100 protein-coding genes (1 of these 100 cut by a window edge) are annotated in these 113929 nt (G+C 64.4%); 51 read left to right on the top strand and 49 right to left on the bottom strand.

Annotation, left to right across the window (positions count from 1 at the left end; all coding sequences use genetic code 11):
* The 3 genes in view from hrpB to FHS48_RS17115 are tightly spaced (at most 33 nt apart) and all read right to left on the bottom strand, a layout consistent with a single transcriptional unit that may run on beyond the window.
* Positions 1-1227, bottom strand: partial view of an ATP-dependent helicase HrpB gene (hrpB, locus tag FHS48_RS17125; protein WP_184265265.1) — the start only. Its footprint begins 1284 nt before the window's first position; only the first 1227 of its 2511 coding nucleotides appear in the window; its start codon is at positions 1225-1227; the stop codon falls past the left edge of the window.
* Between the two features lie 33 nt (positions 1228-1260).
* On the bottom strand, positions 1261-2490 hold the full coding sequence (locus FHS48_RS17120; protein ID WP_184265263.1) for a DUF2478 domain-containing protein: 1230 nt from the start codon (positions 2488-2490) through the stop codon (positions 1261-1263).
* A gap of 5 nt (positions 2491-2495) precedes the next feature.
* Positions 2496-2711, bottom strand: coding sequence for a DUF3553 domain-containing protein (locus FHS48_RS17115; RefSeq protein ID WP_184265261.1), 216 nt, complete (start codon positions 2709-2711; stop codon positions 2496-2498).
* 322 nt (positions 2712-3033) lie between these two features.
* Between FHS48_RS17115 and FHS48_RS20530 the strand changes: the two genes are divergently transcribed.
* The 8 genes from FHS48_RS20530 (at position 3034) to FHS48_RS17075 (ending at position 14164) form a co-directional block, all read left to right on the top strand.
* The gene (locus tag FHS48_RS20530) at positions 3034-3690 is read left to right on the top strand and encodes a histidine phosphotransferase family protein (protein WP_184265259.1); all 657 of its coding nucleotides are present in this window, start codon (positions 3034-3036) and stop codon (positions 3688-3690) included.
* Positions 3691-4111: 421 nt separating this feature from the next.
* Positions 4112-6967: a hybrid sensor histidine kinase/response regulator gene (locus FHS48_RS17105; RefSeq protein ID WP_184265257.1), complete on the top strand. Its 2856-nt coding sequence runs from the start codon at positions 4112-4114 to the stop codon at positions 6965-6967.
* Between the two features lie 229 nt (positions 6968-7196).
* The gene (locus tag FHS48_RS17100) at positions 7197-7568 is read left to right on the top strand and encodes a response regulator (RefSeq protein ID WP_019644041.1); all 372 of its coding nucleotides are present in this window, start codon (positions 7197-7199) and stop codon (positions 7566-7568) included.
* A 420-nt stretch (positions 7569-7988) separates the two neighbouring features.
* Positions 7989-9224: a protein-glutamate methylesterase/protein-glutamine glutaminase gene (locus tag FHS48_RS17095; RefSeq protein ID WP_184265278.1), complete on the top strand. Its 1236-nt coding sequence runs from the start codon at positions 7989-7991 to the stop codon at positions 9222-9224.
* A 2-nt stretch (positions 9225-9226) separates the two neighbouring features.
* Positions 9227-10069: a CheR family methyltransferase gene (locus tag FHS48_RS17090; RefSeq protein WP_184265255.1), complete on the top strand. Its 843-nt coding sequence runs from the start codon at positions 9227-9229 to the stop codon at positions 10067-10069.
* Positions 10070-10287: 218 nt separating this feature from the next.
* Positions 10288-11868 (top strand): peptide chain release factor 3, encoded by a 1581-nt coding sequence (locus tag FHS48_RS17085; protein ID WP_184265253.1) that lies wholly within the window; start codon positions 10288-10290, stop codon positions 11866-11868.
* 180 nt (positions 11869-12048) lie between these two features.
* A complete protein-coding gene (locus FHS48_RS17080) occupies positions 12049-13725 on the top strand; it encodes a putative transporter (RefSeq protein WP_184265251.1) in 1677 nt (558 codons plus the stop codon).
* Positions 13726-13798: 73 nt separating this feature from the next.
* Positions 13799-14164 carry a TraR/DksA family transcriptional regulator gene (locus FHS48_RS17075; protein WP_184265249.1) on the top strand — a complete coding sequence of 122 codons (366 nt, stop codon included), beginning with the start codon at positions 13799-13801 and terminating at the stop codon, positions 14162-14164.
* A gap of 50 nt (positions 14165-14214) precedes the next feature.
* Here the strand turns inward: FHS48_RS17075 and FHS48_RS17070 are convergent, their stop codons facing one another.
* From FHS48_RS17070 to FHS48_RS17040, 7 genes are all read right to left on the bottom strand, one after another.
* Positions 14215-15153, bottom strand: coding sequence for an NHL repeat-containing protein (locus tag FHS48_RS17070; RefSeq protein WP_184265247.1), 939 nt, complete (start codon positions 15151-15153; stop codon positions 14215-14217).
* Positions 15154-15314: 161 nt separating this feature from the next.
* A complete protein-coding gene (locus FHS48_RS17065; RefSeq protein WP_184265245.1) occupies positions 15315-15569 on the bottom strand; it encodes a hypothetical protein in 255 nt (84 codons plus the stop codon).
* A 93-nt stretch (positions 15570-15662) separates the two neighbouring features.
* Positions 15663-18539, bottom strand: a complete 2877-nt coding sequence (locus FHS48_RS17060; protein WP_184265243.1) for an FAD-binding and (Fe-S)-binding domain-containing protein — start codon at positions 18537-18539, stop codon at positions 15663-15665.
* A gap of 278 nt (positions 18540-18817) precedes the next feature.
* On the bottom strand, positions 18818-22285 hold the full coding sequence (locus FHS48_RS17055) for a pyruvate carboxylase (RefSeq protein ID WP_184265241.1): 3468 nt from the start codon (positions 22283-22285) through the stop codon (positions 18818-18820).
* 285 nt (positions 22286-22570) lie between these two features.
* On the bottom strand, positions 22571-23236 hold the full coding sequence (locus FHS48_RS17050; protein WP_184265238.1) for a LutC/YkgG family protein: 666 nt from the start codon (positions 23234-23236) through the stop codon (positions 22571-22573).
* Entirely contained in the window at positions 23229-24665 is a 1437-nt protein-coding gene (locus FHS48_RS17045) for a LutB/LldF family L-lactate oxidation iron-sulfur protein (protein WP_184265236.1), read from the bottom strand. The genes FHS48_RS17050 and FHS48_RS17045 overlap by 8 nt, the downstream gene beginning before the upstream one ends.
* Positions 24662-25444 carry a (Fe-S)-binding protein gene (locus FHS48_RS17040; RefSeq protein WP_184265234.1) on the bottom strand — a complete coding sequence of 261 codons (783 nt, stop codon included), beginning with the start codon at positions 25442-25444 and terminating at the stop codon, positions 24662-24664. Before FHS48_RS17040 ends, FHS48_RS17045 begins: the two co-directional genes overlap by 4 nt.
* A 250-nt stretch (positions 25445-25694) precedes the next feature.
* Here FHS48_RS17040 and FHS48_RS17035 point away from each other — a divergent pair, with 250 nt between their 5' ends.
* Together FHS48_RS17035 and FHS48_RS17030 are read left to right on the top strand one after the other, a co-directional pair.
* Positions 25695-26564 carry an FCD domain-containing protein gene (locus FHS48_RS17035; protein ID WP_184265232.1) on the top strand — a complete coding sequence of 290 codons (870 nt, stop codon included), beginning with the start codon at positions 25695-25697 and terminating at the stop codon, positions 26562-26564.
* Positions 26565-26741: 177 nt separating this feature from the next.
* On the top strand, positions 26742-28034 hold the full coding sequence (locus tag FHS48_RS17030; protein ID WP_184265230.1) for a hemolysin family protein: 1293 nt from the start codon (positions 26742-26744) through the stop codon (positions 28032-28034).
* Positions 28035-28159: 125 nt separating this feature from the next.
* On the opposite strand, the gene FHS48_RS17025 is transcribed toward FHS48_RS17030, so the two are convergent.
* Positions 28160-28462 carry a putative quinol monooxygenase gene (locus FHS48_RS17025; protein ID WP_184265228.1) on the bottom strand — a complete coding sequence of 101 codons (303 nt, stop codon included), beginning with the start codon at positions 28460-28462 and terminating at the stop codon, positions 28160-28162.
* Positions 28463-28465: 3 nt separating this feature from the next.
* On the bottom strand, positions 28466-29479 hold the full coding sequence (locus tag FHS48_RS17020; RefSeq protein WP_184265226.1) for a zinc-binding alcohol dehydrogenase family protein: 1014 nt from the start codon (positions 29477-29479) through the stop codon (positions 28466-28468).
* Positions 29480-29620: 141 nt separating this feature from the next.
* On the opposite strand from FHS48_RS17020, the gene FHS48_RS17015 reads away from it, so the two are divergent.
* Positions 29621-29995, top strand: coding sequence for a winged helix-turn-helix transcriptional regulator (locus FHS48_RS17015; protein ID WP_184265224.1), 375 nt, complete (start codon positions 29621-29623; stop codon positions 29993-29995).
* 110 nt (positions 29996-30105) lie between these two features.
* On the opposite strand, the gene hemA is transcribed toward FHS48_RS17015, so the two are convergent.
* Entirely contained in the window at positions 30106-31329 is a 1224-nt protein-coding gene (gene hemA, locus FHS48_RS17010) for a 5-aminolevulinate synthase (RefSeq protein WP_184265222.1), read from the bottom strand.
* Positions 31330-31830: 501 nt separating this feature from the next.
* A complete protein-coding gene (locus FHS48_RS17005; RefSeq protein ID WP_184265220.1) occupies positions 31831-32265 on the bottom strand; it encodes a hypothetical protein in 435 nt (144 codons plus the stop codon).
* A 446-nt stretch (positions 32266-32711) separates the two neighbouring features.
* On the opposite strand from FHS48_RS17005, the gene FHS48_RS17000 reads away from it, so the two are divergent.
* The 3 genes from FHS48_RS17000 (at position 32712) to FHS48_RS16990 (ending at position 34827) form a co-directional block, all read left to right on the top strand.
* Complete coding sequence (locus FHS48_RS17000) at positions 32712-33386, top strand: gamma-glutamylcyclotransferase family protein (protein ID WP_184265218.1); 675 nt, start codon at positions 32712-32714, stop codon at positions 33384-33386.
* Between the two features lie 116 nt (positions 33387-33502).
* The gene (locus FHS48_RS16995) at positions 33503-34084 is read left to right on the top strand and encodes a GNAT family N-acetyltransferase (protein ID WP_260402544.1); all 582 of its coding nucleotides are present in this window, start codon (positions 33503-33505) and stop codon (positions 34082-34084) included.
* 95 nt (positions 34085-34179) lie between these two features.
* Complete coding sequence (locus FHS48_RS16990) at positions 34180-34827, top strand: CHAP domain-containing protein (RefSeq protein ID WP_184265216.1); 648 nt, start codon at positions 34180-34182, stop codon at positions 34825-34827.
* A gap of 187 nt (positions 34828-35014) precedes the next feature.
* Here FHS48_RS16990 and FHS48_RS16985 read toward each other — a convergent pair whose 3' ends face one another.
* Positions 35015-36805 (bottom strand): AMP-dependent synthetase/ligase, encoded by a 1791-nt coding sequence (locus FHS48_RS16985; protein WP_184265274.1) that lies wholly within the window; start codon positions 36803-36805, stop codon positions 35015-35017.
* A gap of 272 nt (positions 36806-37077) precedes the next feature.
* On the opposite strand from FHS48_RS16985, the gene FHS48_RS16980 reads away from it, so the two are divergent.
* A complete protein-coding gene (locus tag FHS48_RS16980) occupies positions 37078-38910 on the top strand; it encodes a M3 family oligoendopeptidase (RefSeq protein WP_260402543.1) in 1833 nt (610 codons plus the stop codon).
* A gap of 72 nt (positions 38911-38982) precedes the next feature.
* On the opposite strand, the gene FHS48_RS16975 is transcribed toward FHS48_RS16980, so the two are convergent.
* The 4 genes from FHS48_RS16975 to FHS48_RS16960 all read right to left on the bottom strand — a co-directional run bounded on the left by FHS48_RS16975 (position 38983) and on the right by FHS48_RS16960 (position 42671).
* Positions 38983-39321: a hypothetical protein gene (locus FHS48_RS16975; RefSeq protein WP_184265214.1), complete on the bottom strand. Its 339-nt coding sequence runs from the start codon at positions 39319-39321 to the stop codon at positions 38983-38985.
* A 302-nt stretch (positions 39322-39623) separates the two neighbouring features.
* Entirely contained in the window at positions 39624-40280 is a 657-nt protein-coding gene (locus tag FHS48_RS16970) for a LysE family translocator (protein ID WP_184265212.1), read from the bottom strand.
* Between the two features lie 404 nt (positions 40281-40684).
* Positions 40685-42088: an FAD-linked oxidase C-terminal domain-containing protein gene (locus tag FHS48_RS16965; RefSeq protein ID WP_184265210.1), complete on the bottom strand. Its 1404-nt coding sequence runs from the start codon at positions 42086-42088 to the stop codon at positions 40685-40687.
* A gap of 37 nt (positions 42089-42125) precedes the next feature.
* Positions 42126-42671 carry a prolyl-tRNA synthetase associated domain-containing protein gene (locus tag FHS48_RS16960; RefSeq protein WP_184265208.1) on the bottom strand — a complete coding sequence of 182 codons (546 nt, stop codon included), beginning with the start codon at positions 42669-42671 and terminating at the stop codon, positions 42126-42128.
* 144 nt (positions 42672-42815) lie between these two features.
* On the opposite strand from FHS48_RS16960, the gene FHS48_RS16955 reads away from it, so the two are divergent.
* The 4 genes from FHS48_RS16955 to alkB all read left to right on the top strand — a co-directional run bounded on the left by FHS48_RS16955 (position 42816) and on the right by alkB (position 46049).
* Positions 42816-43595, top strand: coding sequence for a J domain-containing protein (locus FHS48_RS16955; protein ID WP_184265206.1), 780 nt, complete (start codon positions 42816-42818; stop codon positions 43593-43595).
* Between the two features lie 188 nt (positions 43596-43783).
* Positions 43784-44641, top strand: a complete 858-nt coding sequence (locus tag FHS48_RS16950; RefSeq protein ID WP_184265204.1) for a DMT family transporter — start codon at positions 43784-43786, stop codon at positions 44639-44641.
* The gene (locus FHS48_RS16945) at positions 44641-45390 is read left to right on the top strand and encodes an N-acetylmuramoyl-L-alanine amidase (RefSeq protein ID WP_184265202.1); all 750 of its coding nucleotides are present in this window, start codon (positions 44641-44643) and stop codon (positions 45388-45390) included. Before FHS48_RS16950 ends, FHS48_RS16945 begins: the two co-directional genes overlap by 1 nt.
* Positions 45387-46049, top strand: a complete 663-nt coding sequence (gene alkB, locus FHS48_RS16940; protein WP_311769156.1) for a DNA oxidative demethylase AlkB — start codon at positions 45387-45389, stop codon at positions 46047-46049. Before FHS48_RS16945 ends, alkB begins: the two co-directional genes overlap by 4 nt.
* A gap of 29 nt (positions 46050-46078) precedes the next feature.
* Here alkB and FHS48_RS16935 read toward each other — a convergent pair whose 3' ends face one another.
* The gene (locus FHS48_RS16935) at positions 46079-47122 is read right to left on the bottom strand and encodes an aldo/keto reductase (RefSeq protein WP_184265200.1); all 1044 of its coding nucleotides are present in this window, start codon (positions 47120-47122) and stop codon (positions 46079-46081) included.
* Between the two features lie 188 nt (positions 47123-47310).
* Between FHS48_RS16935 and FHS48_RS16930 the strand changes: the two genes are divergently transcribed.
* Positions 47311-47652, top strand: a complete 342-nt coding sequence (locus FHS48_RS16930) for a hypothetical protein (RefSeq protein WP_184265199.1) — start codon at positions 47311-47313, stop codon at positions 47650-47652.
* Between the two features lie 102 nt (positions 47653-47754).
* Positions 47755-50322: a glycogen/starch/alpha-glucan phosphorylase gene (locus tag FHS48_RS16925; RefSeq protein WP_184265197.1), complete on the top strand. Its 2568-nt coding sequence runs from the start codon at positions 47755-47757 to the stop codon at positions 50320-50322.
* Positions 50323-50348: 26 nt separating this feature from the next.
* Here the strand turns inward: FHS48_RS16925 and FHS48_RS16920 are convergent, their stop codons facing one another.
* Complete coding sequence (locus FHS48_RS16920) at positions 50349-51146, bottom strand: undecaprenyl-diphosphate phosphatase (RefSeq protein WP_184265195.1); 798 nt, start codon at positions 51144-51146, stop codon at positions 50349-50351.
* 210 nt (positions 51147-51356) lie between these two features.
* Here FHS48_RS16920 and FHS48_RS16915 point away from each other — a divergent pair, with 210 nt between their 5' ends.
* Complete coding sequence (locus FHS48_RS16915; RefSeq protein WP_184265193.1) at positions 51357-53162, top strand: ABC-F family ATP-binding cassette domain-containing protein; 1806 nt, start codon at positions 51357-51359, stop codon at positions 53160-53162.
* A 130-nt stretch (positions 53163-53292) separates the two neighbouring features.
* Here FHS48_RS16915 and FHS48_RS16910 read toward each other — a convergent pair whose 3' ends face one another.
* The 9 genes from FHS48_RS16910 to rpsF form a co-directional block, all read right to left on the bottom strand.
* Positions 53293-53676, bottom strand: a complete 384-nt coding sequence (locus tag FHS48_RS16910) for a hypothetical protein (protein ID WP_184265191.1) — start codon at positions 53674-53676, stop codon at positions 53293-53295.
* Positions 53677-53951: 275 nt separating this feature from the next.
* Positions 53952-54326: a hypothetical protein gene (locus tag FHS48_RS16905; RefSeq protein WP_184265189.1), complete on the bottom strand. Its 375-nt coding sequence runs from the start codon at positions 54324-54326 to the stop codon at positions 53952-53954.
* 97 nt (positions 54327-54423) lie between these two features.
* Complete coding sequence (locus FHS48_RS16900) at positions 54424-55227, bottom strand: ABC transporter ATP-binding protein (protein WP_184265187.1); 804 nt, start codon at positions 55225-55227, stop codon at positions 54424-54426.
* Positions 55224-56027, bottom strand: a complete 804-nt coding sequence (locus tag FHS48_RS16895; protein ID WP_260402542.1) for an MlaE family ABC transporter permease — start codon at positions 56025-56027, stop codon at positions 55224-55226. The genes FHS48_RS16900 and FHS48_RS16895 overlap by 4 nt, the downstream gene beginning before the upstream one ends.
* A gap of 43 nt (positions 56028-56070) precedes the next feature.
* Positions 56071-57162: an alanine racemase gene (gene alr, locus FHS48_RS16890; protein WP_184265185.1), complete on the bottom strand. Its 1092-nt coding sequence runs from the start codon at positions 57160-57162 to the stop codon at positions 56071-56073.
* Positions 57155-58684, bottom strand: coding sequence for a replicative DNA helicase (locus tag FHS48_RS16885; RefSeq protein ID WP_184265184.1), 1530 nt, complete (start codon positions 58682-58684; stop codon positions 57155-57157). The genes alr and FHS48_RS16885 overlap by 8 nt, the downstream gene beginning before the upstream one ends.
* A 383-nt stretch (positions 58685-59067) precedes the next feature.
* Positions 59068-59604, bottom strand: coding sequence for a 50S ribosomal protein L9 (gene rplI, locus FHS48_RS16880; protein WP_184265182.1), 537 nt, complete (start codon positions 59602-59604; stop codon positions 59068-59070).
* 12 nt (positions 59605-59616) lie between these two features.
* Positions 59617-59850 (bottom strand): 30S ribosomal protein S18, encoded by a 234-nt coding sequence (gene rpsR / locus FHS48_RS16875; protein WP_019644012.1) that lies wholly within the window; start codon positions 59848-59850, stop codon positions 59617-59619.
* Positions 59850-60314, bottom strand: a complete 465-nt coding sequence (gene rpsF, locus FHS48_RS16870) for a 30S ribosomal protein S6 (protein WP_184265180.1) — start codon at positions 60312-60314, stop codon at positions 59850-59852. Before rpsF ends, rpsR begins: the two co-directional genes overlap by 1 nt.
* Before the next feature lie 273 nt (positions 60315-60587).
* Here rpsF and fabD point away from each other — a divergent pair, with 273 nt between their 5' ends.
* From fabD to mltG, 5 genes are all read left to right on the top strand, one after another.
* The gene (gene fabD, locus FHS48_RS16865; RefSeq protein ID WP_184265178.1) at positions 60588-61532 is read left to right on the top strand and encodes an ACP S-malonyltransferase; all 945 of its coding nucleotides are present in this window, start codon (positions 60588-60590) and stop codon (positions 61530-61532) included.
* A gap of 43 nt (positions 61533-61575) precedes the next feature.
* A complete protein-coding gene (gene fabG / locus FHS48_RS16860; RefSeq protein ID WP_019644009.1) occupies positions 61576-62313 on the top strand; it encodes a 3-oxoacyl-[acyl-carrier-protein] reductase in 738 nt (245 codons plus the stop codon).
* 248 nt (positions 62314-62561) lie between these two features.
* Entirely contained in the window at positions 62562-62798 is a 237-nt protein-coding gene (locus FHS48_RS16855; RefSeq protein ID WP_184265176.1) for an acyl carrier protein, read from the top strand.
* A 169-nt stretch (positions 62799-62967) separates the two neighbouring features.
* Complete coding sequence (gene fabF, locus FHS48_RS16850; RefSeq protein WP_184265174.1) at positions 62968-64227, top strand: beta-ketoacyl-ACP synthase II; 1260 nt, start codon at positions 62968-62970, stop codon at positions 64225-64227.
* A 208-nt stretch (positions 64228-64435) separates the two neighbouring features.
* A complete protein-coding gene (mltG, locus tag FHS48_RS16845) occupies positions 64436-65425 on the top strand; it encodes an endolytic transglycosylase MltG (protein ID WP_184265172.1) in 990 nt (329 codons plus the stop codon).
* Between the two features lie 130 nt (positions 65426-65555).
* Here mltG and FHS48_RS16840 read toward each other — a convergent pair whose 3' ends face one another.
* Positions 65556-65786, bottom strand: a complete 231-nt coding sequence (locus FHS48_RS16840; RefSeq protein WP_184265170.1) for a hypothetical protein — start codon at positions 65784-65786, stop codon at positions 65556-65558.
* Between the two features lie 227 nt (positions 65787-66013).
* A complete protein-coding gene (locus FHS48_RS16835; protein WP_184265168.1) occupies positions 66014-68197 on the bottom strand; it encodes a YgiQ family radical SAM protein in 2184 nt (727 codons plus the stop codon).
* Between the two features lie 447 nt (positions 68198-68644).
* Between FHS48_RS16835 and FHS48_RS16830 the strand changes: the two genes are divergently transcribed.
* The 3 genes from FHS48_RS16830 (at position 68645) to FHS48_RS16820 (ending at position 73380) form a co-directional block, all read left to right on the top strand.
* Entirely contained in the window at positions 68645-69196 is a 552-nt protein-coding gene (locus FHS48_RS16830; RefSeq protein ID WP_184265166.1) for a putative pterin-binding protein, read from the top strand.
* A 117-nt stretch (positions 69197-69313) separates the two neighbouring features.
* Complete coding sequence (locus tag FHS48_RS16825; RefSeq protein ID WP_184265164.1) at positions 69314-71962, top strand: ATP-binding protein; 2649 nt, start codon at positions 69314-69316, stop codon at positions 71960-71962.
* 119 nt (positions 71963-72081) lie between these two features.
* Positions 72082-73380, top strand: coding sequence for a TIGR03862 family flavoprotein (locus FHS48_RS16820; RefSeq protein WP_184265162.1), 1299 nt, complete (start codon positions 72082-72084; stop codon positions 73378-73380).
* 1 nt (position 73381) lies between these two features.
* Here FHS48_RS16820 and FHS48_RS16815 read toward each other — a convergent pair whose 3' ends face one another.
* Genes FHS48_RS16815 through FHS48_RS16805 form a run of 3 tightly spaced genes read right to left on the bottom strand, consistent with a single transcriptional unit; the run spans position 73382 to position 75882 of the window.
* Positions 73382-74005 carry a nucleotidyltransferase family protein gene (locus tag FHS48_RS16815; protein WP_184265160.1) on the bottom strand — a complete coding sequence of 208 codons (624 nt, stop codon included), beginning with the start codon at positions 74003-74005 and terminating at the stop codon, positions 73382-73384.
* Positions 74002-74700, bottom strand: coding sequence for a pseudouridine synthase (locus tag FHS48_RS16810; protein ID WP_184265158.1), 699 nt, complete (start codon positions 74698-74700; stop codon positions 74002-74004). Before FHS48_RS16810 ends, FHS48_RS16815 begins: the two co-directional genes overlap by 4 nt.
* Before the next feature lie 15 nt (positions 74701-74715).
* Complete coding sequence (locus FHS48_RS16805) at positions 74716-75882, bottom strand: MFS transporter (protein ID WP_184265156.1); 1167 nt, start codon at positions 75880-75882, stop codon at positions 74716-74718.
* A gap of 291 nt (positions 75883-76173) precedes the next feature.
* Here FHS48_RS16805 and FHS48_RS16800 point away from each other — a divergent pair, with 291 nt between their 5' ends.
* Positions 76174-77829 carry an acyl-CoA synthetase gene (locus FHS48_RS16800; RefSeq protein WP_184265154.1) on the top strand — a complete coding sequence of 552 codons (1656 nt, stop codon included), beginning with the start codon at positions 76174-76176 and terminating at the stop codon, positions 77827-77829.
* 403 nt (positions 77830-78232) lie between these two features.
* On the opposite strand, the gene FHS48_RS16795 is transcribed toward FHS48_RS16800, so the two are convergent.
* The gene (locus tag FHS48_RS16795; protein ID WP_184265152.1) at positions 78233-79132 is read right to left on the bottom strand and encodes a LysR family transcriptional regulator; all 900 of its coding nucleotides are present in this window, start codon (positions 79130-79132) and stop codon (positions 78233-78235) included.
* 120 nt (positions 79133-79252) lie between these two features.
* On the opposite strand from FHS48_RS16795, the gene FHS48_RS16790 reads away from it, so the two are divergent.
* Complete coding sequence (locus FHS48_RS16790) at positions 79253-80641, top strand: MFS transporter (protein ID WP_184265150.1); 1389 nt, start codon at positions 79253-79255, stop codon at positions 80639-80641.
* A gap of 73 nt (positions 80642-80714) precedes the next feature.
* A complete protein-coding gene (locus tag FHS48_RS16785) occupies positions 80715-80921 on the top strand; it encodes a DUF1737 domain-containing protein (RefSeq protein WP_184265149.1) in 207 nt (68 codons plus the stop codon).
* 70 nt (positions 80922-80991) lie between these two features.
* On the opposite strand, the gene FHS48_RS16780 is transcribed toward FHS48_RS16785, so the two are convergent.
* The 4 genes from FHS48_RS16780 to FHS48_RS16765 all read right to left on the bottom strand — a co-directional run bounded on the left by FHS48_RS16780 (position 80992) and on the right by FHS48_RS16765 (position 85887).
* The gene (locus FHS48_RS16780) at positions 80992-81408 is read right to left on the bottom strand and encodes a lysozyme inhibitor LprI family protein (RefSeq protein WP_184265147.1); all 417 of its coding nucleotides are present in this window, start codon (positions 81406-81408) and stop codon (positions 80992-80994) included.
* A 284-nt stretch (positions 81409-81692) separates the two neighbouring features.
* Positions 81693-84341 (bottom strand): glycosyltransferase family 2 protein, encoded by a 2649-nt coding sequence (locus FHS48_RS16775; RefSeq protein WP_184265145.1) that lies wholly within the window; start codon positions 84339-84341, stop codon positions 81693-81695.
* Between the two features lie 174 nt (positions 84342-84515).
* Positions 84516-85124 (bottom strand): hypothetical protein, encoded by a 609-nt coding sequence (locus tag FHS48_RS16770; RefSeq protein WP_184265143.1) that lies wholly within the window; start codon positions 85122-85124, stop codon positions 84516-84518.
* Positions 85125-85413: 289 nt separating this feature from the next.
* Complete coding sequence (locus FHS48_RS16765) at positions 85414-85887, bottom strand: Lrp/AsnC family transcriptional regulator (RefSeq protein WP_184265141.1); 474 nt, start codon at positions 85885-85887, stop codon at positions 85414-85416.
* Between the two features lie 193 nt (positions 85888-86080).
* Between FHS48_RS16765 and FHS48_RS16760 the strand changes: the two genes are divergently transcribed.
* The 4 genes from FHS48_RS16760 to FHS48_RS16745 all read left to right on the top strand — a co-directional run bounded on the left by FHS48_RS16760 (position 86081) and on the right by FHS48_RS16745 (position 93774).
* Positions 86081-89641, top strand: a complete 3561-nt coding sequence (locus FHS48_RS16760) for an indolepyruvate ferredoxin oxidoreductase family protein (protein ID WP_184265139.1) — start codon at positions 86081-86083, stop codon at positions 89639-89641.
* A gap of 184 nt (positions 89642-89825) precedes the next feature.
* Entirely contained in the window at positions 89826-90542 is a 717-nt protein-coding gene (locus tag FHS48_RS16755; protein ID WP_184265137.1) for a TetR/AcrR family transcriptional regulator, read from the top strand.
* A 95-nt stretch (positions 90543-90637) separates the two neighbouring features.
* Positions 90638-91414 carry a molybdenum cofactor guanylyltransferase gene (gene mobA, locus FHS48_RS16750; protein ID WP_184265135.1) on the top strand — a complete coding sequence of 259 codons (777 nt, stop codon included), beginning with the start codon at positions 90638-90640 and terminating at the stop codon, positions 91412-91414.
* Positions 91414-93774 carry a response regulator gene (locus tag FHS48_RS16745; RefSeq protein ID WP_184265133.1) on the top strand — a complete coding sequence of 787 codons (2361 nt, stop codon included), beginning with the start codon at positions 91414-91416 and terminating at the stop codon, positions 93772-93774. The genes mobA and FHS48_RS16745 overlap by 1 nt, the downstream gene beginning before the upstream one ends.
* A gap of 19 nt (positions 93775-93793) precedes the next feature.
* Here FHS48_RS16745 and FHS48_RS16740 read toward each other — a convergent pair whose 3' ends face one another.
* Positions 93794-94270, bottom strand: coding sequence for an Lrp/AsnC family transcriptional regulator (locus FHS48_RS16740; RefSeq protein WP_184265131.1), 477 nt, complete (start codon positions 94268-94270; stop codon positions 93794-93796).
* Positions 94271-94407: 137 nt separating this feature from the next.
* On the opposite strand from FHS48_RS16740, the gene hppD reads away from it, so the two are divergent.
* The 3 genes from hppD (at position 94408) to FHS48_RS16725 (ending at position 97061) form a co-directional block, all read left to right on the top strand.
* A complete protein-coding gene (gene hppD / locus FHS48_RS16735) occupies positions 94408-95493 on the top strand; it encodes a 4-hydroxyphenylpyruvate dioxygenase (protein WP_184265129.1) in 1086 nt (361 codons plus the stop codon).
* Between the two features lie 201 nt (positions 95494-95694).
* On the top strand, positions 95695-96639 hold the full coding sequence (gene lhpI, locus FHS48_RS16730; protein ID WP_184265127.1) for a bifunctional Delta(1)-pyrroline-2-carboxylate/Delta(1)-piperideine-2-carboxylate reductase: 945 nt from the start codon (positions 95695-95697) through the stop codon (positions 96637-96639).
* 98 nt (positions 96640-96737) lie between these two features.
* Positions 96738-97061 carry a peptidylprolyl isomerase gene (locus tag FHS48_RS16725; RefSeq protein WP_184265125.1) on the top strand — a complete coding sequence of 108 codons (324 nt, stop codon included), beginning with the start codon at positions 96738-96740 and terminating at the stop codon, positions 97059-97061.
* 76 nt (positions 97062-97137) lie between these two features.
* On the opposite strand, the gene FHS48_RS16720 is transcribed toward FHS48_RS16725, so the two are convergent.
* Positions 97138-97752 (bottom strand): glutathione S-transferase family protein, encoded by a 615-nt coding sequence (locus FHS48_RS16720; RefSeq protein ID WP_184265123.1) that lies wholly within the window; start codon positions 97750-97752, stop codon positions 97138-97140.
* A 35-nt stretch (positions 97753-97787) separates the two neighbouring features.
* Here FHS48_RS16720 and FHS48_RS16715 point away from each other — a divergent pair, with 35 nt between their 5' ends.
* Positions 97788-98126 (top strand): DUF1491 family protein, encoded by a 339-nt coding sequence (locus FHS48_RS16715; protein WP_184265121.1) that lies wholly within the window; start codon positions 97788-97790, stop codon positions 98124-98126.
* Here FHS48_RS16715 and FHS48_RS16710 read toward each other — a convergent pair.
* Positions 98123-98653 carry a MarR family winged helix-turn-helix transcriptional regulator gene (locus FHS48_RS16710; RefSeq protein WP_184265119.1) on the bottom strand — a complete coding sequence of 177 codons (531 nt, stop codon included), beginning with the start codon at positions 98651-98653 and terminating at the stop codon, positions 98123-98125. The two genes, FHS48_RS16715 and FHS48_RS16710, sit on opposite strands and share 4 nt — an antisense overlap.
* 166 nt (positions 98654-98819) lie before the next feature.
* On the opposite strand from FHS48_RS16710, the gene FHS48_RS16705 reads away from it, so the two are divergent.
* The 5 genes from FHS48_RS16705 to FHS48_RS16685 all read left to right on the top strand — a co-directional run bounded on the left by FHS48_RS16705 (position 98820) and on the right by FHS48_RS16685 (position 103411).
* Positions 98820-99944: a homogentisate 1,2-dioxygenase gene (locus FHS48_RS16705; protein ID WP_184265117.1), complete on the top strand. Its 1125-nt coding sequence runs from the start codon at positions 98820-98822 to the stop codon at positions 99942-99944.
* A 135-nt stretch (positions 99945-100079) separates the two neighbouring features.
* A complete protein-coding gene (locus FHS48_RS16700) occupies positions 100080-101093 on the top strand; it encodes a fumarylacetoacetate hydrolase family protein (RefSeq protein WP_184265267.1) in 1014 nt (337 codons plus the stop codon).
* A gap of 18 nt (positions 101094-101111) precedes the next feature.
* Entirely contained in the window at positions 101112-101759 is a 648-nt protein-coding gene (gene maiA, locus FHS48_RS16695; protein WP_184265115.1) for a maleylacetoacetate isomerase, read from the top strand.
* A gap of 153 nt (positions 101760-101912) precedes the next feature.
* The gene (locus FHS48_RS16690) at positions 101913-102572 is read left to right on the top strand and encodes a response regulator transcription factor (protein ID WP_184265114.1); all 660 of its coding nucleotides are present in this window, start codon (positions 101913-101915) and stop codon (positions 102570-102572) included.
* A 428-nt stretch (positions 102573-103000) separates the two neighbouring features.
* Positions 103001-103411, top strand: a complete 411-nt coding sequence (locus FHS48_RS16685) for a GcrA family cell cycle regulator (RefSeq protein ID WP_184265112.1) — start codon at positions 103001-103003, stop codon at positions 103409-103411.
* A 377-nt stretch (positions 103412-103788) separates the two neighbouring features.
* Here the strand turns inward: FHS48_RS16685 and FHS48_RS16680 are convergent, their stop codons facing one another.
* The 4 genes from FHS48_RS16680 to FHS48_RS16665 form a co-directional block, all read right to left on the bottom strand.
* Complete coding sequence (locus FHS48_RS16680; RefSeq protein WP_184265110.1) at positions 103789-103977, bottom strand: hypothetical protein; 189 nt, start codon at positions 103975-103977, stop codon at positions 103789-103791.
* A 463-nt stretch (positions 103978-104440) separates the two neighbouring features.
* Positions 104441-105871 carry a cryptochrome/photolyase family protein gene (locus FHS48_RS16675; RefSeq protein WP_184265108.1) on the bottom strand — a complete coding sequence of 477 codons (1431 nt, stop codon included), beginning with the start codon at positions 105869-105871 and terminating at the stop codon, positions 104441-104443.
* 66 nt (positions 105872-105937) lie between these two features.
* Positions 105938-106561: a DcrB/PsbP domain-containing protein gene (locus tag FHS48_RS16670; protein ID WP_184265106.1), complete on the bottom strand. Its 624-nt coding sequence runs from the start codon at positions 106559-106561 to the stop codon at positions 105938-105940.
* 32 nt (positions 106562-106593) lie between these two features.
* Complete coding sequence (locus FHS48_RS16665) at positions 106594-107016, bottom strand: HIT domain-containing protein (protein ID WP_184265104.1); 423 nt, start codon at positions 107014-107016, stop codon at positions 106594-106596.
* A 178-nt stretch (positions 107017-107194) separates the two neighbouring features.
* On the opposite strand from FHS48_RS16665, the gene FHS48_RS16660 reads away from it, so the two are divergent.
* On the top strand, positions 107195-108127 hold the full coding sequence (locus FHS48_RS16660; protein WP_184265102.1) for a DMT family transporter: 933 nt from the start codon (positions 107195-107197) through the stop codon (positions 108125-108127).
* Between the two features lie 10 nt (positions 108128-108137).
* On the opposite strand, the gene FHS48_RS16655 is transcribed toward FHS48_RS16660, so the two are convergent.
* Together FHS48_RS16655 and FHS48_RS16650 are read right to left on the bottom strand one after the other, a co-directional pair.
* On the bottom strand, positions 108138-108491 hold the full coding sequence (locus FHS48_RS16655; RefSeq protein ID WP_184265100.1) for an STAS domain-containing protein: 354 nt from the start codon (positions 108489-108491) through the stop codon (positions 108138-108140).
* A 228-nt stretch (positions 108492-108719) separates the two neighbouring features.
* Entirely contained in the window at positions 108720-109190 is a 471-nt protein-coding gene (locus tag FHS48_RS16650; RefSeq protein ID WP_184265098.1) for a 6,7-dimethyl-8-ribityllumazine synthase, read from the bottom strand.
* A 185-nt stretch (positions 109191-109375) separates the two neighbouring features.
* On the opposite strand from FHS48_RS16650, the gene proS reads away from it, so the two are divergent.
* The 4 genes from proS (at position 109376) to FHS48_RS16630 (ending at position 113806) form a co-directional block, all read left to right on the top strand.
* A complete protein-coding gene (gene proS, locus FHS48_RS16645) occupies positions 109376-110689 on the top strand; it encodes a proline--tRNA ligase (RefSeq protein WP_184265096.1) in 1314 nt (437 codons plus the stop codon).
* A gap of 101 nt (positions 110690-110790) precedes the next feature.
* Entirely contained in the window at positions 110791-112044 is a 1254-nt protein-coding gene (locus tag FHS48_RS16640; protein ID WP_184265094.1) for a lipoprotein-releasing ABC transporter permease subunit, read from the top strand.
* Complete coding sequence (locus FHS48_RS16635) at positions 112037-112723, top strand: ABC transporter ATP-binding protein (RefSeq protein WP_184265092.1); 687 nt, start codon at positions 112037-112039, stop codon at positions 112721-112723. Before FHS48_RS16640 ends, FHS48_RS16635 begins: the two co-directional genes overlap by 8 nt.
* 12 nt (positions 112724-112735) lie before the next feature.
* Entirely contained in the window at positions 112736-113806 is a 1071-nt protein-coding gene (locus FHS48_RS16630; protein WP_184265090.1) for an EndoU domain-containing protein, read from the top strand.
* The last annotated feature ends 123 nt before the right edge of the window (positions 113807-113929 follow it).

Genomic DNA, 113929 nt, shown 5'->3' with positions numbered 1-113929 from the left:
CGCGCCGAGGTCGGTCAGCAGGGCGCGGGCCTGTGCCAGTGCCGCCGGGGCCGGGGCGGTCAGCCACGGCAGGGTGGCGGGGTCGGCCCCCCACGCCGCCAGATCCAGCACGAGGGAGGACAGATCGGCCTCGGCGATTTCCGGCGGCGGGAAGGGGGCAAGGGCGCGGTCTTCCGCCTCGCTCCACAGGCGGTAACAGACGCCGGGTTCAAGGCGCCCGGCGCGACCCCGCCGCTGGGCGGCCTCAGCGGCGCTGACGCGGGTGGTGATCAGGCGGCCCATGCCGCTGGCCAGATCGAAGCGGGCGCGGCGGGCCTGCCCGGCATCGACCACCACGCGGATCCCGTCGATGGTCAGCGAGGTTTCGGCAATGGCGCTGGCCAGCACCACCTTGCGCCGTCCGGCGGCGGCGGGCTTCAGGGCCAGATCCTGCGCCGCCGGGGTCAGCGCGCCATACAGCGGGGCAAGGTCAACCGTCCGCCCCGGCAGATCATCGCGCAGCAGGGCTTCGGTGCGGCGGATCTCCCGTTCGCCGGGCAGGAACACCAGCACCGAGCCCTTTTCCTCGGCCAGTGCGGTGCGGACGGCACTGGCGGTGGCGGCCTCCAGCCGTTCCTGCGGGCGCGGCGGCAGAAAGCGGGTTTCCACCGGAAAGGCCCGCCCGTCAGAGGTCAGCACCGGCACCCCGCCCATCAGCGCCGCCACCGGCCCGCCGTCGAGGGTGGCCGACATCACCAGCAGGCGCAGGTCATCGCGCAGGGCGGCCTGCACCTCCAGACACAGCGCCAGCCCGAGATCGGCCTGAAGGCTGCGTTCATGGAATTCATCGAAGATCACCAGCCCGACCCGCGACAGCTCCGGGTCGGATTGCAGCAGCCGGGTCAGGATGCCTTCGGTCACCACTTCCAGCCGGGTGGCGGCGGAGACCTTGGTTTCCTGCCGCACCCGGTAGCCGACCGTCTGCCCGGCCTCCTCGCCCAGCAGGGCGGCCATCCGCTGTGCGCACATCCGCGCGGCAAGGCGGCGCGGTTCCAGCATCAGGATTTTGCGGCCCTTCAGCCAGTCCGCCCCCAGCAGGGCCAGCGGAATTGCCGTGGTCTTCCCGGCCCCGGGCGGGGCCTGCACCACTGCGCCGGGGCCGCGGGCCAGCGTCTGCCGCACGGTGGGCAGGATTTCAGCAATCGGCAGGCTGGCGAACAGGCGGTCATCAACGGCGGGCAGGCTCACGGCAGGGCAGACTTTCTAAAAACAAAAGGGGGCTCAGGCGGAGAGGATCACGGCGCGGCCAAAGGCCTTCAGGGCGCGGGCTCCGGCCCCGGCGGCCACAGCAGCGGCGCAGCCATCGGCATCGTCGATGATCAGCCCGGCGAGGGCGGTCAGGCCATAGGCATGCAGGCGCGGGGTCAGCGGCGTGCCCGGCCCGGTCAGCACCGCCGGGCGCCCGTGCAGCGGCGGCAGCAGGTCCGGCAGGGTGTGGTTGACCAGCGCCGAGGCGGTGATCACCGCACCATCGGCCCGGGACAGGGCGGCGGTGGCGGCGGTCGGCGGCAACTGGCCGGGGCCGGGGGACTGTTCGATGACGGTCAGCTCGGTGAAGCGCTCCGCCGCGCCGGGGAAGGCCCCGATCATCACCACCGCGCCCGGCTGCGGGCCGAGGGCATCCAGCCCGCTGGCCTGCGGCAGATCAAGGCTGCGGCGGTTATGGTGGGCGTTGACCGCCGCCAGCCCGAGGGCGGCTTCAAACGGATTGAGGGAGGGCAGCAGTGCCGCCAGTTCCGCCAGCGGGCGACCGGCCCAGCCGCTGGCATCGATGCTGCGGCAGCCGGGGGTGCCCCGGGCCGGGGTGTGGGCCAGCCCGCAGCCATACTCCCCTTCAACAAGGCACCAGTTCAGGCCGATCACCACCCGGCGGATGGATCCGGCATCGGCGGCAGGCACGCTGTGGACCAGATCGGCATACAGGCGGTGCGGCCCCCACCAGCGCCACAGGGCGTCGGCGCTGGCAGGCAACAGGGTGCAGGCCCCGCCGCAGAACTCCAGCCACGGCCCCAGCATCTCCGGCGGCAGAGTCACCAGCACCGGCACCCGCGCCGAGAGGGCCAGCAGCAGTTCGGCATGGAAGCCCCGGCCTTCCTGCTCCAGATGGCCGAACTTGTTGAACACCGCCAGATCGCAGCCGCTGTCCAGCCCCTGCCGCAGCCGGGCGGCGGCATCAGCCACCCCCGATTCGTCGATGACGCAGGAGGATGACCCCCGCCCCAGCCCCTGCGCCATGGCGATGGCGTCGCCGCCCTCCACCGGGTGCAGGTGCATGCCGGTTTTCCGCCCGTCGCCATCGCGGCTGACCGACTGGGTGACCCCGGCGACGGCAAAACCCCGGCTGATCAGCTCAGCGGTGAAGGCGGCCAGCACCGGCTGGGCCGGTGTTCCGGCGGGGGCAACAATGGCCCCGGCCGGCAGGGCGGGGGGCAGAAAGGCGGGCAGGGTCACGGGCGTCAGCTCCGGCGGCCGGGGGCAGGGCCGTACAGGCGGTCCATCTCGTCGTCGTCAACCACGTCCAGCACCACTTCCCTGGTGTTGACCAGCCGCTTCCCGGCATTCTCAAAATTGACGGTGACCCGGTAGCCGATGGCGGACTGGACCTGTCCAAGGCCCCAGTCCGCCTGTGACGGCAGCCGCACCCAGGTGCCGGGCAGCAGGAAGAACGACATGATGATGGTGGATCCTGAAAAAAAGCAGATAGAGACCGGGCGGCTGCCCGGAGCAAGCAGGGCATAGTATAAGGTGTCTGCCGGGCGGTTAACAGGCCCCAGACAGCCGGGGGGAACCGGCTGGCACTGTGAGGGCGGCGGGATATAATGCCTGCGGGGGGAGTGTCATCATTCCGGATTATGGCTGACGGCAAAAAAACGCTGCACAGCCAAACCCGCCGCGGGTAAGGTCCGCACGGCCCGTGACCGGCCCGGAGTTATCATTCTGTCAACTTTCTGCGGTTATGTGCTGCGCGTATCTGCTTTTTCAGGGAGGAGCCCCGTGACCCGCGAAACCGCCTTTGGCCTTGCTCCGGCTGAGCTGCTGCACCTGTCGGCAATGATCTCCACCCGGCTGTGCCACGATCTGGCCGGTCCGGTCGGGGCCCTGAATGCAGGCATCGAGCTGCTGGCCGATGAGACGGATGCCGCTTTCATCACCGAGACCGCCGCCCTGCTGCGCCATTCGGCAGAGGCGGCGGCGGCCCGCCTGAAGTTTCTGCGCCTTGCCTTTGGGGTCTCCGGCGGGGTGATGCAGCGGGCGGCTGAGCTACAGGCGACGGTGCAGGGGTTTCTGTCCGCCAGTGGCAGTCCGGTGGCTCTGAACTGGCATCTTGATCCGGCGCGGACGCTGGGGGAGCGGCAGGTGCAGGGGGTGCTGCTGGGGGTTCTGGCCGCCTTTGATATGTTGCGGGTGGGGGGCGAGATTACCGTCACCGGCGAGGGCAGCGGGCTGTTTCAGTTTACTCTGCAAGGGTCCTCCGCCGGTCTGGGCGAGGAAGGGCGGGCAGTGCTGGCAGGGGATCTGCGGGGGGTCTCGCCGCGCACGGCACCGCTGGCGATGCTGGGGATGATCGCTGCCGGTCCGGCGGCGATTCATTACGCGGATGGTGACGGAAAACCGGTGCTGCGGGTCTCGCTTACTGCGAATGCAGTTTGATGTGCTGCATTGCGGTAACATTTTGAAAATAAACAGTTTTGCAATATGCATATGCTCTTTTGTCGATAGTTTTCGCTAAAAAATATCGTTTTACGGGATAAAATCATTAACCATGCGGAATGGAAATGACAGAATTCTTCTGATCTGACCGGTTCCATGGTACAAACACTCGAAACATCAGTGTTGCCATGCTGCCCTCAAACGTAGGTGCCATGCGGACTGAGCCTTCATCTCCCTTCCGGCAGGCAGGGGGACTGTCCTTAAAAACTGCGGATGCAGTATCCGGCCGATGCCGGGAATGGATGGTCGGATCAGCCGGAGTGCAGGGGCGGGTTCCAGTTGTGTGGTCCGGTGCATGCCGGTGCGGGAATGGCGATGCTGCGGAATTTCAGGTCCCTTGGAAGGCATCGGGGAGTGACGAATGGACGACCTGCTCAGTGAATTTTTGACCGAAACCGCTGAAAGTCTGGCAACGCTGGACGTTGAGCTGGTGAATCTGGAGCAGAACCCGAATGACCGGGACATTCTGTCCAATATTTTCCGTCTGGTGCATACCATTAAGGGGACCTGCGGTTTCCTTGGTCTGCCGCGCCTTGAAGCGCTGGCCCATTCCGGCGAAAACGTGCTGGGCAAGTTCCGCGATGGCGAGCTTGAGGTGAATGCCGATGCGGTGACGCTGATTCTGGCGTCCATTGACCGCATTAAGGAAATCCTGAACCACCTTGAGGCCACCGAGTCCGAGCCGGAAGGCCATGACCGTGACCTGATCGACATGCTGAACGCTATGGCGGAAGGTCGCCCGGTGTCGATGGCGGCCTTCACCCATGCCCCGGATGCTGCGGTTGCGGAAGAGCCTGCCGTCGAGGTCGTGGACGAAGCCCCGAGCTTCCCGGTCGCCGCCGAGCTGCTGGCCGAGGTTGAGGCTGCGCTGGCTGCCGGTAAGCGTGCCGCCAGCGACCGCGAGCTGGAAGCCGAGATGGCCGTCGAGCGCGCTAAGGAAACCGGCACCGCCAAGCCTGCCCCGGCCCCCGCTGCGGTTCCGGCGGCCGTGCCGGTTCCGGTTGCTGCCCCGGCTCCGGCGCATGCCGATGAGGACGATGACGCTCCGGTCTCCAGCCGCAAGGCCGCCGTTCCGGCCAAGGCCGGCGCCGCCGCTCCGGCCGGTGGGGAAGGTGGGGCGAAGGATTCCGCCATCGCCTCCCAGACCATCCGCGTTAACGTCGATCTGCTCGAAAACCTGATGACGCTGGTGTCGGAACTGGTTCTGACCCGTAACCAGCTGCTCCAGATGGTGCGCGGGCGCGATGATTCCGAATTCGCCGCGCCGTTGCAGCGCCTGTCCCACATCACCACCGACCTCCAGGAAGGGGTGATGAAGACCCGCATGCAGCCGATCGGCAATGCCTGGGCCAAGCTGCCGCGTATCGTCCGCGACCTGTCGATTGAAACCGGCAAGAAAATTGATCTGCAGATGTACGGGGCGGAAACCGAACTGGACCGTCAGGTGCTGGAGCTGATCAAGGATCCGCTGACCCACATGGTCCGCAACTCCGCCGACCACGGTCTGGAAGATCCGGAAACCCGCAAGGCCTCCGGCAAGGCGGAAACCGGGGTGATCAAGCTGAACGCCTTCCACGAAGGCGGCCATATCATCATCGAGATCTCCGATGACGGGCGTGGTCTGAACATCAACCGCATCCGCGACAAGGCCCTTGCCAACGGGCTGGCGACCGAGACCGATCTGGACTCGATGAATGACCAGCAGGTGGCGCAGTTCATCTTCAAGGCCGGGTTCTCCACCGCCGAAAAGATCACCAGCGTCTCCGGCCGTGGTGTCGGCATGGATGTGGTGCGCACCAACATTGAAAAGATCGGCGGCACCGTCGAGCTGAAGACCTATGCCGGGCGCGGCACCACCTTCACCATCAAGATCCCGCTGACGCTGGCCATTGTGTCGGCCCTGATCGTTGAATGCGCGGTGGAACGCTTCGCCATTCCGCAGATCAGCGTGCTGGAACTGGTGCGTGTCACCGCCAATTCCGAAACCAAGATCGAAAAGATCAACCGGGCTCCGGTGCTGCGTCTGCGTGACCGCCTGCTGCCGCTGGTGTCGCTCGGCAACCTGCTGAAGCTGCGCCACGACGACATTCAGGAAATCGCCGCCAATCTGGCGGATGAGAACAACGAACTCAGCGAAACCTTCATTGTGGTGACGCAGGTCGGCACCTACACCTTCGGGATCATCGTCGACCGCGTGTTCGACACCGAAGAAATCGTGGTCAAGCCGGTCGCCCCGATCCTGCGGCACATCAACATGTTCTCGGGCAACACCATCCTTGGTGACGGCTCGGTGATCATGATCCTGGATCCGAACGGGATCGCCACCGCCACCGGTGAAGTCACCATGGGCTCCACCGCTTCGCAGGAAGCGGCGGCAACCCACGCGGCGATGCGTACCGACGATCAGACCAGCCTGCTCATCTTCCGTGCCGGAACCCCGGAACTCAAGGCGGTGCCGCTGGCGCTGGTCGCCCGTCTGGAAGAGATCGAGCTCGACAAGGTCGAATACTCCTTCGGCAAGCCGGTCGTGCAGTACCGTGGTCAGCTCATGCCGCTGGTCACTGTCACCGACATGCACACCATGCGCAACGAAGGGCGCCAGCCGATTCTGGTGTTCTCTGACCGCGACCGCTCCATGGGGCTGGTGGTTGACGAGATCGTCGATATTGTTGAAGACCGCCTGAAGGTGGAGCTGAAGGCCGAAATGCCCGGCATCATCGGTACGGCGATCATCGGCGACAAGGCCACCGATGTGATCGATACCGGGTATTACCTGACCGCCGCCTTCGGCGACTGGTTCGGGGCGCATCAGGCCCTGCCGGACAACACCCGTTCCACCTCCGGCCGGGCGGTGCTGCTGATCGACGACAGCCCGTTCTTCCGCAATCTGCTGACCCCGCTGCTGTCGGTGTCCGGCTATGATGTGACGGCGGTGGAAAGTGCTGAACGGGCGCTGGGGATGCTTGATGGCGGCCTGCGGTTCGACTGCATCGTCTCTGACATCGAAATGCCGGGGATGGATGGGTTTGAGTTTGCCGAGGCGGTGCGGGCGGATGACCGCTTCAACACCATTCCGCTGATCGCGCTGTCGTCGCATGCGACGGAGCGTGACTTCGAGCGTGGCCGTCAGGTGGGCTTTGACGACTATGTCGCCAAGTTTGACCGTGACTCCCTGCTCAGCACGCTGGGACACATCATCGGCAGCACGGCCGGTTGATGCGGCTGCCGGACCGGGCAAGGACCCGGTCCGGCATCGCCCGGTGCGGAAACCGTTTTTTGGCAGAGTGTACAAGTTCTGCCAAGACAGCCCGCTCTGATACCGTTATGCTTGGCTTAGCAGGCGTTTCGTCTGCCATGTCAGAGATATACAGGATGCTGGAAAATGGATCTGGGGCCCAGCCGCAGGTCCGGTCCGGTCAGGGAACCCGAACGGGGCTCGGAGAAGCATGAAGTCGTGTCTGATTGTTGATGACTCCAAGGTCATCCGCATGGTTGCCAAGAAGATCCTTCAGGAGCTGTCCTTCAGCACGCTGGAGGCCGAAGACGGTCAGGGCGCTCTGGACGCCTGCAAGAAGGAACTGCCGGATGCGGTCCTGCTTGACTGGAACATGCCGGTCATGAACGGGATCGAATTCCTGCGGGCCCTGCGGGATCTGCCGGGTGGCGACCGTCCGGTCGTGGTGTTCTGCACCACCGAAAACGACATCGCTCACATTCAGGAAGCGATCGAAGCCGGTGCGAATGAATACATCATGAAGCCGTTCGACAGCGAGATCCTACAGGCAAAGTTCTCGCAGGTCGGTCTTCTGGACGACTGATGGCACTGCCCCGGGAGGCCTGCCATTGTGACTGGTCGGGTACGGTCTGGGGCTTTGGCACAGTCATCCGGGATTGGCTCAGGGGTAATGCAGGGGCACCGTCGGTGACGCCTGCTGTCTGGCCCGGTGGATCAGGTTAAGCGTTCTCCGGTTTTTCGGGGAATGCCTTCTTGTGGTGGGTGCCCCTTTTGCAGGGGCTTTCCTTATGGCCGGTGATCGCAGGTGCCTTTCTGGGCACGCGCATCAGCCTACTGCCGGTGCCGCTTGCTGTGGGTACGTTGTGTCCGTTCAGGTCCTCCGGACTGGCAGCCGGATCGGTGGCCGTATCAGGTGGATCGTCGGGGATTTTAACAGGGGAGGCGTGATTTGTCCTTGAACAGGGACACCGGGGCAGGTGGAGCTGCCGAGCCGTTCCGCGTGATGGTGGTGGATGATTCCGCCGTCGTGCGTGGGCTTGAGACCCGGATGCTGGAAAGCGATCCGTCGATTAAAGTTGTCGCCTCTGTCGGAAACGGCCAGAGCGCCTTGCAGACCCTTGACCGCATGGATATCGAGGTCATCGTCCTTGATATCGAAATGCCGGTGATGGATGGTCTGGAAGCGCTGCCGAAGATCCTGGAAAAGCACCCGGGGGTGCGGGTTCTGATGTCGTCAACCCTGACGCAGAAGAATGCCGAGATCAGCATCCGGGCGATGGAACTGGGGGCAACGGATTACATTCCGAAGCCGAGTTCCTCGCGGGAGCTGACCGGGGCCAGCGATTTCCGCACCATGCTGGTCGATAAGGTGAAGGCGCTGGGGCTGTCGGCCCGCCGGGGGACCGGCATCAGTCCGGCCCGCCGTTCCTTCAGTGCCCAGCAGTCGGTGTCCGGCCAGTCGGCAGGCCACACGCCCTTCACGCGCCCGGCGGCGGCGTCCCCTGCTGCCGCTCCGGCTGCGGGAGCTCCGGCTTCGCCCGCGACGGCCGCCCGTACACCGTTCAAGGCGGCGGCATCCGCTCCGGCGACGGCCGGGCATCACAGCCTGCTGTCTCCGACCCAGCCGATTTCCCTGCGTCCGGCCGGAAACGACCGCCCGGATGTGGTGGTGATCGGCAGCTCGACCGGGGGGCCGCAGGCCCTGTTCACCGTGTTGGGCGGTCTGAAAAAGGCCGGTGGCATTCCGCAGCCGATTCTGATCACCCAGCACATGCCCGCGACCTTTACCACCATTCTTGCCGAGCATATCAGCCGCATCGCCGGTCTGACCGCGCGGGAAGGGCAGGATGGCGAGAAGATTGAAGGCGGGCGGGTCTACATCGCCCCCGGTGACTTCCACATGACTGTGGAAGTCCGGGGTGGTGAAAAGGTCATCAAGCTGGACAAAGGGCCGCCGGAAAACTTCTGCCGTCCGGCCGTCGATCCGCTGTTCCGGTCCATCAGCGCCGCCTACGGCCGTCGGGTTCTGGCCTGTGTGCTGACCGGTATGGGATCTGACGGGGCCAAGGGCGGGCGGGTGATCGCCGATGCCGGTGGTACCCTGATCGCGCAGGACGAGGCGTCCAGCGTGGTGTGGGGCATGCCCGGCGCCACCGCGAATACCGGTGCGTGCAGTGCCATCCTGCCGATTTCCGATGTTGCTGATTACATCTACAAAACCGCCACAAGGCGCGCCTGAGCATGAAGCCAGAAGATTTTGATTTCCTCGCCAAAATGCTGAAGGACCGCTCCGGGCTGGTCCTGACGAAGGACAAGTCCTACCTGCTGGAAAGCCGGCTGATGCCGGTGGCCCGCAAGCGGGGCTATAAGGGTCTGGAAGAGCTGGTGGCGCAGTTGCGCAAGCGTGATGAGGCGCTGGCGGTGGACGTGACGGAGGCGATGACGACCAATGAGTCGTTCTTCTTCCGGGATCAGAAGCCGTTTGACCAGTTCCGTCAGGTGGTTCTTCCCAACCTGCTGGCCACCCGGGCCACCAAGAAGTCGTTCCGCATCTGGTGTGCGGCGGCCTCTTCGGGGCAGGAACCTTATTCGCTGGCGATGATCCTGAAGGAAGAGTCGGCGAAGCTGGCTGGCTGGAAGACGGAAATCGTCGGGACCGACATTTCCCGCGAGATCCTCCAGAAAGCCCGTGCCGGTCTGTACAGCCAGTTCGAGGTGCAGCGCGGCCTGCCGATCCAGATGCTGGTCAAGTACTTCAAAAAGCGCGATGACCAGTGGGAAATTGATCCTGCCATCCGGGCGATGGTGCAGTACAAGGAATGGAACCTGCTCGGGGACCTCGGTGCGCTGGGGTCGTTCGATGTGGTGTTCTGCCGCAACGTGCTGATCTACTTTGATCAGGATACCAAGGGCGTGGTGCTGGATAATATCTCCCGGCAAATGAACGATGACGGGGTGCTGTATCTTGGCGGGGCGGAAACCGTGCTCGGGATTTCCGAGCGGTTCAAGCCGATCCCCAGCCAGCGCGGCGTCTATGCGGTGTCGAAGCCGGGGTATACCGGCGGCACCCTCGGCGCAGCCTGACGGCGGCCCGGACAGAGACTGATCCAGACAGGGGCTGCTTTCGGGCAGCCCCTTCTGTTTTGGGGCTCTCCGGGGGCTGCTTTCCGGCAGCCCCTTCTGTTTTCGGATTCTCAGGGGGGCTGTCAGACGTTATCCCCGATCGCCTGCTTGCGCTGACTGGCGGAGTGCGGTAGGTCTGTGCGCTGTTTTGCCATCGCCGAAGAGCAAAGCCACCGATAATGAGTACCCTTCAGGAAGCCGTTTCGCGACGGCGGACCTTCGCGATCATCTCTCACCCCGACGCCGGGAAGACCACGCTCACCGAAAAGCTGCTGCTGTTCGGAGGTGCCATTCAGATGGCCGGGGCGGTCAAGGCGCGTGGGGAACAGCGCCGCGCCCATTCCGACTGGATGAAGGTGGAGCGCGAGCGCGGCATTTCGGTGGCGTCCTCGGTGATGACCTTCGACTACGCCGGCTGCACCTTCAACCTGCTCGACACCCCGGGCCACGAAGACTTTTCCGAAGACACCTACCGGGTGCTGACGGCGGTCGACAGCGCGGTGATGGTGATCGACGCCGCGAAGGGGATCGAAGAACAGACCCGTAAGCTGTTCGAGGTCTGCCGTCTGCGTGACGTGCCGATCATGACCTTCGTCAACAAGCTGGACCGCGAGGGCAGCGAGCCCTTCGACCTGCTGGACGAGATCGAACAGACGCTGGCGCTGGATGTCACCCCGGCGTCGTGGCCGATCGGCATGGGTAAGGGTTTCCTTGGCTGCTACGACCTGTGGAAGGATCAGCTGATCCTGATGGAACGCTCCAAGGGCGGCATGCCCGGTCTGGGCGAGCCGTGCAGCGGTCTGGATGATCCGATGCTGGACTCCCAGCTGCCGTCGATGGCGGTCGAGAAGCTGCGCGAGGACGTGGAGATGGCCCGCGCCCTGTGCAAGCCGTTCGATCCGCAGTCCTATCTGGAAGGGCATCTGACCCCGGTGTTTTTCGGCTCCGCCGTCAACAATTTCGGGGTGCGGGAACTGTTGCAGGGTCTGGCGGAGCAGGCACCGCGCCCGCGCCCGCAACCGGCGCAGGAACGGGCGATTGAGCCGACGGAAGAGAAGGTGACCGGTGTCATCTTCAAAATTCAGGCCAACATGGACCCCAAGCACCGCGACCGTATCGCCTTCATGCGGCTGGCCTCGGGCCACTTCAAGCGTGGCATGAAGCTGAAGCATGTGCGGTCGGGCAAGCTGGTCAACATGCACAATCCGGTGATGTTTCTGGCGCAGGACCGCGAGCTGGCGGAAGAGGCCTTTCCCGGGGATATCATTGGGGTGCCCAACCACGGCAACCTCGCCATCGGCGATGCGCTGACCGAGGGCGAAGATCTGCACTTCACCGGCATTCCGCGTTTTGCACCGGAACTGCTGCAAAAGGTGCGGCCGAAGGACCCGCTGAAGGCCAAGCATCTGGGCCGGGCGCTGGTTCAGCTGGCCGAAGAAGGGGCAGCCCGCGTGTTCAAGCCGCGTATGGGCGCGGACTGGATCGTCGGGGTGGTCGGAGCCCTCCAGTTTGAAGTGATGGCTGACCGTATCCGTACCGAATACGACGTGCCGGTGATCTTTGAAAACACCACGCTGCTTACCGCCCGCTGGGTGGAATCCGACGATGCGGCGGCGCTGAAGAAGTTCCTCGACGCCAATCAGGCCTCGCTGGCCGATGACCATGAAGAGCAGCCGGTGTTTCTGGCCCGCAATGCCTGGCATCTCGACCGGGCGCAGGAGGATTATCCGGGCATCAGGTTCCTGAAAACCCGGGGATAATGGTTTCCTGACCACGAACAGGAAAGGCCCTCCGTCCGGTTTCCGGCGGAGGGCCTTGTCGTTTCCTGCCGGGACAGACAGGCCGGATGCGGCTGTAACCGCGGCGCGCTTGCTTTTTTTGCGCTGCACCGTAACAGTGGGTAAATCAGTACAGCACTCAGGGTTTTTGGGGAGGTCTCCATGCTGGGATCATTGATCGCCGGTCTGAATCCGGTGGCGCAGGGGGTGTTGGCCCTGTCGCTGGCGGCGGTGGTCGGACTGGCGCTGGGGGCGGTGAAGCTCCGTGGCATCGGGTTGGGCGTCGGCGGGGTGCTGTTCGCCGGGTTGGTGCTGGGGCATCTCGGCCTGCGCGGCGATCCGCATGTGCTGGAATTCCTGAAGGAATTCGGGCTGATCCTGTTTGTCTACACCATCGGGGTGCAGGTCGGGCCGGGCTTTTTCAGTGCCCTGAAACGGGTGGGGTTGCCGCTGAACCTGATGGCGGCGGCCATTGTGGTGCTGGGGGTGCTGACGACGGTGGCGGTGTTCTTCATCGCCGGGCTGCCGTTGCCGGTGGTGCTGGGCCTGTTCTCCGGCGCGGTCACCAATACGCCGTCGCTGGCGGCCGGGCAGCAGATGCTGGCGCAGATGGGGGCGACCAAGGAAACCCTGACCCTGCTGCCGACCGGCTATGCGGTGGCCTATCCGTTCGGCATCGCCGGGATCCTGCTGTCGATGACGGTGATCCGCATGCTGTTCCGGGTGTCTCCGGCCGCGGAGGGTGAGGCGTTCGAGGCCGGGCAGCAGGCCCGCCGTCACGGGCTGGAAACCCTGAATGTCCGCCTGACCAACCCCAATCTCGATGGTCTGCCGCTGTCGGAAATTCCCGGCCTTCAGGATCACGGCGCGGTGGTGTCGCGGGTGCTGCGGCAGGAGGCCGACGGCCATATTGAGGTGCCGCACCCGGACACCCGCTTCCGCTGCGGCGACGTGCTGTTTCTGGTCGGCACGCCGCAGGCCCTGCATGCCATGCAGCTGATTCTCGGCGAACCGGCGGATATCAATCTGAAAGAACGCACCGAAGAGGTGAAATGGGACCGGCTGGTGGTCACCAACACCAAAATCCTCGGCAAGTCGGTGGATGACCTGAATCTGCTGCAACAGTGCGATGTGATGATCTCCCGGGTGTCGCGCAGCGGGATCGAGCTGTTGCCCTCGCCGCAGCTTCATCTTCAGTTCGGCGATATCGTGCAGGTGATCGGCACCGAGGAGCATATCCGTGCTGCCGCCAAACTGCTGGGCAACACCGGCAAGGCGTTGCAGCAGGCCCAGATCCTGCCGATCTTTGCCGGAATTGCGCTGGGGGTGCTGATCGGGGCGATCCCGCTTGCCCTGCCGGGTCTGCCAGCCCCGGTCAGTCTGGGGCTGGCCGGGGGGCCGCTGCTGGCGGCGCTGCTGCTGTCACGCCTTGGGCACATGGGGCCGCTGGTGTGGTTTATGCCGCCCAGCGCCAACCATGCCCTGCGCGAGGTGGGGATTGTGCTGTTCCTCGCCGTGGTCGGCCTGAACGCCGGGGACCGTTTTTTCGATGTGCTGCTGCATGGCGATGGGGTGGCGTGGATGGGCTGGGCGGCCCTGATCACCCTGCTGCCGCTGCTGACCGTTGGTCTGGCCGCCCGCCTGATCTGGAAGCAGAATTACCTGACCCTGTGCGGGGTGCTGGCGGGCAGCATGACCGATCCCCCGGCGCTGGCCTTTGCCGCCGCGCAATCGTCTTCGGAAGCGTCTTCGGTTGCCTATGCCACCGTTTACCCGCTGGTGATGTGTCTGCGCATTCTGGCCCCGCAGATTCTGGTGCTGTTCCTGTGGGGACTGTAACCGTCCGCGATGCGGTCCGGCGCGGTTTGTGATACACTGGGGTCAGCCCTTCACACCTTGAAGGAGGCCGATCATGGGCCGCCCCGTTCCCACCCCGCAAAGCCTTGATTTCACGGCCCTGCGTCAGCACCTGCTGGACCGCAGGGCGGAGCTTCTGGATCTCAGCCGCACCGACCGCTCCGGCCCGGTGCATATCGAGATTGACGCCACCGCCACCGGGCAGGCCCTGCGGCAGGGGGAACTGGCCGATCAGGCTTTGGCCCTGTCGCGCCATGACCGCCATCTGGAAGAACTGCAACGTATCGACCACGCGCTGGAGCGGATGGAGCAGGGCACCTATGGCCGCTGCCTCGTCTGTGATGACGACATCGCTGCGGCCCGGTTGGCGTCGGATCCCGCCGTGGTCACCTGTCTGTCCTGCGCCGGACATCACCCGTAATGCCAGACGGCGGCGGTGCAGGAGCTGGCTCCGCACCGCCGCCCATCTGTTTACTTCAGGCTCACCGGCACCAGCCGGAACGGGCCGGGGCTTTTGCCGCTCAGCGACGGGTCAAACAGGTAATCGAGCTGGGCCTCCAGCACCCATGCCGTGCCATTTTCCACCAGCGCGGTGGTGGGCATCGACAGATCCTTGCGCAGGGTGGTGACGGTACCGGTGGTGCCGGACACATCAATACGGCTCAGGCGGCCTGCGCCTTCCACCACAATCAGGCTGTTGCCGGATCCGGCATACAGGCCATCGGGCAGGCCCAGCGTGCGGCTGAGCTTGATTTCGGTGATCGGGGTGGCGGTGCCCGGCGCAAGGCGGAACAACCGCCCGTCGTCATACTTCACCACCCACAGGCTGCCGTCGGCGGTGCGGGCGATGCCGTTCAGGGCAAACCCCTCGCCCTTGAACACCGGGTCCCGCAGGATTTCGGTCAGGGCGGTGGCTCCGGGCTTCAGGGCCAGAAGGCGCGGGTTGAAGGAGTCCGTCACCAGTACGGTGCCGTCGGCATCAACAATCATATCATTGCAGAAGCCACCGCCGGGCAGCTCCCACCGTCCGGCCGGGGCGGCGGTGGACATCCGGAACGCGGTCAGCGCCGGGGCCGCAGAGCCGGTCAGTTTACTGACGCCGGGATCCGACGAGCAGACATACAGCAGATCCCGCGCCGGATCTGCCCGCAGGCCGATCGCCGAGACCAGACCGTTGACGCCGGGGGCAACAAACGGGGTGGCGGTGCCATCAGGGCTGATGCGGGTCAGGCTGCCGGTTTTCAGGCTGGTGACGACAAAGTCAGTCCCCACCCGTTCCACCGCTTCCGGAAACAGGCCCGGAACAGGAATGGTCACAGGGGTGTCAGCCGCCTGCGCTGCCGAAACGGCCAGCCCGAGGGCAACCGTACCGGCGGCCGCGAGATGGCGGACTGAAAATGTGTGGGGCATGATGGAAACTCCTCCTGTCAGAGACGGGAAACGGCAGGCCGGAATGGCGCTGCCTGATGCCCGTACTGTAGGGGGGGAGGCGTGTCACTGACGCGCCTGTTCCGATCAATGTTGCGCCCGTGCCGATCACTGCTAATCGAGGTTTACGGTAATTAAAATTACTAGGGCCTTTTGCGCTCTTTGTGTATTTTATATATACGATAAAAATCTCTTATGATGGCTGAAAAAAGAAGAGATATTCCGATTTCTAAGATTAAATCTGAGTTTTGGCTTTGGAAAATTAACTTTACAATTAAGCCTGTTGCTATAAAGGCCCCGGAACTCCATCCAAAGAGAGCTGTTATTATTTCTTCATGGAGGGAGCCTGGGGGCGAGACAATCGCCGCAATTTTCTCCAGAAAATCGATAATGATCATATGGACCTCATCTTTAGTGACGGGGCCATTATAGCTTTTTGATGAGCACAATTGAAGACAAGAAGACGTGGATACCTCCGGAAAGACCGAGGTTCAGTCCTCTGCCAGACCTTCCGGCGGGGTGCTGCACCGGTCGAGGAGATAGGCGATGGAGTGGTAGGGGATCCCGGACATTTCCGACAGGCCGATTTCGCAGGTGCGGCTGGTGGAGACGCCTTCGGTGATGTCGGCATCCAGACTTTTGCCAAGGCGGCGCAGGGCGTGGCGGTTCAGTTCCGGGGTGAAGAAGCCTTTGTCCCCGGCAAAGCCGCAGCAGGTGACCCCGGCGGGGGTGACCACCCGCTCGGCGCAGGCGGCAGCCAGGGCTTTCAGCTTGGTGGTGTTGCCCATTTTCTGGCCGGAGCAGGTGCAATGCACCGTTACCGCCTTTTCCTTGCGGTAGATCTTCAGGTTGGGCAGCACGCGGTCGTGCAGGAAGTCGGTGATATCGACGAACTGAAGCCGTTCCTTTCCGGCGGTCTGGGCGCGGAAGGCGCAGGGCGAGGTATCCATCAGCACCGGATACTGCCCGGCATTGCTGGCCCACCACAGGGTCTTTTCCAGCTCGGAGAGTTTCTGGTTGGCCTGCTTATCCAGCCCCTTGGACTGGAACGGCTGGCCGCAGCACAGGCTTTCCACCGGGCCGTTGGGGTAGAACACCTGAAAACCGGCGCGGTTGAGCAGGCGTTCCATCACCACCGGAAGCGGGTCTTTGTCCGGGTCATCGGCGGATGGCCCCATGGTGCGGGCGGCGCAGCTGGGGAAGTAGACGACGCCGCCGTTAACGATCTCGTCGCGGATGGTGGTTTTGATTTTGGCCTTGCTGGCGGTCGGCATGGTGCTGCGCCAGTGGGGCAGGGCCGGGATGATCTTCCGGGCGGTGTCCAGCAGGGCTTTCATGCCGGTGTTTCCAATCAGCGACCGGGCCATGGAGGCCGCCCGCAGGCCCAGCCGGGTGGCGGTCAGCATGGTATCATAATGGTCGGCGGCTTTCTGGCCGATCCAGCGCTGACGCTCGGTCTTGGCAGCGCCGCGCAGCTTGCGGATCAGGGCCCCGGTCTCTATGCCCATCGGGCAGGCGGTGGCGCACAGGCCGCAGGCGGCGCAGGTGTCGATCCCGGCGTAATCATAGGCCCCGGCCAGATCATCCAGCACCGCCTTATCCTCGGCGGTGACGGTCACCCCTTCGGCCCGGCGGCGCGACAGTTCCCGCCAGCCGACAATGCGCTGGCGCGGCGACAGGGTAAACCCGGCGGAGGGGCATTTGACCTCGCAGAAGCCGCATTCGATGCACTTATCGACGATGGCATCGGCCACCGGCAGCGGCTTCAGGTTCTTCAGGTGGATTTCCGGGTCATCGTTGATGATGACCCCGGCGTTGAGCAGATTATCCGGGTCCAGCAGGTTTTTGAGGCGGACCATCAGGGAATAGGCCTGACGGCCCCATTCCCGTTCGACAAACGGGGCCATGTTGCGGCCGGTGCCGTGTTCGGCCTTCAGTGATCCGCCGAAGCGCACCACCATGTCGGTGACGTCATCCATCAGGGCGGCGTAGCGGGCCACCTCTTCCGGGCTGTTGAAATCCTGCGCGAAGACGAAATGCAGGTTGCCTTCCAGCGCGTGGCCGAAAATGATGCCCTGCTCATAGCCATGCTTTTCAAACAGGCCCTGAAGCTCCACCACGCCATCGGCCAGATAGCGGATCGGGAAGGCGATATCCTCGATCAGTACGGTGGTGCCGTCCTGCCGCAGGGCACCGACCAGCGGGAACAGGCCCTTGCGGACCTTCCAGTACAGCTCCCGCTGTGACGGATCGGTGGTGAAGCGGACCGGCTCCAGCACCGGCACATCGGCCATCGCCACCAGCAGCAGGCCGATCTGGTGGTTCATCTGCTCCGCCGTTTCGGCGTGAACCTCGATCAGCAGGGCGGTGCCCTGTGGCGGCAGCTTGGTCAGGATCTTCGGCAGACCGGGCTTTCCGGCAATGGATTTCAGACCGGCGGCGTCGATCAGCTCCACCGCCGCCACCGGAGTGCGCTTCAGTTCCATCACCGCCCGCGCGGCGATCTCGGCGGTTTCGAAGAAGGCCAGCGTGGTGGCCTTGTGCGGGTGATCCGGCACGGTATCCAGCACCACTTCGGAGATAAAGCCCAGCGTACCTTCCGACCCGATCATCAGGTGGGCGAGGATGTCGATGGGGTCTTCATAGTCCAGCAGCGCGTTCAGGCTATAGCCGGTGGTGTTCTTGATCTTGAATTTGTCGTGGATGCGCCGGGTCAGGCTGAAGTCGGCCAGCACCTCGTTCCGCAGGGCCAGCAGGGAATCCAGCAGGCCCTTGTGGCGCTGGGTGAACACGGCCCGGCTGAGGTCGCTGCCGGTATCCAGCAGGGTGCCGTCGTGCAGGATGACTTTCAGGCTGCGCAGGGTGCGGTAGGTGTTCTGGGCGGTGCCGCAGCACATGCCGGAGGAATTGTTGGCGGCAATCCCGCCGACCATGGCGGAATTGATCGAGGCCGGATCGGGGCCGATCTTGCGGCCAAGCGGGGCGAGCAGGCGGTTGGCCTCGGCCCCGACCACACCGGGTTGCAGGGCGATGGCGGCACCGTCCTCAAGGATGCGGGCATCCTGCCAGCCTTCGCCCAGCACGGCGAGAACGGAGTCGGTGACGGCCTGACCGGACAGGCTGGTTCCGGCGGCGCGGAAGGTGACGGGCGCGGCATGGGTGCGGCACACCCCCAGCAGGGTCTGTACCTCTTCCTCGCTTTCCACCACCACCACCACCCGCGGGATCAGCCGGTAGAAGCTGGCATCGGTGCCCCAGGCCAGACGGCGCAGGCGGTCGGTCACCAGCCGGTCCGCCGGAAAGTGGGCGGCCAGGTCGCGGATCAGCGCATCAGTGCTGAGGCCGGGATCCAGTGTCAGCGCGTTCATCCTTTTTCACATCCCCTGCGGAGCGGTGCCCTTCGGCATCTCGGCCCCTCACTATCCCCGGCCGCCAGTGTGCGGCGGAAGGGTGAATGTTTGTTTAATGGCAGTGTCGAATGACGATGGAGAATATTAGCCTTTTCAACCCTGCGGCGGGCAGAGTTCCGGTTTTGCATGAAGCCCGGAACACCGCCGCCGGAAGAAAAAGCAGGGTAAGAAAAGACAGGGTAAGGAAAGGCGGGGTATAGCGCGGGGGCGTGGGCCCCCGCATTGATCTGATACCGTCAGGAAGCCGGGTCGATCACCACCAGAAGATCCTTGGTGTCGATCTGGTCGCCGACCTTGACGGCAACGGAGGAGACGGTGCCCGTCACCTCTGCCACCACCGAGGTCTGCATCTTCATCGCCTCAATCGCCAGCAGCACGTCGCCTTTCTCCACCGTCTGACCGGCGGTGACGGAGACCTGCACCACCAGACCCGGCATCGGTGCACCGGTCTGACCGGGGTCCGCCGGGTCGGCCTTGGCGCGGGCGGCCCGTTCCGGGGCGCGGCTGCGGTCGGTGATCTTCACCGTGCGCGGCTGACCGTTCAGTTCAAAGTAGACAGTGCGCAGCCCTTCCTCATCGGCTTCGGAGAGGGCGCGGAAGCAGACGATCAGCGATTTACCAGTGTCGATCTCGATGCTGATCTCCTCGCCCGGCTCCATGCCATAGAAGAAGGCCGGGGTCGGCAGCAGGCTGACATCGCCATAGTCCCGGCGGTGGCGGGCGTAATCGGTGAACACCTTGGGGTACATCAGGTAGGAGGCGAATTCGCTGTCGCTGATTTTCCGCGCGGCCTTCTTTTCGGCCTCGGCCCGCAGGACCTCCAGATCCGCCGGGGGCATCACCGATCCGGGGCGGACGGTGATCGGCGTCTCGCCTTTCAGGATCTTGGCCTGAAGAGCCTTGGGGAAACCGCCTTCGGTCTGGCCGAGGTCACCCCGGAACAGCGACACCACGCTTTCGGGGAAGGCGATGTCGCGGGCCGGGTCCAGCACATCGGCCGGGGTCAGGCCTGCGGTGACCATCATCAGCGCCATGTCGCCGACCACTTTCGACGACGGCGTCACCTTGACGATATCGCCGAACATCTGATTGACCTCGGCATAGGCGTGCGACACTTCCGGCCAGCGCTCGGCAATGCCCAGAGACCGCGCCTGTTCGCGCAGGTTGGTGTATTGCCCGCCCGGCATTTCGTGGTGATAGACATCGGCGGTGCCGCTGCGGATCTCGCTTTCAAACGGCGCATAGTTTTCGCGCACCTGCTCGAAGTAATCCGACACCTGCCGCAGGGCGTCGGCATCCAGCCCCGGATCGCGCGGGGTGTGGCGCAGGGCGGCGGTGATGGAGCCAAGGTTGGGCTGGCTGGTCAGGCCGCTCATGCTGTCCACCGCGGCGTCGATGGCATCGACCCCGGCATCCACCGCCGCCAGCACCGAGGCGGCGGAAATGCCGCTGGTGTCATGGGTGTGGAAGTGGACCGGCAGCCCGGTTTCCTGCTTCAGGGCGGTGACAAGGCGGCGGGCGGCCTCCGGCTTGCACAGACCGGCCATGTCCTTGATGCCCAGAATGTGGGCTCCGGCCTTTTCCAGCTCCTTCGCCATCCGCACGTAATACTTCAGGTCGTACTTGTGGCGCTTCGGGTCCAGCAGGTCGCCGGTGTAGCAGATGGCGGCCTCGGCGATTTTGCCGTTTTCGGCCACCGCGTCGATGGCGAAGCGCATGTTCTCCACCCAGTTCAGGCTGTCGAAGATGCGGAACACGTCAATTCCGGCTTCGGCACTGCGCTGGACAAAGGCGCGGACCACGTTGTCGGGATAGTTGGTGTAGCCGACGCCATTGGCCGAGCGCAGCAGCATCTGCAACAGCATGTTCGGCATCGCGGTGCGGAAGGCTTCCAGCCGGTCCCACGGGCATTCGTTGAGGAAGCGCATGGCGACGTCGAAGGTGGCACCGCCCCAGCATTCCACCGAGAACAGGGTGTTCAGGCGGCGGGCGTAGAACGGGGCCACCCGCGCCATGTCATGGGTGCGGAAACGGGTGGCCAGCAGCGACTGATGGGCATCGCGGAAGGTGGTGTCGGTGACCAGAACTTCCTTGCGGGCCAGCATCGCCTGCGCCACCGCCTGCGGTCCTTCGGCGTCCAGAAGCTGCTTCCAGCCATCGCGCACCGGGGTGGTGCGGTCCTGCGGCGGCAGCGGGCGGTGGATCTGCTTCGGGCGGCTGCGGCCCTTCATTTCTGGGTTGCCGTTGACCATCACCTCTCCCAGAAAGCGCAGCAGGCGGGTGGCGCGGTCGCGCCGCTTGCCCAGCGCGAACAGTTCCGGGGTGTCGTCAATGAAGCGGGTGGTGCATTCGCCGTTCTGGAACAGCGGGTGGGAGATCACCCCTTCCAGAAACTGGAGATTGGTGGCAACGCCCCGGATGCGGAATTCGCGCAGGGCGCGCAGCATGCGGGCGGCGGATTCATCGGGGCTGGGGGCCCAGACGGTCAGCTTTTCCAGCAGGCTGTCGTAATGGCGGGTGATCACCGCGCCGGAATAGGCGGTGCCGCCATCCAGCCGGATGCCGAAGCCGGTGGCCCCGCGATAGGCGGTGATGCGGCCGTAATCGGGGATGAAGTTGTTTTCCGGGTCTTCGGTGGTGATGCGGCACTGGATGGCGTGGCCGTTGAGGGTGATATCCCCCTGCCACGGGATGCCGCTGTCGCTGCCGATCTTGGCCCCCTGTGCGATGCGGATCTGCGCCTTGACGATATCAAGGCCGGTGACCACTTCTGTCACCGTATGCTCCACCTGCACCCGGGGATTGACTTCGATGAAGTAGAACTTTCCGGTGTCGGCATCCATCAGGAATTCGACGGTCCCGGCGTTCTCATAATGGGCGGCGCGGGCGATGCGCAGGGCGGCCTCGCAGATTTCCCGCCGCTGGGCGGTGGTCAGGTAGGCTGCCGGGGCGCGTTCCACCACTTTCTGGTTGCGGCGCTGGACCGAGCAGTCGCGTTCAAACAGATGGACGACATGGCCGGTGCTGTCGCCGATCACCTGCACCTCGACATGGCGGGCGCGCTGGACCAGCTTTTCCAGATAGACCTCGTCATTGCCGAACGCGGCCTTGGCTTCGCGGCGGGCGGCGGCGACCTGATCCAGCAGCTCGGCCTCGGCGGTGATGCGGCGCATGCCGCGGCCACCGCCACCCCAGCTGGCTTTCAGCATGACCGGATAGCCGACCTCAGCTGCCAGCGCCAACACCTGCGCGTCATCATGGGGCAGGGGGCCGGTGGCGGGCATCACCGGGGCACCGGCTTCCACCGCCAGAGTGCGGGCGGAGACCTTGTTGCCCAGCAGGCGCATGGTCTCGGGCGACGGGCCGACGAACAGGATGCCATCGCGGGCACAGGCTTCGGCGAAGTCGGGATTTTCCGACAGGAAGCCATAGCCGGGGTGGATGGCATCGACATTGGCCTCCCGCGCGATGCGCAGGATGTCCTCGATATCCAGATAGGCCTCAATCGGGCCTTTGCCATCGCCGACGAGGTAACTCTCATCGGCTTTGAAGCGGTGCAGGGCGAAGCGGTCCTCGTGCGAATAGATCGCGACCGTGGTGATGCCCAGCTCGGTCGCGGCGCGACAGACCCGGATGGCGATTTCACTGCGGTTGGCCACCAGCAGGCGGCGGATGGGGCGCGGGGCGCGGGAAGCAGGGGACATCGCGACGTTACACTCCGTCATGGAAGGCCAGAAAGGGCGGAGGGGGTGAAAGGGTCGTCGGCAAACGGTGTCTGAGCGTTGTTTTTTTGGGTAGGGGGTAGCGGAGAAAAATCAGTGTGGCATTAAACACCGGAGGCCCGAAGGGCCGACTGGGCCGTTGAGGCCCCGTGCCCGCGTGGGCACGTAAGCCAAGCGGGCGGATGCCCGCGCCCGGCGTTTGAGGGACCAAACAAAAAAGCACGGCGTAGCCGGGCGAACGCCCGCGCCCGGCGACTGAGGGGCTCCTTAATGATCATAAATCAGCAAAATCAGCAGATCTTTGGGCCCATGGACGCCAAACACCAGTGTCTGTTCAATGTCACTGGTCTTGGATGGGCCGGTCGCCAGCACCACGTTGGTCGGCATCTGCCCGGCCCAGCCGTTTTCGGTCATGGCGTGCCACAGGGTTGGGTGCAGGCGGCTGGTGCGCAACAGGGCGATATGGCGTGGCGGCACCAGCGACAGCATGCGCGGTTCGGTCGGCCCCGGCCACAGGATCAGGCTGCCGGTCTCGGCAATGCCACCCCGGGCGGTGGTCAGCCCGGCATCGACGGAAAACAGGGTGTCGCGGTCAGCGGTCAGGATAATATCCGGGCGGTTCGGGCTGCCGGTCCACAGGGCCTGTAACGGGGCGGCCAGCGGGGCGGAAACGGCCAGACGGCGCACCCCGTTGGCGGCGCAGTCTTCCGCCAGAACCGCATCCCAGGACGGCAGCGGGCGGCTGGCGTCATCCGGGGCCACGCAGTCGATCACCCGGGCGTTGACGCTTTCCGCCATGGTGCGGAAGCGCTCGATCTGCTCCTCCATGCTCCAGTTGCGGTCGCGCAGCACCGACCAGTCGGAAGAGGGCTGGGTAATCCCCGCCGGGGCGGCGCGCAGGCGGCGGAGGATATTGGCGCGGGCGTCACTCATCGGCCACTCCCATCTCTTTCAGGGTCCGGTGCAGGGATTGGGCGGCAAAGCGCGGTTTGGTGCGCACGCTGGTCCACGCCTTCAGCAGCGGGGCGGAGGCGGGCAGGGCGTTCCCGACGGCGGTCATCGCGGCGGAGGCGACGCGGTAGGCCAGCGGGGAGCTGTACGTGGTGGCCCAGGCCTTCCATGCCGCATCCTCAAGCAGGCTGCCGCCGCTGCCGGCATCCTGCACCGCTCCGGTGCCCTTCCCGGCTTTTTCGTTGCGCAGGCGGACCAGCATCTGGGCGATCGGGATTTTGACCGGGCAGACCTCGACGCAGGCATTGCACAGCGACGAGGCCGACGGATGGTCCGGATACTCCGCCAGCCCGTTGAGCTGCGGCGTCAGGATTTTGCCGATCGGGCCGGGGTAGACCCCGCCGTAGGCATGGCCGCCGACGCGCACATAGACCGGGCAGTGGTTCATGCAGGCGGCGCAGCGGATGCATTGCAGGGTCTGCCGGGTTTCCGGGTCGGCATAGACGCGGGAGCGCCCGAAGTCGATCAGCACCAGATGGACTTCCTGCGGGCCGTCCTGATCGGCCCCCCGGCGCGGGCCGGAGATCATATTGACATAGGTGGTGATTGGCTGCCCGGTGGCGGAGCGGGTCAGCAGCCGCAGCAGCGGTGTCACGTCCTCCAGATTTTCCACCACCTTTTCGATGCCGGTGACGGCGATGTGCACCGGCGGCACGGTGGTGACCATCCGGCCGTTGCCTTCGTTCTCGATCAGGCACAGGGTACCGGTCTCGGCCACCGGGAAGTTGACGCCGGAAATCCCGGCCCCGGCGGTGCGGAACTCCTCGCGCAGTTTTTCGCGGGCGATGGCGGTCAGGGCCTCGGCATCCTGCCCGTCCGGGCTGGTGCCCAGCTTGTCGGCGAACAGGTCAGCGATCTGGGTTTTGTTCAGGTGGATGGCCGGCATCACGATGTGGCAGGGCATCTGCCCGGCCAGCTGGATGATGTATTCGCCAAGGTCGGCTTCCAGCGCCCGGATGCCATGCCCGCCGAGGAAAGCGTTGAGGTGCATTTCCTCCGACACCATCGACTTACCCTTAACGACGGTGGTGATCCCGCGCTGTTGCAGGATGCCAAGGATGATGGCATTGGCCTGCGCGACATCCTCCGCCCAGTGGACGTGGATGCCGTTGCGGGTACAGTTTTCCTCCAGCCGTTCCAGCAGGTCCGGCAGTTTCGACAGGGCGCGCTGGCGGATTTCCTGCCCGAGAGCGCGGAGCCGGGTCCATTCCTGCGGATCCTCAAACTGTTTGGCCCGTTTGGTCATCAGGCCATCCATGGCGCGGCGGAAGTTGGCGCGCAGGGTGGTGTCGTGCAGCCCGGCGTCAATTCCGGCGCGGAAGTCGTGCGTCTGGTGCGGGGCGTGGCTCATTGGGTGCGCTCCCACAGGTAATCGGCCAGATGCTGGCTGCCGACGGCGGAGCGCTTCTGGTCCAGCGCACCGGAGATGTTCATCAGGCAGCCGCAGTCACCGCCCAGCACGGTGGCGGCCCCGGTACTTTCGATATCAGCGCATTTGTCGGCGACCATCGCCGCCGACACATCGGCATGGCGCACGGCAAAGGTCCCGCCGAAACCACAGCATTCCCGTTCCCGCTGCAATGGCGCGACGGTGACGTTTTTCAGCTGGCCGAGCAGGCGTTTCGGTTCATCGGTCAGACCCATTTCCCGCATGGCGTGGCAGGAGGAATGCCACGTCACCGTCTCCGGCGCGCCGTGATCCTCCAGCGACACCTTCAGCACATGCAGCAGGAATTCACTCAGTTCCCAGATGCGGGCGGCGATGGCACAGGCCGCTGCCTCTTCCGGTTGCCCGGCGAACAGGTGGGGCCAGTGCTGACGGATCATACCGCCGCAGGAGCCGGAGGGAATGACAATGGGAATGTCTTTGGAAAACAGCGGGATCTGGGCGCGGGCAACGGCACGGGCCTCTTCCGGGTGGCCACTGTTGTAGGCGGGCTGGCCGCAGCAGCTTTGGCCCTGCGGGAAAATCACCCGCACCCCTTCGCGCTGAAGCAGCCGCACCGTACTGACCCCGGCGGAAGGGGTGAACAGATCCACCAGACAGGTGCCGAACAGATAGACCTCGGTCACCGGCCCGGCAGGCAGCGGGCGGGGGACGGTGGCGGCGGGAAGGGACCCTGAAGTCATGGCGTGGCCCTTGGCGGCGAGGTTGCGGGAGGTATGGCGGCAGCAGGCTTTCTTGGTAAACCAAATGTAACATCTGGATAATTGATCTTACCAATTTTGCAAGCACTGTTTTACAGATGCGTTGCAGAGGCCGTTCCCGGGCCGGATACAGCCCGGAAAAGCAAGGGCTTGAACACCCCCTTAAATGCTGTTGCCGAACCCCTTCCCCCACCGTAAACTGAGGCCACGGTATGGTGAGTGGGTAACTGGTATGACCTATGATCGTGTGAAGCAGCCCAAGCTGTCGGACAACATCGTGCGGCAGCTGGAAGAGCAAATTCTGGCCGGGATCCTGATCCCGGGGGAACGGCTGCCGCCGGAACGGGATCTGGCTGCCCAGCTGGATGTCTCGCGCCCGTCGCTGCGCGAAGCTTTGCAAAAGCTGGAAACCAAGGGCCTGCTGGAAACCCGGCAGGGCGGCGGCACCTACGTCGCCGATTTCGTCGCCGCCACCTTCACCGATCCGCTGACCGAGATCCTGCGGTCCAACCCCTCCGCCGCCGCCGATTTTGTGGAACTGCGGCGGGTGCTGGAAGGCAGCGCCGCCTACTGGGCCGCCCTGCGGGCCACCGACGAGGACCGGGAACTGCTGACCGCCTGTTTCGAGGCGATGGAGGCCGCCCATCAGCGCGGCGATAAGGAAGTGGAGGCGGAGATTGACACCGACTTCCACATCGCCATCGCCGAGGCGGCGCACAATCTGGTGCTGCTGCACATCATGCACGGTCTGGTGCGGGTGCTGCGGGAAGGGGTGTTCTATAACCGCCTGCAACTGTACAACCGGCAGGGGGCGCGGGATATTCTGCTGCGTCAGCACCGCGCCGTTTACGATGCCATCATCGCCGGGGATCCGGAAGCGGCCCGGCAGGCGGCGCGGGACCATATGTCCTACGTGCAGGATGTGATGCGGGAACTCCAGCGGGAGGAAACCCGCAAGACCGTCTCCCGCCGCCGTCTGGAACGCTATCTGGCCCAGCGGGAAGAGCGCCTGTCCGGGGTTGCCCGCCGCCGGGCCCCGCGCCGCAAGCCGCTGGAGGCGAATGACTCGCAGGCCGATGCCGGAGATCTGGAAAACGGCTGACCCCGGCCCGGAAACCGGGGATCTGGAAAACGGCTGCTCCCGGCCCGGAGGCCGGGGCTTGGCAGGCCGCGTTCGCGAAAGTTGTTAAATTATCGGCTGAGGCCTTTGCGGTGCGGCATTCTGGCCTTATAACTGTGGGTATCTTCCGCAACCGGGACAGGAGCCCCCACCCGCGCCATGTCAATGGCCTTCGAGATCGCCGTCATTGCCTTTCTGGTACTGCTCAACGGCTGGTTCGCCCTTTCTGAAATGGCGATTGTATCCGCCCGCAAGGCGCGGTTGATACCAAGGGCCAACGAAGGCAGCAAAGGGGCGCAAATTGCCCTGCGCCTTTCAGATAATCCGGGGAAATTCCTCTCTTCTGTCCAGATCGGCATCACGCTGGTCGGTATTCTGGCCGGGACCTATTCCGGTGCCACCCTGACCGATCCGCTGGCGGACTGGCTGAATGGCTTTGCCCTGTTCGCCCCGGTCAGCGCTCCGCTCGCGATGATCATTTCGGTCGGGGCCATCACCTATGCCTCGTTGATCATCGGCGAACTGGTGCCCAAGCGTCTTGCCCTGTCCAATCCGGAACGTCTGGCGATTCTGGTCGCCCCGCCGATGGCGGTGATTGCCCGGCTGGCCTCGCCGCTGGTGTGGTTGCTGGAAGCTTCCACCCACGCCGTCCTGCGCCTGCTGGGTGCCCATGACCAGCGCGAGGACGAGGTGACGGAAGAGGAAATCAAGGCCCTTGTCGCCGCCGGCACGGAGAACGGCGTGCTGAAGCCGGAGGAACAGGAGCTGATTTCCGGCGTTATCCGCTTCGGGGACCGCAAAATCAAGGCGATCATGACCCCGCGTTCGGCGGTGGAGCTGATCGACCTGACGTGGGACCGGGACCGCATGCTGCGCACCATGCGCAACAGCCTGCATTCCCGCCTGCCGGTGTGCGAAGGCGGGCCGGACAAGTTTCTTGGTGTGATCCAGAGCCGCGATCTGCTGAACGCCTATCTTGACGGTCAGGAATTCGACATTGCCGCCAGCCTGCGCAGCGTGCCGGTGGTGCATGACAATTCCCCGGCGCTGGTGGTGCTGGACATGATCAAGCAGTCGCCGATCCACATGGCGATTGTGGCGGACGAATACGGCGGCATGGAAGGGATCGTCACCGCCTCTGACATTCTGTCCTCCATCGTCGGGGCGCTGTCGGAACACGGCGAGGACTACGGCGTTGACCCGGTGCAGCGCGAGGATGGCTCGTGGCTGCTGGATGGCGATACTCCGGTTGATCTGGCCGCCGAACGCACCGGCTGTGCCGCCATCGCCCTCGACACCCGGACCTACAGCACCATTGCCGGATTTGTGCTGGCCCGCGCCGCCAAGATCCCGGAAACAGGGGATGTCTTCGTCTGGGACGGCTGGCGGTTTGAGGTGGTGGATATGGACGGCCGCCGTATCGATAAGCTGATGGTCGCCAAGGCCGACTGACGGTTTTCCGGAAGACAGACAGAATAAGAGAAGACAACAGGCCGCCGCCCGCAGGGATGGCGGCCTGTTCTGTTTATGACCCGGTCTGAAGGCAGGAGTCCGGGCTGGCCTTGCGGGTGTCCCGCTTACTCCGGGATCCGGGTCAGTGGTGTCAGCCGGACCGGGCCGCTGAGCAGCCCGTCAGCCTGCGCCAGAAAGCCCTGAAAGTGCGGGCTGGCGGTGTGAGCCTCAAAGTCCGCCGCGCTGGCGAAGGACTCCCGCATGATGAAGGTGCCGGGACTGTCGCTCTGTTCAAACAGGACATAGTCGAGGCATCCGGGCTCCTGACGGGTCGGGCCGATCAGGTCCAGCAGGGCGGCGCGCAGGCCGTCCCGCTGTCCCGGGGCCGCCGTCAGGGTGGCAAACAGCATCACCGTTGATGGAAGCATGGATCAGAACCCCGTCAGCACGATTTTGCCCTTGGCCTTGCCGGATTCGATCAGGGCATGGGCACGCTTCAGGGTTTCGGCGCTGATCGGGCCGAAGGTATCGCTGAGGGTGGTGCGCAACGTGCCGCTGTCGATCAGGCGGCTGACCTCGGCCAGAAGCTCGTGCTGACGGATCATGTCCGGGGTGGCGAACAGGCTGCGGGAGAACATGAATTCCCAGTGCAGGGACAGGCTCTTGCGCTTCAGCGGCAGGGCGCTGAGGTCCTTCGGGTCATCAATCAGGCCGAAGCGGCCGTGCGGGGCGATCAGCTCGACGATCTGGTCATAATGGTCATCGGTGTTGGTGGTGGAGAACACAAAGGCGGGCTGCCCCAGCCCCAGCGCCGCCACCTGTGCCGCCAGCGGCTGGCTGTGGTCCAGAACGTGGTGCGCGCCCAGATCCTTCACCCACGCCTGCGTTTCCGGGCGGGAGGCGGTGGCGATGACGGTCAGGCCGGTCAGGGCACGGGCAAGCTGGATGGCGATCGACCCCACGCCTCCGGCTCCGCCGATGATCAGGATGGCGTTGGCAGCCCCGGCCACCGGGCGGGCGACATCCAGCCGGTCAAACAGCATCTCCCACGCGGTGATGGCGGTCAGCGGCAGGGCGGCGGCGGCGGCGAAATCAAGGCTCTTCGGCTTGGGGCCGACGATCCGTTCATCCACGGCATGCCATTCGGCATTGGTGCCGGGACGGGTGAGGTCTCCGGCATAGAACACCTCATCCCCCGGTTGGAACAGGGTGACATCCGGGCCGACGGCTTCGACCACCCCGGCGGCATCCCAGCCCAGCACCTTCCAGCCGCCGTCCTCGGCGGCAACGCGGGTGCGGATCTTGGTGTCGACCGGATTGACCGATACCGCCTTCACCCGCACCACCAGATCATGGCCGGTGGCGATGGGGGGGGGAAGATCAACCTCGGTCAGTCCCGGGGTTTCGGTGATGGCATGGGGGGCCTGATAGGCAATGGCGCGCATGGTGTGTCTCCTGAGGCAGCCCCATCGGCGGGGCCGGTTGCGTGCCACCAAGATGCGCGTTACCATGCCTTCTGAAAAGTACGCACATATAGCGCTTATAGTATCTAAAAACGCCTATAGTATCAAAAAGGATACCATGCCATGGGCCGCACCCGCCATGACCGCCTTGACTGTAGCCCCGGCTGCGCCGTGGAGGCGACGCTGACCCTGATCGATGGCAAATGGAAAGGGGTGGTCCTGTTCCACCTGCTGGACGGCACCCTGCGCTTCAACGAAATCCGCCGCAAACTGCCCAGCGTTACCCAGCGGATGCTGACCCACCAGCTGCGGGAGATGGAAGCTGATGGCCTGATTTCCCGCACCGTGTTCCCGCAGGTGCCGCCACGGGTGGATTACGCCCTGACCGATCGGGGCCGCAGCCTGCAACCGGTGCTGATGGCCCTGAAGCAGTGGGGGGATGCCAATGCGGACCTGTTCCCGCAGATGAAACCGTCCGGGACCTGCGACGCGGCGTAAGACCGGCTCGCCCTTCGAAGGGATCTGTTTGGCGGCCGGTAAGCCCGTGAAAAAGGCCGGATCCCGCAGGGGGAACCGGCCTTTTCTGATAGCGGAGACGCTGGTGGGCCTTACTCGGCGGCAAGGGCCTCCCGGCGCAGGCCGAGGGTTTCCCACACATCGACCAGTGCGGTGCACAGGTGGTCGATGTCGGCATCGGTATGCAGCGGGGTGGCGGTGAAGCGCAGGCGCTCCGTCCCCTTCGGCACGGTGGGGTAGTTGATCGGCTGCACGTAGATGTCGTGCTTTTCCAGCAGCATGTCGCTGGCCTGCTTGCACAGGGCGGCATCGCCGACCAGCAACGGCACGATGTGGCTGACCGACGGCATGGCGGGCAGGCCCAGCGCCTTCATCCGGGCCTTCAGGGTGGCGGCGCGTTCCTGATGGCGGATGCGCAGTTCGTTGTGTTCCCGCAGGTAGCGGACCGAGGCGCAGGCCCCGGCGGCGACGGTCGGCGGCATCGAGGTGGTGAAGATGAACCCGGCGCCGAAGCTGCGGATGAAATCGACCACCGAATGCTTGGCGGCGACATAGCCGCCGACCACGCCGATGGCCTTGCCCATGGTGCCCTGAATGATGTCGATCCGGTCCACGACGCCATCGCGTTCCGCCACGCCGGATCCGCTTTCGCCGTACATGCCGACGGCATGCACTTCATCCAGATAGGTCATGGCGTTGTGGTGTTCGGCGACCTCGACGATCTTTTCCAGCGGGGCGATGTCGCCATCCATGGAATAGACGCTTTCGAAGATCACCAGCTTCGGGGTTTCGCGGTCATACTGCGACAGCTGGCGGTGCAGGTCGTCGTAATCGTTGTGCTTCCACACATGGCGCGGGGCGCGGGAGTGGCGGATGCCTTCGATCATCGAATTGTGGTTGAGGGCATCGGAAAACAGCACCATGCCCGGCACCTTGGCACCCAGCGTCATCAGGGCGGTCATGTTGGCGACATAGCCGGAGGAGAACAGCAGGGCTGCATCCTTGTTGTGCCACGACGCCAGTTCCTGCTCCAGCAGCACATGGTAGTGATTGGTGCCGGAGATGTTGCGGGTGCCACCGGCACCGCCGCCACAGCGGTCAATCGCTTCCTTCATGGCGGTGGTGACAGTGTCCGACACCCCCATGCCGAGGTAGTCGTTGCTGCACCAGATGGTGATGTCATGCACCTTGCCGTCGCGATGGTTCCGGGCCCGGGGGAAGGTCTGGACGTACCGTTCCAGATCGGCAAACACGCGGTAATTGCCGCCGGTGCGCAAGTCGTCCAGACTCGACTGGAAGAACTCATCGTAGTTCATGCCTGTATACCCTCCGGTAAGCGTGGCCTGCTGGGGCCTGATCCTATGGCATTCTCCGCACCGGCCAGATGCCGGGCGGTAAATTTCGCCCGTTTTGCCCGGTTATCCCTGCGGGCAGGGGCAACGCGGCGGGCGGTGGCGAAACCGGATACGGCAGTTCCCCGGGGCCGATGGCAGGTCAGTCATCATACACCCGGTGTGGGCCGTCCGCACGGTCCCGGCGTGGCGGTGTGTCCACGCGGCGGGATCTGTCTTAACGGTCCGTTCCTGAACAAGGGCTGACTGCGTGTGGGGATATTAGGGTGTCCCCCTACCTCTGTCCAGTTTTCGGGCAGCGAAAACCGGCCCTTTTGCCTGCGCGGAGTGCATTGCTGCCCTGTGGCTGCCGCAGGGGAAAGGATCTGGGCCATTCTGCTGGGGCCGGGAGCGGAGTGGGAGGCGGGCACAAAAATCCCCGCCGGGACCGGGCCGGGCGGGGCAGAAACACAGGGAAAGGTCGGGTCAGGCGACCGCGCGGCCCGGCGGGGCCCGTGCCCCCAGCGGCAGCGGGGACGCCATTTCTGCCACATCCCGGAGGGGTGGGAGCGCCCTGTCCATGGCCCGGGGAAGGAACCGGGGCAGGGGGGCTGAAAGGGTATCCGGCGCGGCGGACAACGGATTGACCGCCGCAAAGGCGCAAGGGGGATCAACGGAGGCGGAGGATCCACCGGACCCATCGGTGCCGGGGTGCGCCAGCGATGTGACACCGCCAGGAGTACAGATGACCAGCGACAGCGGGGAACCGTCAGCGGTCACCTGCGGCATGTAACCGGGCGCAAACACAACCCGCACGAACGCCGCCAGCAGCGCCAGCGCGAACAGCGCGGCCTGCCGGTTGCTGACCGGGCGGGCGGAAACCGACCTTCCGGACGCTTGGCGGTGGCGGTGGATTGCCATGCAAACTCCCCTTGAGTAAGTATGGATATACCCCGTGCCGCCGCCCTTGTCGAGAGCGGCGGGGCCGTTGCCGGGGCTTTTCCGGCCTATTCCGGATGCATGCGGGCTTTTTGTCTTGCGTCAGGGCCGCGAAGGCCTTATCCCATATTGAAATTATTTCAGATGTTCCCGCTCCGCCCCACCGGGCAGCGGGACACCCGGCCCGGGTGAACGGAAAAGAAGGAGGGCACAGTATGTCTGCTGCTTCTCTGGTTTCTTCTCTCCGGCCTGCCATTGGTTCCGTACAGTCTTCCCTGCGACGACGCTTCCTGTCCTGCTGACCGGGCGGGGAAACCCCGTCTGCTGCCCCGCCGCCTGCGCGACCGGGGCCAACGATGCCGCACACGAAGCCACCGCGCCACCGCCCTGTAGCAGGCTGGCGCGCAGCCGCAGGGATCCCAGGGCCGATGCTGACCTTCCCGCACCATGCTCCCCAGATGCCCGCCGCAGCGGATGCCTGTTCCGGGCTGCCGCTGTTCGTGTTCGGCAGTCTGATGGATCCCGATATTCTGGCCGGGGTGCTGGGGCCACAGCGGGCGGCGGCGGTGATCCGGCAGCCGGCGTGGCTGTCCGGGTACCGGCGGCACAGTGCCCGGGACGAAGTCTTCCCGATTCTGGTTCCCGATCCGCATGCGGTGGAAGCCGATGACACCACCCGTCACCCGCCGGTGGAAGGCTTCCTGCTGCGGGGCCTGACCGCGCAGGATCTTGACCGGATCGACTATTATGAAGGGGCGGGGTACACCCTGCGCCCCCTGACCGTGGAAGTGATGGCGGCGGAGGACGGGGCCGATGCCCGCCCCGGCGCGGGGCCTGCCGCACAGGGGGCCGGAGAGCGACGACGAACCGGCGCGCAGGTGTTTCTGTCCACCGGCCTGTTTTCCGACAGTGGTGTGGCGTGGGACCTCGGACACTGGCAGCAGACCGCCAAGCGGTATGCCCTGCTGCTGACCGAAGCCCTGATGCAGCACTGGGGCGTGACGCCCAAGGACGACATGGAAGGCCCGGCGTGGGCAGCCATCGAAGCGCGCTGCCGTGATCTTCTGGCTGAAGAAGACGCGGTGTTCCTCTCCGCCCGGTGACCGGAACCGGCCCGCTTTGCCGGGTTCCGCCGATCCGTCCAGATGACACCGGTGCCCGGCGCTGCCTGCGCCCGCACCGGCGCAGTGTCCCGCCACGGGACCGATGAGAGACTGTAATGACCTCGATGACCTCTTCCGATCAGCCCACCGTGTCCTCCTCCGCCGCTGATATCTCCGCTGCGGTGACTCCGCCGCCGGGGCTGGTGATCGGGCTGGAACAGCCGCACCATGCGGCGATCATTGAATCTTTGAACGACGAGGCCTTCGGCCCGGACCGCCAGAAGAAAACCGTCTACCGTTTCCGCGACGGGGTTTCCCACCTGCCGGAGCTGGCGCTGGTGGCCGAGGATGAGGCCGGGGCCTTCCGGGGCACCCTGCGGTTCTGGCCGGTGATGATCGGTCAGACCCCGGCGCTGCTGCTGGGGCCGCTGACCGTGGTCGGCGGGCTGCGCAAAACCGGGGTCGGCACCCGCCTGATGTGGGCGGGGCTGGAACGGGCGAAAGCGCTGGGCCATCGCATCGTGATTCTGGTCGGGGATGAGCCCTATTACAGCCGGTTCGGCTTCCGGCGGGCTCTGGCGGAGCCGCTGTCTCTGCCCGGTCCGGTCGATCTGGCGCGCTTTCTGGCGCTGGAACTGGTGCCCGGTGCCATGGACGGAGTGACCGGAATGGTCGAAAAATGGCCTTCTGAGCTGTAATAGATCAAATGCGGGGGATTTCCGGGTTGAAATCCCCCCGCGCATTGAATTACCTTGTTGCCACCTTAGAAGTTGGCACATAGGGGAAACTTCGCATGACGCAGACGACCAGCTCTTTCCTGACCCGCGGTATCCGTGCCTTGGTTGTGATTGCTGGCCTGTCCTGTGGCCTTTCGGTGATGTCTTCGGGCACGGCGGAAGCGGCTGCGGGCTGGAGCTGTGTTCCCTATGCCCGGTCGATCACCAATGTTGACCTGCGCGGCGATGCCTGGCGCTGGTGGGATAATGCCAGCGGCGTTTACGCCAAAGGGCAGGCCCCGAAGGCCGGATCGGTGCTGGTGTTCAAGAAAACCCGCCAGATGAGCCGGGGCCACGTTGCCGTGGTGCGGGAAGTTGTCAGCAGCCGCAAGATCATGATCGACCATGCCAACTGGAGCCGGGACGGCAAGGTGGAGCAGAAGGTCGGCGTGATCGACGTGTCGCCGAAGAACGACTGGAGCAAGACCCGGGTGTGGTACGGTCCGGTCGCCGATTACGGCAATACCACCTATGACACCTATGGCTTCATCTACACCGGCGGCGGCGACGCCCCGAAGGCCCAGCCGGACGCCAGGCTGTACCGGGCTTCGGCCGGTGCAGTGGAAGAGGAAGCCCCGCGCAAAGGGCCGAAGGCCGGTGGCAAGACCAAGCTGTCGGAAAAGAGCCTGACCGACAAGAAGCTGCGCCACATGGGCACCCGCTGATCGGCCCGTGCGGCAGACAGCCTGAAAAAACAGGGCAGGATCCATCCGGGATCCTGCCTTTTGCTTTTGGGCTTGCCTTTATGGTTTCGGCTGCCGCCTGTGGAGGGGCACGGGAACCGGAGGGGACCGGGGGACGGGTCCTCCGGTCAGGGATCACCGGATCCGGGCCCCCGTTATTGGCTCTCCGTTATTCGTAGAGGGCATCCAGCGCCGTGGCGTAGTGCTGGCGGATGACATGGCGGCGGATTTTCAGGGTTGGCGTCAGCATGCCGTTGTCGGTGGTGAAGGCGGCCGGGGCCAGCACGAACTTGCGGACCTTTTCGATGTTCGACAGGTCCCGGTTGACCCGGCTGACGGCTTCGCTGATGGCGGCGCGGAAGTCGGCCCGGGCAATCAGGGTTTCCTGCGGCATCGGTTCCAGCCCGTTCCGGGACAGGAAAGTCTGGATGAAGTCCGGGTCCGGCACGATCAGGGCCACCAGATGCGGGCGGCGGTCGCCGTAAACCATCGCCTGCGCGATTTCCGGCTCCAGCGTCAGGAAGCCTTCCACCCGTTGCGGCGAGACGTTGTCGCCGCCGGAGTTGACGATGATATCCTTCTTGCGGTCGGTGATCTTCAGCCGCCCGAGGCTGTCGATGGTGCCGATGTCGCCGGTGTGCAGCCAGCCGTCGGCATCGATGACGGCGGCGGTGGCTTCCGGATTGTTCCAGTAGCCTTTCATCACCGTTTCACCGCGCACGCAGATTTCGCCATCCTCGGCCAGTTTCACTGACACCCCATAGAGGGGCAGGCCAACGGTATCCATCTTCACGGAGGCCGGAACGTTGACCGAAATCACCGGAGACGCTTCGGTCTGGCCGTAGCCTTGCAGGATCCGCACCCCCAGCGCAGTGAAGAAGTGGCCGACATCGGCGTTCAGCGGGGCTCCGCCGGAAACGAAGGCCTTCAGCCGCCCGCCGAAGCGGCCTGCCACCTTGCGCCGGACCAGCAGGGTCAGCAGCGGATCCAGAAGATGATCGGTCAGGGTCAGGCTGGCGGGAGTGCACTGGCGCTTCATGCCAATGGAAACCGTGCGCAGGAACAGCTTTTCCTTCAGGCCACCCTGCGCCTGCACCCCGCGCAGGATCTTCTGGCGCAGTACCTCGTACAGGCGCGGTACGGCGGTCATGATGGTCGGGCGGGCTTCCTGAAGGTTGGTGCCCAGCGCTTCCAGCCCTTCGGCATAATAGATCTGCGCCCCCAGCGACATCGGGAAGAACTGTCCGGCAGTGTGCTCGTAGGCATGCGACAGCGGCAGGAACGACAGGAACACTTCCTGCCCGACGCCGAGGTCTTTCAGCACCCGATAGGGGCCTTCACTGTTGGTGATAATCGCTCCGTGCGACAGCTCCACCCCTTTCGGCGCACCGCCGGTACCGGAGGTGTAGATGATGCAGGCGGTATCACCGCGCTTCAGGCTGTGCAGCGGGGCCGGGGCCGGTTTACCCTCCCCCAGCGCCATCAGGTCGGCCCAGCGGTGCAGCACCAGACCGGGGTTCTGATGCAGGTCGGTGGGGTCAATCAGCACCACCTGCGGCGGGTGACTCATCTGGGTGGCGGCATGCAGCACCTGCCGTGCCAGCTTGCCGGTAGAGACGATCACCGCGCTGGCCTGACAGTCATTCAGGATGTGCAGGTGGTCGTTGGCGGTGTTGGTGGTATAGGCCGGTACGGTGATCGCCCCGGCGGTCATTACTGCCAGATCGGCGATACACCATTCCGGGCGGTTTTCCGAGACCAGAACCACCCGGTCGCCGGGGTGGATGCCGATGGCGGCCAGCCCGTTGGCCAGCGCGGTGACGGCGGCGGCGACCTCGTCCCAGCTCCACGCCGCGAAGGTCTTCAGGGGGGTGTTGTCGCGGGCACGTTTGGCCAGCAGAAACGGGGCACCCCGCAGGGCCTGCGCCTGATCAAAGAACAGCCCGGGCAGGCTGGTCATGGCGGCATAATCAACGACACGGCCGGGCACCGTGATCCTCCCTTGTTAAAATCCGGATCCGGTTACCCCGAATTTCCGGCGGGGGCAATCTTTCTTCACCGTCTGTGGCAGGAGGATGACGGTTACGGCAGACGGGCTGCCGGGTCTCCGATCAAGCATTGCCGCAACGGTGTTCAGACCCCATAGTAGTGTTAAATGACAGTGTATAGGGCAGAAGGCGTCCCTGCTATCGCGAATATGGTGCCGCCTGACCCTGAATAATATGTGTGGAGATGGTGCTGATGATGATGCGTGTGATGCGGGAACAGGCCGGGGCCGCTGCGGCCTCCGCTGCGGCGGATCTGGGCGTGCTGCCGGAATGGGACCTGCGCGATCTGTACCCGGCCCCGGACTCGCCGGAACTGAAGGCGGATCTGGACAAGGTTGACGCTGCCGCCCGCGCTTTTGCCGCCGCCTATCAGGGCAAGGTGGCGGGGCTGTCCCCGGCGGAGTTCGGCACCGCCATCCGGGCCTATGAGGACCTGTGCGAGGTGCTGTACAAGGCGCTGTCCTACGGCCAGCTGGTGCATGCCGGGAATGTCAGCGACCCGGAGGTCGGCCGTTTCTATCAGGGCCTGAGCGAGAAGGGGACGGAGATTTCCACCCTGACCCTGTTCTTCACGCTGGAAATCAACCGTCTCGACGATGCGGCGCTGGCTGCCCTGCTGACCGATCCGGTGGTGGCCCGCTACCGCCCGTGGATCGACGGCATTCGCCAGTATAAGGACCATCAGCTGACCGATGATCTGGAGCGGATGGTGACCGAAAAGGGCATCACCGGGGCCGGGGCATGGGTCCGCCTGTTTGATGAGACGCTGGCGGCGCTGCGCTTCCCGGTCGATGGCAAGGACCTGACCATCACTGAGGCGACCAACCTGCTGTCCAGCACCGATCCGGCGGTGCGCAAGGCGGCGGCGAAGAGCATCGGCACGGTGCTGGGGGCCAACAGCCGGGTGTTCAGCCTGATCACCAACACGCTGGCCAAGGATAAGGAAATAGACGACCGCTGGCGCGGTTATGCCTCGCCGATGGCCTCGCGCAACCTGAGCAATCAGGTGGAGGATACGGTGGTCAACGCGCTGGCCTCCGCTGTCAAGGACAGCTATCCGCGCCTGTCGCACCGTTACTATGCCCTGAAGGCGAAGTGGTTCGGGCAGGATCATCTGGATTACTGGGACCGTAACGCTCCGCTGCCGAGTGACAGCGACCGCAAGTATACCTGGCCGGAAGCGAGCGCGCTGGTGCTGGGGGCCTACCGGCGCTTCTCGCCGGAGCTGGCGGCGGTCGGTCAGACGTTTTTCGACAATGCGTGGATTGACGTTCCGGCCCGCCCCGGCAAGGCCAGCGGTGCCTTTGCCCATCCGGTGGTGCCCAGAGCCCACCCGTACCTGCTGCTCAACTACATGGGCCGGGGCCGCGACGTGATGACGCTGGCGCATGAGCTGGGCCACGGCTGCCATCAGGTTCTGGCCGGCAAGCAGGGCTGCTTCCTGTCCGATACTCCGCTGACGCTGGCGGAAACCGCCTCGGTGTTCGGCGAGATGCTGACCTTCCGCGCCATGCTGGATGCCGAGACGGATCCGGCCCGCCGCAAGGTGCTGCTGGCGTCGAAAGTGGAAGACATGCTGAACACCGTGGTGCGGCAGATTGCCTTCCACCATTTTGAACAGGCGCTGCATGCCGAACGCCGCAGCAGCGGCGAGCTGTCGGCGGAACGGATCGGTGAAATCTGGATGCAGGTGCAGGGCGAAAGTCTTGGTCCGGCAATCCGGTTCGAGCCGGAATACGCCCATTACTGGTCGTACATTCCGCACTTTGTCCACACCCCGTTCTATGTCTACGCCTATGCGTTCGGGGATTGTCTGGTCAATTCCCTGTACGAGGTCTACCAGCAGGGCCTGCCGGAGTTTGAGGCCAAGTATCTGGCGATGCTGTCGGCAGGGGGCACCCTGCGGCACAAGGAGCTTCTGGCCCCGTTCGGGCTGGACGCCAGTGATCCGGCCTTCTGGCAGCGCGGTCTGTCGGTGGTGGCGGGCTTTATTGACGAGCTGGAAGCCCTCGGCTGAGGCCATCCCTGTGAAACAGGAAAACCCCCGGTGGGCAGTCACCGGGGGTTTTTTTATCCTGTCAGGCCGGGATTATTCCGGCTTGACGATCATGCCGACGAAGACGCCGACGTTCTGGAGCAGGCCGGTGCCGTAGCCCTTGAACACCGCGTTCTTCAGCACGAACGGCTCGATGTATTCGGCCGGCGGCTCAGACAGCTGGCCGCCGACGATGTATTCGGTCCCGACGATGAAATCCGGGTGGTTGTCCGGCAGGTTGATCTGCACGGTGGTGGCGCCGGGGATCGAGGACACATTGGCGCTGCAATGGCTGACCAGCAGCAGGCCGAACTGCGAGGACACGAACACATTGGTGGCATTCGGGCGGGCGATGCCAACGCGGGTGGCGGAGAGAGTGGCGGTATCGGTCATGGAGCGATCCCCTGTGATGTGATGGTGGGTTCCGTCGTGCGGAAGCGCATCCCCCTGATGCGCCGGACCACGATCCGGTGATTCTCTTAAGAAGAGTATTGTATTTATTTTTGCATTTTATGATTGTTTCTCGGGAGGGTGCCAGAGCCCTGTGCTAGCCGCTTCTTTTCATATGCTGGCATAATATCCGGCGTGTCTGTGCAGACATATCGATGTCAGAAATGGAACGGCCCCGGTCCTGTAGGGGACCGGGGCCGGGCACGAAAACACGCAGCAGGGCGTTAGAAACGACGGGAGCGGGGTCAGACGAACTTGCGCTCGGTCAGGAACAGCCGCACCGCGAAGCCGAGGAAGATCACCCCGGCGACACCATCCAGCGCCGCCCGCACCCGCACATTGCCCATCAGGGCCCGGCCGACGCCGGACGCCATCACCGAGATCATCAGCAGGAAGCCGGTGCCGCACAGGGTCAGGGTCAGGCCAAGGATCAGGCTTTGCAGGCCGACGTGGCCGAGGGACGGGTTGATGAACTGCGGCACGAAGGCGAGGAAGAACAGGATGACCTTGACGTTCAGCAGGTTGGTCATCATGCCGTGCAGGAAGGTGCGGCGGGTTGACAGGCGTTCCACCTGCGGCACCCCACCGTCGGCCTGCGCCTTCCACATCTGCCACGCGCCCTTCAGCGATTTGGCACCGATCCACGCCAGATACAGCGCCCCGATCAGGCGCATGCCATCAAACAGATGCGGCGAGGCCGCAATCAGCGCCGATACCCCCAGCGCCGCCAGAACCGAATGAACCAGCGCCCCGAAAAAGATTCCGGCACTGGCCACCCAGCCGGATTTCCAGCCTTCAAACAGGCCCCGGCTGAGGATCAGCAGCATGTCCGGCCCGGGGATCAGGATCAGGATCAGCACGGCGAGAAGATAGAGGCGGTAGAGTTCAAGGTCGATCAGCATGGCACGCAGGCTCCGGCCCGGCAGCAGGGCTGCCGGATGAAAAAGAACAGCAGGGGGAAACTAAGGACGGGGAGTCCGGAAACAGATCATCAGGAGTGTCAGGGGCAAAGATCAGAAAAGGGCGTTCCGGAGCGGGGAAACCTGCCCGGAACGCCAAGGCTGCATTACAGTCTGGGAAGTCTGTAACAATCACAGTAGAGGGTACTGAGTAGGGGGTTACAAAGATCTGTTGGAACGGATCGTCAGGGAGGCTGCCGATCCGTGAAGCCATGCTGCCGTGTTCCGGTCTGCGGCTCAAGCTGCATTCCCTAAGGGAAACGATAAGCAGGGCTTATGAAAAGACAGCGGCCCCGCTGCCGGATCTGGCTGCGGGGCCGGGACTGTTCCCTCTGGGGGTGTCGGGCTTACAGCCGCACAATCTTACCGGGGTTCAGCAGGTTGGCCGGATCCAGTGCCTTTTTGATGGCGCGCATCACGTCCAGCGCGTCACCGTGTTCGGTCTCCAGAAACTCCATCTTGCCATAACCGACGCCGTGTTCGCCGGTGCAGGTGCCGTCCATCGACAGGGCGCGCTGGACCAGCCGGTCGTTCAGGGCCAGTGCGGTTTCCAGCTCCTTGGGGTCGTCGGGGTTGACGATGAACAGCACATGGAAGTTACCGTCGCCGACATGGCCGACGATCGGGCACAGCAGGCCGCTGGCATCCAGATCGGCGCGGGTCTCGACGATGCAGTCGGCCAGACGCGAAATCGGCACACAGACATCCGACGAGAACCCGGAACAGCCGGGGCGCAGGCCGAGACCGGCATAGTAGGCCTTGTGGCGGGCATCCCACAGCCGGGCCCGCTCTTCCGGGGCATTGGCCCACTGGAAGTCGGTGCCGCCATGGTCAGCGGCCAGTGCCTGCACCATTTCCACCTGTTCCTGCACCCCGGCGGGGGAGCCGTGGAATTCAAAGAACAGGGTCGGGGTTTCGGCGTGTGACAGCTTGGAATAGGCGTTGATCGCCTTCATCTGCAAGGCGTCGAGGAATTCAACGCGGGCCACCGGAATGCTGCTCTGGATGGTGGCGATGACGGTGTTGACCGCTTCCTCCACCCCCGGGAACGGGCAGACGGCAGCGGAAATGGTCTCCGGGATGCCATACAGGCGCAGGGTGACCTCGGTGATGATGCCCAGCGTACCTTCCGACCCGACGAACAGGCGGGTCAGGTCATATCCGGCGGCGGACTTGCGGGCGCGGCGGCTGGTGCGGATCACCCGGCCATCGCACAGCACCACGGTCAGGGCCAGCACGTTTTCACGCATGGTGCCATAGCGCACGGCGTTGGTGCCGCTGGCGCGGGTGGCGGTCATGCCGCCGATGCTGGCATCCGCCCCCGGATCAATCGGAAAGAACAGCCCGGTGTCGCGGATGAATTCATTCAGCTGTTTGCGGGTGACCCCGGCCTGCACGGTGCAGTCCAGATCCTCCGGCCGCACCTCCAGCACCGCGTTCATCCGCGAGACGTCGATGCAGATGCCGCCCTGAAGCGCGGCGATATGGCCTTCCAGCGAGGTGCCGGTGCCGAACGGAATCACCGGGGTGCCGTAGCGGGCGCAGATTTTCACCACCGCCGACACTTCTTCGGTGCTGGTGGCGAACACCACCGCATCGGGGGGGAAGGCGACGTGGAAGGATTCATCCTTGCCATGCTGCTCGCGGATGGCGGTGCCGGTGGCCAGACGGTCACCGACCAGCGCGGCCAGTTCGGCCAGACATTCCGGCGGGGCGGTACGGGCGGGCAGGGCGGGGGGCAGATGCGACATGGTGCGGGGTCCTGTGGCGGGGAGTCAGGAGAGAGGATCAGGCAAGGGTGGCAATCTGCGGAGCATGGCCGCAGGCGCGGACGAAGGTCAGCAGATCGGTGTTGGAAATGCTGGTGGTGGCGGTGTTTTCCAGCGGGTGGTAATTCAGTATAGGCTGGTCCATCATCCACTGGTCCAGCACCACGTTCACCGCCTGCGCGGCCCGGTCGTTGATCAGCGAGAACGGGGTGACGGAGCCGGGAAAGACCCCCAGCATATCAACCAGACGCTCCGCCGAGCCGAAGGACAGGCGCTTCGAGCCGATGCGGTCGGGCAGGGTTTTCAGGTCAATCTGGCGGTCAATCGGGGCCACCACCAGCCATGTCTGCTTTTTGGCATCGCGCAGAAACAGGTTCTTGCAATGTACGCCGGGGATATCAGCCCAGAACTGATGGCCGTCCTCGACGGTCATGATCGGCGGATGGTCCACGGTGGAGGTGCGGATGTTCAATCCGTCAAGGAAGGTCATCAGCGCGGCACGGCTGGCGTGGTGCGGCGACAGGACCAGCGGGGAGGCGGCGGTTTCGGCTGCGGGATTGCTCATGATCGGCGGGTGACTTAATGTTCTGGTTCAACGGGCGGGAATGGTGCCGGGATTGATCTGGTCGGGTCAAGCCGGAACAGTGGACCGTATAACGCTTTTTGCATAAATCATAGCCGGATGACCCTGCGGAGAGAGCAAACCCGAATGAGCATCTGGGGCAAACTGATGGGCGGCATGACCGGTATGATGGTCGGCGGCCCGCTGGGCGCGATGATGGGGGCCTCGATGGGCCACCTGTTCTATGACCGCAATCCGTTCCGCAGCCTGTTCAACCCGATGGCCTTTGTGCCGGGGTGGCAGGGCTTTGTCGCTTCCGCCAAGGAGCAGGGCCGCCAGAGCGGCTTTGCCATGGGGGTTGTGCTGCTGTCGGCCAAGGTGGCCCGGGCCAGTGGCCTGAACGAGGCAGAGGGCTTTGCCGCGCTGATCCGGGTCGCCAGTATCGGGCCGGAGGAACAGGACGGCGTACATGCCCTGTACAGCCGGGCGTGGCAGTCCGACAGCGGGCCGGAAACGGTGACGGCGGTGCTGTCGGCGCTGTTTGACGGCAGCCCGGGGCTGCTGGACGAGATTGTTGACGCTCTGGCGATGATTGCCGCCGCTGCCGGGCGGCTGGAGCAGGCGGTGCCGCATCTGGAGGCGATTGCCGCCGATCTGGGCAGGCCGGGGCGCGATTGGGCGCGTTTTCAGGCCGGGGCCGCCGGGACGGGGGGCGGGCCGGACCCGTGGCAGGTGCTGGGGGTGCCGCCGGACAGTGACGAGGCGACGATCCGCGCCGCCTATCGCCGCCTGCTGCGGGAGACCCATCCGGATACGCTGATGGCACAGGGCTTGCCAGAGGAATTCATCGCCGTTGCCAACCGCCGGATGGCGGATATCAACGCGGCATGGGACGAGATTGCCCGTCAGCGCCGCTACCGGCGCTGACGGGTTTCGTTTCTAAAGAGGGCAGCGCCGCTACCGGCGCTGACAGGTTTCGTTTCAAAAGAGGGCAGCGCCGTTACCGGCGCTGACAGGTCTCGTTGCATTTGCTGTTTTGTTCATTTGCCCCCGGCCTGCGCCCCTAACGCGGGCCGGGGGATTCTCTCTCCCCGTCTCCCCGGAGTATCCTGCCTGTGAGTATCCGCGATACCCTTCTCGCCCTGTTTGTGATGGTCTTATGGGGTGCCAATTATGTTGCCGTAAAGCTGGGGGTGTCGGAATTTCCGCCGCTGCTGCTGATTACCCTGCGGTTTGCCGTGGTGGCGGTGCTGCTGGTGCCGTTTTACCGCATCACCCGCAAACAGGTGCCGGGGGTGCTGCTGCTGTCCTTCACCTTCGGGTCGGCGCATTTCGCCCTGCTGTTTGTCGCCCTGAAAATGACCGAAGCCGGAACCAGCGCCCTGCTGCTGCAACTGGGGGTGCCGTTCTCCACCCTGCTCGGCGTGGTGTTTCTGGGGGACCGGCTGGGTGTCTGGCGGGTCAGCGGCCTGCTGGTGGCCTTTGCCGGGGCGGCGGTGCTGGCGTGGGGGCCGAATGTGCCCGCCATCGGCCCGGCGGTGCTGCTGGTGGTATCGGCCTTCTTCTGGGCGGTGTCGAACCTGCTGGTGAAAAAAGTGACGGATGTCAGCCCGATCGCCCTGACCGGCTGGATGTCGCTGTTTGCCGTGCCGCAATGTCTGCTGTGGACCCTGATTTTTGAAACCGGCCATATCGCCGCCATTGAACAGGCCCACCTGATCGGCTGGGGGGCGATGCTCTATACCGCCATCGGGTCCTCCATCGTTGCCTATGGCCTGTGGTACTGGCTGCTGGGGCGCTATACCGTCAGTCAGGTGGTGCCGATCTCGCTGCTCAACCCGGTGTTCGGGGTGTTGGTCGGGGCATGGGTGCTGGGCGAAAGCATCGGCCCGGAAAAGATCGCCGGAGGCCTGCTGACGCTGGGCGGGGTTGGTATCATCCTGTGGCGGCAGGCGAAAAAGGGGGCGGCCTGATGACCGGCCCGGCCTTTGCCGCTGATACGTCCCTGCCGGGGGTGACGGTGATGCCGTCGCCCAACCACGGCCCGCGTGCGGCGGGGGCGGCGGTGGATCTGCTGGTGCTGCATTATACCGGCATGCCGGATGGGTCGGCGGCCTTGCGGCGGATGTGTCAGGCCGAGGCGCAGGTCTCGGCCCATTATATGGTGGAAGAGGACGGGCGGATTTTTCAACTGGTGCCGGAGGCACGGCGGGCCTGGCATGCCGGGGTCGCCCGCTGGCGGGGCCGCGCTGACGTCAACAGCCACTCAATCGGGATAGAGATCGTCAACCCCGGCCATGAATTCGGCTACCGCCCGTTTCCGGCGGTGCAAATGCAGGCGGTGGCGGCGCTGTGCCGTGATATTCTGGACCGGCACCCGGCGATCCTGCCCGGCGGAGTGGTGGCCCATGCCGATGTGGCCCCGGCCCGCAAGGAGGACCCCGGCGAACTGTTTGACTGGCCGTTTCTGGCGGATCAGGGGGTCGGTCTGTTTCCCGCCCCTGTGGCGGGTGCAGGCGGGGATGCCGCCGCTCTGCTGCGGCAGATCGGCTATCCGCTGGGCGAAGACGGAGCGGAAACCCCGGAGGGTCTGCGGGCGGCGCTGGTGGCGTTTCAGCGGCGCTACCGCCCGTCGGAGTTGACCGGGCAGGCCGATGCCGGAACACTGGCCATGCTGACAGCCGTGGCAAGAGCCCTGAAACCGGAGGAAAGTATACGGTGACTGATCTGTTTTCCGCCCTCGGCGATGGCGCGGGCAGCATGAACATCCGGCGGGAGGATTTCGCCCCCGGTGCCGTGCTGCTGCGTGGCGGGCTGGCAGATCAGCAGGAGGCGGTTCTGGCCGCCGTGCGGGCGGTGACGGCGCAGACCGCGTTCCGGCGGATGCAGACGCCGGGTGGACAGTCGATGTCGGTGGCCACCAGCAGCTGCGGTGCGTTGGGCTGGGTCACTGACCGCAAAGGCTATCGCTATGTGGCGGCGGATCCGCAGACCGGCATCCCGTGGCCCGTGATGCCGGGAGTGCTGCATGGTTTCGCCCGGGCGATGGCGGAGATGGCAGGCTATCCGGGGTTTGATCCCGACAGTTGCCTGATCAACCGCTATGCTGCCGGGGTCAAGATGGGCCTGCATCAGGACCGGGATGAGGCGGACTTCACCCAGCCGATCGTCTCGCTGTCGCTGGGGATTCCGGCGGTGTTCCTGTGGGGCGGGCTGGCCCGCACCGGCCCGGTGCGGCGGATCACCCTCAGTCATGGCGATGTGGTGGTGTGGGGCGGGCCGTCGCGGCTGGTGTTCCACGGCATCGCCCCGCTGAAACCCGGTACCCATCCGGCAACGGGAGAGGTCAGGATCAACCTGACCTTCCGCCGCGCCGGATAGGGGCCGTAACGGTAAGGCTGATCCGGCCCTTACGGGGCCGGATTAGGATACGCGGTGTGGATAGCCTCGATGGCCGCCGTCAGTTCCGGGGTCAGCGGGCGGTCGGCGGCGGCCAGACTGGCGGCGAACTGCTCCGGCGTGGTCGCCCCGACAATCGCCGAGGCCAGGAACGGCCGTTCCAGACAATAGCGGATCGCCATGGTGGTCGGGGACCATCCGGCGGCTTCAGCCAGCGTGCAATACAGATCGGTGGCGAGCTGGGCGGCGGGCTTGGTGTAGCGGGCGTAGCGGTCCGGCCAGCGGGTGACGCGGGCCCCCTGCGGGCGGGCGCCGTTGCGGTATTTGCCGGTCAGCACCCCACCGCCCAGCGGCGAATAGGCGGTCAGCGGCACCTCTTCGCGGATTGCCAGTTCGGCCAGACCGACCTCGAAGGAACGGTTCAGCAGGCTGTAGGGATTCTGGATGCAGGCAATGCGCGGCACCCCGGCGGTTTCGGCGGCCAGCAGGCAGCGGTGGATGCCCCACGGCGTTTCGTTGGAGACCGCGATGTGGCGGATCTTCCCGGCCTTCACCGCATCGGCCAGTACCGCAAGGCTTTCCTCCAGCGGGGTCTGATCCTGCTCCGGGTGGTGTTCATAGCCCAGACGGCCGAAGAAGTTGGTCTGCCGGTCCGGCCAGTGCAGGTAATACAGGTCGATATAATCGGTCTGAAGGCGCTTCAGCGAGGCATCAAGCGCGGCCTCGATGTTCACCCGGTCCAGCCGGTGATCGGGGCCACGGAACCACGGCATCGGCGGGCTGTAGGCCACCACCTTGGTGGCGATGATCGTATCGCTGCGGTTGCCGCGGGCCTTGACCCAGTTGCCGACGATTTCTTCGGTCCGGCCCTGTGTTTCCGGGCGGGGAGAGATCGGATACAGCTCGGCGGCATCAAGGAAGTTGATGCCGTGGTCACGGGCGATATCCAGCAGGGCAAAGCTCTCAGTTTCGGTGTTCTGTTCGCCGAAGGTCATGGTGCCCATGCTGATGGCGGACACCTTCAGGCCGCTGCGGCCAAGGGGACGGTATTCCAAGGAACAACTCCTTTGAGGGGGGCAGGAGGAGAGGAAAGGTGTAATTTCGCAGTGCAAATAAACCTTTTGGTAATATTTTCCCGATGCGGGCAGGAGTACAATCAAAAACAGGAGACATCTGCCGGTAGCTGCCATGGTGGCGGCTGAACAGAGCCGCAGTTTTGCCTCCCCACAGGAGGAGGTCTGAAATGATTTCCGACACGGGCCGTCCGGCTGACGGCAACCGCAAAACCGACCTCAAAACAGATAGTGCGCAGGCAGACCCCCGTAAAGACGCAGAAAATGCCCGCCCGGACGCCCGGGCCGCGCAGAAGAAGGGCAATCCGCCGCTGACCCCGCAGGAAGCCACCCTGTACCGGGTGTGCTGGGCCTCGGTGTTTACCGCTGCCTGTGGCGCCGGGGATCCGATGCCGCGTGATCTGGCAGAGTTCCGCGCCGAAAACGAGGCGGTGGATCATCCCTTCCGCCGCTACTGGCTGGAAGTCTACCGCAGTGGCGGCAGCAGTGGTCTGCCGACAATCCGGCACTGATCCCGCCCGGTATTATCCCTTTGCCGTGCAGCCCTTTTCTGTACGCGGGGGGGACTGCCGTGGTAGGATTCCGGCGGGGGATCAGCGCTGGAGCGTCAGGCCATGCAGACTTACCGGGATCAGCCGCACCGGGATCATCCTGTTGCGGCGGAAGAAGGCGGCATCAGCGGTGCTGACTGGATGACCGTAGACTGGAGCCAGCTGAACCGGGGGGACATCGACGTCTTCAAGCGGCGTCTGTATGCCCACCTGAAGCATAGGTTGGCCCGCAGTGCGGAAGAGGCCAGCCTGCACGACTGGTATACCGCGCTGGCCCATACCACCCGCGACCTGCTGGTGGAAACCTGGACTGACAGCCAGCGGGCGGCGGCCAGTGCCGACGCCAAGCGGGTGTGCTATCTGTCGCTGGAATTCCTGATCGGGCGGTCGCTGGAAAGCAACCTGCTGGCGGTTGGCATGATGGATATCTGCCATGCCGCGCTGGCGGAAATGGGGCTGGATTTCGGCGCGATCCGCGAGCAGGAGCCGGAGGCGGCACTGGGTAACGGCGGCCTCGGGCGGCTGGCGGCCTGTTTTGTCGATTCCCTCGCCACGCTGGGCATTCCGGGGGAAGGCTATGGCATCCATTACCACCACGGCATGTTCCGTCAGCGCATTGAGGACGGGCGGCAGGTGGAAGTGCCGGAAAACTGGCTGACCTATGGCAATCCGTGGGAATTCAAACGCCCGGATGTCTGCTATCCGGTGCGCTACGGCGGCCGGGTGGAAATGGTGGACGACGGCGAAGGCCACCAGAGCTTTGTCTGGATCCATGCCGAGGAAGTGCTGGCGATTGCCAACGATCTGCCGGTGCCGGGCTATGGCGGGTTTGGGGCCTCCAGCATCCGGCTGTGGTCAGCCCGGGCCTCGCAGGAATTTGACCTTCAGGACTTTAACCGGGGCGACTATATCGGCTCGGTGATGGCGGCGATGGAGTCCGAAAGCCTGTCGAAGGTTCTGTATCCGGATGATTCCACCGAACAGGGCAAGGTGCTGCGCTTCCGGCAGGAGTATTTCTTTGTCGCCGCCTCGGTCGCCGACATCCTGCACCAGTTCCGCGCTCAGTCGGGGGCGGACTGGAGCCTGCTGCCGGAAAAGGTGGCGATCCAGCTGAACGATACTCACCCCACCATTGCCATTCCGGAACTGATGCGCCTGCTGATCGACGAACAGGGGCTGGGCTGGGATGAGGCGTGGGAAATCAGCCGGGGTGTGTTCGCCTACACCAACCACACCCTGTTGCCGGAAGCTCTGGAATGCTGGCCGGTGGCCCTGTTTGAACGGCTGCTGCCGCGTCATCTTCAGATCATTTACGAAATCAACCGCCGCTTCCTCGATCAGGTGCGGGCGCAGGTGCCGGACGATGCCGATCTGGTGCGGCGGGTGTCTCTGATTGATGAAAACGGCGGACGGCGGGTGCGGATGGCCCATCTGGCGGTGGTCGGCAGCCACTGCGTCAACGGGGTGGCGCGGATCCATACCGATCTGATGAAATCGGGGCTGTTTGCTGATTTCCACCGGTTATACCCGGATAAAATTGTCAACCGCACCAATGGCATCACCCCGCGCCGCTGGCTCAATCAGGCCAACCGGCCATTGGCCCGGTTGATTTCCCGCCATGTGGACGAAGACTGGCCGGTCAATCTGGATCTGCTGCGTGCCCTGTTGCCGCTGGCGGAGGATGCCGGGTTCGCCGAGGAATTCCGGCGGGCAAAAACCGCCAACAAGGAGCGCTTCACCAGTTTCTCCGGGCGGACGCTGGGGGTCTGGATCGACCCCGGCAGCCTGTTTGATGTGCAGGTCAAGCGGATCCATGAATACAAGCGGCAGCTTCTGAATGTGCTGCACGTCATCACCCGCTACAACCGGCTGCGCCATGGGCTGACGGCGGGGATGGTGCCGCGCACGGTGATCTTTGCCGGTAAGGCCGCCCCCGGCTATGCGGCGGCGAAGATGATCATCCGGCTGATCCATGCCGTCGCCGGGGTGGTCAATGGTGATCCGCGCACCCGCGACTGGCTGCGGGTGGTGTTTGTGCCCAACTACAATGTCTCCTCGGCGGAGGTGATCATTCCCGCCGCCGATCTGTCAGAGCAGATCTCGACGGCGGGCACCGAGGCTTCGGGCACCGGGAACATGAAGCTGGCGCTCAACGGGGCGCTGACCATCGGCACCCGTGACGGAGCCAATATTGAAATCGCCGAGGAGGTGGGGGAGGAGAACCTGTTCTTCTTCGGCCTGACGGCGGAGGAGGTGGCGGCCTGCCGCAGTGGTGGGTATGACCCGATGGCGGTGATGCATGCCAATCCTGAGCTGGCGGAAGTGCTGAACATGATCCGGGGCGGTTACTTCAGCCCCGGCGAACCGGAGGCCTTCCGCCCGCTGGTTGATGCCCTGCTGTATGGCGGGGATCATTACCTGCTGCTGGCCGACTATGCTGCCTATGTGGCGACGCAGGGGCTGGTGGATGCGGCGTGGCAGGATGCGGCGGGCTGGACCCGCTCCGCCATCACCACCGTGGCGCGGATGGGTAAGTTCTCCGCCGACCTGACGGTGCTGGATTACGCCCGGGATATCTGGGGCGTTAAGGCAACGGCCCCGGTGATGCAGGATCTGGGGCCGTACCGGTAAAACAGGGATGTCAGACAGCGGGTAGATCAGCGCAGGGCCAGAACACCGATCATCACCAGCCCCAGCACGATGCGGTACCAGGCGAACGGGGCAAAGCCATGCCGCCCGATGAAGCCGATCGCCACCCGCACCACCAGCAGGGCGGTGATGAAGGCAGTGACAAACCCGATCCCGATCATGCCGAAGGCGGAGAAATCCAGCGCCGCCCAGTTTTTATACAGGCTGTAGGCGGTGGCCCCGGCCATGGTCGGGATGGCGAGGAAGAAGGAGAACTCGGCGGCGGTCTTACGTTCCACCCCCATCAGCAGCGACCCCATGATGGTGGCCCCGGAGCGGGAGACGCCGGGAACCATGGCAATGCACTGGAACAGGCCGATCTTGACCGTCAGCGGCAGCGGAAACTGCTCAATGGCGTGATAGCGCGGTGTGTGGTTCAGCCGTTCGATCAGCAGGATGGCGATGCCGCCCAGCACCAGTGTCACCGCCACCACCATCGGGGAATCCAGCAGGGCGCGGATCATCGAATAGGCCCCGGCACCGATCACCATGGCGGGCAGGAAGGCAATCAGGATGTTGCGGACGAACAGCTGTTCACTCCGCACGGTGGCGACACCGGTCAGGGCCTGCCACAGGCGTGGGAAGAAGGCGACGCAGACAGCCAGAATGGCCCCGAGCTGGATCACCACCTCGAAGGTTTTGCCCGACGGGGCCGGGAACCCCAGAAGATCAACCAGCAGCACCAGATGCCCGGTGGAGGACACCGGCAGAAATTCAGTCAGGCCTTCAATAATGCCCAGAAAGGCGGCCAGAAGCAGCAGGTCCATGATTGCGGAAACTCATCAGGGGGAGGGGGAGATTGCGCGGCATCATGGCCCCGGCGGCGGCAGGGCGCAAGGGGGCAGTGCAGCATGGCTGATCTCTGCGGCTGGGGCGGGGGCGGAGGGCAGGGGCGGGCCTTTTCTCTTGCCGGGGACCGGAGGACGCCGTAATCATCGGGGCAGTTTTTCCGATGTTTGATAAAGACAGGTGCGCCCGTGGCTCTTCCTCCCCTGCTGACCCTGCGTGACATCCGCCTCGGCTTTGGCGGCCATCCCCTGTTTCAGGGCGTGGAGCTGGCGGTGGGCAAGGGCGACCGCGTCTGTCTGGTCGGCCGCAATGGCTCCGGCAAGTCAACGCTGCTGAAGGTGATCGCCGGGATGGTCGATGCCGAAAGCGGCGAGATTTTCGTGCAGCCCGGCACCCGCATCGCCTATCTGCCGCAGGAGCCTGACCTGTCCGGCTTCGCCACCGCCCACGATTATGTCGCCGCCGGGCTGGGGCCGGAGCAGCTGCACGACTATCACACCGTCGATATCATACTGGATGATCTTCAGGTCCGTCCGGATGCGGATCCGGCGGCGATGTCGGGCGGGGAAAAGCGCCGCGCCGCCATTGCCCGCCTGCTGGTCAGCCAGCCCGATGTGATGCTGATGGACGAACCGACCAACCATCTGGATCTGCCGACCATCCAGTGGCTGGAAGAATACCTGTCTAACACCCGCAGCGGCTTCATCCTGATCTCGCACGACCGGGCCTTCCTCAACCGCCTGACCCGTACCACCCTGTGGCTGGACCGTGGCGTGGTGCGCCGCCTTGAGGCTGGATTCAAGGAGTTTGAAGGCTGGTCACAGGGGATTCTGGAGCAGGAAGCGGTCGAGACCGCCAAGTTCGACAAATTCCTTGAGCAGGAAGTGACTTGGTCGAAAAAGGGCATCGAGGCCCGCCGCACCCGTAACATGGGCCGGATGCGCCGGTTGCAGGAGCTGCGCAGCGAACGGGCGCAGATGATCGCCCGCACCGGTCTGGTGAAGATGGAAAGCGACAGCGGCCAGACCTCCGGCAAGCTGGTGATCGAGGCCGAAGGGATTGCCAAGACCTATGGCGACCGGGTGATTCTGGCCCCGTTCTCCACCCGGATCCTGCGCGGGGACCGGGTCGGCATCATCGGCCCCAACGGGGCGGGCAAGTCAACCCTGCTGCGGATGCTGATGGGGCAGGAAGCGCCGGACAGCGGCACGGTCAAGCTGGGCACCAACCTGACCACCGTCTACCTTGACCAGAGCCGCAGCGCGCTGGACCCGGCCAAGACCATCTGGGATACGCTGGCCGACACCGGCGGGGATTCCATCAATGTGCGCGGTCATCTGCGCCATGTGGTCGGCTATATGCGTGATTTCCTGTTTGATGAGCGGCAGGCCCGCAGCCCGGTCGGCAGCCTGTCCGGGGGGGAGCGCAACCGCCTGCTGCTGGCCAAGGCGCTGGCCCGGCCCTCCAACTTCCTGATCCTCGACGAACCGACCAACGATCTGGATATGGAAACGCTGGATCTGTTGCAGGACATGCTGGGCGATTATGACGGCACCCTGCTGCTGGTCAGCCACGACCGTGATTTTCTTGACCGGGTGGTGACGTCCTCCATCGTTTTTGAGGGCGATGGCGTGGTGCGGGAATATCCGGGCGGCTATTCCGACTATGAAATCCAGCGCCCGAAGGTGCAGGCCCCGGCGAAGGTGAAGGACGAAGCGAAGGCGGAAGCCCCGAAGGAAAAGCCGAAGGGGAAATCGGTCAAGCTGTCCTACAAGCAGCAACGCTTCCTCGACGAATTCCCCAAGCTGATGGAACGGCTGGAAAAGGAAAGCGCGGCGCTGGAAAAGAAGCTGGCAGATGATGGCTTTTATGCCCGCGATCCGCAGGGCTTTGCCAAGGCGGTGGAGGGGCTGGAAGCCCTGAAGGCTGAGCAGGCCGCCGCCGAGGAACAGTGGCTGGACATTGAAATGCTGAAGGAGGAACTGGGGGGCTGATCCCCGGTTCCTCCTGCTGCTGTGTGATGGGAAGGGAGCGTTTCCTGTCGCAGGTCCGGTGACCGGCCCTGCCGGAAACGCTCCGGTGCCTCCGGCCCCGCTCCGGTCGGGGACCGGAAGACGGGGCCGCTTACTGGGCGGGCTTCGGCTCAGGCACCGCGCCCTTGGCGGCATCCTTGGCGTGCTGCTTTTTCACGTCATCGACGCGGTGTTCGGCCGATTTTCCGCCTTTTTTGGCGGTGTCGGGCATGGCCTTGGCATCCTTGGCCAGCTGCTCCTTCTGGGCATGATCTTTCGGGGTGTGTGCCGCAGCGGCCTCAGCCGCTTTCGGGTCCACCTTGGTCTGTCCAGCCTTCGCCGCATCCTGCGGGGGCTGGGCCGCATCCGTCACCGCCGGGGCCGGAACCGCCGCCGGGGCTGCCGCAGGCGGAACCTGAGCGAAGGCGGCGCCTGCCATCACGGACACGATGGTGGTGGCAAGGGCGGTGCGGGTCAGAAGACGGGTAAAGGACATGACCGTAAACTCCGGTGTCTGTCAGTGGGGGCGGGCGGAAGATCCGGCCCGGCGGCCCCGGTTGCCCCGGGTGGGGCGGAGGGTTTCGGGATCGGTCAGCGAGGAGGCTGCCGTCGTTCCCTGAGATGTATTAAGCCCCGGCACTGTGTCAGCGTAAGGGCGATGTTTGCCGTAATTTCAGCACAGTGCGGCAAAATCCGGCATGCGGCGGGCGCGCAAAAGCAAACGCCCCGCACGGGGCGGGGCGTCGGTCATGGTAGAAGGCAGGGCAAGCCTCAGTTCTTCTTGCCGTGCTTCTTCTTCAGGTCATCCATGCGGCGTTCCGCGGAATTACCGTACTTCTGGGCCTTTTCCGGAATGGCCTTGGCGGTGTCCCTGGCAGCATCCTTCACGGCATCCTTGGCCTTCCCGGCGGTGTTTCCGGCAGCGGTGGTTTCCTGCCCCAGTGTCTTTTTGACGGTGTCGGCGGCCTTGGTGGCCTGATCAACGCTCTGGGAGACGGCATCAGCCTTTTTGGCGGCGCTGTCAACGGTCTGGGCCGTGCTGGTGATGGTGGAGGTCACCCGGTCCACTGTGGTGCCCTGCGCCATGGCGGACAGCGGCAGCAGGGACAGGGCGGCACACAGGCACAGGCTACGCAGGGCGGACATCAACGGAAACTCCAGTGAAACAGGGGGATGGAGCGGGGCGCGGTATTCAGCACCGGCCCCGGCAAAAAGACAGAGTGGCAAGACAAAAACCGGGGGATCAGGCCCTGACCGCCATGGTGATCGGTCCGCTGGCCCGGCCATGGACGAACTGGTCAACATAGGGATTGCCGGAGTCAAACACCTGCGATGCCGGGCCGGTCCAGATCAGTCGGCCCTTGTGCAGCATGGCGATACGGTCGGCAATCTTGCGGGCGGATGCCATGTCGTGGGTGATCGACAGGGCCGTGGCCCCCAGTTCCTTCACGCACTTCACGATCAGGTCGTTGATGACATCGGCCATGATCGGGTCCAGCCCGGTGGTCGGTTCATCGAAGAAGATGATCTCCGGCTCGTCAGCGATGGCACGGGCGAGGCCGACGCGCTTCTGCATGCCCCCGGAGAGTTCCGACGGGAACAGATCGGCCACTTCCGGGCCAAGGCCGACCTGCGCCAGCTTTTCCACGGCCTTGTCGCGGGCCGGGCCCCGGGCCATGCCTTCGCCCTGAATCAGGCCGAAGGCGACGTTTTCCCACACTGGCAGGGAGTCAAACAGCGCCGCCCCCTGAAACAGCATGCCGAACTTGCGCAGGACGGTATCGCGCTTCCGGCCACGCAGACCGACGGTTTCCTGACCGTCGATCAGGATCGATCCGCTGTCCGGGGTGATCAGGCCGAGGATCGACTTCAGCAGCACCGATTTACCGGTCCCGGAGCCGCCGATCACCACCACGCTTTCGCCGGGGCGGATATCAATGGAAACACCGTCGAGCACCACCTTTTGCCCAAACGCCTTATGGACGTTGGTCAGGCTGAGCTTCGGCACGGAGGGCGGGGGCTGATAGGCGGGGGTGGTGCTGATCATCGCGCGAAAAACAGTTCCGTGATGAGGTAGTTGAATACCAGAATCAGGATGGAGGCCGACACCACCGCATTGCGGGTGGCCTGACCGACACCCTGCGCGCCACCGCGCGAGGTATAGCCATTGTAACAGCCCATCAGCGCAATGATGAAGCCAAAGGTGGAGGCCTTGACCAGACCGGAGACGACATCCATCGTCTCCAGAAATTCCCAGGTGCGCTGGATGTAGTTGCCGGGGTTGAAGCCCAGTTTGTAGGTGCCGATCAGGTACCCGCCGAACACCCCGATGATATCCCCGACCAGCACCAGCAGCGGCAGCATCAGCGCCCCGGCCAGAAGACGCGGCGCGATCAGGTATTTGAATGGGTTGGTTGACAGGGTGGACAGGGCATCAATCTGTTCGGTCACCCGCATGGTGCCGATCTCGGCGGCCATCGAGGCCCCGACGCGCCCGGCCACCATCAGCCCGGCCAGCACCGGCCCCAGTTCCCGCGTCATCGAAATCACCACCACGGTGGCAACCGCGCCTTCGGCGGCAAAACGGGCAAAGCCGGTGTGGCTTTGCAGGGCCAGCACCATCCCGGAGAACAGGGTGGTCAGGCCGACCACCGGCAGCGAGTAATAGCCGATCTCCACCATCTGCCGCAGCAGGGTGCGCGGATAGAACGGCGGGGTCAGGCAGTGGAACACCGCCATCGCCGTGAAGGTAGACAGCCGCCCGACCCGGTTGAAGAACGCCAGCAGGACCCGCCCGACAAGGGCGAGGAAATCCAGAAAGGCCGTCACCGGGTTGGTGGAGTTCATTCACGGGCTCCCAAACGTGGGCCGCCGGTGGATCGGCGGGCCCTTAACTGCCGGTATACCGGCGGGCGTACCGGCGGGACAGACCCGTCAGCAGCTCGTAAGAAATGGTTCCGGCACGTCCTGCCTGTTCATCCAGATCAATGCCATCCCCGAGAACGGAAATCCACTGACCGGGCCGGGCAAACTCTTCCGGGACCGCAGAAACATCAAAGGAGATCAGGTCCATCGACACCCGGCCGACGATCGGCACTTCAATGCCCCCCAGCATCCCCTTACCGCGCCCCCCCAGTGACCGCAGCAGGCCATCGGCATAGCCCGCCGAAACGGTTGCCAGACGCATGCCGGGGGTTACGGCGTGGGTGGCACCATAGCCAACCGCCCCCGGAGTGTCAATTCGACGGACCTGAACAATGCGGATCCGCAGGGTGGCGGCAGCCCGCACCGGGTTGGGCTGGCCGGGCACCGGATTGCCACCGTACAGGCCGATGCCGGGGCGGACCAGATCGAAATGGTAGTCCGGGCCAAGGAAAATCCCCGACGATGCCGCCAGAGAGGACGGTACGCCCGGCAGTTTCTCCCGCGCCACCCGGAAGGCGGCAAGCTGGGACTGGTTCATCGGGTGTGCCGGTTCGTCGGCGCAGCACAGATGTGACATCAGCAGGCGCGGCTTCAGGCCGGGGGCCAGTTCGGTCAGTTCGGCAGCGGTCAGGCCAAGGCGGTTCATGCCGCTGTCAACCTGCACCACGTAGTCCCGGCCGCCGCTGTGGGCCAGCCACTCCGCCACCTGTTCCGGCGCGTTCAGCACCGGGGTCAGGTTATGGGTGATGAACGGTTCCAGCGACCCCAGCGGGCCGGACAGCACATAGATGGTGTGGTCCGGCACCGCCCGGCGCAGGGCAATCCCTTCTTCCGGCACCGCGACGAAAAAGTCACGGCAGCCTGCCGCGGCCAGCGCCGGGGCCAGTTCTGCCGCGCCAAGGCCGTAGCCATCGGCTTTCATCACCGCGCCGCAGGTTTTGGCCGACGGGGCGCTGTCCCGCAGGGTGCGCCAGTTGGCGACCACCGCTGCGGTGTCCACGATCAGAAAACCCCCGGCGGCCGGATCGTCGGTGCGGGAAGAAGAGAGATTATTCATCGTCATAACTGCCGTAGTCAGAGGCAATCAGGTTGCCGAATTTGGTGTAGTTGCCGTCGAAGAACAGACGGACGCTGCCGATCGGACCATGGCGCTGCTTGGCGACGATCACTTCGGCGACGTTGTGGGCTTTTTCGCACCGTTCCATCCACGCCCGGTGGCGTTCCATGAACCGGTTTTCATCCTCTTCCGGCTTACGCCCGGGCTCGCTGCGCGACAGGTAGTATTCTTCGCGGTAGACGAACATCACCACGTCGGCGTCCTGCTCGATGGAGCCGGATTCACGCAGGTCAGACAGCTGCGGTTTTTTGTCGTCGCGCTGTTCGACGGCGCGCGACAGCTGCGACAGCGCGATCACCGGCACGTTCAGCTCTTTCGCCAGCGCCTTCAGGCCACGGGTGATGGCCGACACTTCGTTGACGCGGCCATCGGAGCGGTCACCGGGGTTGGCTGACAGCAGCTGAAGGTAGTCGATGACGATCAGGCCCAGACCATGCTGGCGGGCCAGACGGCGGCAGCGGGTGCGCACGGCGGAAACCGACAGCGCCGGGGTATCGTCGATAAACAGCGGCATGCTGTGCAGTTCGTGGCTGACCTGCACCATGCGCGAGAAATCCTCATTGGCCAGCTCCCCGGTGCGGATCTTGTGGGAGCTGATTTCGGCTTCCTGCGCCAGCAGACGGGTGGCGAGCTGTTCCGCCGACATTTCAAGGGAGAAGAAGGCGACCTTGGCACCATCCAGGGTTTCCCGCTGGCCGGTGGCGTCGATCTTTTCCTTGTACAGCTTGGCGGCGTTGAAGGCGATGTTGGTCGCCAGCGCCGTTTTCCCCATCGACGGGCGTCCGGCGAGGATGATCAGGTCAGAAGGATGCAGGCCGCCGAGCTTTTTATCGAGGTCCACCAGATCGGTCGGTACCCCGGCCAGCTGCCCGGCGCGGCGGTGGGCCGCTTCCGCCATATGGATGGCGGTGGTCAGGGCCATACGGAAGTCCTGAAAGCCGCCTTCCTGATGGCCGGTGGTGGCAAGGTCGTACAGCTTCTGTTCGGCGATTTCGATCTGGTCGGTGGCGGAACGGTCGAACGACACCTCGTAGGCTTCGTTGACCATCTGCTGGCCGAGGTCGATCAGCTCCCGCCGCAGGGCGAAATCGTGGATCAGCCGCCCATAGTCCTCGGCATTGACCACGGTGATGACGGAATTGGCAAGATGTGCCAGATAGGCCGGACCGCCGGCTTCCTTGAGCAGCGGATCGTTTTCCAGATAGCCCTTCAGGGTGACCGGGGTGGCCAGATGGCCCTGTTCGATCAGGCGGCCACAGGCACCGTAAATGCGGGCATGCAGGGCATTGGCGAAATGGTCGGCCTGAAGAAACTCGCTGACCCGCTCATAGGCACGGTTTGACTGGAAAATTGCCCCGAGAAGGGCCTGTTCCGCTTCCAGATTATGGGGCAGCTCCCGCACCGGCATACCGTCGCCGGGGCCGCCGTCGGGCAGGGGAAGAGACATCTCGTATCCGGTCATCGGGGAACCATCCTGAAAAGGCCATCCTGAAAGGGGAATTCCGGGTCCCGGATCCTACGTTCGCCACGATGGGCGGCAGCAGGGCAGGGGGAGGGTTCAGTGATAGGTCACCCCCCGGCCTTTTGCAACCATACCAACATCGGCCTGAAAGAGGCGACGGAAAGTGCGGGCAAAATCCGGTGATAATCGCAGGATTGACGAGGAAATATAAAATATGCCGCAGAAAATGACGGTCCCGTGCTTTCTGCTGGAAAGGGCTGCGGTTCTGCCGCAAAGGCACCGGGCGCGGAGACGGGCAGGCGCTGAAGGTGGGCGAAGCGCAAAAGCGAACAGGCCGCCCCGGGTGGGGCGGCCTGCCGTAAGGACCGAAATCACAGAAGAAATTATTCTTCGGTGGCTTCGTATTCGCCATCAACGTCTTCTTCAGCCGGCTCTTCGAAGTATTCTTCGGCAGCATGCTGTTCTTCGGCTTCCGCCATGGAGCGGGCGACGATGACGCCAGCTTCGATGGAAACTTCCGGGTGCAGAGACAGACGGACGGTGTAGGAACCCAGCGACTTGATCGGGCTGTTCAGTTCGACCTGACGGCGTTCGATCTTGTAGCCAGCGTCCTTCAGGGCTTCCTGAATGTCGCGGGCGGTCACGGAACCGTACAGCTGGCCACCTTCGGAGGCCTGACGGACCAGAACCACACGGACGCCGGACATCTGACCGGCAACGCCCTGGGCTTCCTGACGACGCTTCAGGTTCAGCGCTTCCAGTTCGGCGCGCTGACGTTCGAAGATCGCCATGTTGTCTTTGTTGGCGCGCAGGGCTTTCTTCTGCGGCAGCAGGTAGTTACGGGCATAACCCGGCTTCACCCGCACCACTTCGCCCATCTGGCCAAGCTTTTCAACGCGTTCGAGGAGGATCACTTCCATAATTCGCGCTCCTTACTTCACGACGTAAGGCAGCAGGGCGAGGAAGCGGGCGCGCTTAATGGCGCGGGCCAGCTCACGCTGCTTCTTGGCGGAAACGGCGGTGATACGGCTCGGGACGATCTTGCCACGCTCAGAGATATAACGCTGAAGCAGCTTGATGTCCTTGTAGTCGATCTTCGGCGCATTGGCACCCGAGAACGGGCAGGTCTTGCGACGACGGAAAAACGGACGACGGGGCGCGGCCATTAGTTGCCTCCCTCGGTACGGTCGTTACGGTCACGGCGCGGGCCGCGGTCTTCGCGCGGACCACGGTCTTCCCGCGGGCCACGGGGGCCGCGATCACCACGGTCGCCGCGATCACCACGCGGGGAGCGGGTATCACGTTCGCCCTTCTGGAGCAGAATGGCCGACTGGCCTTCTTCCAGGGCGTCAACACGGACGGTCATGTAACGCAGAACGTCTTCGTTGAAACGCATGATACGTTCCATTTCGAGGACGGCGTCAGCCGGAGCGTCGATGTTGAACAGGACGTAATGGCCCTTACGGTTCTTGTTGACCCGGTAGGTCAGGTTACGGAGACCCCAGAATTCCTTCTTGGTCACCGCGCCGCCACGTTCGGTGATGATGGCGGCCAGCTCATCGGCCAGGGACTCAACCTGTTGGTTGGTGATGTCCTGGCGAGCGATGAACACGCTCTCATACAAAGACATTGGTTTTACCCTTATGGATTCTCTCAGCCCGACAGGTCCATATACGGCCTGTGACTAGGCATAGCCGGACCATCCGGCAAGGGAGATGAAGGCGCGCACTATACGCATCCGTCCGGCGATTGCAACAGAAGATGCGGAAAAACGCAAAAGGGCCGCGCCCTGTCGCACACGGAATCTTGACAGGGGCGGGCCGGTTCCTCACTTTCGCCAGACTTTTTTACTGTCCCGTTAACGGAACCAACCCCGTTAACCGATTTAACCAAGGGGTCGCCGATGGCGCGCGCATTCGTATTTCCCGGTCAGGGCTCTCAGGCGGTGGGAATGGGTAAGGATCTGGGCGAGGCCCACGCCGTTGCCCGTGCCGTCTATCAGGAAGTGGATGATGCCCTCGGCCAGAACCTGTCCGGCCTGATGTTTGAAGGCCCGTCCGATGACCTGACCCTGACCGAGAACGCCCAGCCGGCCCTGATGGCGGTGTCGATGGCGGTGATCCGGGTGCTGGAGTCGCAGGGCTTTGACCTGAAGGCCGCCGGGCAGTTCGTCGCCGGGCATTCGCTGGGCGAGTATTCGGCCCTGTGCGCCGCCGGGGCGCTGTCGATCGGTGATACCGCCCGCCTGCTGAAGGTACGTGGCCGTGCCATGCAGAAGGCGGTGCCGGTGGGTGAGGGCGCCATGGCCGCCCTGCTGGGGCTGGATCTGGAACAGGCGCAGGAAATCGCCGCCGCTGCCGCGCAGGGTGAGGTCTGTCAGGCCGCCAATGACAATGCCCCGGGGCAGGTCGTGGTTTCCGGTGCCAAGGCCGCCGTGGAACGCGCCATTGCGCTGGCCGCCGAGAAGGGGGCCAAGCGCTCCGTCCTGCTGCCGGTGTCCGCCCCCTTCCATTGCGCCCTGATGCAGCCCGCCGCCGATGCGATGGCCGAGGCGCTGGCGGGCGTGACCATCAACGCCCCGGTGGTGCCGGTGGTGGCCAATGTCACCGCCTCCGCCGTCACCGCGCCGGATGACATCCGCCGTCTGCTGGTGGAGCAGGTGACCGGTGCGGTGCGCTGGCGTGAAAGCGTTCTCTATATGAAGGCGCAGGGCATCACCACGCTGGTGGAATGCGGTGCCGGTAAGGTGCTGAGCGGTCTGGCCAAGCGCATTGACAAGGAAGTGGCCGGTGTGGCCCTGAACACCCCGGCTGATATCGATGCTTTTCTGGCGACCCTGAACGCCTGATCCTCCCTAAGGCCCTGTTCCCTAAGACTAAGGAATTCCGACAATGTTCGATCTGAACGGTAAGTGCGCGCTGGTCACCGGTGCATCGGGCGGTATCGGCGGGGCTGTGGCCCGGGCCCTGTATGCCCGTGGTGCCAAGGTGGCCCTGTCCGGCACCCGCCGCGAGGCACTGGAAGCGCTGGCGGCGGAGCTGGGGGACCGTGCCTTCGTCACCCCCGCCAACCTGTCCGACGCTGAGTCGGTGGCGGCCCTGATCCCGGCGGCGGAAGCCGCGATGGGGCAGGTGGACATTCTGGTCAACAACGCCGGGCTGACCCGGGACACCCTTGCCATGCGCCTGAAGGATGAGGATTGGGATGCGGTGATCCGCGTCAACCTGACCTCTTCCTTCCAGCTGGCCCGGGCCTGCCTGAAGGGTATGATGAAGCGCCGTTTCGGCCGCATCATCTCCGTCACCTCCATTGTCGGGGTCACCGGCAACCCGGGGCAGACCAACTATGCGGCCTCCAAGGCCGGTCTGATCGGGATGTCGAAGAGTCTGGCCGCCGAAGTGGCCAGCCGTGGCATCACCGTCAACTGCGTTGCCCCGGGCTTCATCGCCACGGCGATGACCGATGCCCTGCCGGACGCCCAGAAGGAAAAGCTGAACGCCGGGATCCCGATGGGCCGGATGGGCTCTTCGGAAGACATTGCGGCGGCGGTGCTGTATCTGGCTTCGGCGGAAGCCGGGTATGTTACCGGTCAGACCCTGCACGTCAACGGCGGCATGGCAATGATCTGATTGGTCTGAAAAAGACCGGTCAGAAAGGGTGCGGAAGGCTGCATTTTCGTTTTATTTCAGTCTTTTGCGTTCTCTGTTGCTGCGCTATGGCATTCGTGCGGCAAGTGTGTTACCAACAGGCGCTATTTGCGCTCCGGGGTTGGGAGAGGAGGTTTTCTCTTGACCGCCGGAGTTAATGGGTTCAAATCGGCCCTGTCTGCTGCCCGTTGTTAGGGGATGGCGGGCCAACTGCATCTGAGGACAAACGAATGAGCAACGTCGCTGAGCGCGTGAAGAAGATCGTGGTGGAGCACCTGGGTGTCGAAGCCGACAAGGTGACTGATACTGCCAGCTTCATTGACGATCTGGGCGCTGACAGCCTGGACACCGTTGAGCTGGTTATGGCTTTCGAAGAAGAATTCGGCGTCGAGATTCCGGACGATGCCGCCGAAAAGATCCTGACCGTTAAGGACGCGATCGATTTCATCGAAAAGGCCAACGGCTAATTTCGGTCCTGACGGCGCCGCCTCCGCCGGTTCTGACGTCCGGGCTATCCGCCCGGCGCGGTCCGGCGGGGCGGCGTCTGTCTTCCGGTCAGGCCCCTTCTGCCCCCGGCAGCGTGACCTGACCGAAATACACAAACGACACAGAAAACTGTAACGGGAACGCTAGGTCATGAGGCGAGTAGTCGTCACCGGGCTCGGTATGGTCACCCCCCTCGCGAATGGTGTCGAGGGCACCTGGGAACAGCTTGTGCGCGGAGTCTCCGGGATTCGGGCCATTGACCGGTTTCAGGTTGATGATCTGCCGGCGCGCATCGGCGGTCAGGTTCCGACCGAAGCCGACCATCCCTACCGTTTTGATCCCGATCTGGTGGCGGCTGCCAAAGACCGCCGCCGCATGGACGAATTCATTGTTTACGGTCTGGCCGCTGCGGTCGAAGCGATCGAGGATTCCGGCTGGAAGCCCGAAGGCGAGGAAGACCGTGAACGCACCGGTGTGATTATCGGCTCGGGCATCGGCGGTCTGCCGAATATCGCCGAGGCCTCCAAGATCATGGAAGCCAGCGGCCCGCGCAAGATCAGCCCGTTCTTTATCCCGTCGTCGCTGATCAATCTGGTCTCCGGCCATGTGTCGATCCGCTATGGCTTCAGGGGCCCGAACCACGCGGTGGTCACCGCCTGCTCCACCGGGGCGCATGCCATCGGCGATGCCAGCCGCATCATCAAGTACGGCGATGCCGACGTGATGGTTGCCGGTGGTGCCGAAGCCGCGCTGTGCCGTCTGGGGATTGCCGGTTTCTCTGCTGCCCGTGCCCTGTCCACCAGCTATAACGATGCCCCGACCACCGGCTCCCGCCCGTGGGACAAGGGCCGTGATGGCTTTGTGATGGGCGAAGGCGCCGGGGTCGTGGTGCTGGAAGAGTACGAACACGCCAAGAAGCGTGGCGCCAAGATTTACGCCGAAGTGCTGGGTTACGGCATGTCCGGCGACGCCTACCATATCACCGCCCCGGCGGAAGATGGCAACGGCGGCTTCCGGGCCATGCGCAATGCGTTGAAGGATGCCAGGCTCGATGTGTCGGCGGTTGATTATGTCAACGCCCATGGCACCTCGACCCCGCTGGGGGATGAGATCGAGCTGGGCGCGGTCAAGCGCCTGTTCGGCGACCATGCCTACAAGCTGTCGATGTCTTCCACCAAGTCGGCGATCGGCCATCTGCTGGGGGCCGCCGGTGCGGTTGAGGCGATCTTCTCGATCAAGGCGCTGAACACCGGTCTCTGCCCGCCGACCCTGAACCTGAATGACCCGTCCGAAGGCTGCGACATCGATCTGGTGCCGTTGAAGACCAAGGAACGGCAGGTGAAGATTGCGCTGTCCAACTCCTTCGGGTTTGGCGGTACCAACGCGTCTCTGGTTCTCGGCGCGGTCTGATATCGGCTGCGGTCCGCAGTCTGCTTTTGACAACAGGCCCGCCGGGTGTAACCGGTTGGGCCTGTTGCCATTTTGTGACCCTGTGATGTGGCCGGTTGCGGAAGCCTTTGGCGCGCCATATTTTTGGCCAGCTTCATCGGTATGATTCCGGGGATTGTCCGGGGCTACGGTCCGGCGAAGGTTTGGGGTATGGGTGAGGGAGCGCAGGATGCTCAGGCGTTTGGTGGCGGTGTTTCTGGTGATTCTGCTGGTCGGTGCCGGATCGGCGGCAGGCCTGTGGCAATGGGCGAAGTCCCGCTATACATCGCCGGGGCAACGGCTGGATAATACTGTGGTCCTGATCCCGAAAGGGGCCGGTATCACCGTTATTGTCGATATCCTGTCCCGCGCCGGCGTGTTGCGGGATCAGGCGGAACGGACGCTGATCCCGTTGTTTGCCCGGCTGGACGGTCAGGCTTCGTCCCTGCGGGCCGGGGAATATGCGATTCCGCCGGATTATTCGCTGGCTGATGTTGTCGCCATGCTGGCCAGCGGCCGCAATCAGGTGCAGTACACCCTGACCATCCCGGAGGGCCTGACGGTGCAGGAAGCACTGGAGAAGGTGCGGGCGCTGGAGGTTCTGGAGGGCGACATTACTGTTACCCCCAACGAAGGCGACCTGATGCCGGAGACCTATCAGCTGCTGCGTGGCGATAACCGCACCACCGTGGTGCGCCGGATGATGACGGCACAGGCGACCCTGCTGACGGACCTGTGGGAGCGCCGGGTGGCAGGATTGCCTCTGAAGAGCCCGCGGGAGGCCCTGACGCTGGCCTCCGTGGTGGAAAAGGAAACCGGGGTGGCGGCGGAACGGCGGCGGGTTGCCGGTGTGTTCATCAACCGCCTGCGGCTGGGGATGCCGTTGCAGTCAGACCCGACGGTGATTTACGGGCTGGCCCGCAACACCGGGTCCCTTGGCCGGGCGTTGACCCGCAAGGATCTGGAGACCGATCATGCGTGGAATACCTATACCCGCCCGGGTCTGCCTGCCGGGCCGATTGCTCTGCCGGGGCGGCTGGCGCTGGAAGCGGTGCTGAATCCGGACGTCAGCAAGGACCTGTATTTTGTCGCTGACGGAACCGGCGGCCATGCCTTTGCCGAGACGCTGGATGAGCATAACCGCAATGTGGCGCACTGGCGCAAGTTGCAGAAGAACTGATCCACCGGATCCGGAAAGCATAGGAAAAAGAAGGGCGCGGAACGAGAGATCCGCGCCCTTTTGATCATCCGGCTCGGGGCCGGGGTCTGTGACCCCGGGAGATCAAGCTGCACCCCGCAGGACGAAACCGTCAGTTCTTGTAATCAGGCAGCAGGCGCATCAGGCGCTCCGCCGCGTGCACGGCATCTTCCATGGCTTCAGACAGCTTCACGTCGCCGACCTGCTCGACTTCCCGCAGCAGATAGCTGAGGCACTGGTGCAGGCTGCGCACGGTTTTGGCGCGTCCCGGGCCGCTGTTCAGGTCCGGCTCGATATCATCAAGGCAGATGGCGCGGCTGTTGAAGGCAAGGGCGTTGGCCATGGCGTTTTCTCTCATTCAGCCCATTCAGAGCGATCCCGGAGGGGTAATCTGTGCGTTGACTGACAATGCCCCCGGGGGCGGCAAAGCACTATTCCCCCGAACGGGGGTGTCGGGTCCACCTATAGGGGTTAAAATGGGGAAGAAAACGCATTGAGATAGAAAAGCGGCCCGCCGGATGGTCCAGCGGGCCGGTGAAGGCAATGAAAAAATCTTTTAAAATAAGCCTGTTATGCCCGTGGTGTCTTCGGCAGCGGGCGCGGGTTTGACCGCCGCCCTTTCCCGGCATGCTGGGTCAGGAACACCTGCCCCTTGTGTTTACGCCCGGTCCGCGCGCCTTCGCCACCGCTCAGGCCGGTTCCGGCGGGCTGGAAGGTCGGCACCAGATGATGCTTGCCGTTGCCGATCAGGTCGGCGCGGCCCATCCGCTTCAGCGCATCCCGCAGGATCGGCCAGTTCTCGGCATCGTGGTAACGGAGGAAGGCCTTGTGCAGGCGGCGCTGTTTCAACCCCTTGACGGCGTAGACGGAATCTTCCTCGCTGCGGGCATCGCGGTGCACCGGGCGCAGCGGGTTGCGGCCGCTGCGGTACATGGCGGTGGCCAGCGACATCGGGGAGGGCAGGAAGGCCTGCACCTGATCGGCGCGGAAGCCGTTGCGCTTCAGCCAGATCGCCAGATTCATCATGTCTTCATCGGTGGTGCCGGGGTGGGCGGCGATGAAGTAGGGGATCAGGTACTGCTCTTTCCCGGCTTCCTTGGAATATTTGTCGAACATCTTCTTGAAGGCATCGTAGGTGCCGATGCCCGGCTTCATCATCTTCGACAGCGGGCCCTGCTCGGTATGTTCCGGGGCGATCTTCAGGTAGCCGCCGACGTGGTGGCTGACCAGCTCCTTCACATATTCCGGGCTGCGCACGGCAAGGTCGTAGCGCAGGCCGGAAGCGATCAGGATCTTTTTCACGCCCTTCAGGTCACGGGCCTTGCGGTACAGCTGCACCAGAGAATGATGGTTGGTGTCGAGGTTCTTACAGATATCCGGGTAGACGCAGGACGGGCGGCGGCAGACATCCTGAATCTTCGGGTCCTTACAGGCCAGCCGGTACATGTTGGCGGTCGGGCCGCCAAGGTCGGAGATGACGCCGGTGAACCCCGGGGTCTTATCGCGGATGTCCTCGATCTCTTTCAGGATCGATTCTTCCGAGCGGTTCTGGATGATCCGGCCTTCATGCTCGGTGATCGAGCAGAAGGTACAGCCGCCGAAGCAGCCGCGCATGATGTTGACCGAGAAGCGGATCATCTCCCACGCCGGAATACGCGCATCGCCATAGGCCGGATGCGGGGCGCGGGCATAGGGCAGCCCGAAGACGGTATCCATTTCCGGGGTGGCCAGCGGAATCGGCGGCGGGGTCAGCCACACCTCGCGGTCGCCATGGCGCTGCACCAGCGGCCGGGCGTTACCGGGGTTACTCTCCAGATGCAGGATGCGGGAGGCATGGGCATACAGGATTTCGTCCCCGACCACCGCTTCATAATCCGGCAGGCGGACCACGGTGCGGTCCTTCGGCAGGGTGCCGCTGCGCACGGCCCGGCGCAGGGCAGTTTCCCCGCTGTCGGACGGAGTGGCCATGGCGGAGGCACCAAGGCCGGTGTCGTCGTGATCGTCTTCCGGTGCCGCGTCCGGCTCCTGCGGCGTCGTGGTGGTGTCGATGGTCGAGGCGTCCAGCACCACCCAGTCGTCCGGCACCTTGGTCCGCACGAAGGCGGTACCGCGCACGTCGGTCAGGTCCTGCGCCTTTTCGCCTTTGGCAAGGCGGTGGGCGATGTCGATGATGGCGCGTTCGGCGTTGCCGTAGCACAGCAGATCGGCCTTGCTGTCCATGATGATGGAACGGCGGACCTTTTCCGACCAGTAGTCGAAGTGGGCGATGCGGCGCAGCGATGCCTCGATACCGCCCAGAACAATCGGCACATCGCGGTAGGCTTCGCGGCAGCGCTGGGAATAGACGATTACCGCCCGGTCGGGGCGTTTGCCGCCTTCGTCGTTGGGGGTGTAGCTGTCGTTGTGGCGCATCCGCCGGTCAGAGGTGTAGCGGTTGACCATGGAATCCATGTTGCCGCCGGTGACGCCGAAGAACAGGTTGGGCTTTCCCAGCGCCTTGAACGGCTCCGGCCCCGACCAGTCCGGCTGGGCGATGATGCCGACCCGGAAGCCCTGTGCCTCCAGCGTGCGGCCGATCACCGCCATGCCGAAGCTGGGGTGGTCGACGTAAGCGTCGCCGGTGACGATGATGATATCGCAGCTGTCCCAGCCGAGCTGATCCATTTCTGCCCGGGACATCGGCAGGAACGGGGCGGTGCCGAAGCGGTGAGCCCAGTGTTTGCGATAGGAATAAATCGGCTTGGCGGCGTCCATGGCGGCGTCGTGACCAGTCTTAAGGAATGCGGATATGGGGTGCGGCGGGGCGTAAGCCTGCGCGGCGGCAGGCGGCGCGGCGGCCTTGTCGCTGTTGTCTTACCCCAGTTTGGCGCCGACCTAAACAGATAAAAGGTTTAGGGGATAATCGCCTGTCGGCCCGTGCTTTCCGGGGCACGGCTTCCTGTGGTTCTTCCGCCTGCGGGTGGCAGGGCGGGGGGCTGGATACAAAGAATGGTATGCGGCCAAATTTTTCTGGCATGCTGTCTGCATAGATTACCCTGCATGGGATGCAGATCCCGCCCGCAACCAGTGCCCGAACAGGCGGAATGCGGATATGGGGATTGGTCCCCGGTGCAGCGGCCCGACCGGGCTTTGGCAAATTGCATCGCAGAATGCATCGACCGGATGGGATGCGGCTGCGTTTTGGTGATAAGGAGTCGCAGAATGAACCGGGGCTTCAACGCTGTAAGCCGTTTTTTCTCGCAAGGTCTGGGGGCGGTTGTCCTGCTGCTGGGGCTGACGGCGGTCATTTCCACGCCGGTATCGGCACAGGAAGGGGTTCTGCCGAAGCCGACCGGGGCGGTGATCCTGACCCTGAAGGGCGGGATCCAGTTCACCAACAACGGTGATAAGGCTGAATTCGATCTGGCGATGCTGGAAAAGCTGAAGGGCCGTGTCGCTCCGGTGAAAACGCCGTGGGCGGATAAGGAAACCACCTACGAAGGCCCGCTGATGTCGGCGATTCTGGATGCGGTCGGGGCCAAGGGGACGACCCTGATGGTCAAGGCCATCAACGATTATGTCGCCGAAGTGCCGGTGGAGGACATGACCCGCTATCCGGTGATTCTGGCGACCAAACGGGACGGCAAGAAGATGACGGTCCGCGAAAAGGGGCCGCTGTTCATCATTTATCCGTTTGATCTGGACCCGTCGCTACAGAACGAGAAAATCTACAACCGTTCTGTGTGGCAGGTGAAGGAAATTGCCGTAAACTGATGATCCGGGGCTGATCCGGTCCGGCGTTTGCCGCCGGGACCGGATCCGGTTGTGTCTGTCACGGGGGTGTGTCGGTCCGCCATGCGCGGGGGGTCGGCGGTGGGTGGAGTAAACGGTATGAACTGGAGAATGCGCGTCGGTCTGACCATGACGGTCATGGGCCTGCTGTTCATCAGCGCCCTTGCGTGTTTTCTGTTGCTGCTGGACCGGAAGACGGAGGCCATGGGCTCCGTCAGTGAGGATATGGTCTGGAGCACCTATCAGTTTGACCGTGAGGTGATGAAGCTGGAAGTGGCGATGCGTGAAGCCGCCCCCGCCCCCACCGAAGCCAATCTGGAAACCGTCCGTCTGTCGGCGGATATTCTGATCAGCCGCCTGATGATTCTGCGGGAAGGCCAGATGGTGCGCCTGCTGGCGGAAGCCGGGCTGTACCCGCAGCTGATTGACGTGGTGTCCCGTGCCGACCGGATCATCGCCGAATTCGACAGCATTGATCAGGATGGCAAGCTGACGGAGCGGCTGGAGTATCTGGCCGGATTGGTGAAGCGCCTGCGCAATGACACCTCGGAAATCACCGCGCTGGCCAATCAGGCCCGGGCCGACCGCATTTCTGACGGGCGGGCGCAGGATGTGCAGATTTACCTGATCATGGGCGGTCTGGTGGCGGCGATGATGCTGGCGATGCTGGGGGTGGCGTGGCTGCTGTTCCGGCAGATCCGCGAAATTGAGACGTCCCGCACCAACCTGACCCTGCTGTCGGATAAGCTGCGCGATGCCGCCGCCCGCGCCGAGGCCGGATCCCGGGCCAAGAGCGAATTTCTGGCGACGATGTCACATGAGATCCGCACCCCGATGAACGGGGTGATCGGCATGACCGACCTGCTGCTGGAAGGGCAGCTGGATGCCCGCCAGCGCCACCGGGCGCTGACCATCCGCAAATCGGCGGAACACCTTCTGGACCTGATCAACGACATCCTTGATTTCTCGAAGCTGGAAGCCAACCGGGTTGTGTTGCAGGAAAGCGATTTCAGCCTGACCGATCTGGTGGAGAGCGTGCCGGAGATGCTGGTCGCCCGCGCTGCTGAGAAGGATCTGGAGCTGGTCGTTACCCTGTATCCGGAAATCTGCCGCGATGTGCGCGGCGATGCCAGCCGCCTGCGGCAGGTGCTGGTCAATCTGGTCGGCAATGCCATTAAATTCACCGATTACGGCGGGATTGAAATCGTGGTCCGCCCGGGCGAAAGCGATATTGACCGTATCCGCTTCGAGGTGATCGACACCGGTATCGGCATCCCGGAAGACGAACAGATCCGCCTGTTCCAGCTTTTCACGCAGATTGACGGCTCCGACACCCGCACCCGGGGCGGCACCGGTCTGGGGCTGGCGATCAGCAAGCGGATCGTCGATTGCATGGGCGGGCGTATCGGCGTCAGCAGTACGCCGGGCAGCGGCAGCACCTTCTGGTTTGAAGTGCCGCTGCCGTCGACCGGGGCGGTCCACCACATCGTGCCGCCGCAGCTGCGGGGCCGGTCGGTGGCACTGGTCAGCCCACGGGATTTTCTTGGTCGGGCGATGCGGCATCAGCTGAAGATTATGGGATTCAGTGTGGATCTGATGACCACCGATGCCGCCGCGCAGCTGAGTTACGGTGGAAACCACGATCTGCTGATCACCGACGGCCTGCTGCTGCTGCCCCCGGCGTTGCAGACCCTGCCGTGGCTGACCCTGCCGGAAACCGGGTCGGAGGCCGATGCCCTGAAGCGCCTGCCGCAGCAGCCGGGCAAGGTGGTTCTGGTGCGCCCGCTGACGCCCCGCCATGTGCTGCGGGCGCTGTCGGAGGTGATGGGGCTGGAGCCGATCGAGGTGGATGAGCTGCCACGGGTGCGGCAGACCCAGCCCAGCGGTCCGGTGGCGGCGGTGACGGCGGATACCGGGCTGGCCCCCCCCCGGGTACTGGTGGCGGAGGATAATCCGGTCAACCAGCAGGTGATCGCCGGTTTTCTGGAACTGGCCGGGTGTGATCTGGAAATTGTCGGCACCGGCACCGAGGCGGTGGCGGCGGTGCGCCGGGCTCCGTTCGATGTGGTGCTGATGGATGTGCAGATGCCGGGCATGGATGGTCTGGAGGCCACCCGTCGCATCCGCGCGTTGGGTGGCGCCGGGCTGTCGGTGCCGATCATCGCGCTGACCGCCAATGCCATGCCGGGCGATGAACGCCGCTGTCTGGAAGCCGGAATGAACGGCTATGTCGCCAAGCCGGTGGATCGGGTGCGGCTGTCGGCGGCGCTGCGGCCCTATATTGCCTTGCGGGGGGATGCCCCGGCCCCGGGGTCGGTGGCGGATCTGATCAATCTGCAAATTCTGGGCGGGCTGGTGGAGACGCTGGGCGAGGATGCGGTCAACCGCCTGCTGAAAACCTTTGCCGAAGACAGCCTGTCCCGGGTGCAGGGCATGCGCCTGTCCTGGGTACAGGGGGGCCTGATGGCCGGCGGTGACCATGTGCGGGCGGAGCTGCACAGCATCGTCGGCGCGGCGGTCGGTATCGGCATGAAGCGGGTGACCCTGCTGTGCGAGCAGATCCGGGAAGCGGTGATCGCCAATGTCGGCAGCGAGGTCGAACGGCTGATGGATCAGCTGGAAGCCGTGCTGCGGGCACAGCCGCGGACGTGGCAGGCAATCACCGAGGCGACGGGGACCGCGGATGCCCCGGCGGCCAGACCGGTTGCGGAGGGCGAGGTGATTCCGCTGCGGAAGCCGGGGATGTAACCGGAAGGGACTCCCGGCAGAACCCGTTCTGCCGCATCACGGGCCGTCAGCAGTTGCGAGTCCGGGTGAAACCGTTATGGTGCCCGGCATAGCGATGACCGTGGCAAAAGGATCAGGGCGTGTCAGGCGTTCCGCACCAGCAGACCCCCCACCAGCAGACTCCCCGGCGGGTTATTATTGTCGGGGGTGGCCCGGCGGGCCTGTATACCGCTGAAACCCTGGCGGCACAGCCGCATACCGTGGTGGATCTCTACGATGCCATGCCGTCTCCGGGCCGCAAGTTCCTGCTGGCCGGGCGCGGTGGCCTCAACCTGACCCACTCGGAGCCCCTTGACCGTTTTGTCACCCGCTATGCCCCGCAACAGGCGTGGCTGGAGCCGATGGTGCGGGCCTGCCCGCCGCAGGCCCTGCGGGATTGGGCGGCGGCACTGGGGATTGAGACCTTTGTCGGCACCTCCGGGCGGGTGTTTCCCACCGATTTCAAAGCGGCACCGCTGATGCGGGCGTGGCTGCGCCGTCTGCGTGGGCTGGGGGTGCATCTGCATGTCCGCCACCGCTGGACCGGGTTCGGTGCGGCCACCTCGGAGGGGCAGCGGCAGGTGTGCTTTCAGACACCGGATGGTCCGGTGACCGTCGCCGCTGATGCGGTGGTGCTGGCGTTGGGCGGCGGAAGCTGGGCCCGGCTGGGGTCTGACGGTCAGTGGATGCCGCTGCTGGAGCAGGCCGGGGTTGCGGTCAGTCCGCTGCGGGCTGCCAACTGTGGCTTTCTCCGCCCATGGTCAGCCGATTTTGTGACCCGCTTTGCCGGAACCCCACTGAAAACCATCGCGGTCCGCACCCTTGATGATAACGGCACCCGGACGCCGTGGCGCAAGGGGGAGGCGGTGATCAGTGCCGACGGCCTTGAAGGCAGCGTGATTTACGCCGTGTCGCGGCTGCTCCGCCAGCAGATTGAACACGCCGGATCGGCCGATCTGCGGATGGATCTGCTGCCGGACCGCCCGGAGGCCGAGGTGATGGCGCTGGTGGCCCGCCCGCGCGGCAGCCGGTCGTGGTCCACCCACCTGAAAAAAGTGCTGGGTCTGGACGGGGTGAAACTGGCCCTGCTGCGGGAGTGTACCCCGCCAGGACTGTGGTCCAGCCCGGCGGCGGTGGCGGCAGCGGTGAAGGATCTGCCGGTTGTCCTGTCAGCCCTGCGCCCGCTGGACGAGGCGATCAGCACCGCCGGAGGCATCCGCCGCGAGGCCCTGACCGAGGATCTGGAGCTGACGGCCCTGCCGGGGGTGTTCTGCGCCGGGGAAATGCTGGACTGGGAGGCCCCCACCGGCGGATATCTGCTGACCGGCTGCTATGCCACCGCCCTGCGGGCGGCAGAAGGAGTCCGACGCTTTCTGACAGACCGCACCCCCCGGGCCTGAGTCAGGGCCGATCCGCCGCCAGCCGCGCCCGCAGGGCAGCCAGATCCTCCGGGGTGTCGATATCCGTGAAGATGGCGTTGCCGGGGCGTTCGACTTTCCACACATGGGCGGCATGGCGTTGCAGCACCTCCCGCCCGCCGGTGTCGCCTTCGACGGCGGACAGCTCGGGGAAATAGGCGTGGTCCCACAGCACCGGATTGCCGCGTCGGCCGTCGCGGGCGGTGACGGCCACGGCCGGGGGCGGGGCCTGCCGCCAGCCTTCCGCCAGCGCCCGCAGATCGGCCACCGACACATCCGGCATATCCGCCAGCAGGATCATCGCCCCGGCACAGTCCGGCGGGCAGGCCCGCAGCCCGGCCCGCAGCGAGGCCGACAGGCCATCAGCAAAATCCGGGGCATGGGTCAGGGTCAGGGGCAGGCCGTGCAGGGCGGCGGCAATCTGCTCCGCCTGAAAACCGGTGACCACCACCAGCGGCCCCAGTCCGCTGTCCAGCGCGGTGCGGGCGCTGCGGCGGACCATCGGTTCCCCGCCGATCTCTTCCAGCAGCTTGTGGCGGCCCTGCATGCGGCTGGACCGCCCCGCCGCCAGAAGGATCAGGGCAAGGGGGGAGGTGGGGGCGGTCACAGGCCGATCTCTTCCGGCGTCACATCGCGCCACTGACCCGGGGCCAGTGACCCGAGGTCCAGCGCCCCGATGGCAACCCGGACCAGCCGCAGGGTGGGGAAGCCGACCGCCGCCGTCATCCGCCGCACCTGCCGGTTTTTGCCCTCGGTCAGGGTCAGGCGCAGCCAGGCAGTGGGGATGGCGGCCCGGTAGCGGACCGGCGGGTCACGCGGCGGAAGATCCGGCTCGCTGCTGTCGAGGGATGCCTTGGCGGGCAGGGTATGGTGATCCTGCTTGTTGATGCGGATGGTCACTCCGTCGCGCAGGGCGGTCAGGGCCTCCTCGGTCGGTATGTTCTCCACCTGCACCAGATAGGTGCGGGGGTGGCCGAAGCGCGGTTCCAGCAGGTGCTTGATCAGGCGGCCGTTGTTGGACAGCAGCAGCAGGCCTTCACTGTCCTGATCCAGCCGCCCGACCGGGTACAGGTCCGGCGGCAGATCAAAATCCGCCAGCGTCTTCTGGCCGGGCTGGTCCGGGGTGAACTGGCACAGCACCCCATAGGGCTTGTGGAAGGCAATGGTCCGGCTGGGGCCGTTGCTGCGGGGGGGCTCCACAGGGCGCTTTTGTGGTCTGGGGCGCTGCCGGGGGGCCGGATCAAGGCCGGGCAGTCCCCTCAGGATCACCGGGCGGCTGCGGGGCGGGCGGGGCGGGGTCATGGCGGTTAATCCGGGTTAAGGGGAGTAGGTCCGGGTGAAAGCGGCGGGGGGAATCAGCCGTAACACTAGGTATCCACCGCCGGAGAGCAGGGCGGAGGTCATGAAGGCCCAGCCGCCGAGATGATTGTACAGCGGCCCGGCCCCCAGCATCAGGATACCCGGAATCACTCCGGCGGCGATGGAGGAATACAGCGATTGTGCCCGCGCCGTCAGGCCGGGGCTGACCATCCGGCCAACGCTGTGCATCGCCCCCAGATGGGCACAGCCGAAGGTCAGGGCGTGCAGGCTTTGCAGGGGAAACAGGACCCACAGCGAGGTGGTGAACGGCATCACCATCCAGCGCAGCAACCCGCCGAAGGCGGCCAGAGCCAGCAGATGGCGGGGTTGCAGCCGTTTCAGGATCTGCGGGGAGAAGGCAAACAGCAGGATTTCGGCAATCACCCCCACCGCCCACAGCGCCCCAATGATCACCGGAGAGATCCCCGCCGCCCGCCAGTGCAGGGTGCCGAAGCCATAGAACATGGTGTGGCTGCCCTGAAAGCAGCCGAGAGCAAACAGAAAGAGAATGAACGGTCTGTCTTTTAAAATGGCGCTCCACGGTTCCCGGGGGCCTTTGGGGCGGTCGGCATCAATCTTTGGCGGCAGGAAGCAGGCGAGGCAGGTGATGGCGGCGCAGCCGATCACCATCCAGACGATCACTTCCGCCGTCGGGCTGTGGTCGATGGCCAGCCCGGCAATCCCGGCCATCACGATGAAGGTGGCGGACCCCCACATGCGGATCCGTCCGTATTCCACCCGCCCGGCAGCGTTCAGGGCCATGGTGATGGTTTCGCTGATCGGGACAATCCCGGCATAGAGGGCGGAGGCCAGCAGCGACACAATCAGGATCGGCCAGAAACCATCTGCTAGTAGATACGTTGCCATCAGTACCGCCGAGACGATACCGAGGATCGCCAGCATGCGGTCACGCCGTCCCCATAGGTCCACCGCACTGCCGATCAGTGGATTGCTGATCACCCGCGCCCAGTAGACCGCCCCCAGCACAATGCCGATCTCCACCGCCGACAGGCCACGGTGTTGCAGCCACACCGGCCAGAACGGCAACTGGATGCCGGGAACGCAGAACCACGCCCCATAGAGCAGGGACAGACGCAGGGCATCGGAGGACAGAAGGCGGGACACGGCAGGGCAATCCGGCAACGGGGGAGTCTTCAGGCGGCACTGTGCGCCGGAACGGCTGCCGCTGACAAGCCCGCCGTGCCAAGGAGATTCTGTTCCCGCGCATTTTTGCCACGCATTTCCGGCACGGCAGATCTTCCGTGCATCATAATGACATTATGTTGCGCCGCACGCAGGCGCGGAGTACGCTTCGTGCGCCGTATGGGGACAATCAGGCGACAGACCGGAACACTCACGACCCCCGATGGCGCACATGGGACCGCAAATTGACAGGATCGACGGAGGAACGCGATCGTGGGCACGACGACCAACCCTTATGAGCTGCATCTGGACCAGAACCCGGCCAATTATGTGCCGTTGACCCCGGTCTCCTTCCTGCAACGGGCGGCACGGGTCTTCCCCGATTACACATCGGTGATCCATGGCCAGCGCCGCTTTACGTGGAAAGAGACCGATGCCCGGTCGCGCCGTCTGGCCTCGGCGCTGGCGCAGCGCGGGATCAGCACCGGGGACACGGTTGCCTTTCTGGCCCACAACACCCCGGAAATGTACGAGGCGCATTTTGGCGTGCCGATGATCGGTGCGGTGCTGAATGCCATCAACACCCGGCTGGATGCCGACGCCATCGCTTTCATCCTCGACCATGGCGAGGCCAAGGTGCTGATCACCGACCGGGAATTCGGCGAACTGGTCACCCATATTCTGGGCAAGGTGTTTTACAAGCCGCTGGTGATCTATATCGACGATCCGGAGTGTGAAAACCCCGGCCCGAAGATCGGCGAATGCGACTACGAAGCCTTCATTGCCGCCGGGGATCCGGCTTATCAGTGGGCGCTGCCTGCCAATGAATGGGATGCCATCGCCCTCAACTACACCTCCGGCACCACCGGCAACCCGAAGGGTGTGGTCTACAGCCATCGTGGGGCCTATCTGACCGCCGTCTCCAACGCGCTGGACTGGGGCATGGGGCCGCATCCGGTGATCCTGTCCAACGTGCCGCTGTTCCACTGCAACGGCTGGTGCTTTCCGTGGACGGTGGCAATGACGGCGGGCACCTTTGTCTGCCAGCGCCGGGTGTCGGCCAAGGTGATCTATGACGCCATCGCCGATCACAAGGTTGCCTACGTCAACGGCGCGCCGATCGTGCTGGGGATGATCCTGAATGCGAAGGAAGAGGAAAAGCGGTCCTTCGACCACATCGTTAACGTGATGACCGCCGCCGCGCCGCCCCCGGCCAGCGTGCTGGCCAGCATGGAGCAGCAGGGCTTCCGCGTTACCCACGTTTACGGGCTGACCGAAACCTATGGCCCGTCGGTGGTCTGTGCGTGGAAGGAAGAATGGGACCACGGCGACATCGAGGAAAAGGCCCGCCTGAAGGCACGGCAGGGGGTGCCCTATACCCTTCAGTTTGATCTGATGGTGGCCGACGCCACCACCATGCAGCCGGTTCCGGCCGATGGCGAAACCATCGGTGAGGTGTTCTGTCGCGGCAATCAGGTGATGCGCGGCTACCTGAAGAACCCGCGTGCCTCTGACGAGGCTTTCGCCGGGGGCTGGTTCCATACCGGTGACCTTGGGGTGATGCACCCGGATGGGTACATCCAGCTGAAAGACCGCTCCAAGGACATCATCATCTCCGGTGGCGAGAATATCTCGTCAATCGAGGTGGAAGGGGTGTTGCACAAGCATCCGTCGGTGGCGCTGGCCGCCGTGGTGGCCAAGCCGGATATCAAGTGGGGGGAAACCCCGTGCGCCTTCGTGGAGCTGAAGCCCGGTCACAATCTGACGGTGGAAGACATTATCGCCCACTGCAAGGCCAATCTGGCCGGGTTCAAGTGCCCGCGCGATGTGCGGTTCGGTGATCTGCCGAAGACCTCCACCGGTAAGATCCAGAAGTATGTGCTGCGCAAGCAGCTTCAGGATGAGGTCGGCGACAGCGTGCCGCTGTAACCGGACCAGACAGCCTGTATCGGGATGGGGCTCCGGGAAACCGGGGCCCTGTTTCTTGCCTGAGGCCGGGGGCAGCATGGGGTATTTGAAGAGGCAATTATGCTTCGGATGCCTGAGCAACCTTACCGGTTTGGCTGCGTTTGGCTTTGCTGAGGGCGGGCATCTTGCAAGCAAGGCGGATCGGCGCGATATTCTTTCCGTGGCCGCTCTGACAACCGGGAAATTCGCGGGTCCGGTTGGGCGAGCGTCAGCTGGCTCTTACGGGGAGGGTCGCGTACCCCCTGAGCGGCCACCGCCTTGGCTTTGGCGTATTCGGTAAACCCCGCGATCACCGAACGTGCCGTGCCCGACAGCCTGATTGAATACAGATGTCAGTACCGGATTAGCGTTCTCTCATGGTTCTTTATCCCGGCTGCGCCGTGCACAGGCTGCGGACGCAGTCGCGCAGCCAGCGGTGGCCGGGGTCAGCATCCAGACGCGGATGCCACAGCAGGGAGATGGTCAGTCCCGGCATCGGGAACGGTAGCGGAAAGCTGACCATTCCGTCGCGCAGGGCCCGGGTGAAGCGGTCTGGCACCGTGGCGATCAGGTCACTGCTGCGGGCCAGTGCCAGCACTTCGGAAAAGCCGCCCGCTGTCACCACCACCCGCCGCCGCAGGCCGAGAGCGGCAAGGGCGGTATCGGTCAGGCCCTGACTGACGCCCCGGCGTGACATCAGCACATGATCCCCGGCGGCGAAGCGTTCCGCCGTCACCGGTGCGGCCAGAAGCGGATGCCCGGCACGGACGGCACCGACCATCCGATCCTGAAACAGGGCCTGAGTCCGCAGTTCCGGGCCGGTTTCTTCGGTCACCACCCCGATCTCCAGATCCACCGCCCCGGTGCGCAGGGGGGTGGTGTCCTTCTCCGGTTTGGGCAGAAAGCGCAGGCGGACCAATGGTGCTTCGGCGGCGGCACGTTCCAGCAGGGCCGGACCGAAGCTTTCGACGAAACCATCGCTGGCGCGCAGGGTGAACACCCGGTCGAGGCGGGTCAGGTCGATGGCGCTTTCCGGGCGCAGCACGCGCTGTGCGGATTCCAGCAGGGCCTGAACCTCCTCCCGCAGGGCCAGTGCCCGTGGCGTCGGGACCAGCCCGCGCCCGGCCCGGACCAGCAGCGGGTCACCGGTGACCTCCCGCAGGCGGGCCAGTGCCCGGCTGGTGGCGGAGGGGCTGAGATGCAGGCGGGCAGCGGCGCGGGCGACGTTGCCTTCTGTCAGCAGGGCATGCAGGGGGATCAGCAGGTTCAGGTCAGGCAGCGGCATCGGGGCTGCTCCGGTGATGGCGTTTCATGCAGCATTATACTGCAAACCGTGCGTCTTCCGCCATATCGGGGCGGGGACTACCCTTGGCGGCATGGAATGACTGTTTTCAGGAGATGCCCGATGTCGGCGATATCCTCTTCTTCCCCGGCCCGTCCGGGTGTTCTGGCGGCGCTGGGCCTGTGTGTGCTGCTGTCGGCCCTTGGCGGCAGCGTGGCCACTGTCACCCTGCCATCTTTGGCGCTGGGGTTCGGTCAGCCGGTGGCGGCGGTGCAATGGGTGGTGGTCGCCTATCTGCTGGCGTTGACGACGCTGGTGGTCGGGGCGGGGCGGCTGTCGGACCTGTGGGGCCGCCGCCGCCTGCTGCTGGCCGGAACCGGCCTGTTCCTGCTGGCGTCGCTGCTCTGCGCCGCCGCGCCGGATCTGTGGCTGCTGGTGGCAGCGCGGATTCTGCAAGGGGCCGGGGCGGCGGTGATGATGGCGGTCAGCATGGCGCTGATCGGCGATGTGATCCCCAAGGACCGCACCGGGCGGGCGATGGGGATGATGGGCACGCTGTCGGCCATTGGCACCGCCTGTGGCCCGTCGGTCGGGGGGCTGCTGATACAGGCGTGGGGCTGGCCGCTGGTGTTTCTGGCCGTTGCGGCGGTGGCGGCGGTGGTCTTGGGGCTGGTGCTGCTGTCTGTGCCGAAAGAACCGGGGAAGGACGGGCCGCATCCGGCCTTTGATCTCCGCAGCATGGGCTTGCTGGTGGTGGCACTGGCCGGGTATGCGCTGGCAATGACGGGAACCGGGGGGATGGACCTGAGCGTGCGCGGCGGGCTGCTGGCCGGGGCGGCGGTGGTTTCCGGTCTGGTGCTGTGGTCATTGCGGAGCAGCCCGGCCCCGCTGATCCGGCTGGATCTGCTACGGGACCCAACCCTGCGGGGATCGCTGCTGATGGGATTTCTGGTTTCGGCGGTGATGATGACCACGCTGGTGGCCGGGCCGTTCTACCTGACGCAGGGTATCGGCCTGACGGCGGCGCAGGTCGGGGTGGCGATGTCCTCCGGCCCGGTGATGTCGGCACTGTCGGCGACCCCGGCCGGGCGGCTGGTGGACCGCTTCGGGGCGGACCGTGTGACCCGCTGGGGGCTGTCCGGCATGCTGATCGGCTGCGGAGGGCTGGCGGTTCAGGCCGGGATCGGCGGATGGGGCGGTTATGTGCTGGCTCTGCTGGTGCTGACGCCGGGGTATGCGCTGTTCCAGACCGCCAACAACACCGGAGTGATGCGCGGGCGGGCGGCGGATCAGCGTGGCGTGGTTTCCGGGCTGCTGAACCTGTCGCGGAATCTGGGGCTGGTCACCGGGGCATCGGCGATGGGGGCGGTGTTTCTGTGGGGGGCCGGGGGCGCAGTGACGTCGGCGGAGTCTGCGGCCTCCGGCCTGCGGGTGGCCTTCGGGCTGGCGCTGGGGCTGGTGACGGTGGCGCTGCTGACGGCCCGGGTGCGGTCGAAAATCAGCCTTGCCTGATAACGATCCTGTTTTACAGTGACATCCCCCAGAACGGCCCGCCGGATTCCGGCGGCGAAGACGGAGAGAACGAATGAAGCTGTACCGTTACCTGACCGGCCCGGATGAGTCTGCCTTTTGCCACCGCGTTACCGCTGCGCTGAACAAGGGCTGGCAGTTGCATGGGACCCCGACCCTGACCTTTGATGCGGAACAGAAGCGGGTGATCTGCGGTCAGGCGATCATCAAAGAGGTTGAGGGCGTTGAGTATACCCCGGACCTGAAGCTGTCTGATTTTTAAGCAGAAAATTGCGGAACGACGGAGAAAGGGGCGCAATGACGCTCCTTTTTTCGTGCGGCAGGCTGTGGCTTCAGCGTCCGCCGATGCTGGCTTCCAGCTCGTCAATCCGGCTGGCGGTCAGGTCGGACTGGCAGGTCAGGCGGGCCAGTTCGTTGGTGCTGCCGTTATCAAGATCCAGCGCATTCCACGCACATTCGGCGTCGCGGTAGGCAATCCACGTTGTCTGTGCCGCGCGGAACAGTGGCAGGGCAGAGGCCGGGACCTGCTTTTCGCCCCGCTTCAGCAGGGCATCCAGCTTTTTCTGGTTGGCGGTCAGATCCTTCTGGGCACAGGTCAACAGTTCCGCCGGATTGGTGGTACGCTCGCAGTTGATGCCTGCGGCAAAGGCGGGGGACTGCGGGGTGGACAGACACAGGACCGAAAGCCCCAACACAGCAGGCAGGGCGATGGAGAAGGCAGTGTCTGTCCCCATCAGATATCGGAGCATCCCTGAAATCCTCCCGAGAGAAACCGGTTGCCATTTCGCAATGCGGAAAGGGTCCGGGCCACACTTTACACGGATTTCCCCAAAGATGCAGGAGGGGATGCCGCAGGTGCATTCTTCCGGTTGAAGGCTGTGGCAGAAATGCGTCACAGCATATTGCCATCCTTGCAGGGGCCGAATGGACGAAGAGCGTTTTCAGCGGTGAAATGAGGGCCATTTCTGCTGAAAACGCTCTGTCTGTCTGGCACGGGCGGTTTGTGCAACCGGCCCCTGAGAAACGCAGGAACTCAGACCGGGCGGTGGGTGGTGCTGCTGCCCGGGCTACCGGCGCGGACCGGAATCCCCTTGAATCGGTCCTTGTTCTTTTCCACCCAGCGCATCACGCGGGCGGACAGGAACGGGATTGCCTGCACTGCCACCGTGGCGGCGAAAATATCCTGTTCAGTGATATTCAACGGGTTCATCACCCACAGCAGGGTGGCAGAGGCCAGCAGGGCCACCCCCAGCACGGTTTCCCAGAACACCGGGCTGTCGGTCATCTTCTTCTTGACCGCCTGATTGGGTTTAGCGGTGTTGCCGCCCTTTTCAGTGCGGGCAAAGGCCAGATTGTCCTTCACCAGACCGGTGTAGACGGCATTGCCCACGGTCAGCTGCAAGCTCATGGCGGCGATGGCGGCCCCGAGGATTTCCGGCAGCGCAGCCTTCACCCGGGTGCGGTACAGCAGCACGCAATGCAGCACGTTGATGACAAAGCTGGTCAGGATCGGAATGGTCAGCGACATCATCGGCAGCACCATACCGACGAAGACGATCATCGGCACCCACACCAGATTAAGCATCGCCACCGCAACGCCCAGCGCATCCGACAGCCAGAAGATCCAGCCGGAAACGAACTGGGCTTTCTGGGCGGAGGTCAGGGTCTTGGACTTCGGCAGCATGTGCCGCCAGTGATGCTTGATGATCTGGATGGCACCATAGGCCCAGCGGTGACGCTGGGTCTTGAACGCCTTGAAGGTATCGGGCAGGAGGCCCCAGCCATAGCGGCGGTTGGTGTAGGTGGCGTCGTATCCGGCCTCGAACAGGCGCAGGCCCAGCTCGGTGTCCTCGACGATGGTGTCAGACGACCAGCCGCCGACTTCCTCGAACGACGACCGGCGCAGCATCAGCATGGTGCCGTGGGCGACGATGGCGTTGTCTTCGTTGCGCTGGACCATGCCAATGTCGAAGAACCCGGCGTATTCCCAGTTCATCATGGTCTTGAACAGGCTTTCCTCGCCGTCGCGGTGATCCTGCGGCGCCTGCACAAGGGCAATCTTCGGGTCGGCAAAGGCAGGCACCATGTCACGCAGCCAATGCCGGTCCACGGCATAGTCGGCGTCGATCACCGCCAGAACTTCGGCACGCGGATCGGTGAAGCCATAGGCCATGGTCATCGCCCCGGCTTTGAAGCCCTTCACCTTCGGCAGATAGATGAACTTGAAGACTTCCTTGCCGAGACGTTCGTTCAGCACCGCGCAGTGATCAGCCACCGGACGCCAGTAATATTCGTCGGTGGTGTTGTTCATGATCACCAGAACTTCAAAGTCCGGGTATTCCAGCGCCGCGCAGGTATCCAGCGTGTACTTCATCATCTCGGGCTGTTCTTTGTAGCCCGGGACGTGGATGGACACCATCGGCTTATAGTCGGTCTTCGGGCCGTCAGGCTCGGCGACGATCAGGCGCTTGGGGGCGTGCCCCAGCAGCACTTCGCTGATTTCGTTAACCTTGGCCAGTGTCATGATGGTCAGCGGGATCACCATGATCACGCCGGTGGCCCACATGACGCCGGTACCGAAATTGATGTAGTTGCCGAACGGATAAGCAATCGCCATCGCGATACCGGCAGCGAAACCGTTGGCGGCAAGGGCATAGATGATGGCGTGGGCCAGTGTCGGGCGGCGGCGGCGCAGCCCGATCACGGTCAGCAGGGCACCGATGGCCAGTGCCCCGAAGGCGATCGAGGTGTACTCAACCTTGAATTCGCCTTCCAGCGGGAACTTCAGGCGGCGTTCGGAGTCAAACACCCCCCAATACGCCCCGACCGACCCTTCATTGACCTTCCACGGCTGATCGAAGGCTTCGATGATGTTGTATTCAATGCCCCGGCGCTTGGCTTCGCGGATGAAACCACGGATGATTTCCGCCTGCACGTGCTTGCCGGTGGTGGCGGCCTTGAAGTTATAACCCTGACTCGGCCAGCCGAATTCGGCGACGACGATGCGCTTGCCCGGATAGGTCTTGCGCAGCATGTCGAGGCGTTCATAGGCGACTTTCACCGCCTCTTCCCACGGCACCCCTTCCCAGTACGGCAGAAGGTGGGCGGCGATGAAGTCGGTTTCCGACACCAGCTGCGGATACTTCAGCCACACGTCCCAGGTTTCCCCGGTGGAGACCTGTACGTCAGACCGCACCCGGCCCCGCACTTCCCGCAGGTAGGTGATCAGCTGTTCGATGGTGACTTCGGCGCGCAGCAGGGATTCGTTGCCGATGTACAGCGACCGGACATTCCAGTTGTTGTTGGTCAGCTTCAGGGCGCGTTCGATCTCGGCGCGGTCTTCCGGCACCTCGCCCGACAGCCAGGCGGCGGTGGTCACATACATGCCGTGGGCCCGGGCCAGCTCTGGCACCTTTTCCAGACCGAGGCGGCTGGAATACAGGCGGATGTTGCGGGTGTACTTCGACAGCAGCGTCAGATCCTGATCGATGCGCTCGACCGGCACGACAAACCCTTCAACCGGGTCTTCACCGGGTTTGAAGGGGCTGAAGGAGAGGGAGTTGATGGGCATTTCCATGCCCTTTTCCGTCACGTCCGGGGGGAGAACGCGGACGTTGGCGTTCAGCCAGATGCCAAAGTGGAGGGCAGCAGCAAGGACGGCGGCGAGAAGGATGCGCACCATGGCCTCTGATTCCAGAAGTCCCGCAGGGGCATCCCGCAGGGCGTGTTGAAGAACCGGACCCCGCAGCGGCGATAATCCGACTGCGGGGTCCGGCTGTGAAGCGTCGCGTCGGGAGACGGAAAAAAATCAAGGGGTCAGACCGGGGATGGCCTGACCCGCTTTCGGTGCCTTAAATCAGTCCTGCTTGGTCCAGCAGCGGTCGATACGGGCGTTAATATCTTCGGCCGAGGCATTGACGGTGCTGTCATTGACCAGGCAGCGGAAGGTCGGGCCGATGTGCTTTTCGTCGCAGCTGAACAGGCGGTAGAAGTCCATGAACTTACGGGCCTGATCGACATCGTCGCGGGCCAGCAGGCTGACGATGCGCTTGCCGGTGTAGGCGCATTCCCCGGCGATGTTGGCCGGCAGCGGCTTTTCTTCCGGCTTGGCAGCCGGAGTGGCGGCACCGGCCGCAGCCGGGGCAGCGGTCTTGGCATCGGCGGGCTTGGCGTCAGCCTTCGGTTCAGCCTTGGCGTCGGTCTTGGTTTCGGTCTTCGCCGGGGCGGCCTTGGCGTCGGTCTTCGCCGGGGCAGCCTTGGCGTCTGCGGCCTTCGGATCCGCAGCCTTGGTTTCGGCGGCCTTTTCCTGCTTCTTGGCCGGGGCGGGCTGCTGATCGGCGGCGGTGGCGGCGGGCTGGGCCTGAGCCACCTGCACGGCAGGGGTGCTCAGATCAGCGGCCTGCGCCGCAGCGGCGGCAAAGACCACAACAGAGCCAACGGCAAGAGCGCGCAGGGCAACGTTCATTCTTTTTTGTCCTGACTGGATGACCAAGATCCCGATAAGGATGCACACAAACCCCGGGCGAATCATACCCCTGTTGGGACGCCGTGGGCGCATGCCTCCCTTTAAGTTTGCAGATGTTAGCCTAAACGCCAAAAAACTCAACAGCTTGTGGAGGCATGTTCCTCCAATTGAGCAGATGCGGAAAACCCTTTGAAATCTCTTCAGTCTTTGCCTTTTGAAGGGGGCTTTTCGCGCTCCGGGCGTGCGACTCTGGTTCTTTGGGCCTATGTCCTGTGCCGGTGCTGCCGGGTCAGGGTTTCGGCAGCGGCAGGGCGGTTTCGTATTTGATTTCGCGCAGCGCGAAATTTGATTTCACATGTGCGATTCCGGGCAGGCGGAACACAAAGTCCTGTAGGAAGCGGTCGTATGTGCGCACCTCGTCCACCACCACCCGCAGCAGATAATCGTAATCGCCGGTCATGGCGTAGCATTCCAGAATTTCCGGGCGGCGGCGGACCTCCTGCTCAAAGCGTTCCACCGCGCCTTCGGTCTGCCGTTCCAGCGTGACATTGCAGAAGACGCTTTCGCCGATGCCGACCTTGTGCGGATCCAGCAGGGCGACATAGCCGCGGACCACTCCGTTTTCCTCCAGCGCCTTCACCCGCCGCCAGCAGGGGGAGGCCGACAGGCCGATCCGTTCCGCCAGATCGTTGTTGGTCAGCCGTCCGTCTTTTTGCAGTTCGGAAAGGATGCGGATTTCAGTCGGATCCAATGAAGCAGGCATCAGGGTATTTCTTTCTGAAAAAGATGCTTCTGAGGAAGGTGTAACCCCAATATGCCATGTTAAAGGGTAAAAGAGGGAAAAAATTCCCGCGGTTCAGATCTAGAATTGGTCTGAATTGAAAAATGCCCGACCCCGGCGCTGTGGTGCTCCACCGCCGGAGAATGCCGGGCCGGATTCCGGGAGGATTTTTACCATGACCCATGCCGTTCCTGCGGATGCCGCTGCCCTGCGTGCTGCCCCGTCGGTGCTGACGGATCCGTCTTACACCCTTGAGGACCGCTACCGCCGCGACAGTGGCCGGGTCTATCTGACCGGCACGCAGGCACTGGTGCGGCTGCCGCTGATGCAGGCGGCCCGCGACCGTGCCGCCGGGCTGAACACCGCCGGATATATCTCCGGCTACCGGGGCAGTCCGCTGGGCGGCTACGATCAGGCGCTGTGGCAGGTGAAGGACCTTCTGGCGGACAATGCCGTCACCTTCCAGCCGGCGATCAACGAGGATCTTGCCGCGACTGCGGTGTTGGGCAGCCAGCAGGTGGAACATGGCGGCGAAGGTACGGTCGATGGTGTGTTTGCCATCTGGTACGGCAAGGGGCCGGGGGTGGACCGCGCCGGGGATGCCCTGAAGCATGGTCATGCCTTCGGATCCTCGCCGCATGGCGGGGTGCTGGTGGTGGCCGGGGATGACCATGGGGTGGTCAGTTCTTCGATGCCGCATCAGTCGGATCACGCCTTCATCGCGTGGTCGATGCCGATCCTCAATCCGGCAAACATTCAGGAGTATCTGGATTTCGGGCTGTATGGCTGGGCGCTGTCGCGCTTTACCGGGGCATGGGTCGGGTTCAAGGCGATTTCAGAGACGGTGGAAAGCGCGGCTTCGGTCGAGGTGGATCCGCACCGGCTGCCGCTGACGGCCCCCACCGATTACACCGTACCGGTCGGGGGTCTGCATTATCGCTGGCCGGATCTGCCCAGCCTGACGATTGAGGAACGGATGGCCGCCAAGCTGGACGCTGTCCATGCCTTCGTCCGGGCTAATCCGGGCATTGACCGGCTGCTGGTCGATGCGCCGCAGGCCCGCTTCGGCATCATCACCACCGGCAAGGCATCGCTGGATCTGATGGAGGCTCTGGCCCGGCTGGGGCTGGACGAGGACGGTCTGGTGGCGCTGGGGGTGCGGGTCCTGAAGCTGGGCCTGACCTGGCCGCTGGAGCCGCAGGCCCTGCGCCGGTTTACCGCCGGGCTGGAGGAGGTTCTGGTGGTCGAGGAAAAGAAGGGCATCATTGAGGACCAGATCAAGACCCTGCTGTACGGCCAGCCCGGTGCGCCGAAGGTGTCCGGCAAGACGGCCCCGGATGGCCGCCCGCTGCTGGCATCGCTGGGGGAACTGCGCCCGTCGCGGATTGCCCCGGCACTGGTGGACCGTCTGTCGGCGGCCTTCCCGTGGCTGGCCCCGGATCTGGCGGAACGCCTGCCGCAGATCACCCCGGCGCTGCGGCGGTTTGATCTTCCGGCTGATGTCAAGCGGACCCCGTATTTCTGTTCCGGCTGTCCGCACAATTCCTCCACCAAGGTGCCGGAGGGCAGCAAGGCCTTCGCCGGAATCGGCTGTCACTTCATGGCCAACTGGATGGACCGCTCCACCGAAGGGCTGGTGCAGATGGGCGGTGAAGGTGTCAACTGGATGGCGCAGTCGCTGTTTTCCAAACGGAAGCATGTGTTCCAGAATCTTGGCGATGGCACCTACTATCATTCCGGGTTGATGGCGATCCGGCAGGCGATCGCCGGAAAAACCAACATCACCTATAAGATCCTGTTTAACGACGCGGTGGCGATGACCGGCGGCCAGCCGCATGACGGACCGTTGACGGTGCAGGAAATCTCCCGGCAGGTGCAGGCCGAAGGGGTCCGCCGCATCGCCATTGTCAGTGACGAACCGGAAAAATACACCGACCGCAGCGGTTTTGCCCCGGGCTGTACGGTCCATCACCGGTCGGAGCTGGATCCGGTGCAGCGGGATCTGGCCGCCACCCCGGGGGTGACGGTGCTGATCTATGATCAGGCCTGTGCGGCCGAAAAGCGCCGCAAGCGCAAGCGGGGTAAATTCCCTGATCCGGCCCGCCGCCTGTTTATCAACGAAGCGGTGTGTGAGGGCTGCGGCGACTGTACCGCCAAATCCAACTGCCTGTCGGTGCAGCCGGTGGAAACCGAGTTTGGCCGTAAGCGCCAGATTGATCAGTCATCCTGTAACAAGGATTTCTCCTGCGTCGAAGGGTTCTGTCCCAGCTTTGTCTCGGTGCGCGGAGGGGCGGTGCGTAAACCGCAGAGTGCCGGAGAGCTGCCCGGCTTCCGGGAGCGGGTGGCGGCGCTGCCGTTGCCGGTGATCCCTTCCGTGCAGGCAGAACCGTGGGAGATTCTGGTCACCGGCATCGGCGGAACCGGGGTGGTGACAGTCGGGGCGCTGCTGTGTATGGCGGCGCATCTGGAGGGCAAAGGCGCCAGCGTGCTGGACTTTATGGGTTTTGCCCAGAAAGGGGGCGCGGTGCTGAGCCATGTGCGCATCGGCGCGTCGCCGCAGGCCCTGCGGCAGGTGCGGATTGATGTCGGGCAGGCCGAGGTTCTTCTGGCCTGTGATATGGTGGTGGCAACCACGCCGGAAGCGCTTGGGGTGCTGCGGCAGGGCCATAGCCGGGTGATCTGTAACACTGCCGAGGTGCCGACCGGATCCTTCATGCGGGACCGGGATGCCACCCTTCAGCCGCAGCGGCTGACGGCGGCGCTGGAACTGGCGGTGGGCAGTGGCAACCTTGATCTGGTGGATGCCAACCGCCTTGCCACCGCCCTGCTGGGCGACAGTATCGGTTCCAACCTGTTCCTGCTGGGCTATGCGTGGCAGAAGGGGTTGCTGCCGGTGTCGCTGGAGGCGCTGGAAAAGGCGGTTGACCTCAACGGTGTGGCACGGGACGCCAATAAACGGGCTTTGGCTTGGGGCCGGGTGGCGGCGGAAGACGCCGCCTATGTGGCTGAGGTTGCCGCCGGGTTCGGGGCGGTGCGGACCAAACCGGCGGAGAATGTGGACAGCGTGATTGCCAGCCGGATCAAGGATCTGGAGGGCTACCAGGATACCGCTTATGCCGAGCGGTTCCGGCGGATCATCGCGCAGGTGCGGCAGGCGGAGGCACGGGTGTCTTCCGGCCATGATCTGACGCTGGCGGCGGCGCGGGGGCTGTACCGTCTGATGGCTTATAAGGATGAGTATGAGGTGGCCCGCCGCTATGCTGACCCGGCGTTCCGGGCGCGGCTGGATCAGGTGTTCGACGGCGATTATAAGGTGTCGCTGCATCTGGCCCCGCCGCTGCTGCCGCTGGGCCGGACCCCGACCGGGGAGCCGCGCAAACACGAGTTCGGGCGCTGGATCTTCCCGGTGCTGGGGGTGGTGGCCCGGCTGAAGGGGCTGCGGGGCAGCCGTTTTGATCCCTTCGGCTGGACGGCGGAACGGAAAATGGAACGCGCCTTGATTGCAGAATATGAAGATATTCTCATAAATATCTGCGCCGGGCTGACCGATTCACACCGGCTGGTGGAGGCTGTGGAAATTGCGGCGGTTGCCGACACGATCCGGGGCTTCGGGGCGGTGAAGGAGGCTGCGGCGGTAAAGGCGCGGCAGCGCTGGTCTGCCCTGTTGCCGGTGTTTCGGACGCCGCGACCCCAGCAGCCGGAGGGAGCAGGGCTGACCCTGCTGGCAGCCGAATAGATAACCGGACAGAAACTGAAAAATGGGGTGGCCCGCTGATATGGATCGGGCCACCCCTTTCTTTTGTCGTAAATCTGTGGTCAGGGTAAGCGTAAGGCGCGTTTTCGTCTGGATGAGTTGGCGGAATGCTGGCAGAACGGCGTCGGAAAACAGTCCGTATACGGATGGATCGGGGGGCACGGTCATGGGCGACAGGCAGCCGGGGGGCACTTCTGGAAATCCGGGGGGCCGACGGGCACGGGCGCGTACCGCGCAGGAGCAGGAACTGGTCCGCCGCCAGTTTCTGGAGTGTGCCCGCCGGGTTCATGCCCGTGACGGTGCCTCCGGGCTGACCATGCGCCGTCTGGCGGCCGAGGCGGGGTACAGTCCGGGTGCCATTTACCTGTATTTCCCCAGCCGTCAGGAGCTGTTGCGCGAATTGTGGGCGGAGGACCTTCAGGGTCTTCTGGCGGCGATGCAGGCGGCAATGGAGGCCCCCGGGGTCAGGGGGCAGGCTCCGGGGGCGCGGCTGATGGCCCTGTTTCAGGCCTATGCCGCCTTCTGGTGGCAGCGGCAGGACCCCTTCCGTGCCCTGTTTCTGGAGGCTGATCATCAGTTTGTGCAGGACCGGGTGGCCTTCGCCGCTGATCCGGTGGTGATACAGGTCAATACCTTCATCACTGGTCAGGTCCGGGCGGTTATGGCAGAGGCAACCGGGCAGGCCGACGCTGATGTACCGGAAGAGCAGGTGAATGTTACGGCCCACGGTCTGCTGGCGGCCGTCAATGGGGTGATCAGCCTGCACATCGGCAACGGTGGGTTCCCGTGGGCAGACCGCGGGGCGATGATTGACTATGTGCTGACCGCCCTGACCGCCGGGCTGTCTGCCCATGGCGTAAGGGGTGTTTCCGCTCGGCCATAACGCCCGGTAAAATTGACGGTGGGCAGCGACAGCCGCCGCAACTGCGTTATAGTCAGATGGAATACCGGACAACAGCGAAGGCAGGCTGCGAAGGAATGATCGGCGGGCAACGGGTATCCGGGGCGGAGCGGGCCTTACAGCCTGAAGGACTGCGGTCCGGGGCCGTGCTTGGCGTGGTGCTGGCCGGGGGGCTGGGGCGGCGCATGGGCGGTGCGGATAAACCGCTTCTGCCGCTGGCCGGTGTGCCGATGGTCCTGCGGGTTGCTGCCGCGCTGCGCTCTCCGGAGGGGGCCGTGGTGCTGGCCACCGGGGCGGAAAGCGCCCGTTACAGCCATCTTGGCCTGCCTTGCCTGCCGGATCCTGATCTGCCGCTGACGGCGGCGGATCAGGGCCGGGCCGGGCCGCTGGCGGCAATTCTGGCCGGGCTGGAGGAAGCGGGACGGCTGGGGTTGGACTGGGTTTTGACCTGCCCGGCCGATGTGCCGCTGGTTCCGCCCGATCTGGGATCCCGGATGGCGGGTTTTCTGTTGCAGGTCGCCGCCGTTGAGGGAGCTGTACCACCGGGGGTGACGGTGGAGGCCTCAGCCCCGGAGGAAGAGGGGGGAGTACGCTGGCATCCGGCGATTGCCCTGCTGTGGGCCGGGCTGGCGCCGTCTCTGCGGGGCGCCCTGATGGCGAGGGAGCGCCGGGTCGGCGGCTGGATGCGGCAGGCGGGAACCCTGCGTATGCCGTGGCGGCCTGCCGCCGGAGAGACCGATGCGGCGGAAATCGGGCGGGGACCCGACCCATTCAGCAATATCAATACTCCGGAAGACCTGTGGCGGGCTGAGGCTGCGCTGTCTTCCGGCCGGGGTACGGGGGTGGACGGCTGATGGTGCTGACCCCGGTTCTGGCGGCCAGTCTTCTTGTGTGCGGGGGTGGTCTCTCGCTGGCCCTGTATTTTGGCAGTCTGGCACTGCTGCGACGGATCCGGGAACCGGCCCTGCTGGCGGTGTTTCTTCTGGTGGCCTCTCTGCGCGGACTTCTGCCGGTGCTGTCGGTTCTCGGCGGGCCGTTTCCCTTGATGGACGGGGTGGCTCTGCTGCGTTTCGACGGGGTCAGCCTGCTGCTGATCGGGGTGACCTATGTCCTGTTTCTGCGCGCCCTGTTCCCCGAAGATGTTCCGCGCCTGCTGCCTCAGGCGGTCATCGGGGTCTGCGCCGCTGCCGGTCTGCTGATCCTGCTGATCCCTGCTGATTCCCTTGGCCTGCTGATGGACTGGTCCCGGCTGCTGTTGATGCTGGTGCTGCTGGCAGTCGGGATTTTGGCGGTGCTTCTGATGCGGCGCTGGCGCGATGGTGCCGGATGGGTGGCCCTGTCGGTGCTGGTGCTGGTGGTGGCGGTGCTGGTGGAGAGTGTGGTCTGGCCGCGTCCGGGCCTGCCGCTGCGGGATACCGTGGAGGCTATTGGCCCGGTCACCACCGGCTGCGTGTTGTTTGCGCTGGGCCATGTGTTTCTGATGGGGGCGCGGCTGAACCGTGTCTATCAGGCCTCGCAGACGCTGTCCCGGCATGTGGTGGCCTTGAACCGGCGTCTGGAGGAGCGGGTGACGGAAGCCTCGCGGGAAATTCATGCCACGCGGGAGCAGCTTGAGGCCATCGTGTCCTGCGTCCCGGACGGGGTGTTGACCCTGACGGCGGATGCCTCCGTTGATATCTTCGGGCCGGGGGCTGAGCGGGTGTTCGGCTGGCGGGGGCAGGAGATGACCGGCCGCCCGGTGGTGACCCTGCTGTCGCCGGAGTGGGGGGAGCGACTGGTTAAGTCGATGCGTCGCTTCGCTGCCGAAGGGGTGCTGACCTATACCGGTCAGGGGCCGGTGGAAATGGTGGGACGCCGCCGGGATGGCAGCCTGTTTCCCATGCAGTGCACGGTGACACGGATTGATATCGGCGGTCAGCCGGTGTTCGTGGCGGCGGTGAAGGATCTGTCCGAGGTCTATCTACAGGCGCAGCAGATTGCCGGGTTGCGCCGGGCCAATGAGACCCTGCGGCAGGATCTGGCTCAGCTTGAGATCTGGGGCGGGGTCGGGCACTGCCTTTCGGAATGGCAGGACGGCCGTTGGACGTGGCGGTGTTCCGACGGGTTTCTGGCGGTGTGGGGCTGTGATACAGGGGCCCATCCGGAGACGCTGGCCGGATTTCTGGCCGGGGTCCGGGCCGAGGATCAGCTGGCGCTGTTCAGCTGGCTGGACCGGCAGGACTGGACATCCGGCGCGCGGATGATCCGGCTGTCGGTCCGCCCGGAGGAAGAGCGGCTGGTGGAGCTGTCGATCTGCCGGGTCCGCGATGATCACGGGGTTGTGGTGCGGGAAATCGGGATTGTCCGTCTGGCCGGGGTGACCCCGGTCGAAGCCGGGAAAGGGGAGGAGAGTATGGCGACTGTTGGGGATAACGCACCGGGGGCCGCTGTCGGCGCAGAGGCTGTGCGGACCATCCTTCTGGTGGAGGATGTGGAGGTGAACCGCCGGGTGGCCGTGACCTTTCTGGAACGGGAGGGATACCGCGTGGAGGTCGCCTCCAACGGTCTGGATGCGGTGGATATGGCCGGGCGCGGCGATTACGATCTGATTCTGATGGATATCCGCCTGCCGGATGTGGATGGGGTCGAGGCCACCCGCCGCATCCGGGCGTTACCGGATCCGGTGCGGTCTGCCGTCCCGGTTCTGGCGCTGACCGCCAACGTGTTCGGCGATGACCTCAGCCGGTACGAGGCGGCGGGAATGTCCGGGGTTGTCGCCAAACCGATCCGGATGCCGCAGTTCCGGACCGTTCTGGGCGGGGTTCTGACCCGGCGGCGGCGGCAGGCGGCGGTATCTGCCGGGCCGGACTGGACGTCGCTCGATCAGATTCTGGACGAAACCTTCATCCGCGACCGTCGGGCAGCGCTGGGGGCGGACAGTTTCGCGGTGATCCTTGATCTTGGCCGCCGCAGTGTCAGTTTCGCGGCGGAGGAACTGGACCGCAGTGTCCGGGTGCCTGCGCCGTCCGGGGATGATGTGGCCAAAGCCGGGCATAAGCTGGCGGGGGCGGCCTCTAACTTCGGTTTCTCGGCCCTTTATGCGCTGGGCCGTCAGGTCGAGGCCCTGTGTGAGGCAGGCGACCTGACCGGGGCGGTGTCTCTGGGGCAGCAGGCAGCGGCCCTGCACCGCCAGACGGATGCGGCACTGGACCAGTGGCTGGCGTCAGCCCGCTGAAGGGGCGGGAAGGGCCGGATCATGAGACCGGAAGGCCCTTCCATCGCTTCAGGCATTCCAGCGCGATCGACGACTTCACGCTTTCCACAAACGGGAACGCCATCAGCCGGTGCATCAGGAAGTCGGAGAAGGATTTCAGGTCCGGCGCGGTGACCCGCAGCAGATAATCCGCCTCGCCGCTGACCGAATGGCATTCCAAAATTTCAGGGATTCCCTGTACCGCCTCGGCAAAGCGGGTGGCGGGGCTTTCCCCGTGCTTACCCAGCGAGACGCTGACAAAAGCCGTTACCCCCAGCCCGATCTTTTCCGGGTTCAGGCGGGCGGAATAACCGTCAATCACCCCCAGCTCCTCCAGCCGCTTCAGGCGACGGTGACACTGCGACGGCGACAGATGTGCCTGTTCCGACAGTTCCACGTTCGACAGGCGGGCGTTGTCCTGCATCGCCCGCAGGATGCGGCGATCAATGGCATCAAGACTGCTGTCATGCTCGGTCATTGCGGAAAGATCTTCTTTTGTGGTGTTTCCGTGAATCAGGATGCCGATCGGGAGCCACCTTTGCAAGCCCCGTGCGGGGGTATTTTGGTATCATTCCAGACAGAACGAAATATCGGTCTCCGGGGAGGAAACCACGCATGAACGCCATCCATCAGCCCATCCAGACTGCCGCCCGCCTTGACCTGTGGGATAACCCGCAGGGGACCGATGGTTTTGAATTTGTTGAATACACCGGCCCGGATGTGGCGGCGCTGGATGCGCTGTTCCGCAACATGGGCTTTACGGCGGTGGCAAAGCACAACAGCCGCCCGATCACCCTGTACCGTCAGGGCGGTATTTCCTTCCTGCTGAATGCCGAGACCGAGGGGCATGCGGCCCGCTTCCGCTCCGCGCACGGACCGAGCATCTGTTCGATCGCCTTCCGGGTTGCCGATGCCGCCGCCGCGCAGGCCCATGCCGTCACCACCGGTGCTGTGGTGCCTGTCTCCGCCCCGGTTGTCGATGCCCCGGTGATTGAAGGGATTGGCGGCAGCCTGCTGTATCTGGTGGACCGCTATGGGGCCAAGGGCGATGTCTATGGCGACTTCACCTTCTTCCCCGGCGTTGAGGCCCATCCGGTGGGCCATGGCCTGACCGAAATTGACCACCTGACCCACAATGTCATGCGTGGCAACATGGAAACCTGGGCCGGGTTCTACGAGCGGATCTTCAACTTCCGGGAAGTGCGGTACTTCGACATTGAAGGCAAGCTGACCGGCCTGAAGTCGAAGGCGATGACCAGCCCGGATGGCAAGATCCGGATCCCGATCAACGAAAGCTCCGACGACAAGAGCCAGATTGAGGAATATCTGCATGCCTATAACGGCGAAGGGGTGCAGCATGTTGCCCTGAGCAGCGCGGACATCGTCGCCACCGTTGAAAGCATGAAGAAGGATATCCGCTTCCTTGATACCCCCGACACCTATTACGAGCTGGTGGATGCCCGGGTGCCGGGGCATGGGCTGGATCTGGAGCCGTTCCGCCGCAACCGCATCCTGATTGACGGCGCCCCGACGCAGGATCAGGGCCTGCTGTTGCAGATCTTCACCGAGAACGTCATCGGCCCAATTTTCTATGAAATCATTGAGCGCCGGGGCAATCAGGGGTTCGGGGAAGGCAACTTCCGCGCCCTGTTTGAATCGATCGAGCTGGACCAGATCCGCCGGGGCGTGCTGGAAGGCTGACCGGATGCTTCCGGCAGGGGAGTCGCCTGCCTTTTGGTTCCCTTATGGTGTGCTGACTGTGCCGGGCGGAAGGATTTCCGCCCGGTCTTTTTGTTTGGGGCAAGGGTCTTCATTCTGGATCCAAAATCCTGTTCGCACCGGGGCCGGTTTCTGTCACTGTGGGCCACCGTGATTGAACACCCGGATAAGGAGCGCCCGCCCATGCAGTTTGCCGATGCCGCCGCCGTTGCCGCCGCGCTGACCCCTGCCGCTCTGGTGGAGGCCCTGCGCGACGGGTTCCGTCAGGGCTGCGAGATGCCGGTCCGCCATCACCACACCGTGCAGGTGCCGGGGGAGGCTGCCGCCACCCTGCTGCTGATGCCGGCGTGGATCGAGGGCGGCTTTGTCGGGGTCAAGGTTGTTTCGGTGTTTCCCGGCAATGCCGACCGGGGGCAGCCGTCGATTTACGGCAGCTACCTGCTGTCATCGGGGAAGACCGGGGAACTGCTGGCGGTGATGGATGGCCCGGAGCTGACCAGCCGCCGCACCGCCGCCGCTTCGGCGCTGGCGGCGGATTATCTGGCCCGGAAGGATGCCGCCACCCTGCTGGTGGTCGGCACCGGGCGGCTGTCGGCCCACATGGCCCGGGCCCATGCGGCGGTCCGCCCGCTGACCCGGGTGCTGATCTGGGGCCGCAACCCGGAGAAGGCGGCTGCGGTGGTGGCGGAACTGGCCGATCTCGGCGTGACGGTGGAGGTGGCTCCGGCCTCGCTGGAACAGGCGGTCGGAGTGGCCGACATCATTTCCTGCGTCACCCTGTCGACTCAGCCGCTGATTCAGGGGGCATGGCTGCGCCCGGGCCAGCATCTGGATCTGGTCGGCGGGTTCACCCCGGCGATGCGGGAGGCCGATGATGAGGCCATCCGCCGGGCCAGCGTCTATGTCGATACCCGCGCCGGGGCCACCAAGGAAGGCGGCGATATCGTCCAGCCGCTGGCCAGCGGGGCGCTGACGGCCGAGGGTATCCGGGGGGATCTGTATGACCTGTGCCGGGGCACGGCTGCCGGGCGCGGCGATGATCAGGAGATCACCTTCTTCAAGTCGGTCGGCTGTGCGCTGGAAGACCTGATGGCGGCGGTGCAGGTTTACCGCGTGCTGTCGGCCTGAGGCGGCTTCTGTCCGGGCGATCCGCCCTTGCATCCGGCGGCGGATGAAGGCATATCAGCCCCAGTTTTGACCTCCGTTCCGTTTAAGGAGTAACGGCCATGGCCGCCACCATTCGCGCCTCCCACATCCTGCTGATGCATGCCGGCGTTCCGGAATCCTCCAGCGACCGTTCCCGCGCCGCAGCGCTGGAAGCGATGACCCGCCTGCGCGACAAGATCAAGTCGGGCGATGTGGACTTTGCCGAGGCGGCGCAGACCCTGTCTGACTGTCCTTCGGGCGAAGATGGCGGCGATCTCGGCCATTTTTCCAAGGGGATGATGGTCCCGGAATTCGACAAGGCCTCCTTCACGCTGGAGGTCAATGAGCTGTCGGAAATCGTGGAAACCCCGTTCGGTTTCCACCTGATCCTGCGCACCGAATAAACCGCATACCCTGCGGTGTGAGAGAACAGAACGGCCCGGCGGGGAGACCTGCCGGGCCGTCTGTCTTCTGCGGCCCTCAGGTGGCCTGTGTGTTGGCAAAAGCGGGCAGGGCGTTCAGGCGGGCAGAATAGGCCGCCAGTGCCGGGAAGCTGCTTTCCGGCGTCAGCTGATCCTTCTGGGTCAGGCAGGCGAAATCATAGGCGATGACGGCGGAAATATCGGCCTGTGTCAGGCGTCCGCCAGACAGCGGCGTGGCGGTGGCGGCGGCCTGATCCAGTACGGTCAGGGCGGCGCGGGCCTGATCCTCGCACTGTTTCGCCCAGTCTTCGTACAGGAACTCCGCCGGGCGGCGGGTGCGTTCATAGTAGGCTGTCACCATCTTCTCGCAGGCCCCGACCGCCAGAGCCACCAGTTTCAGCACCGCGCGGCGGTCCGCTCCGGCGACGGGAACCATTGCCCGCTCCGGCCCGGCCATCTCATCGATGGCGTCAAGAATGGCGGCGCTGTCGATCAGGGTTTCGCCGTCATCCAGCACCAAGGCCGGAACCCGCACCAGCGGGCTGTAGGTTTTAACGGTCTCCCGCTCGGTGATAACGGACAGCTGATGATGCTCAAACGGAATATCCAGCAGGGTCAGCGTGGTGGCGACACGGCGGACGAAAGGCGAGTAGTTGCGGCCGATCAGCTTCACGGGTATCTCCATCGGGACAAGAGAAGGGAACAGGCATGAGCGAACTGCGGCTGAACAGCAAACTGCGGGTACAGGCCCTGATCCGGAGCTGCGCCGCCCGCGATGTCTTCGCCGCCGTGGTCACTTCGGGCGATCCTGACAGAGGGGCGGTGCTGGTCAAGCTGAACCTGTTTGCCGAGGGCTGTCAGGTACTGGTGCAGGGCCGGACGGTGGAAGGGGTCGTTCACTGGCGTCTGGGCACCGGTCCGGCCCCGGTGCCGGAGGCGGAGGCCGATGCCTTCATTGACCGCCAGCGCACCTATGACGAAGACCTGTGGGTGGTGGAGCTGGAAAACCCGAAGGCGGTTTTCGACCTGTTTGTGGTTGAGGATTAAGGGGCTTCTGCCGGGCGGAAGCTGGCCGACAGACCGCGTGCGGTTTTGGTCAGCTTATCCAGCAGCCGTTCCAGCATCATCAGCTCATCGGTTTCCAGCGTATCGAGAAGCTCCCCCTCATATTGCAGGGCCAGCGGGACGATCTGCTGATAGACCGTTGTGCCCGCCGCCGTCAGGGTCAGGTTGGCCTTGCGGCGGTCGGCCTTATCGACCGTACGCCCCAGCAGCCCCATCGCCAGCAGCCGCGACACCGCCCGGCTGACCTGCACCTTGTCCATTTCCGTGCGCTGGGCGACGGCATTGGCGCACATCGGCGTGCCCTGATGCTGGGCCAGACCGAGCACCGCCATCACCCGCCATTCCGGAATCGCCAGCCCGAAGCGCTCGCCATAGATCGTCGCCACCGTGTGGCTGATCAGATTCGACAGCACGGACAGGCGGTACGGCACGAACAGATCCAGTTGCAGCGGATCGCCGGGCCGGGCCGGGGCGGCGGGAGACGGGGAACGGGGCGCTTTTTCAGACATGGGCCGCCTTTTTGGAAAAATTCTGCTTGGAAATAGTTTCAGGTGAAACTAAATTGGTTTCAGAAGGAACCATCTTAGCGCACAGCCGTGCCGGATGGCTATCTCACACAGACTCTAGCCGACGGCGGGACGCACGCCGTAACGAACCATAAGGAGTTCCGGGAGGATGAAAAACTGGATTCAGTTCCCCATCGTAGAGGGAACCGCCAGCCGTCAGGCCCATTGCGATATGCCCGCAGGCACTTATGAACAGGAAATGGGGCGCGAAGGGTTCTTCGGCCCGGCATCGCAGCTGCACCACCGCCACGCACCGACCGGCTGGGTCAAGTGGGAAGGGCCGCTGCGCCCGCGTGCCTTTGACCTGAACAACGCCACCGCCGTTTCCGGTTCGCCGTGGGATGCCCGGCTGGTGCTGTTCAACGGTGCCACTAAGATCCGCATCTGGAAGACCGAAGGCAAAATGCCGGCGCTGGCCCGCAATGCCGATGGCGATGACCTGCTGTTCTTCCATACCGGCAGCGGCCATTTTTACTGCGATTTTGGCCACATGCCGTTCCGCGACGGCGATTACATTCTGGTGCCGCGCGGCGTGCAGTGGCGGCTGGAATGTGACGAACCGGCGATGGTGCTGATGGTGGAAGCCACCGGCGACAGCTACAAGCTGCCCGGCAAGGGGCTGGTCGGCACCCACGCCATCTTCGATCCGGCGATTCTCGATGTGCCGCGCATCGACGACGCCTTCAAGGAACAGTATTCGGAAGCGGAAACCCTGTGCGAGATCAAGCGGCAGGATGCGCTGTCCCATGTTACCTACGGCTTCAATCCGCTGGATGCCATCGGCTGGCACGGGGATCTGGCCCCGGTGAAGCTGAACTGGCGGGATATCCGCCCGCTGATGAGTGCCCGTTACCATGTGCCGCCGTCAGCGCACTGCACCTTCCTGTCCAACCGGGTGGTGATCTGCACCTTCTGCCCGCGCCCGATCGAGTCTGATCCCGGTGCGCTGAAGCTGCCGTATTTCCATTCCAACGTCGATTACGACGAGTTCATTTTCTACCATAAGGGTGAGTTCTTCTCCCGCGACAACATCCGCCCTGGGATGACCACGTTCCACCCGATCGGCTTCCCGCACGGGCCGCACCCCAAGGCCTATGACACGGCGATGGACTATGCCCGGAAGGAAACCGACGAAGTGGCGGTGATGGTCGATACCCGCGATATGATGACCCCGGCGGACCTGCCGGAGGGCGTGGAGTGGACCGAATACTATAAGTCCTGGCAGAAGAAATAAGCTGCCTGCCCGTGCCCCGGCGGGAGAAATCCTGACCGGGGCCGGACTGTCTCTGCGGAGCAGTCTGGAATGGTTCTTGTCTGGCTGTCTCTGCGGGGCGGCCCGGACTGTTTTCTGATTGATGGATGGACCCCGATGAAATTCGCCTCCCTCAAGCATGGCCGCGATGGCCGTCTGGTGCTGGTGTCCCGCGATCTCAGCCGCTGCGTGGCGGTGGCCGATCTGGCCCCGACCCTTCAGTCGGCGCTGGATGACTGGGACCGGCTGCTTCCGCTGTTGCAGGCGCGTTCCGATGCCCTGAATGCCGGAACCCTGCCGGATGCGGTGGCCTTTGATGAAGCCGCCTGTGCCTCGCCGCTGCCCCGGGCCTATCAATGGGCTGACGGCTCGGCCTATGTGAACCATGTGGAACTGGTGCGCCGGGCCCGTGGGGCGGAACTGCCGCCCAGCTTCTGGACCGATCCGCTGATGTATCAGGGTGGGTCCGACACCTTCCTCGGCCCACGGGACCCGGTGGTGATGGCTGACGAGGCCTATGGCATCGACTTTGAAGGCGAAGTGGCGGTGATCACCGGCGATGTGCCGATGGCCGCCACCCCGGATCAGGCGGGGCAGGCAATCCGGCTGGTGATGCTGGTGAATGACGTGTCGCTGCGGGGCCTGATCCCGGAAGAACTGGCCAAGGGCTTCGGCTTCTTCCAGTCCAAGCCGTCCAGCGCCTTCTCACCGGTGGCGGTGACCCCGGATGAACTGGGCGATGCCTGGGCCGACGGTAAGGTACATCTGCCGCTGCTGGTCACCCTGAACGGTGAGCCGTTCGGCAAGGCCAATGCCGGGGTGGATATGACCTTCAATATGCCGGCCCTGATTGCCCATGCCGCCAAGACCCGGCCGCTGGGGGCGGGGGCCATCATCGGGTCCGGGACTGTTTCCAACAAGCAGGACACCGCCTTCGGCTCTGCCATTAAGGATGGCGGCGTCGGCTATTCCTGCATTGCCGAGGTGCGGATGATTGAAACCATCAACACCGGCAAGCCATCCACGCCGTTCATGCGCTTTGGTGATACGGTACGGATCGAAATGCGGGACGCCGCCGGTCAGTCGGTCTTCGGGGCGATTGACCAGACCGTGCAGCCGTATACCCGCTGACACAGGGGCCTGACCGCCATGAAGCTGTATGGATACTTCCGCTCCTCTACCTCCTACCGGGTGCGGATTGCCCTGAACCTGAAGGGCTTGCCCTATGAGCAGGTTCCGGTGCATCTGGTGAAAGATGGCGGTCAGCACCTGACGGAAGCCTACCGGGCGATCAATCCGGCGGCGGCGGTGCCGTCGCTGGTGCTGGCGGACGGGACGGTGCTGACCCAGTCTCTGGCAATCTGCGATTATCTGGACGATGTTTGCCCGCAGCCGCCGCTTCTGCCGTCGGATCCGCTGGGCAGGGCGCGGGTGCGGGCCTTTGCGCAGGGCATCGCCTGCGATATTCATCCGGTCGATAACCTGCGGGTGCTGAAGTACCTTGGCGGCCCGTTGGGGCACGATGAGGAAACCCGGACCATCTGGTACCGCCACTGGGTGACGGAAGGCTTCCGGGCACTGGAGGCGATGGTGGCGGGGAATCCCTCCACCGGGCGTTATGTCCATGGGGATGTGCCGACGCTGGCCGATGTCTGTCTGGTGCCGCAGATGTACAATGCCCGCCGGTTTAACGTTGACCTGACCCCTTACCCGACCCTGTGCCGTCTGGATCAGGCGGCCCGGGCCATTCCGGCCTTTGCCGCGGCCGCCCCGGAGCAGCAGCCCGACGCGGCCTGACCATTCGGGTGAGAGCGGACCCCGGAAATGCAGGGCGGAGCGCAGGTTCCGCCCTGTTTTCTTTGAAGATCTGCCCCTGTGCCGTGCTAACGCTTTCGTATAAGCAACGTTTAATGATAGAGTGCGCCGGGGATCGACAAGACTGGCAAACCAATGCGCATTCTACTTGCTGACGATCACGAGCTGGTCCGGGGCGGCCTGAAGCCGTTTCTGGCGGAACTCAGCCCGGATCTGGACCTGCTGGAGGCGGACTCCTATTCCTCGGCCCATGCGGTGGTCGAGGCCGGGCCGGTGCCGGATCTGGCGATCCTTGACCTGCGGATGCCGGAAGGGGATAGCGGTGGTCTGGAAACCCTGTGCCAGAACTACCCCGATCTGAAAGTGGCGGTGCTGTCGGGATCGACCGATCTCGACGATGTTCGTTTTGCACTGCACTGTGGCGCGGTCGGCTATATTCCCAAGACTTTCAGTGGTCCGGTGCTGTTGCAGACCCTGCGGCTGATCCTGGCAGGCGAAAGATTCTTTCCGGCTTTTGTGGTTGATGCCCTGCTTCTGGATAGTCTCCCGGCTTCTGGCCCGGTGGTTTCCGAAGGGGAACCCATGCCGAAACTGCTGGAACGCCTGTCGGTGCGGGAACGGGAAATTCTGGCGCATATGATTCAGGGGGGCACCAATAAGGAGATTGCCCGTCTGCTTCATGTTCAGGAAATCACCGTAAAAGTTCATTTGCGCAACATTTACCGTAAACTTGGTGCGGCAAACCGCGCGCAGGCGGTCAGGATCGCGCTGGAGAGTGGCTGGACCGCAGCCTGATAGCGCAGGATTCCCGGGCTGGGTCTGTATAATCGTAATTTAATTTCCTGTTTTGTGGGGCGTGAGCAACGCCCTGTCGAATTTTCGTTTTGATCGTCTTTCCTCTTTACAGGAAAGCCGTCTCTTGCGATATATCGCAGCGCAACATGGCGTGTCCCTCCCGTTTCGGTGAGGCTGTGTTGTCTTTCTTGGACGTTTCCTCCCTAGACTTAGGGCCGCACCTGCTGCGGCCCTTTTTTTTGGTCTGCCCTCTTTTGGTCCGAAGAGACGCTTGGAGGCTGTTGGCCCTGAACTCGGGAAACGATCAGGAAATATGGCAAAAATCGGGCAAGAAAGACGCTGACCTCGACTCCGGCATGGACAACGGGCGATTCGATCTGTAGATAATGCTCTGGCATGGGTGCGTCTTTTTCTGGAGCAGAGTCACCATGGTCTGGACCGATGAGCGGATAGAGGAACTTAAGGTCTTGTGGGCCGAGGGGTTGACCACCGGCGAAATTGGCAAGCGCCTTGGTGTTTCCAAGAACGCCGTTGTCGGTAAGGCCCACCGGCTGGGCCTGAAGGGCCGTCCTTCCCCGATTAAAAAAGCAAAGCAGCCGCGCCCGGCGGCAGCCCCGGCCAAAGAGCCGGAGCCGAAGATGAAGACGTTGGTCGATCTTTCGGCCAATACCTGTCGCTGGCCGATCGGTGACCCTCGGGAGCCGGGCTTCCACTTCTGCGGTGCTCCGGCGATCCCGGGGAAGCCGTACTGCGCGGAGCATGCTGCGGTCGCTTATGTCGGCGCTGGCAGCAACAGCCACAAAGTGCCGCCGCCGCCCCGGGATGGCGAAGCCGCCTGAGGGCCGTGGGGGCGTTCCCGGTGAAGGGGGGCGTTCCCGGCGAAGGGATGTACCTCTTCCGGAGCGGGCTCTTCTGTGTCTGATGTGGCCGGTCCGGGTTAAGGTATGAAAAAAAGCTGCCATCCTTGGGGAGGGCGGCTTTTTTGATATCTGGGCCGTTCTGCGTCCGCGCGCGGGTGCCTGTGTGCCGGGGGCAGTCTCCGGCGGAGAAGGGCAGGTGCCGGAGAAGTGGGGTCGAAAAAGCACAGAACAAATGGTCCGCTGCTGGCAGCGGATACATCTCTGGGCATGCGCCATGTGTCCGGCTGCAAAGCATCATGGACGCTCTGGCCGCAGCAGCGGGCAGGCAGATGGGGCGCGTACCGGATGGTTACGGCTTATGCCTGCGCAGCGCCTTCGCTGACCGTGTCTTCCTGATCGAAGCGCAGAACATCAATCCAGCGCTTGGCTTCCGGCGCAGTCTCAAACTGTTCCACCAACGTGCTCTCGCCAGCCGGATCGATCTTATAGACGGCCCACGGACGGTCTGTCTCGGAAGCAAGTTTACGGAATACGTAGGTGCTCATGATCAGCGTCCTTATGCTTGCCCTGATCCATCCCCGCCAGAAAAGCATGGCTGTCCCGTGCGGTAATTTCCAGCGCCCAAAGGTATAGTCTTCGGAGGTCTTAGCGGGAATTAAGTCTGTCAGCATATGACAGAGTATAATGGTTTTAGGGATTAGGCATTTTATAGGGCTGTTGGATTGCTGACGCAGATAAAGCAAAAGCGGCAGCACCGAGGGGAACGTGCTGCCGCTTTGCGGGAAGGAGTCTTTATAAGATCAGTGTCGACTCAGCGGGGTTGTCTGGTCCTGTTCAAATGTAAGGGAGTTTTGAACAAGGTCAAGAGAGAAAACTGCATTGTCGAGTTTTAGGGTCGGGTATCTGTTTTCTCGCGGGAATCTGCTTTCCGTTCTGATCTCAGGCATCAAATTTGCCGGATGTGCGGTATTGGGGTGGTTCTGTAGAATACCCAACTATCCTTGTGGTCTATTCTGCCGGGTCCGTGCTGTCGGTATTCTGCTCCTTCAGGGCACTGAAGGCGGCAAGGGCCCGGTCCCGGGCGCGGTTATGATCAACAATCGGTGGCGGATAGCCGGGGGTGCGGAACAGGTCCTCAGCCTCCGCCGGACGGTGTACGCCCTGTCGTTTCCGGTTCAGTTCGGGAACCCAGCGGCGGACGTAGGCCCCGTCGCCATCGAATTTTTCGCCCTGCAAAACCGGATTGAAGACCCGGAAATAGGGGGCAGCATCGGCCCCGCAGCCGCTGACCCATTGCCAGTTGCCGGGGTTGTTGGCGGGGCAGGCATCCACCAGCGTATCCCAGAACCAGTCTTCCCCGGCGGTCCAGGGGATCAGCAGGTCCTTGACCAGAAAGGACCCGACGATCATCCGCACCCGGTTATGCATCCAGCCGGTCTGCCACAGCTCCCGCATACCGGCGTCGACGATCGGGTACCCGGTTTTTCCCCGGCTCCACGCGGCGAAGCCCTTGGGGTCGTCCCGCCACGGAAACTGCCTGAATTCCGGCCGCAGTGGCAACAGGTGCAGGTCGGGTGCCTGAAACAGGATGTGATGATTGAATTCCCGCCACGCCAGTTCCCGCAGGAACGGCAGACCGTCGGGGCCGGTCAGGGCCTCGGTCACCTGCCAGACCCGGCGGGCGGAAATTTCTCCGAACCGCAGATGGGGGGACAGGCGGGAGGTGGCAGGTTCAGCCGGAAAATCGCGGCGGTTCCCATAGGCCTGAACCCGTTCCTGCAAAAAATCCCCCAACCGACGATGGGCTGCCGCCTCGCCGGGGATCCACGCTGCCCGCAGCCCTCCGGCCCAGTCGGGGCGGGTCGGCAGCAGGCCCCAGTCCTCCGGCACCGGTATCGGCCCGTCCGGCAGCCCGGGGCCGCGCAGCGTCTCCGGACGATCCTGCGGTGGGGCCGGGCGGTGGTGGGCCTGAAGGGTCTTCCAGAAGGGCGTGAACACCTTGAAGGCGCCACCGCTGCCGGTGCGGATCGCCTCCGGTTCCACCATCAGATCGCTGGCGGTGATGCGGTGAGCAAGGCCCTGCCGGGACAGAGCCACCGGCACCGTCTGATCCAGACGGCGCAGCCACGGGGTATTGCCCCGGTTCCAGACCACGCCCTGAGCGCCGATCCTGGCGGCCTCTTCCGTCACTATGGCCGTGGCATCCCCGGCCCGCAGCAGCAGGGGAACGCCCCGCTCGGCCAGTGCCGCCGACAGGGCGGTCAGGCTGTGGTGCAGCCACCACCGCGCCGCCCCCCCCAGCGGACGGCCATCCAGGGCCGGATCCAGTACGAACAGGGCGGTCACCGGCCCTTTGGCCGCCGCGTCGATCAGGGCCGGATTGTCATCCAGACGCAGATCGTACCGAAACCAGAGCAGAACCGGGGCAGGCTGTGTCATCAGGGCACCTGAGAATGAAAGAGTGTCTGTCCGCAGCTTTACGCCGGTCTGCGGCAAACAGTTCACTTATTTTGTGGGCTTTCCTTTCGCCGGAGCGGCCGGTTTCAGGGTGTCCAGAATCTGCCGGGCGGCGGGCAGGGTGCGGTCAAAACTGTCCTGTGGGGCGGTCAGGATCCATACGTGCATCACCGGCGCATTGGGGTTGGGCAGGAACACCGCCCATTGCCGCAGGGGAATACCATCCAGCATGAAATCAACGACGGCCTGCCGCCCGATGATGACGCTGTCTTCCGCGCCCCAGCGGAACGGGGCCTCCCGCTGGACCACCACGGCCTGCGTCCCTTTCCGGATCTCGCCGAGATAGCGGGCCGTCATGTCCTGCGCCGCCTGCGTCGAGGCACTGTGCGGCGGGGCCGCTTTGGTGTCCTTCTTGCCCTTCTCCGGCTTGGGGGCAGCGGGTTCCGGGGCCTTACGGTTCTGGATGCTGACGGAAACCGCCTCTTCTGCCTCTCCGGCAGGTGGGCGGAAGATCAGGGTGTAGCCCTCGGCCTTTTCCAGCCGCCAGCCATCGGGATAATCGAGGCTGTAGCCATAGACCGGTTCATTGAACGGGGCGGCCAGTGCCGGGGCGACGGTCAGGGCGCAACACAGGGCGGCGGCTGCCAGCCACCGGGAACGGAAACGGATCATGCCGGGGAGATCTCCGGGGATATTAAGGAGGGTCAGGCCAGCGGCGGGCGCGGCGGGGTCAGGGCCGTCCGCAGTTTTGCCAGCATGGTATCCAGTGCCTCCGGGCCGTAGGGCTGGGCCGGGGCCACGCCCCACACCGGGCGCGGCCAGGCCGGATCGGTGCTGAAGCGGGCAATCACGTGGACATGCAGCTGCGGCACCATGTTGCCGAGGGCGGCGACGTTCATCTTCTCGGCCCCGGTGGCGGCCTGAAGCAGGCTGGAGGCCAGCGCCATTTCCTGCATCAGCCGGTTGCGGTCCGGGGGCGGCAGGTCGTGCATTTCCCGCAGGCCATCGCGCTGCGGCACCAGAATCAGCCACGGATAGGTGCTGTCGTTCATCAGCAGAACACGGCACAGCGGCCAGACGGCCACTTCGACGGTATCTTTTTCCAGCTGCGGATGGAGGCTGAACATCACGGATCCTTTTGAACTGGTCTTATATAAGCAGGCTGCCTATGTTTGAGGGTCCCATGCTGGCGCATCCGCCGCCGGGGTGCAAAAGATTGTTGCAGACCCTTGTTCAAAAACAGAATGCCGCGGTCTCCCGCCGCAGCTTTGTTTCCACCGTGTACCCTGACAGGAGGAACCCGCCGTGTCCGCACCCCCGACGCCGTCCGTCTCCCCGGCCAGCCTGCTGACATCCCCGTGGGTGATGATGGTGGTGCCGCCGCTGCTGTGGGCGGGCAATGCCGTGGTCGGCCGATTGGCGATGGCGCAGATGTCGCCCTATGCGCTGTCGTTCTGGCGCTGGAGTTTCGCGCTGCTGCTGCTGCTGCCGTTCACCCTGCGGGCAACGCTGGCCCACTGGAGCATCATCCGCGCCAATGCCCTGCACCTGATCTCGCTCGGGGTGCTGTCGGTCGGGGCCTATAACACCCTGCTGTACATGGCGTTGCAGACCTCGACGGCGGTGAATGTCACGCTGGTCGGGGCGGTGATGCCGCTGGTGATCCTGCTGCTGTCGCGGATCCTGCTGGGTGAGGCCCTGACGGTGTGGCGTATTGCCGGTCTGGCCGCGTCGTTCTTCGGGGTGGCGGTGGTACTGGCACGTGGCGATCTGTCGCGCCTGACGGCGCTGGATCTGCACCGGGGTGACGGCCTGATGCTGCTGGCGGTGCTGGCGTGGTCGGTGTTCTCGGTGCGGATGAAGGCGCGGCCATTGGGGCTGCCGCCGATGGTCTTCCTGACCGTGCAGATGCTGACCGGCCTGTGGGTGGCGGTCGGCGCCTACCTGTGGGATATCGGCACCGGCGGCGGAAAGGTTCCGCTGACGCTGGAGGCGCTGTCGATGATCGCCTACACCGCCATTTTTGCCTCTCTCGTCGCCTTTCTGGCGTGGAACCGGGGGATCGTCCGTCTGGGGGCCAATCTGTCAGGTTTTTATGTCAACCTGATCCCGGTGTTTACGGCGGTTCTGGCCGTGCCGGTGTTAGGGGAGCCGCTTCAGGCCTATCATTTCCTCGGCATGGGGCTGATTTTTGCCGGGATCGGGCTGGCGGCAATCCGGGGGAAAAAAGCGTCGTGACCGGTTGGGGTCAGTGGTACAGCACACCCGGCTGAGCCGGATTGCTGCCGCTGTTGGACCAGTCGATCACCTTCACTTCCTGATCAAGCCCGATCACCGAAATCAGACCGCGCGGCTGACCGGGCGGGCAGAACACCGTCAGGTCGTGCCCGGCGGCGCGCAGGCGCTGGTTGACGGCGATCAGCAGGCCGATGGCGGAGGCATCAATCACCGGAACCCCGCTGAGGTCGATGCACACATCGTGCTCCGGCGCGTCGGACAGATCGACCAGCACCGGCAGAACATCATCAAGGGTGGTCAGGGTCAGTTCACCGCTGAGGACGGCGATCACTTCATCAGGGCGGTTGAGCAGAGAGACGTGCATGGGCGGATCCTCCGGGTGGGGCGAGGGAAGTGCCGGAGTATCAGCAATCTCTGTGCCAGTCTGGGCTGGTCCTGAAGAATGAGTAGGTGAGTCCAGTATTTTCAGGCAGTTACGCCCCCGGGCCGGATGCGGGCCGGGGGCGTTGCTATATTTGCGTTGCAGAATGCAAGGCGGGCTGCGGGAAACTGCAAAAAGACAATGGCGGCCCGCAGGATTGCCTGCCGCGCGTCAGTGATCCGGGGTCCGGATTGACCGCAGGGTCTGGATCGTCTTCAGGCAGGCCCGGGCACATTCTGCCCCCTTGGCAAGGAAATGTGTGCCGAAGAAATCCAGATGATCCGCATGGCCATGCATGTGGTGCGGTGTCAGCACCATCGAAAACACCGGCACGCCGGTATCCAGCTGCACCCGCATCAGGCCGTCGATCACCGCGTGGGCGACAAATTCGTGACGGTATACTCCGGCGTCGATGATCATGCCGAGGGCGACGACACCATCGTAGCGGTGGGTTTCCGCCAGTTCCTTCACCAGCAGCGGGATTTCGAAGGCGCCGGGGGCATCGATGATGTCAATGCGTTTGGCGGGCACGCCGTTGCGCTCCATTTCCTCCAGAAAGCTGGTGCGGGCGTTGTCGAGCAGGTCGCGGTACCATCCGGCCTGAACAAGGGCCAGACGGGGCAGATGGGCGGTTTCGGTCATGATGGTAAAACCCGTGCGGAATGAAGCGGTTGTTTCAGCCCCCATGCCAGCATGCCGCACGGCCCTCCGCAAGGGGCAACTGTGTAAATCGTCTGCTGGACAAGCACATGGACAAGCACGCCTGCGTTGCCGTAAAGTCCGCAGACCTTTTTATGGCCTGTCCTGAGTGGTTCAGAGGATTTCCCATGCGCCTGTCCCGTTATTTTCTGCCCGTCCTGAAGGAAACCCCGTCGGAAGCGCAGATCGTCTCGCACCGCCTGATGCTGCGCGCCGGGCTGATCCGTCAGCATGCCGCCGGGATCTACAACTGGCTGCCGATCGGGTACCGGGTGCTGCGCAAGATCGAACAGATCGTGCGGGAAGAGCAGGACCGTTCCGGGGCCATCGAAATCCTGATGCCGACGGTGCAGACCGCCGAAGTGTGGAAAGAGTCCGGCCGCTATGACGATTACGGCAAGGAAATGCTGCGCATCGTCGACCGTCATGACCGCGATATGCTGTATGGCCCGACCCATGAAGAAGTGGTGACCGACATCTTCCGGTCGATGGTCAAGTCCTACAAGGACCTGCCGAAGAATCTGTATCAGATTCAGTGGAAGTTCCGCGATGAAGTCCGCCCGCGCTTCGGCGTGATGCGCGGCCGCGAATTCCTGATGAAGGACGCCTATTCCTTCGATCTCGACGAAGCCTCGGCCCGCCGCGCCTACAACCGCATGTTCGTGGCCTACCTCAACACCTTCGCCCGTCTGGGTATGAAGGCGATTCCGATGCGGGCCGCCACCGGCCCGATCGGCGGCAACCTCAGCCACGAATTCCTGATCCTCGCCGAAACCGGTGAAAGCGGTGTGTTCGTCCACAAGGGCATGCTGGAAAAGACCGTTCCGGCCAACGTTGACTTTGACGGCGATCTCCAGCCGATTGTCGATGACTGGACCAGCCTGTACGCCGCCACCGACGAAATGCACGAAGCCTCGAAGGAAGCGGAACTGGGCGATGCGCTGGTGTCGGCCCGTGGCATCGAAGTCGGCCACATCTTCTACTTCGGCACCAAGTACTCCAAGCCGATGGGCTGTAAGGTGGTCGGGCCGGATGGGCAGGACGTGGACCTGCACATGGGGTCCTACGGCATCGGCGTGTCGCGTCTGGTCGGCGCGATCATCGAAGCCAGCCATGACGACGCCGGGATCATCTGGCCGGAAAGCGTCGCCCCGTTCAAGGTCGGCCTGATCAACATCAAGCCGGGCGATGCCGCCACCGATGCCGTAGCTGATGATCTCTACGCCAAGCTGGAAGCGGCCGGTGTGGAAGTGCTGTATGACGACCGCGCCGATGAACGCGCCGGGGCCAAGTTTGCCACCGCCGACCTGATAGGTCTGCCGTGGCAGCTGGTGGTCGGCCCGAAGGGGGTCGCCGCCGGGGTGGTGGAACTGAAGAACCGCCGCAGCGGCGAAAAGGTTGAGATGTCGGTTGAAGCGGCCCTTGCCAAGCTGACCGCCTGATCGCATCTGCCGTGATGGAACGGGCCCGGTCAGCTTTGCCTGACCGGGCCGTTTTCCTGAGTAATCCTGATGCAACCCCGGCACGACGGAGCGTGCAGCCGATGATTTTCAATGCCTTTGAACGGATGGTGGCCTGGCGGTATCTGCGGGCGCGCCGGAAGGAAGGGTTCGTCTCCGTCATTGCCGGGTTTTCCCTGACCGGGATCGCCCTTGGTGTTGCCACCCTGATCATCGTTATGGCGGTGATGAACGGTTTCCGGCAGGAACTGCTGGGGCGGATCCTTGGCCTGAACGGCCATGCCGTGATCACGGCGTCGGCTGGGACCCTCAGCGAAGCCGAAGTGCGGGACATGATGCCGCGCATCAAGGCGCTGGAAGGGGTGGTCAGCGTTGCCCCGGCGATTGAGGGGCAGGTGATGGCGGCGTCCGGCGGCAGTGCTCGCGGGGCCATGGTGCGGGCGATGAGCGCGCAGAACATCGCCGACCGCAAGACCCTGTCAGATCACATCATTGATGGGTCCCTGCACGGGTTTGATGCCGGGGACGGGGTGCTGATCGGCAGCCGGATGGCCCGCAGCTTTGACCTGAAGGTGGGCGACAGGATCACCCTGATCTCGCCGAAGGGCAACCCCACGGCCTTCGGCACCGTGCCACGGATGCGGGTCTATCCGATTGCCGGGATCTTTGATGTCGGGATGTATGAATACGACAGCTCCTTCATCTACATGCCGCTGGCGGCGGCGCAGGCTTACTTCCAGATGCCGGGCCGCCTGTCGCATGTGGAGGTGCTGACCACTGACGCCGACAAGGCCGAGCGGGTGTTGCAGGGCCTGTATGCCAGCCTTGGGCCGTCCTATTACCTGTCCGACTGGACCCGGTCGAACTCCAGCCTGTTCAATGCCTTGCAGGTGGAACGGAACGTGATGTTCCTGATCCTGACGCTGATTATTCTGGTGGCGGCCTTCAACATCATTTCCGGCCTGATCATGATGGTGAAGGACAAGGGGCGGGATATCGCCATCCTGCGCACCATGGGGGCCAGCCGGGGCGCGGTGATGCGGATCTTCTTTCTGGCCGGGGCCAGTGTCGGGGTCACCGGCACGCTGGCCGGGCTGCTGCTGGGCGTTGCCTTCTGCGAGAATATCGAAGCCATCCGGCAGGGCCTGCAAAGCCTGACCGGGACCGAGCTGTTCTCAGCGGAGATCTACTTCCTGTCGCGGATGCCGGCGCAGATTGACTATCACGAGGTGACGCAGGTGGTGCTGATGGCGTTGGGGCTGTCCTTTGCGGCGACCCTGTACCCCAGCTGGCGGGCGGCCCGCCTCGATCCGGTGGAGGCCCTGCGTTATGAATAAGTCTGTTCCCGCCCTGATCCTGACCGGGGTGTGCCGCAGCTTTGAACAGGGCGGCGCACGGCTGGATGTTCTGGTCGATGCCGGTCTGACCATCGCCACCGGGGAAATCGTGGCGCTGGTCGGCCCGTCCGGTGCCGGGAAGTCAACCCTGCTCCAGATTGCCGGGCTGCTGGAACGCCCGGATTCCGGTGATGTGGCGGTGGCCGGGCAGGCCTGTTCCGGCCTGAATGATGACCGCCGCACCGCCCTGCGCAAGGTGCATCTGGGCTTTGTCTATCAGTACCATCACCTGCTGCCGGAGTTTTCGGCGGCGGAAAACATCATCCTGCCGCAGATGATCAATGGCCGCAGCCGGAAGCAGGCGCGGGAACGGGCCCTGCATCTGCTGGGCAGCATGGGACTGGCCAAGCGGGCGGATCACCGCCCCGGTCAGCTCTCCGGCGGGGAACAGCAGCGGGTGGCGATCTGCCGGGCGCTGGCCAACGCGCCGAAGCTGCTGCTGGCCGATGAACCGACCGGAAACCTTGATCCGCAGACCTCTGACGGCGTGTTCGCCGAGCTGATGCGGCTGGTGCGGGAAGAAGGGCTGTCGGCCCTGATTGCCACCCACAACCCGGATCTGGCGGCGCGGATGGACCGCCGCGTCACCCTGCGTCAGGGCAAGGTGGTGACACTGTAAGGGAGGGCAGGGATGTCAGCTGTACGGACTGCGGCGGTTGCCGCCGGAATGGTTGTGGCCTGCCTGCCCGCAGGGGCGTGGGCTGACATCCGTCTGGACGGGACCCTGAAGGCCACTCAGGCCTGCGAGGCCCCGACCTCCCGCAGCACCGGGCGCAATCCCGGCGAGATCCGTCTGGAACCCGGCCACAGCTACCCGGTTCGGGCCCGCAATAAGGATGGCGGTGACCTGCTGAAAATCCGGGTGGACGGAGCGGATCCGGAATACCGGTGGGTGCCGGAAAGCTGCGGTCAGGTGGCGGTGGCTCCACCGGCCCCGAAGGGTCAGCCTGCCGCCCAGCCCCCAACCCAGCCGAAGGCCGATGCCGGGGCACTGGCGGCCTTGGGGCGGCCATTTTTTGACAGCAAGGATGAAGGTGCCAAGGATCCCGCCCCGGGGATGCCGGGTCTGGATGTGTTTGACCGGGGTCTGTTGACCCTGTGTGGTCCGTGGGGCAGCCACCCCGCTGCCGAATCTTTTTCTGCCATGCTGTTGACGGTCTATCCGGAGGAAGTGCAGGCCCTGCGTCAGGCGCTGGACTTCACCATCCGGACGCCGGGGGCGGAGCCGGCCCTGTTCGTGCGGGAACTCACCGATCTGTGGTTCCGGGAAGATGCCTTCCCCCATGTATTCTGTGGCGAGCCAGGGGAGAAGACCCTTGGCGGCCTGCATTTTCAGGCCCGCTTCCTTCAGGCCCAGTGGGCCGGGTGGGCTGGCCGGGCGGAAACCGGCTGTACGGCGCAGGCGGTGGCGCCACCGGTTTACAGTTCCGGCGTGGTCTATCGCAAACCGGGGGGCGGCGAGGGCAAAGCCTGCCCGAAAAGCTACCGCTATGGGCAGAGCGGGCGCGAAATTCTCACTGAAGGCACCCGGGCTTGGAAACAGGCGACGGATTGGGCCGGGGCCGTGTCGAAGCTCGCCTGCCGGGCCACCGCCGCCGACGGGCAGGCGGCGACTCTGGTGATCAAGGACGGGGCGATCCGCACCTATTATCCGGTGGCGGAAGCGAACCAAAATGATCCCCGCTGTGATAAGTCAGAGTAAGCTTCAGCCAGGCTTGCACCGGTGATGTTAGAGCACCGAGCCTGAAACCCGAATCAAAGTGATTCCCATGTGACCTGTTTTGTGATTCACCTTTCTTGGAGGTGGATCATGGGCAAGAGCTAC

This window comes from Novispirillum itersonii, assembly GCF_014205675.1.
GTDB lineage: Bacteria > Pseudomonadota > Alphaproteobacteria > Rhodospirillales > Rhodospirillaceae > Novispirillum > Novispirillum itersonii_A.
This window is presented reverse-complemented; position numbering and strand designations above follow the sequence as displayed.

Excerpts from the sequence above, each read along its gene's own strand:
- FHS48_RS16980 (WP_260402543.1), top strand. The coding sequence starts at position 37,078 with ATGGTGCTGATGATGATGCGTGTGATGCGGGAACAGGCCGGGGCCGCT.
- FHS48_RS16790 (WP_184265150.1), top strand. The coding sequence starts at position 79,253 with ATGTCGGCGATATCCTCTTCTTCCCCGGCCCGTCCGGGTGTTCTGGCG.
- FHS48_RS16675 (WP_184265108.1), bottom strand. The coding sequence starts at position 105,871 with ATGACACAGCCTGCCCCGGTTCTGCTCTGGTTTCGGTACGATCTGCGT.
- rplI (WP_184265182.1), bottom strand. The coding sequence starts at position 59,604 with ATGGAAGTGATCCTCCTCGAACGCGTTGAAAAGCTTGGCCAGATGGGC.
- FHS48_RS16970 (WP_184265212.1), bottom strand. The coding sequence starts at position 40,280 with ATGCTGATCGACCTTGAACTCTACCGCCTCTATCTTCTCGCCGTGCTG.
- FHS48_RS17050 (WP_184265238.1), bottom strand. The coding sequence starts at position 23,236 with ATGAGTGACGCCCGCGCCAATATCCTCCGCCGCCTGCGCGCCGCCCCG.
- FHS48_RS16780 (WP_184265147.1), bottom strand. The coding sequence starts at position 81,408 with ATGCTCCGATATCTGATGGGGACAGACACTGCCTTCTCCATCGCCCTG.
- FHS48_RS16855 (WP_184265176.1), top strand. The coding sequence starts at position 62,562 with ATGAGCAACGTCGCTGAGCGCGTGAAGAAGATCGTGGTGGAGCACCTG.
- FHS48_RS16930 (WP_184265199.1), top strand. The coding sequence starts at position 47,311 with ATGATTTCCGACACGGGCCGTCCGGCTGACGGCAACCGCAAAACCGAC.
- FHS48_RS17045 (WP_184265236.1), bottom strand. The coding sequence starts at position 24,665 with ATGAGCCACGCCCCGCACCAGACGCACGACTTCCGCGCCGGAATTGAC.
- FHS48_RS16965 (WP_184265210.1), bottom strand. The coding sequence starts at position 42,088 with ATGTCGCATCTGCCCCCCGCCCTGCCCGCCCGTACCGCCCCGCCGGAA.
- FHS48_RS17025 (WP_184265228.1), bottom strand. The coding sequence starts at position 28,462 with ATGCTTCCATCAACGGTGATGCTGTTTGCCACCCTGACGGCGGCCCCG.
- FHS48_RS17065 (WP_184265245.1), bottom strand. The coding sequence starts at position 15,569 with ATGATCATTATCGATTTTCTGGAGAAAATTGCGGCGATTGTCTCGCCC.
- FHS48_RS16765 (WP_184265141.1), bottom strand. The coding sequence starts at position 85,887 with ATGCCTGCTTCATTGGATCCGACTGAAATCCGCATCCTTTCCGAACTG.
- FHS48_RS17060 (WP_184265243.1), bottom strand. The coding sequence starts at position 18,539 with ATGAACGCGCTGACACTGGATCCCGGCCTCAGCACTGATGCGCTGATC.
- FHS48_RS17015 (WP_184265224.1), top strand. The coding sequence starts at position 29,621 with ATGGGCCGCACCCGCCATGACCGCCTTGACTGTAGCCCCGGCTGCGCC.
- FHS48_RS16640 (WP_184265094.1), top strand. The coding sequence starts at position 110,791 with ATGATTTTCAATGCCTTTGAACGGATGGTGGCCTGGCGGTATCTGCGG.
- FHS48_RS16825 (WP_184265164.1), top strand. The coding sequence starts at position 69,314 with ATGAACTGGAGAATGCGCGTCGGTCTGACCATGACGGTCATGGGCCTG.
- FHS48_RS16895 (WP_260402542.1), bottom strand. The coding sequence starts at position 56,027 with ATGAACTCCACCAACCCGGTGACGGCCTTTCTGGATTTCCTCGCCCTT.
- FHS48_RS16655 (WP_184265100.1), bottom strand. The coding sequence starts at position 108,491 with ATGCACGTCTCTCTGCTCAACCGCCCTGATGAAGTGATCGCCGTCCTC.
- FHS48_RS17040 (WP_184265234.1), bottom strand. The coding sequence starts at position 25,444 with ATGACTTCAGGGTCCCTTCCCGCCGCCACCGTCCCCCGCCCGCTGCCT.
- FHS48_RS16670 (WP_184265106.1), bottom strand. The coding sequence starts at position 106,561 with ATGATCCGTTTCCGTTCCCGGTGGCTGGCAGCCGCCGCCCTGTGTTGC.
- mltG (WP_184265172.1), top strand. The coding sequence starts at position 64,436 with ATGCTCAGGCGTTTGGTGGCGGTGTTTCTGGTGATTCTGCTGGTCGGT.
- FHS48_RS16995 (WP_260402544.1), top strand. The coding sequence starts at position 33,503 with ATGACCTCGATGACCTCTTCCGATCAGCCCACCGTGTCCTCCTCCGCC.
- FHS48_RS16745 (WP_184265133.1), top strand. The coding sequence starts at position 91,414 with ATGGTGCTGACCCCGGTTCTGGCGGCCAGTCTTCTTGTGTGCGGGGGT.
- FHS48_RS16830 (WP_184265166.1), top strand. The coding sequence starts at position 68,645 with ATGAACCGGGGCTTCAACGCTGTAAGCCGTTTTTTCTCGCAAGGTCTG.
- FHS48_RS16635 (WP_184265092.1), top strand. The coding sequence starts at position 112,037 with ATGAATAAGTCTGTTCCCGCCCTGATCCTGACCGGGGTGTGCCGCAGC.
- lhpI (WP_184265127.1), top strand. The coding sequence starts at position 95,695 with ATGCAGTTTGCCGATGCCGCCGCCGTTGCCGCCGCGCTGACCCCTGCC.
- FHS48_RS17055 (WP_184265241.1), bottom strand. The coding sequence starts at position 22,285 with ATGTCCCCTGCTTCCCGCGCCCCGCGCCCCATCCGCCGCCTGCTGGTG.
- FHS48_RS16810 (WP_184265158.1), bottom strand. The coding sequence starts at position 74,700 with ATGACCCCGCCCCGCCCGCCCCGCAGCCGCCCGGTGATCCTGAGGGGA.
- fabG (WP_019644009.1), top strand. The coding sequence starts at position 61,576 with ATGTTCGATCTGAACGGTAAGTGCGCGCTGGTCACCGGTGCATCGGGC.
- FHS48_RS17070 (WP_184265247.1), bottom strand. The coding sequence starts at position 15,153 with ATGCCCCACACATTTTCAGTCCGCCATCTCGCGGCCGCCGGTACGGTT.
- FHS48_RS16900 (WP_184265187.1), bottom strand. The coding sequence starts at position 55,227 with ATGATCAGCACCACCCCCGCCTATCAGCCCCCGCCCTCCGTGCCGAAG.
- FHS48_RS16985 (WP_184265274.1), bottom strand. The coding sequence starts at position 36,805 with ATGACCAGCCTGCCCGGGCTGTTCTTTGATCAGGCGCAGGCCCTGCGG.
- FHS48_RS17090 (WP_184265255.1), top strand. The coding sequence starts at position 9,227 with ATGAAGCCAGAAGATTTTGATTTCCTCGCCAAAATGCTGAAGGACCGC.
- FHS48_RS16945 (WP_184265202.1), top strand. The coding sequence starts at position 44,641 with ATGACCGGCCCGGCCTTTGCCGCTGATACGTCCCTGCCGGGGGTGACG.
- FHS48_RS16990 (WP_184265216.1), top strand. The coding sequence starts at position 34,180 with ATGACGCAGACGACCAGCTCTTTCCTGACCCGCGGTATCCGTGCCTTG.
- FHS48_RS16775 (WP_184265145.1), bottom strand. The coding sequence starts at position 84,341 with ATGGTGCGCATCCTTCTCGCCGCCGTCCTTGCTGCTGCCCTCCACTTT.
- FHS48_RS16835 (WP_184265168.1), bottom strand. The coding sequence starts at position 68,197 with ATGGACGCCGCCAAGCCGATTTATTCCTATCGCAAACACTGGGCTCAC.
- mobA (WP_184265135.1), top strand. The coding sequence starts at position 90,638 with ATGATCGGCGGGCAACGGGTATCCGGGGCGGAGCGGGCCTTACAGCCT.
- FHS48_RS17100 (WP_019644041.1), top strand. The coding sequence starts at position 7,197 with ATGAAGTCGTGTCTGATTGTTGATGACTCCAAGGTCATCCGCATGGTT.
- FHS48_RS16700 (WP_184265267.1), top strand. The coding sequence starts at position 100,080 with ATGAAATTCGCCTCCCTCAAGCATGGCCGCGATGGCCGTCTGGTGCTG.
- FHS48_RS17095 (WP_184265278.1), top strand. The coding sequence starts at position 7,989 with ATGGTGGTGGATGATTCCGCCGTCGTGCGTGGGCTTGAGACCCGGATG.
- FHS48_RS16680 (WP_184265110.1), bottom strand. The coding sequence starts at position 103,977 with ATGAGCACCTACGTATTCCGTAAACTTGCTTCCGAGACAGACCGTCCG.
- FHS48_RS16910 (WP_184265191.1), bottom strand. The coding sequence starts at position 53,676 with ATGTCCTTTACCCGTCTTCTGACCCGCACCGCCCTTGCCACCACCATC.
- alr (WP_184265185.1), bottom strand. The coding sequence starts at position 57,162 with ATGAATAATCTCTCTTCTTCCCGCACCGACGATCCGGCCGCCGGGGGT.
- FHS48_RS16955 (WP_184265206.1), top strand. The coding sequence starts at position 42,816 with ATGAGCATCTGGGGCAAACTGATGGGCGGCATGACCGGTATGATGGTC.
- FHS48_RS17000 (WP_184265218.1), top strand. The coding sequence starts at position 32,712 with ATGCTGACCTTCCCGCACCATGCTCCCCAGATGCCCGCCGCAGCGGAT.
- FHS48_RS16920 (WP_184265195.1), bottom strand. The coding sequence starts at position 51,146 with ATGGACCTGCTGCTTCTGGCCGCCTTTCTGGGCATTATTGAAGGCCTG.
- FHS48_RS16905 (WP_184265189.1), bottom strand. The coding sequence starts at position 54,326 with ATGTCCGCCCTGCGTAGCCTGTGCCTGTGTGCCGCCCTGTCCCTGCTG.
- FHS48_RS17005 (WP_184265220.1), bottom strand. The coding sequence starts at position 32,265 with ATGGCAATCCACCGCCACCGCCAAGCGTCCGGAAGGTCGGTTTCCGCC.
- FHS48_RS16840 (WP_184265170.1), bottom strand. The coding sequence starts at position 65,786 with ATGGCCAACGCCCTTGCCTTCAACAGCCGCGCCATCTGCCTTGATGAT.
- proS (WP_184265096.1), top strand. The coding sequence starts at position 109,376 with ATGCGCCTGTCCCGTTATTTTCTGCCCGTCCTGAAGGAAACCCCGTCG.
- FHS48_RS17075 (WP_184265249.1), top strand. The coding sequence starts at position 13,799 with ATGGGCCGCCCCGTTCCCACCCCGCAAAGCCTTGATTTCACGGCCCTG.
- FHS48_RS16650 (WP_184265098.1), bottom strand. The coding sequence starts at position 109,190 with ATGACCGAAACCGCCCATCTGCCCCGTCTGGCCCTTGTTCAGGCCGGA.
- FHS48_RS16760 (WP_184265139.1), top strand. The coding sequence starts at position 86,081 with ATGACCCATGCCGTTCCTGCGGATGCCGCTGCCCTGCGTGCTGCCCCG.
- FHS48_RS16705 (WP_184265117.1), top strand. The coding sequence starts at position 98,820 with ATGAAAAACTGGATTCAGTTCCCCATCGTAGAGGGAACCGCCAGCCGT.
- FHS48_RS16685 (WP_184265112.1), top strand. The coding sequence starts at position 103,001 with ATGGTCTGGACCGATGAGCGGATAGAGGAACTTAAGGTCTTGTGGGCC.
- FHS48_RS16795 (WP_184265152.1), bottom strand. The coding sequence starts at position 79,132 with ATGCCGCTGCCTGACCTGAACCTGCTGATCCCCCTGCATGCCCTGCTG.
- FHS48_RS16885 (WP_184265184.1), bottom strand. The coding sequence starts at position 58,684 with ATGACCGGATACGAGATGTCTCTTCCCCTGCCCGACGGCGGCCCCGGC.
- maiA (WP_184265115.1), top strand. The coding sequence starts at position 101,112 with ATGAAGCTGTATGGATACTTCCGCTCCTCTACCTCCTACCGGGTGCGG.
- hemA (WP_184265222.1), bottom strand. The coding sequence starts at position 31,329 with ATGAACTACGATGAGTTCTTCCAGTCGAGTCTGGACGACTTGCGCACC.
- FHS48_RS17020 (WP_184265226.1), bottom strand. The coding sequence starts at position 29,479 with ATGCGCGCCATTGCCTATCAGGCCCCCCATGCCATCACCGAAACCCCG.
- FHS48_RS16630 (WP_184265090.1), top strand. The coding sequence starts at position 112,736 with ATGTCAGCTGTACGGACTGCGGCGGTTGCCGCCGGAATGGTTGTGGCC.
- FHS48_RS16960 (WP_184265208.1), bottom strand. The coding sequence starts at position 42,671 with ATGAGCAATCCCGCAGCCGAAACCGCCGCCTCCCCGCTGGTCCTGTCG.
- FHS48_RS16975 (WP_184265214.1), bottom strand. The coding sequence starts at position 39,321 with ATGACCGATACCGCCACTCTCTCCGCCACCCGCGTTGGCATCGCCCGC.
- fabD (WP_184265178.1), top strand. The coding sequence starts at position 60,588 with ATGGCGCGCGCATTCGTATTTCCCGGTCAGGGCTCTCAGGCGGTGGGA.
- FHS48_RS16690 (WP_184265114.1), top strand. The coding sequence starts at position 101,913 with ATGCGCATTCTACTTGCTGACGATCACGAGCTGGTCCGGGGCGGCCTG.
- FHS48_RS17115 (WP_184265261.1), bottom strand. The coding sequence starts at position 2,711 with ATGTCGTTCTTCCTGCTGCCCGGCACCTGGGTGCGGCTGCCGTCACAG.
- FHS48_RS16785 (WP_184265149.1), top strand. The coding sequence starts at position 80,715 with ATGAAGCTGTACCGTTACCTGACCGGCCCGGATGAGTCTGCCTTTTGC.
- FHS48_RS17035 (WP_184265232.1), top strand. The coding sequence starts at position 25,695 with ATGACCTATGATCGTGTGAAGCAGCCCAAGCTGTCGGACAACATCGTG.
- fabF (WP_184265174.1), top strand. The coding sequence starts at position 62,968 with ATGAGGCGAGTAGTCGTCACCGGGCTCGGTATGGTCACCCCCCTCGCG.
- FHS48_RS16770 (WP_184265143.1), bottom strand. The coding sequence starts at position 85,124 with ATGAACGTTGCCCTGCGCGCTCTTGCCGTTGGCTCTGTTGTGGTCTTT.
- FHS48_RS16710 (WP_184265119.1), bottom strand. The coding sequence starts at position 98,653 with ATGTCTGAAAAAGCGCCCCGTTCCCCGTCTCCCGCCGCCCCGGCCCGG.
- FHS48_RS16755 (WP_184265137.1), top strand. The coding sequence starts at position 89,826 with ATGGGCGACAGGCAGCCGGGGGGCACTTCTGGAAATCCGGGGGGCCGA.
- rpsR (WP_019644012.1), bottom strand. The coding sequence starts at position 59,850 with ATGGCCGCGCCCCGTCGTCCGTTTTTCCGTCGTCGCAAGACCTGCCCG.
- FHS48_RS16725 (WP_184265125.1), top strand. The coding sequence starts at position 96,738 with ATGGCCGCCACCATTCGCGCCTCCCACATCCTGCTGATGCATGCCGGC.
- FHS48_RS17080 (WP_184265251.1), top strand. The coding sequence starts at position 12,049 with ATGCTGGGATCATTGATCGCCGGTCTGAATCCGGTGGCGCAGGGGGTG.
- FHS48_RS16740 (WP_184265131.1), bottom strand. The coding sequence starts at position 94,270 with ATGACCGAGCATGACAGCAGTCTTGATGCCATTGATCGCCGCATCCTG.
- FHS48_RS16665 (WP_184265104.1), bottom strand. The coding sequence starts at position 107,016 with ATGTTCAGCCTCCATCCGCAGCTGGAAAAAGATACCGTCGAAGTGGCC.
- FHS48_RS17030 (WP_184265230.1), top strand. The coding sequence starts at position 26,742 with ATGTCAATGGCCTTCGAGATCGCCGTCATTGCCTTTCTGGTACTGCTC.
- FHS48_RS16925 (WP_184265197.1), top strand. The coding sequence starts at position 47,755 with ATGCAGACTTACCGGGATCAGCCGCACCGGGATCATCCTGTTGCGGCG.
- FHS48_RS17105 (WP_184265257.1), top strand. The coding sequence starts at position 4,112 with ATGGACGACCTGCTCAGTGAATTTTTGACCGAAACCGCTGAAAGTCTG.
- FHS48_RS16715 (WP_184265121.1), top strand. The coding sequence starts at position 97,788 with ATGAGCGAACTGCGGCTGAACAGCAAACTGCGGGTACAGGCCCTGATC.
- rpsF (WP_184265180.1), bottom strand. The coding sequence starts at position 60,314 with ATGTCTTTGTATGAGAGCGTGTTCATCGCTCGCCAGGACATCACCAAC.
- hppD (WP_184265129.1), top strand. The coding sequence starts at position 94,408 with ATGAACGCCATCCATCAGCCCATCCAGACTGCCGCCCGCCTTGACCTG.
- FHS48_RS17085 (WP_184265253.1), top strand. The coding sequence starts at position 10,288 with ATGAGTACCCTTCAGGAAGCCGTTTCGCGACGGCGGACCTTCGCGATC.